Genomic DNA, 112522 nt, shown 5'->3' with positions numbered 1-112522 from the left:
GGACCGCGCCACCAAGGAGCCCCACCCGGAGGCGACCGGCGCGCTCGCCAAGGCCTGCCACGCCGAGGGCCTGCTGGTCCTGACCTGTGGCACCTACGGCAACGTCCTCCGCTTCCTGCCCCCGCTGGTGATCGGCGAGGACCTCCTGAACGAGGGCCTCGACATCATCGAGCAGGCCTTCTCCCGCATCTGAGCCGCCCGGGCGCGCGTCCGGCTCCCGTCGGGCGGGGCGCGCGCCCCGGTTCCGGTCCGCACCTGCGGCTCGCAGAGCGTGTGAAGAAGGTGTGCGAGGTGGATGACAGCGGGCCCCGCGGCCTGTCCTCCGCCCGGCTGCTGCCGTAGGTTCTACCCAGATGAGAGATACACCCCGCCCGCAGGGGACTGTGGGTGACACCAGGCCGCGGCTTCCCCGGCTTCGACCTGGTCGTGCCCTCGCGCACACCACCGGAGCCTGAGCTCCGGATCTCCTCACCGATCGGACGGTCGCCCGCCCCAAACCCCCCGGGGCGCGCGACGTTCCGGTCCGGCCGGCCGCCCCGGAACTACCCCCCCTGTTCCGGGGCGGCCGGCCTCTCTCCACGCCCTCGCCTCCCGTGCGGCCACTCCGCGGGACCGGGGGCGTTCGCGTCCGTGGCAGGCTGTGGCCCATGCCGATCCCCGCGCACCAGGAACGCGCCGAGCCCGCCGTCCGGGGCCGGCGGCGGACGGGCCCGGGCCTGCCCGCCCTCCTGCTCGGCCTGCCCGCGGCGCTCCTCGCCCTGATCACCTGGCAGGTCGTCACCGACGGTCCGCTCGTCGGGCTCGACGAGGACGTCAGCCGTGCGCTCGTCCACCCGGACCGGCTCTCCGAGGTCCTGGCCGATCTGGGCAACGTCCAGGTCGCCGTCCCGGTCCTGGTCCTCGTCCTCGTCCTCGGGTACGTCGTCCTGCGCACGGGCGGTGACGGGCGACGGTGGCCGCCGGTGGCCGCGGCGGTGCTGCTGATGGTCCTGGTCCCGGCGCTGATCGTGCCGCTCAAGGAACTCACCGACCGCCCGGGCACCCCGGCCGTCCCGCCCGGCACCGGCTACTACCCCTCGGGCCACACCGCCACGGCCGCCGTCGCCTACGGTTCGGCCACCCTGCTGCTCCTCCCCCGCCTGGCCACCGCACTCGCCCGCCGCGCCCTGGCCGGGGTCTGCGCCGCGCTGGTGCTCGGCGCGAGCTACGGCCTGGTCCGCCGCGGCTACCACTGGCCGCTGGACGTGGTGGCCAGCTGGTGCCTGTGCGCGGTGCTGCTGGCGTCGCTGTGGCTGTTCCTGCGGGGCAGGCCCGCAGCGGGCAGGGCCCGCCAGGACTCGCGGTCACCGGCCCGGCCGCGCTCCTAGTCACCGCGCTCCGTCGCCAGGCCCGCGGCCGCCTCGTGCATCGCGAGCTCCAGCAGGGCGGGGTCGGTCAGCAGGCCCGTACCGTCCGGGGGGACCAGCCAGCGCACCCCGCCCGGTGAGGCGCGCCCCGGGTACGGCACGACGATCCAGGTGCCGGCGCCCGCCGTGCGGATGCCCGTGCCGAGCCAGCGGGCCGCGGTGCCCGGCGGCACGAAGAAGCCCATGCGCGCGTCGCCGAAGTCCACGAGCACGGGCCCGGGCTGGTCCAGGAAGCGGCTGAGCACGTCCAGCGTGGCGTACCCGAGGTCGCCGGGCAGGATGAGCACGTCCCAGGCGCTGCCGGCCGGGAGCAGTGCGACACCCAGTGGGTTGCGCTCCCACTCCCAGCGGCAGGCCTCCGGGTCCGGTGCCACGGACGCGAGCCATTCGACCGCCGTCTTCGCCCCTGTCATCGAAGAAGTCCCCCTTCTGTCTCGTGCGCCTCGCGCACGCGCGGCACGTCACGAGGGAGAAGGGGGACTCCCGGGGGTCATTACGCGGGTTCCGGCACCCCGTTGGAGTGAACCGGCTCACACCCGCGGGTCAGCTGTCGAAGCCGAGGCCGAGCCGGTCCATCGTCCGCAGCCACAGGTTGCGCCGCCCGCCCCGCGCGTCCGCCCGGGCCAGGGACCACTTGGTGAGGGCGATGCCGGTCCAGGCGAACGGCTCGGGCGGGAACGGCAGCGGCTTCCTGCGGACCATCTCCAGCTCGGTCCGCTCGGTGCGCTGCCCCGCCAGCAGGTCCAGCATCACCTCGGCGCCGAACCGGGTGGCGCCCACCCCCAGCCCGGTGTACCCGGCCGCGTAGGCCACCTTGCCCTGGTGGGCGGTGCCGAAGAACGCCGAGAAGCGGGAGCAGGTGTCGATCGCGCCGCCCCAGGCGTGGGAGAAGCGCACGCCCTCCAGCTGCGGGAAGCAGCCGAAGAAGTGCCCGGCGAGCTTGGCGTAGGTCTCCGGCCGGTCGTCGTACTCGGCGCGGACGCGGCCGCCGTAGGGGTAGATCGCGTCGTAGCCGCCCCACAGGATGCGGTTGTCGGCGGACAGGCGGAAGTAGTGGAACTGGTTGGCGCTGTCGCCGAGGCCCTGGCGGTTCTTCCAGCCGATCGAGGCCAGTTGATCGGCGGTCAGCGGCTCGGTCATGAGCGCGTAGTCGTAGACCGGGACGGTGTAGGAGCGGACCCGTCTGACCAGGTTCGGGAAGATGTTGGTGCCGAGGGCGACCCGGCGGGCGCGGATCCGGCCGTAGGGGGTGCGCACGGCCATGCCCGCGCCGTAGGGCTTGAGGTCGAGCGCGGGCGTGTTCTCGTACACGCGCACACCCAGCTCCCGGCAGGCCCGCTTCAGGCCCCAGGCGAGCTTGGCGGGGTTCAGCATGGCCACTCCCCGGCGGTCCCACAGGCCGGCCTGGAAGGTGGACGAGTCGACCTGCTCGCGCACGGCGTCGGCGTCCAGGAACTCGACGCCCTCGGCCAGCCCGAGTCGGGTCGTCTCCTCGTGCCACTCGCGCAGTTGCCGGGCCTGGTACGGCTCGGTCGCGACATCGATCTCGCCGGTGCGCTCGAAGTCGCAGTCGATGCCGTGCCGGGCGACCGCCGCCTCGATCTCGTCGAGGTTGCGGTCGCCCAGCTGCTGGAGCCGGTGGATCTCGTCGGGCCAGCGCGTCAGGCCGTTGGGCAGGCCGTGGGTGAGGGAGGCGGCGCAGAATCCGCCGTTGCGGCCGGAGGCGGCCCAGCCCACCTCGCGGCCCTCCACGAGCACCACGTCGCGCTGCGGGTCGCGTTCCTTGGCGATCAGCGCGGTCCACAGTCCGCTGTACCCGCCGCCGACGACCAGCAGGTCGCAGCTCTCGGCGGTGGTGAGGGCGGGGTCGGGACGGGGCCGGCCGGGGTCGTCCAGCCAGTACGGGACCGGCTGGGCGTCGGACAGCGAGCGGGTGAACCGGTTCATGGCTCCAGCGGCCATGATGTCAACTCCCTACGGGTGTGCCTTCTGCCTAGTGCGACGGTTTCCGACCACCATGGAGACCAGGACGAACAGGACGGCGACGACGAACATCGTCGTGCCGATGACATTGATCTGGACGGGCGTGCCGCGCTGGGCCGATCCCCACACGAACATGGGGAAGGTGACGGTCGAGCCGGCGTTGAAGTTCGTGATGATGAAGTCGTCGAAGGACAGGGCGAAGGCGAGCAGCGCGCCGGCGGCGATGCCCGGCGCCGCGATGGGCAGGGTGACCCGGACGAAGGTCTGGAACGGGCCCGCGTACAGGTCCCGCGCCGCCTCCTCCAGCTTCGGGTCCATCGACATCACCCGTGCCTTGACGGCCGTGACCACGAAACTCAGGCAGAACATGATGTGCGCGATGAGGATCGTCCAGAAGCCCAGCTGCGCGCCCATGTTGAGGAACAGGGTGAGCAGCGAGGCGGCCATGACGACCTCGGGCATCGCCATCGGCAGGAAGATCAGCGAGTTCACCGCCCCACGGGCGCGGAAGCGGTAGCGGACCAGGGCGAAGGCGATCAACGTGCCCAGGAGGGTGGCCCCCAGCGTCGCCCAGAAGGCGATCTGCAGGCTCAGGGACAGCGAGCCGCACAGCCCGGAGACCCCGCACGGGTCCTTCCAGGCGTCCAGGGAGAACTGCTGCCACTCGTAGTTGAAGCGGCCCTTGGGCTTGTTGAAGGAGAAGACGGTGACGACGACGTTCGGCAGGAGCAGATAGCCGAGGGTCAGAAGTCCCGCGATGACGACGAGGTTTCTCTTGAGCCAGTTGACGAAGGGCATTCAGACCAGATCCTCCGTCCCGGACCTGCGGATGTAGAGGGTGACCATGGCGAGGATGGCCGCCATGAGGATGAAGGAGAGCGCGGCTGCCGTCGGGTAGTCGAGCACCCTGAGGAACTGCGTCTGGATGACGTTGCCGACCATGCGGGTGTCGGTCGAGCCGAGCAGGTCGGCGTTGACGTAGTCACCGGCCGCCGGGATGAAGGTGAGCAGCGTCCCGGAGACGACCCCGGGCATCGACAGCGGGAAAGTGACCTTGCGGAAGGTCGTCCAGGGCCGGGCGTACAGGTCCCCGGCCGCCTCGTGCAGCCGGCCGTCGATGCGCTCCAGGGAGGTGTAGAGCGGCAGGATCATGAACGGCAGGAAGTTGTACGTCAGACCGCACACCACCGCGAGGGGGGTGGCGAGGACGCGGTCGCCGGCGGTCATGCCGAGCCAGGTGGTGACGTCCAGGACGTGCAGCGTGTTGAGCGCGCCGACGACGGGCCCGCCGTCGGCGAGGATCGTCTTCCAGGCGAGGGTGCGGATCAGGAAGCTGGTGAAGAACGGCGCGATCACCAGGATCATGATCAGGTTCTTCCAGCGGCCCGCGCGGAAGGCGATCAGATAGGCCAGCGGGTAGCCGAGCAGCAGGCACAGGATCGTCGCCGTGCCGGCGTAGAGCACCGAGCGGACGAACTGCGGCCAGTACGCGGACAGGGCGTCCCAGTAGGCCGCGAAGTGCCAGGTGACCTTGTAGCCCTCCTCCAGGGAGCCCGTCTGCACGGACGTGGAGGCCTGGTAGACCATCGGCAGCGCGAAGAAGACGACCAGCCACAGCATGCCGGGCAGCAGCAGCCAGTACGGCGTCCAGCGGCCCCGGCGCCTGCGGGGTGCGGCCTCGGGCGCGGGGGGCGCGAGGGGCGGTGGCGCCTCGGTGAGTGTCGACATCAGGCCGCCTCTTCCACGCCCGCGCCGGCGTCCTGGGCGGCGTCCAGGCCGAAGGTGTGCGCCGGGTTCCAGTGCAGGACGACCTCGGCGCCGGGCACCAGCCTGGGGTCGCGGTCGATGTTCTGGGCGTAGACCTCGAAGTCGGAGCAGACCGGGCTGTCGACGACGTACTGCGTCGAGACGCCGATGAAGCTGGAGTCGGCGATGCGGCCGGTGATGCGGTTGCGGCCCGCGGGGATCTCGCCGGCGTCGGCCGCGTGGGTGAGGGATATCTTCTCCGGGCGGACGCCGGCCAGCACCTTGCCGCCGGTGTCCGCGGGCGCGGAGCACCGGCTCTCGGGCAGCACGAGCTTGCCGCCGCCCGCCCGCAGCACGATCTCGCCTCCGCTCCTGGAGTCGACCTCGGCCTCGATGAAGTTCGAGGTGCCCAGGAAGTTGGCGACGAAGGTGGTGCGCGGGTTCTCGTACAGCTCGGCCGGGGAGCCGAGTTGCTCCACGCGGCCCCCGTTCATCACGGCGACGGTGTCGGCCATGGTCATGGCCTCCTCCTGGTCGTGCGTGACGTGGACGAAGGTGATGCCGACCTCGGTCTGGATGCGCTTGAGCTCCAGCTGCATCTGGCGGCGCAGCTTCAGGTCCAGGGCGCCGAGCGGCTCGTCGAGGAGCAGCACCTGCGGGTGGTTGATGAGCGCGCGGGCGACGGCGACGCGCTGCTGCTGGCCACCGGAGAGCTGGTGCGGCTTCTTGCGGGCCTGCTCGCCGAGCTGGACGAGCTCCAGCATCTCGTCGACCTGCTTCTTCACCGACTTCAGACCGCGCCGGCGCAGCCCGAAGGCCACGTTCTCGAAGATGTCCAGGTGCGGGAAGAGCGCGTAGGACTGGAAGACGGTGTTGACCGGGCGCTTGTAGGGCGGCAGTGCGGTGACGTCCTGGTCGCCGAGGAACACCGTGCCGGCGGAGGGCTCCTCCAGGCCGGCGATCATGCGCAGGGTGGTGGTCTTGCCGCAGCCGGACGCGCCGAGCAGAGCGAAGAAGGAGCCCTGCGGCACGGTCAGGTCCAGCGGGTGGACGGCGGTGAAGGAGCCGTAGCTCTTGGCGATGCCGGTGAGCCGGACGTCGCCGCTGGGGTCTTTCCTGTTCGTCATGGTGGTCACGCCCCCGTCAGCTTCGCGAACTTCGCCTCGAACTCGGTCTCTTCCTTCGAGCTCAGCGAGCGGAAGGCATGCGACTTGGCGGCCATGGCCTTGTCGGGGAGGATCAGCGGGTTGTTCGCCGCGTCCTCGTCGATCTTCGCGAGTTCGGTCTTCACACCGTCGACCGGGCACACGTAGTTGATGTACGCGGCGAGTTCGGCGGCAGCCTTCGGCTCGTAGTAGAAGTCGATGAGCCGTTCGGCGTTCGTCTTGTGACGGGCCTTGTTGGGGATCAGCAGGTTGTCGGTCGAGGTGACGTAGCCGCTGTCCGGGATGAGGAAGTCGATGTCGGGGCTGTCCGCCTTGAGCTGGACGACGTCCCCGGCCCAGGCGACGCAGGCGGCGAAGTCGCCGCTGGTGAGGTCAGAGGTGTAATCGTTGCCGGTGAAGCGGCGGATCTGGCCCTTGTCGACGGCCTTCTGCAGCCGGGCGATGGCGGCGTCGTAGTCGTCGGCGGTGAAGTCGGCCGGGTCCTTGCCCATGTCGAGCAGGGTCATGCCGACGCTGTCGCGCATCTCCGACAGGAAGCCGACCCTGCCTTTGAGTTTCGGGTTGTCCAGCAGGTCGGAGACCGACTTCACCTCGACGCCGTCGAGGGCCTTCTTGTTGTACGCGATGACGGTCGAGATGCCCTGCCACACGTAGGAGTAGGCGCGGCCCGGGTCCCAGTCGGGGTTGCGGAACTGGGCGGACAGGTTGGCGTAGGCGTGCGGCAGGTTGCTCGGGTCGAGCTTCTGCACCCAGCCCAGGCGGATCAGTCGGGCGGCCAGCCAGTCGGTGAGGACGATCAGGTCGCGGCCGGTGTCCTGGGCCGCGGCGAGCTGCGGCTTGATCTTGCCGAAGAACTCGTTGTTGTCGTTGATGTCCTCGCTGTACTTGACCTTGATGCCGGTGCGCTCGGCGAACCGCTCCAGGGTCGGGTGCTGCTTGCCGCTGTCGTCGACGTCCATGTACTCGGTCCAGTTGGAGAAGTTCACCGTCTTCTCCGCGGCCGAGCGGTCCTCGGCGGAGACGCCGCCCTGCGACCGACCCGCCGCCGGGATGCCGCAGGCGCTCAGCGTCCCCAGTGCGCCGATCGCCAGCGCGCCGCCCGTGGAGGCGCGCAGCAGGGACCGCCGGGTGAGGGCGGCCCTGCCGTTGGTGAGACTGCGCCGCATGGCGGCCACTTGGGCCGCGGACAGGCGGTCGGGCTCGTACTGCTCCATGCGCGTGGTGCCCTTTCGAGGGTGGGCGGCCGTTGGTCGGGCGGCCTGAGGGTGCGGCTATCGGTCCCCGAAGACGGTGCGGTGCCAGTCCTTGGCGGCCACCGCGGTGTTGTCGAACATGACGTGCTTGATCTGGGTGTACTCCTCGAAGGAGTACGCGGACATGTCCTTGCCGTAGCCGGAGGACTTGTGGCCTCCGTGCGGCATCTCGCTGATGATCGGGATGTGGTCGTTGACCCACACGCAGCCGGCCTTGATCTCGCGCGTGGCCCGGTTCGCCCGGTACACGTCGCGGCTCCACGCGGAGGCGGCGAGGCCGTAGGGGGTGTCGTTGGCCAGGGCGATGCCCTCGTCGTCGGAGTCGAACGGCAGCACGACCAGGACCGGGCCGAAGATCTCCGACTGGACGACCTCGCTGTCCTGGGCGGCGTCCGCGATGAGCGTCGGCCGGTAGTAGGCGCCCTTGGCGAGTTCGCCCCCGGGTGCCTCGCCGCCGGTGACCACGCGCGCGTAGGCCCGTGCCCGGTCGACGAACCCGGCCACGCGGTCGCGCTGCACGTGCGAGATCAGCGGGCCGAGGTCGGTGCCGGCGGCGAAGGGGTCGCCGAGCCGGACCGTCTCCATGAGTGCGGCGGTCCGCTCGACGAAGGCGTCGTAGAGCGGTCGTTGCACGTACGCGCGCGTGGCGGCCGTGCAGTCCTGCCCCGTGTTGATGAGGGCGCCGGCGACCGCGCCCTGGGCGGCGGCCTCGGGGTCGGCGTCGTCGAACACGACGAAGGGCGCCTTGCCGCCCAGCTCCAGGTGGAGGCGCTTGACGGTGGCGGTGGCGACCTCGGCGACGCGCTTGCCGACGGCGGTGGAGCCGGTGAAGGAGGTCATCGCCACGTCGGGGTGGCCGACGAGGTGCTCGCCCGCCTCCCGGCCGGTGCCCGTGACGATGTTGACCACACCGTCGGGGATCCCGGCGTCGGTGGCCGCCTGCGCGAACAGCAGGGAGGTCAGCGGGGTGAGTTCGGCGGGCTTGAGGACGATGGTGTTGCCCGCGGCGATCGCCGGGAGGATCTTCCAGGCGGCCATCTGCAGCGGGTAGTTCCAGGGTGCGATCGACCCGACGACGCCGATGGGCTCGCGCCGGACGTAGGAGGTGTGGTCCCCGGAGTACTCGCCCGCGGACTGCCCCTGGAGGTGGCGTGCGGCCCCGGCGAAGAAGGCCGTGTTGTCGATGGTGCCCGGGACGTCGAACTCACGGGTGAGCTTCAGCGGCTTGCCGCACTGGAGCGACTCCGCGCGGGCGAAGTCCTCGGCCCGGTCGGCCAGGACCGCGGCGAACCGGTGCAGGGCGTCGGACCGCTCGCCCGGGGTGGCTCCCGCCCAGCCCGGGAAGGCGGCTGCTGCCGCGGCGACCGCCCGGTCGACGTCGGCCGTCCCCGCGAGTTCGTAGGTGAGGACCTCTTCGCCCGACGCCGGGTCGACGACGGTGTGTGTGCGGCCGGAGGTGCCGTGGGTCAGGCGCCCCGCGACGAACTGCGCGCCCTGCGCGAAGCGCTCCTCGGCCGGGAATCGGTCCGGGGGGGCAGTGCCCGGATTGTGCATGTCGCTCTCCTCCGTGTCCCGCGAAGGGGCCGGCGTGGCTCAGGCTCGATTTGAGTGCCGATCCTGACAGAGGGATGCCACACCAACAAGTGATTCCGTTGTTGATTTTTGGTTACGCGACGGAATCTGTCGACCAGGTGTCGAGTCCACCGGGAAAAGGCAGGACGCTGTGTCCGTGGTGCGTGCCAGACTCGCGTGCATGAAGGAGATCACGGGGACGCTCGACTCGCAGGACGCCCTGATCAGGGCGGTCGCCGCCGGGGCGCAGGTGAAGTACCTGCTCTTCTGGGGGCACCGCCCCCGTCCCGACGGGCGGGTCGGGCCGAGTTGCCTGAGTCAGTGGTGGCCCGCGCCGTTCACGGTGGACGGCGTGGAATACGCGACGGCCGAGCACTGGATGATGGCGGCCAAGGCCCGCCTGTTCGGCGACGAGGACGCGGAGCGTGCCGCCCTGGCCGCCGGGCATCCCGCCGAGGCCAAGAAGGCTGGGCGGCTGGTGCGCGCCTTCGACGAGGCGACCTGGGCCCGGGAACGGTTCCGGATCGTCGTCGAGGGCAGTGTCCACAAGTTCGCGGCCCATCCCGAGCTGCGCGGATACCTGCTGGGCACCGGGGACCGGGTGCTGGTGGAGGCGAGCCCCGTGGACCGGGTGTGGGGCATCGGCCTGGCCGCGGACGACGACGCGGCACTGGATCCGCAGCGGTGGCGTGGGCCGAACCTGCTGGGCTTCGCCCTGATGCAGGCGCGCGAGCGGCTGCGCTCGGCCGGGGCATGAGGGAGGGGCCGGTCCGCGGACCGGCCCCTCCACGGGGAAACGGGGCCTGGCTCAGGAGGCCGCGCCTGGCTCAGGAGGCCGCGCCGAGCCCGCCCATGATGCTCGCGAAGAGCAGGAAGCCCAGCAGCGGCAGGATGACCGTGGCGATGATGCCGCAGACCAGACCGCCGGTCGCCGCGCCCTTGTTGGTGGCCTCGCCGCGGGTGGCCTTCCCGCGGCCGATCGCGCCGAAGATGATCGCCAGGATGCCCAGGATCACGCCGAAGAACCACAGCAGGAAGGTCACGCTGCACACCACGCCGATGATGCCCAGCACCAGAGCCGTGGTGCCCATGCCGTTGCTCGGCTGCGCGGGCATCGCATAGCCCGGCGCCTGGGGGTAGCCCACGGGCGGGGCGGCCGGGTATCCGGGGCCGCCCTGCGGGTAGCCGTAACCCGGGCCGGTCTGCTGGGGGAAGCCGTAGCCGGGCGCCGGCTGCTGCGGGGGCTGGGACGGCGGGCCGAAGCCACCGGGCGCGGGATTGGTGTTGGACATGGACGATCTCCCCTCCGTTGTCAGACCAGGGAATCGTAGTGGCCGAGTCCGGCCCGGCGTGCGGGAGTTTCAGCCCTGGAACGGCGCGGTGGCCGCGGGCACCCCGGCACCGTAGTAAGGGTCGTCGTACGGCTCGTCGCTGTTGATCGCGGCCGTGATGCCGACGGCGATCAGCACGATGACGGCGATGCCGAGGATGATCCCGATGATGCCCATGATCAGGCCGGCCTGGGCCTGCCCGTGGTTGGTGGCCACGCCGGCCTCGGCGCGCCTGCGGCCCTTGATGCCGAAGACGATCGCCAGGATGCCGGTCACCAGGGAGACCACGCCGTACAGGCAGAACAGCGTGCAGGAGACGATCCCGAGCACCATCGCCGCGACGCCCATGCCGTTCTGCGGGGCCGGGGGCATGCCGGGCCAGCCGTATCCCGACTGGCCGTACCCCGGGGAGCCGTAGGCGGACTGGTCGTAGCCCGGCTGGCCGTAGGCGGACTGGTCGGGTCCCGGCTGGCCGTAGCCGGGGTAGCCGTAGCCCCCGGCGGTGCCCGGGCCGGTGGGGGCCACGGGCGGCGGCGGGACCGCTCCCGCGCCGGAGGTGTCGTACTGCGGCGTGCCGGCGGGCGGGGTGAATCCGGGCATCGAGGTGACCGTCGCCTGGTCGTGCACGGAGCCGGGCCCCTGGGCGGGCGGCTGGTTCTTGTCGAGCGACGGCTTGCTCTCCGGGGGCGCCCACGGGTCGTGGCCGCCGCCTGCGCCGGGCTGCGTCGGGTCCGTCATCTGTGCATCCCCCCTGGGTCGTTCGTCCCGCCATGCTACGGGCCGCCCCGAGCGGGCCACCGTGCGGGTCTGCACCGGCCGGCCGCCGGGTCCGTGCGCTCCTCGGGGGCGCGGGGCCACCGCCTAGGATGATGTCCGCGTCACCGATCAGCCGATCACCCGCGCCCGCCCGCGCCACGCGCCGGCAGGGGCGCCGTTCCGGGAGGAACCCTTGACCGAGCACCTCGTCGATCCCCAGGCCCCGCGCGACCTCACGGCGTTCGTCGCCGGACTGCCCAAGGCCGAACTGCACGTGCACCATGTGGGCTCCGCCTCCCCCCGGATCGTGTCCGAACTGGCCGCGCGGCACCCCGACTCGAAGGTGCCGGTCGACCCCGGGGCCCTGGCCGAGTACTTCACCTTCACCGACTTCGCCCACTTCATCGAGGTGTACCTGTCGGTCGTCGACCTGATCCGCACCCCGGAGGACGTCCGGCTGCTGACCTACGAGGTGGCGCGGGACCTGGCCCGGCAGCAGGTGCGCTACGCGGAGCTGACCATCACGCCGTTCTCCTCCACGCGCCGCGGCATCGACGAACGGGCGTTCATGGAGGCGATCGAGGACGCCCGCAAGGCGGCCGAGGCGGAGTTCGGGACCGTGCTGCGCTGGTGCTTCGACATCCCCGGCGAGGCGGGACTGGAGGCCGCCGAGGAGACGACCCGGCTGGCGACCGACGACCGGCTGCGGCCGGAGGGCCTGGTCTCCTTCGGCCTGGGCGGCCCCGAGATCGGCGTGCCGCGCCCGCAGTTCAAGCCCTACTTCGACCGGGCGATCGCGGCCGGTCTGCACTCGGTGCCGCACGCCGGCGAGACCACCGGGCCGCAGACGGTGTGGGACGCGCTGACGCACCTGCGGGCCGAGCGCATCGGCCACGGCACGTCGTCCGCCCGGGACCCCGAGCTGCTCGCGCACCTGGCCGAGCACCGCATCCCGCTGGAGGTGTGCCCGACCTCGAACATCGCCACCCGCGCGGTCGCCACCCTCGACGAGCACCCGATCAGGGAGTTCGTGCGGGCGGGCGTCGTCGTCACCGTCAACTCCGACGACCCGCCGATGTTCGGCACCGACCTCGACAATGAGTACGCGGTCGCCGCCCGGCTCCTCGACCTCGACGAGCGGGGCCTGGCCGGGCTCGCGAAGAACGCCGTCGAGGCGTCCTTCCTGGACGCGGCGGGCAAGGCCCGGATCGCCGGCGAGATCGACGCGTACACCGCGCAGTGGCTCACGCGGTGACGCCCGCCCCGGTCGCCGTGGCCCACCGCGGCGACCCGTACCGGGTGCGGGAGAACACCGTGGCCTCGCTGCGTTCCGCTCTCCGGCGGGGCGCGGACGCCGTGGAGATCGACGTGCGGCTCACCCGCGACGGCGTGCCCGTACTGCTGCACGACGCGACGCTGCGCAGGCTCTGGAAGCACGAGCGGCCCGTCCACGCGCTGTCGTGGGAGGAGGTGCGCGGGCTGACCGGCGGCGGGGTGCCGGACCTGGCCGAGGCGCTGGCCGCGACCGAGGGGCACCGGGTCATGATCGACCTGCCCGGCTCGCCGGACGTCCGGGCGGTGCGCCGCGTCATGGGGGTCGTGCGGGAGGCGGGGGCGGCGGAGCGCGTGTACTACTGCGCGGGCGCCGACGCCATGCTCGCGGTGCGCACGGCGGACCCGGACGCGGAGATCGCCCTCACCCGGACGACCCTGGCCCCGCCCCGGCCCGTCCTGCTGGAGGCGATCCGCCCGCGCTGGCTCAACTACCGCTTCACGCTGGTGGACCGGCCACTCGCCGAGCGGGTCCACCGCGACGGCCGTCTGCTGTCCGTCTGGACGCCCGACACCCGCCGTGCGATGCGGCGGCTGCTCGCGGTGGGCGTCGACTCCATCACGACCAACCGCGTCGACGTCCTGTGCACCGCCCGCGCAAAGGCCACCGCACCGTCGTAGACCCGGCCCGGGCCTCTCCGGCCAGGGCCGGAAAGCCGGGCCGGGGCGGGCCGGCGGGCGTCAGACGGCGGGCACCGGGGTGGCCGCCGGAGCGGTCAGCGCCTCCAGCCGCTTGATCCTGCGCCGCACGACGTACAGCGGAACGACCCCGAACACCCCGAAGGCCATGTCGATCACCGACCACCACACCGGGATCCCGCGCACCGGGCCGCAGATCAGGGCGAGCGGGACGATGCCCGCGCAGGCGATCATCCCGAACTCCACGACCCAGATGTTGCGGACCGGGTCGCGGTAGGGCCCGTAGAAGGCGACCGCGATCACCAGGTGCGCGAAGGCCAGCCAGTCCGTGCCGTAGAGCAGGAAGGGGTACTCGGCGTCGGCCCGGTCGAGGCCGGCGCGCACGCGCTCGATCCAGTCGGTCAGCCCGGGCAGGTACCGGTCCACGGACAGCGCGTGCAGCAGATCCTCGGTCCAGCGCAGTTCGTGCACCAGGGGGAAGGCCGTGGCGCCGCTCAGCACCAGGCACACGACGAAGAACACCAACCAGGCACGGATGCCCCTCACCAGGGCGGCTCTGTCGCTCATGACCGCACTCTACGCCTGTGTTGAACATGTTCAAAAACAGGTCTCCGGGCAGCCGAACGGCCCCGGGCGAGGCCGAGTGCCGCCCGGGGCCGTGAGGGAGTACCGCGTGCCTACGCGTCCAGCGACGTCATGACGTGCTTGATGCGCGTGTAGTCGTCGAAGCCGTACGAGGAGAGGTCCTTGCCGTAGCCGGACTTCTTGAAGCCGCCGTGCGGCATCTCGGCGACCAGCGGGATGTGGGTGTTGATCCACACGCAGCCGAAGTCGAGCTTCTTCGACATCCGCATGGCCCGGCCGTGGTCCTTGGTCCACACCGAGGAGGCCAGCGCGTACTCGACGCCGTTGGCCCACTCGACCGCCTGGTCCTCGTCCCGGAAGGACTGCACGGTGATGACCGGACCGAAGACCTCGTTCTGCACGATCTCGTCGTCCTGCTTCAGGCCCGAGACGACGGTCGGCGCGTAGAAGTAGCCCTTGTCGCCGACGCGCTTGCCACCGGCCTCCACGCGCGCGTGCGCCGGGAGCCGGTCGATGAAGCCCTCGACCTGCTTGAGCTGGTTGGGGTTGTTGAGCGGGCCGAAGAGCACGTCCTCGTCGTCCGGCTGCCCGGTCTTCGTCTCGGACGCGGCCTTGGCCAGGGCGGAGACGAACTCGTCGTGGATGGACTCGTGGACGAGCACGCGCGTCGCGGCGGTGCAGTCCTGGCCGGCGTTGAAGAAGCCGGCGACGGAGATGTCCTCGACGGCCTTGGGGATGTCGGTGTCCTCGAAGACCAGGACCGGGGCCTTGCCGCCCAGCTCCAGGTGGACGCGCTTGACGTCCTTGGAGGCGGACTCGGCCACCTGGATGCCGGCGCGCACCGAGCCGGTGATGGAGGCCATCGCCGGGACCGGGTGCTCGACCATCATGCGGCCGGTCTCGCGGTCGCCGCAGATGACGTTGAAGACGCCCTTGGGGACGATCGAGCCGATGATCTCGGCGATGAGGACCGTCGAGGCCGGGGTCGTGTCGGACGGCTTCAGCACGACCGTGTTGCCCGCGGCGAGGGCCGGGGCGAACTTCCACACGGCCATCATCATCGGGTAGTTCCACGGCGCGACCTGCGCGCAGACGCCGACCGGCTCGCGGCGCACGATGGAGGTGAGGCCCTCCATGTACTCGCCGGCCGAGCGGCCCTCCAGCATCCGCGCCGCACCCGCGAAGAAGCGGATCTGGTCGACCATCGGAGGGATCTCCTCGGAGCGGGTCAGCCCGACGGGCTTGCCCGTGTTCTCCACCTCGGCCGCGATCAGCTCCTCGGCGCGCTCCTCGAAGGCGTCCGCGATCTTCAGCAGGGCCTTCTGGCGCTCGGCGGGCGTGGTGTCGCGCCAGCCGGGGAACGCCTCGGCGGCCGCCGCCATCGCGGCGTCCACGTCGGCCTGCCCGGACAGCGGAGCGGTCGCGTACGCCTCGCCCGTCGCGGGGTTGACCACCTCGGTGGTCCGTCCGTCGGCGGCGTCCCGGAACTCACCGCCGATGTAATTGCGCAGACGACGCAGCTCGGTGCTCACTGCCGGCCCTCCAGTTCGGATGTCCATTGATTGAGACACCACCCTAGTCGGCGGACCCACGTTTTCAACACCCCCACTCCCGTCGTTCGTGCGGAATCCGCAGGACTCGGGGACTCAAACAACGGATTTCATCGATCCAGGCTTGCGGAAGTGTCGATACCTCGTGCACAGTGACCTCGTGGCCAGTCGAAGCGCAGACCAGAAGGGGTCGCGGGAGCACCGCGAGCCCTCCCGCGAGTCCAGAAACGGCAGCTCGCCGCAGCTGGACGCCGTCTCCCTCGCCATCATCGAGCAGCTTCAGGAGGACGGCCGCCGGCCGTACGCCGCCATCGGCAAGGCCGTGGGCCTGTCCGAGGCGGCCGTGCGCCAGCGCGTCCAGAAGCTGCTCGACCAGGGCGTGATGCAGATCGTCGCCGTCACGGACCCGCTCACCGTGGGCTTCCGCAGGCAGGCGATGGTCGGCGTGAACGTCGAGGGCGACGTGGAGTCGGTCGCGGACGCGCTGTCGGCCATGTCCGAGTGCGAGTACGTGGTGATGACCGCGGGGTCCTTCGACCTGATGGTGGAGATCGTCTGCGAGGACGACGACCACCTGCTGGACGTCATCAACAAACGCATCCGGGCGGTGCCCGGAGTGCGCTCCACCGAGAGCTTCGTCTACCTCAAGCTCAAGAAGCAGACCTACATGTGGGGAACCCGATAATCGTGAGGACCCGATAGCCGTGAGCAAGGACCTCTCCCAGTCCGCGTACGACCACCTTTGGATGCACTTCACGCGCATGTCGTCGTACGAGAAGGCCCCCGTCCCCACCATCGTCCGGGGCGAGGGCACCTACATCTACGACGACCAGGGCAAGCGCTACCTGGACGGCCTCGCCGGGCTGTTCGTGGTGCAGGCCGGGCACGGCCGCGTGGAGCTCGCCGAGACCGCGTTCAAGCAGGCGCAGGAGCTCGCGTTCTTCCCCGTGTGGTCCTACGCCCACCCCAAGGCCGTCGAGCTGGCCGAGCGCCTCGCCCACCACGCTCCGGGCGACCTGAACAAGGTCTTCTTCACCACCGGCGGCGGTGAGGCCGTCGAGACCGCCTGGAAGCTCGCCAAGCAGTACTTCAAGCTGGTCGGCAAGCCCACCAAGCACAAGGTGATCTCCCGCGCGGTCGCCTACCACGGCACCCCGCAGGGCGCCCTGTCCATCACCGGCCTGCCGGGCCTGAAGGCCCCCTTCGAGCCGCTGGTGCCGGGCGCGCACAAGGTGCCGAACACCAACATCTACCGCGCCCCGATCTTCGGCGACGACCCGGAGGCGTTCGGCCGCTGGGCCGCCGACCAGATCGAGCAGCAGATCCTCTTCGAGGGCCCGGACACCGTCGCCGCGGTCTTCCTGGAGCCCGTGCAGAACGCCGGCGGCTGCTTCCCGCCCCCGCCCGGCTACTTCCAGCGCGTGCGCGAGATCTGCGACCAGTACGACGTGCTGCTCGTCTCCGACGAGGTCATCTGCGCCTTCGGCCGCCTGGGCACCTACTTCGCCTGCGACAAGTTCGACTACGTGCCGGACATGATCACCTGCGCCAAGGGCATGACCTCGGGCTACTCCCCGATCGGCGCGTGCATCATCTCCGACCGCCTGGCCGAGCCGTTCTACAAGGGCGACAACACCTTCCTGCACGGCTACACCTTCGGCGGCCACCCGGTCTCCGCGGCCGTGGGCCTGGCCAACCTCGACCTGTTCGAGCGCGAGAACCTCAACCAGCACGTCCTGGACAACGAGGGCGCGTTCCGCTCCACCCTCGAGAAGCTGCACGACCTGCCGATCGTCGGCGACGTCCGCGGCAACGGCTTCTTCTACGGCATCGAGCTGGTGAAGGACAAGAACACCAAGGAGTCCTTCAACGACGAGGAGACCGAGCGCGTCCTGTACGGCTTCCTCTCCAAGGCGCTGTACGACAACGGCCTGTACTGCCGTGCCGACGACCGCGGCGACCCGGTCGTGCAGCTCGCCCCGCCGCTGATCTCGGACCAGTCGACGTTCGACGAGATCGAGCAGATCCTGCGCGCCACCCTCACGGAGGCGTGGACCAAGCTCTGACCCGTCGCTCCGATCGTCTGCCTGGATGATCAACACCGGCCCCGGTGCCGCCCGTTCGAGTGAGAAACGGCGGCCCGGGGCCGCGTGCTGTCCGGCGTCCCGCCGCCTTCTGCCTAGCGTGCCCAGTGACCGATCGGCCCTGCCTTCGTTCCCCCGCACGGGGGATGGCACGGGAACTACGGATCTGAACCGAGGTGTACGCCCATGGAGGCCCCGCCGGACAACGACGTGCTCTGGGCACGTGCCCTGCACTTCCAGCACGACGACGGCTCACCCGCGCTCTGCGGTGTCTCGCTCGGCGTCCGGGAGGGCGAGATCCTCGCCGTCGGCGGCCCGCGCGGCAGCGGCAAGACCACCCTGCTGCGGTGCCTGTCCGGACTGGTGCCCGTCCGGCGCGGCGAGGTCTGGTTCAACAGCGTGCCCGTGCACACCATGGGCCCCCTCACCCGCGAGCGGCTGCGCCGCGACCGCTTCACCTGGATCGACCCCTCCCCCTCCCTGGTCCCGGAGCTCAACGCCTGGGAGAACACCGCCCTGCCCCTGATGTTGCGCGGCGTCAGCCGGCGCCGGGCCAAGACCGCCGCCCTGGAGTGGCTGGAGCGCCTGGACATCGGGCACGGCGCCCGCAAGCGCCCGCACCAGCTGGTGCACGCCGAGCGGCAGCGGGTCTGCATCGCCCGCGCCCTGGCGCCCGCGCCCTCGGTCCTGTTCGCCGACGAGCCCACGGCGCCCCTGCACCGCGCCGACCGCGCGCACGTCCTGCGCACGCTGACCACGGCGGCCCGCTCCCACCGCATCACCGTGGTGCTGGCCACCCACGACCCGGACACCGCGGCCCTCGCCGACCGCACCGTCTCCCTGCTCGACGGGCGGCGGGTCCAGACCGTGCACCTGCCGCCCGTGGGCGAGGGTGCCGAGCCGGGAGGCCGGGCGGCGTGCTCGCTCTCCGTCTGAGCCGCGGCGCCCGCCCGGCCCTGCAACTGCGCCGTCTGCTGGTCGCGGCCGCCTCGGCGGGCACGGGCTTCCTGCTGCTGTGCGCGCTGGGCCACGCGCTGGCCCACCCCGGGGCCACCGGTGACTCGGTGATGCGCCTGGCCTGGTGCGCGGCCCCGCTGGCCTCGACGGTGTACTTCGCGGTCGCCGTGGCCCGCACCGACCCCGGCACCCGGCCCCGCACCGGCCTCTCCGCGATCGGCCTCGGCCCGCTGCGCCTGATGGCCGTGTCGACGGCGACCACCGCCCTGTCGTGCACCCTCGGCTCGATGCTGGCGCTGCTGGTCTTCCTGCACCTGCGGGGCGACCTGTCGGGCATGCCCTTCGACGGCGCCGCCACCGCGTCCCTCGGCGGGAACCGGCCGCTGCCCCTGCCGGGCACCCTCACCCTGCTGGCGATCGTGCCCGTCGCGGCCTCGGTGGCGGCGGCGCTGACGCTGCGCCCGCGCGAGACCCCGCCGCCCGAGGGGACCCGGGCGGCCCGGACCTACGGCCGCTTCGGCGCGTACCGCCGCACCGCCGCACGGGAGACCTTCGGCGCCTACGGCCGGTTCGGCCGGCAGATCGTCCGGCCCACGCGCCCCGCCACGCCCGGGTCCGCCGCCCCGAGCGGCCCGCCCGCCGCCCGGTCGGGCGAGCCGGCCGTCGCGGCGGCCGCCGCGAGCAACGGCGGCGGCGCGGTGAGCGCGCTGGCCGAGCCCCCGCAGCCGGCCGTGCCGGCCGGCGACATCACCGTGCAGCACCCGGCCGCCGCCCCGGCCGCGGCCGCCGCCGCCGGCGCCGCGCTCGATGCGGTCCTGCCGGACCGTCCCGCTCCCGTGCGCCCGGCGACCGCCGCGCCCTCGGGGCTGCCCTGGGGCATCACCGTGCTGGCCGCGGGTCTGGCCGTGGAGACCTACACGAGCCGTACCGCCCCGGCGCCCCCCGACCTCACCTTCTCCGGTGCCTCCCCCGGCGTCCTGGCGGGCTGGGTGCTGGCCGCCGTGGGGCTGGCCCTGGCCGGTCCCGGCCTGACGCACCTGTGCGGACGGCTCCTCCAGTCGGCCCGCCCCGGCGCCCTGCGGCTGCTGGCCGGGCGCATCCTCATGGCGGAGGCCGGCCGCATCGGCCGTCCGCTCGGCGTCGTCTGCGCGGTCATGTCCGCCCTGTGGGCCATGGCCCTGCTGCACGCCCCGGACGGGCTGTCGCTCGGTCCGCTGACACTCCTCGGCGTGGCCCTGGTGACCGGCTGCACACTGGCCACGCTCATGACCGCCGCGGTCGAGGCCCGGCAGGACCGGGCCGAGACCACCGCGGCCCTGCAACGGCTGGGTGCCTCCGCCTCGACGCTGCGCAGCGCCGCCGCGGTGCGGGCCGGCGCCCTGCTCGCCCTGTTCGGCCCGCTCACCCTCACGGTCGCGGAGCTCGCGGCCCTGCCCCTGGCGCACTGACCGCCGCGGGAGGCGCCGGTCGGAGAACCCGCGAAAAAAAGATCTCCGCGCGGCGATGAGTTCGGCACCGAGCCCCGGTCTATCCCCGCGTAACGACCCACCGAACCCGCGGGGAGAGACTTCGCATGTACCAGCAGATGATCTTCGTGAACCTGTGCGTCGCCGACCTCGGCGCCTCCAAGAAGTTCTTCACCGAGCTCGGCTACGCGATCAACGAGCAGTTCAGCGACGACTCGACCGCCTCGGTCGTCATCAGCGACACCATCGTCGTGATGGTGCACACCAAGGAGAAGTACGCCCAGTTCACCCAGAAGGAGATCGCGGACGCGACCCGGACCAGCGAGGTGCTGATCGCGCTGAGCGCCGAGAGCCGCGCGAAGGTCGACGAACTGGTCGACAAGGCGGTCGCGGCGGGCGGTTCGGTCTCCGGCGAGACCCAGGACCACGGGTTCATGTACGGCCGGGCCTTCGACGACCCGGACGGCCACACCTTCGAGGTCGTGTGGATGGATCCGGCGGCCGTCCAGGGCTGACCGTGCCCGTCCAGGGCTGACCGGGGCTGTGCCAGCATGGGCAGGGTGCAGACGATGCCCGCCCATGCGGCCCACCACGACGACCGTGAGATAGAGACCCTCGAGGAGTTCGACGCGACCGTCTCGGCGCGCGGCACCCTCGCGGGATATCGCGTGCAGGCCGTGGACCTGACGGACCGTACGCGCGAACTGCTCGGCACGGACACGACGGGGGCCGTGTTCCTCGGCTGCGCGATGCGCGAGGACGCCGCGGCGAAGGTCCGCGCGGACGGCGCCCTGGTCTTCCCGCCGGTCCCGGGCCTGCCCTTCGACCCCTACCGCGGCCTGCTGTACTCGCCGGAGGAACTGTTCGCGTCCCTGGCCGACGGCTACGAGGCCACGCCCGACGCCCTCGCCTACGCCTGGTTCCAGCGGACGAAGGCCGACCGGGACATCCACGCCTCGATGCTGCGCGCCGTCCACGACGACTCCGTCTCGGACGCGCTCGACGAACTCCTCACCGGCGCCCGGGTGGTGGGCGTGATGGGCGGCCACGCCATGGCCCGCGGCACCGAGAGGTACGCGGGCGCCGCCCGGCTCGGCCGGGAGCTGGCCCGGGCCGGGTTCACCGTCGCCACCGGCGGCGGCCCCGGCGCCATGGAGGCGGCCAACCTCGGTGCGTACGCCGCCCCGTTCGACGACGGCATGCTCACCGAGTCGCTCGAACTCCTGGGCAAGGAACCGCACTTCACTCCGTCGATCACCCGATGGGCGACGGCCGCCTTCGAGGTCCGCTCCCGCCACCCGCGCGGCGGCCGCTCCGTCGGCATCCCGACGTGGTTCTACGGCCATGAACCGCCGAACGCGTTCGCCTCCCACATCGCCAAGTACTTCGCCAACGCCACCCGGGAGGACGGGCTGCTGGCCCGCTCGAACGCGGGCGTGGTGTTCCTGCCCGGCGCCGCAGGGACCCTTCAGGAGATCTTCGACAACGCGACGCCCAACTACTACGAGTCGCGCGGCGAGCCCACACCCATGGTGCTCGTCGACCGGGACCACTGGACGCGGAGGCTGCCCGCCTGGCCCCTGCTGCGCACGCTGGCCGAGGGCCGCTCGATGGAGTCGCGGATCGCTCTGGTGGAGCGGATCGAGGAGGCACCCGAGGCGTTGAAACGTCTGGGCGGTTAATAAGAAGGCAAAGCCGGTCCCCGCACGTGGCATATGCGTTGACACTGCTGATGAGCCGCTTATAGACCTGTGAGCCTCCCGGTGGTGCTGATGCTCAGTCAACACCGCCCACCACCCCCCTCTTTACGCACCCTGTAAAGGACAAACGTGGCAGTTCTGTCCGTATCCCGCCGTACGTCCCCGCGCCGCGCACGCACCGTGCGTGCCCTCGGTGTCGTCTCGGCCTCCGCCGCGCTCGCGTTCGGCGCCGCTGGCAACGCGCTGGCCTGCAACATCAACGAGTTCTCGGCCGAGGCCAAGTGCGACGGCGACAAGGGCGTCATCGCCGTCACCGACGTCGACCCCGCCGGCATCCCGGCCACGGTCACCGTGTACCTGCAGAACAACGGCGCCGACGCGAAGAAGGTCGGCGAGCAGGTGGTCAAGGGCACCCGCAAGGGCACCACGATCACCTTCGCCGAGGAGTGGAAGCCGAACGCCGAGTACCGCATCCACGTCAAGGCGGCCTCCTACGTCGACGAGGACATCGAGCCCAACCTCGTGACCCCGGCCACCGCCTGCAAGAAGGAGGAGGAGAAGCCCCCGGCGACCACGCCGGCCACGGCCACTCCGAGCCCGTCGGCCCCGTCGGCCTCCCCCTCGAAGCCGGCCGAGGAGTCCGAGGCTCCGGCTCCGAACCCCTCGGAGAGCGACAGCCCCGTGCCCGCGGGCAACGCGCCCGCCCCGGCCGGTGAGTCCAACCTCGCCGAGACCGGCGCCGACTCCCACACCGGCCTCATCGCCGGCATCGCGGCGGCCCTGGTCGTCGTGGGTGGTGGCGCGGTGTTCCTCGGCATGCGCCGCCGGGCCAAGAGCGACAGCTGACGCCGGCACATCGCGACGCCGTGGCCCGTCCCCGACCGGGGGCGGGCCACGGCCCGTTCAGCGGAAGCTCGCCCGCTCCAGCCAGAACTCCAGCAGCGCCCGGTCGCCGAGCACCTCCACCTCCGGTGTGTCGAGCGGAAGCCGGCGGTAGAAGGCCAGCAGCACGGAGGTGAGGGGCCCGCGCAGGGCGACCGTGGCCTTCGCGTGGCCCCGACGCCAGCGGACGCCGTCCTCGGCGAGTTCGATCAGCCACTCGGCGTTCAGCTCCGGCCCGGTGTCGGTGGCGTGCAGATGGATGCTCCGGTCCCCGCCGCGCAGTTCGGCCACCGGGTCGTCCGGCTGCGTCCGCTGAGCGTGGCGCAGGATCTCCAGCCACTCGTCGATCGCGTCGGCCGCCACGTCGGGCGCGACCTCGTAGGGCAGCCCGGCGGCGAGGGCCGCGTCCGCCCGGTGCACCGTGATCTCGTGGGTCATGCGACGGGCCCAGAACCCCGAGGTGAGGATCCCCGCCCAGCCCCAGACCTTGGCGTCGGGCCCTGCCTCGCGCAGGGTGGCGACGAGCCGCTCCCCGGATTCCGCCAGCCAGGCGTCCAGCGCGGCGGCGTCCCCCGCCGGCCCCGGTCCGCCGCCGCCCTGCACCCGCTCCTCGGGGACGTCGTCCTCGGCCCGGGTGCGCACCAGCAGCTCCGCCCAGCGCAGGGCGCCTCCGGTGTGCCGCACCAGATCCTCCAGCGACCAGTCGGGACAGGTCGGCACGGCGGCGGACAGGTCGGCCCCGGAGGTCACCACCGACCTCAACAGGCCCACCTGACAGGCGATTTCGTCGCAGTAGCGCTCGTGCGGAAGTGGCGTCATGCCCACGACCCTAGGCGCCGGCGTTCAGTCGAGCACCACGATTTCCGCCCCGTCGAACTCCACCCCGACCCGCTCCCCCACGGCGGGCGCCGCCCGCAGCGTGCACGCCGCCTCCAGACGCGGGGCGTCCTCGGGCTGGAGGTGGACGGCGACATGGGTCCCCCGGAAGGTACGGGCGGCCACCGTGCAGGGCAGGCCCTGGCCGGCGGGCACCAGCCGCACACCGGCGGGCCGCACCAGCAGCGTCCGGCTGCCCTGCGGTGCGTCCGGCGGCACCGGCACCTTGCCCCACGGCGTGTCGGCGGCCTCGGCGCCGACGGTGGCCGCGACGACGTTCTCGAAGCCCAGAAAGCGGGCCACGAAGGCGTCGGCCGGCCGCTGCCACACCTCCAGCGGCGTACCGGACTGGGCGATCCGCCCGTCCCGCATCACCACGACCCGGTCGGCCAGCGCGAAGGCCTCCCCCTGGTCGTGCGTCACGGCGAGCACGGTCGTGCCCAACCGGCCGAACAGCTCCCTCAGTTCGACGACGAGCCGCTCGCGGAGCGACCGGTCGAGCTGACCCAGCGGCTCGTCCAGCATCAGCAGCCGGGGGTTGGGCGCCAGCGCCCGAGCCAGGGCCACCCGCTGCTGCTCCCCGCCGGACAGCGCGGCAACGGACCGGCGGGCCGCGCCCGGCAGGCCGACGAGGTCGAGCAACTCCCCCACCCGCTCGGCCTGCTGCGCCTTCGACACACCGTGCATCCGCAGACCGAACGCCACGTTCCCGCCGACGTCCCGCTGCGGGAACAGCTGGTGGTCCTGGAACATCAGCCCGACGCCCCGCCGGTGCGCCGGCACCCCCGCCTGGTCCCGCCCGTCGAGCAGGATCCGCCCGGCGTCCAGCGGCTGCAACCCGGCGACCGCCCTCAGCAGCGTCGACTTGCCGCTGCCGCTGGGCCCGAGCACGCACACGACCTCGTGCTCGGCGACCCCCAGGCCGACCGCGTCCAACACGGCCCGCCCGCCGAAACGGACCGTCGCCTCGTGCAGAGCCAGCAGCATCAGAACTCCCCGGTCCGATCGGTGCGCAGCCTCTCCAGCACCAGCAGGGCCACGGCGCACACCACCATCAGAATCGTCGAAAGGGCCATTGCCTGGCCGTAGTTGAGGTCACCGGGCCGTCCCAGCAGCCGCGCCACCGCCACCGGCAGGGTCGGGTTGTCGGGCCGCGCGATGAAGACCGTCGCCCCGAACTCCCCGAGGGAGACGGCGAAGGCGAAGCCGGCCGCGATCAGCAGGGCCCGCCGCACGATCGGCAGGTCCACCTCCCGCCACACCCGCCACGGCGAGGCCCCCAGCACCGAGGCCGCCTCCCGCAGCCGCACGTCCACCGCCCGCAGCACCGGCAGCATGGTGCGCACCACGAACGGCACCCCGACCAGCGCCTGCGCGAGCGGCACCAGGATCCACGAGGACCGCAGGTCCAGCGGCGGCTCGTCGAGGGAGATCAGGAACCCGAAGCCGACGGTCACTGCGGACACCCCGAGCGGCAGCATCAGCAGCGCGTCGAAGCCGCGCACGAACCGCCCGGCGTCCCGGCGGGTCAGCGCTCCGGCGGCCAGCGAACCGACCAGCACGGCGATGGCGGTGGCGGCGACGGCGTAGGACAGCGAGTTGCCGACCGCCTCGATCGGCGGGACCAGGAACATACCGCCGTCCTGGCGGGTCAGCGCCCGGTAGTAGCCGAACCCGGGGGCGCCGAGGGAGCGCTGCACCAGCACGGCCAGCGGCAGCACGATCAGTACGGCGACGGTGGCCAGCACCCCCGCCAGCAGCGACCACTGCCCGGCCCCGCGCGGGCGGCGCGCGGTCACCGCCGCGTCCACGAGCCGCAGGGCCGTCTCCCGCCGCCGCACCGTCCAGGCGTGCAGGGCGAGGACCGCGCCCACCGCGGCGAACTGGATCAGGGTGAGCACGGCCGCCGTGGACAGGTCGAAGATCTCGGACGTCTGCCGGTAGATCTCCACCTCCAGGGTGGAGAAAGTGGGCCCGCCGAGGATCTGGACGACACCGAAGGAGGTGAAGGTGAACAGGAAGACCATCAGCGCGGCGGCGGCCACCGCCGGGGCGAGGGCGGGCAGGGTCACCTTCCGCCACGCGGTCGCCGGGGAGGCGCCGAGCATCCGCGCGGCCTCCTCCTGCCGGGGGTCGATCTGCGCCCAGAGCCCGCCCACCGTCCGCACGACGACGGCGTAGTTGAAGAAGACGTGGGCGAGCAGGATCGCCCACACCGTGGTGTCCAGCCGCACGCCCCACAGCTCGTCGAGCAGCCCGCCGCGCCCGGCCAGCGCCAGGAACGCCGTCCCGACGACGACCGTCGGCAGCACGAACGGCACGGTCACCACCGCCCGCAGCACCTGCTTGCCCGGAAAGTCGAAGCGCGCGAAGACGTACGCGCCGGGGAGCGCGATCAGCAGCGTGAGCGCGGTGGAGACGAGCGCCTGCCAGGTGGTGAACCACAGGACGTGCCGGACGTCGGACTGCCCGAGCACCTCCCCGATCCGCGCCGGGTGCCAGGCCCCGCCGGTCTTCAGACCGCGCGCGACGATCGCGGCGACGGGATAGGCGAAGAAGACCGCGAAGAACGCGACGGGCACGGCCAGCAGACCGAACCGCGCCGCCGCGCCCCGCCTGCGGGCGGCTACTTCAGTACGAGCGAGGTCCACGACTTGACCCACTGGTCACGGTGGTCGGCGATCTTCGCCGGGTCCATGGTCTGCGGGTCCTTCGCCTGCGGCCCGTACTTCTCGAACTCCGGCGGCACCTGGGCGTCCTCGCGCACCGGGTAGACGAACATGTTGAGCGGCATGTCCTCCTGGAACCGCTTGCCGACGAGGAAGTCGAGGAACGCCTTGCCGCCCTCGGCGTTCCGCGCGTTGCCGAGCAGGCCCGCGTACTCGACCTGCCGGAAGCAGGTGCCCTCGGCGACGCCGGTCGGGGCGGTGTCCGGCTTCGGGTCGGCGAAGACGACCTCGGCGGGCGGGGAGGAGGCGTAGGAGACGACGAGCGGCCGGTCGCCCTTGGCCTTCCGGCCGCCGGCCGAGCCGGAGAACTCCTCGTTGTAGGCCTGCTCCCAGCCGTCGACGACCTTCACGCCGTTGGCCTTGAGCTTCTTCCAGTAGCCCTCCCAGCCCCGGTCGCCGTACTTCGCGGCGGTGCCGAGCAGGAAGCCGAGGCCGGGCGAGGACGACGAGGCGTTCTCGGTGACCAGCAGGTCCTTGTACCGGGGGTCGGTCAGGTCGTCGAGGGTCCGCGGCGGACGGAGGTCGTGCTCGGCGAAGTACTTCTTGTCGTAGTTGACGCAGACGTCGCCGGTGTCGACGGGGGTGACCCGGTGCTCGTCCCGGTCGGCGCGGTACTCGGGAGCGATGCGGTCCGAGCCCTTCGGTTCGTACGGCTGGAACAGGCCGTTGTCGAGGGCGCGGGAGAGCAGGGTGTTGTCGACGCCGAAGAAGACGTCGCCCTGCGGATTGTCCTTGGTGAGGATGGCCTTGTTGACGGCCTGCCCGGCGTCGCCGTCCTTCAGGACCCTGACCTGGTAGCCGGACTGCTCCTCGAAGGCCGCGAGGACGTCCTTGGAGGCGGCCCACGAGTCGTGGCTGACGAGCGTGACGGTCTTGGAGTCGCCCGACCCCTGACCGCCGTCCGAGGACCCGCACGCCACGAGCGTGCCGGCCAGGCCGAGCCCGACGACCGCGGCCGTCAGGCGCTTCGCGTTGATGCTCACTTCATTCCTCCTGGAGTGACCAGGAGAAGACGCGGCCCTGCCCGGGACTTCCGTGGTCCCGGGCAGGGCGCAACAGCTCGAGTGGTGACCGATCTCCCTACCCAGAATGACCTGGGCCAGGTTCGGAGGGTCTGCGGCCGTGCCGCACTCTCAGCGCTGTGGCGCTCCCCTGTCGGAATATGCAGATGTGGATACGGCGATCAGACTACCGTTCGGTGGCCGCGAGCTGACCACACGCCCCGTCGATCTCCTGACCCCGGGTGTCCCGGATCGTCACCGGCACACCGTGGGCGGCGATGGCCTCCACGAACGCCTTCTCGTCCTCGGGCCGGGAGGCGGTCCACTTGGAGCCCGGCGTGGGGTTCAGCGGGATCAGGTTGACGTGCACCGGCTTGCCCCGAAGGAGCCGGCCGAGCCGGTCACCACGCCAGGCCTGGTCGTTGATGTCCCGGATCAGCGCGTACTCGATGGACAGCCGCCGCCCGGACCGGGCGCTGTACTCGAACCCGGCGTCCAGCACCTCGCGCACCTTCCACCGGGTGTTGACCGGCACGAGGGTGTCGCGCAGCTCGTCGTCCGGGGCGTGCAGGGAGATCGCCAGCCGGCACTTGAAGCCCTCGTCGGCGAAGCGGTGGATGGCCGGGACGAGCCCGACGGTGGAGACGGTGATGCCGCGCTGCGACAGCCCGAGCCCGTCCGGCTCGGGGTCGGTGAGGCGGCGGATGGCGCCGACGACCCGGTTGTAGTTCGCGAGCGGCTCGCCCATGCCCATGAACACGATGTTGCTGAGCCGGGCGGGACCGCCGGGGACCTCGCCGTCCCGCAGGGCGCGCATGCCGTCGACGATCTGGTGCACGATCTCGGCGGTGGACAGGTTCCGGTCGAGACCGGCCTGCCCGGTCGCGCAGAACGGGCAGTTCATCCCGCACCCGGCCTGGGAGCTGATGCACATGGTCACCCGGTCCGGGTAGCGCATCAGCACGGACTCGACGAGCGTCCCGTCGAACAGCCGCCACAGGGTCTTGCGGGTGGTGCCCTCGTCGGTGGACAGGTGCCGCACGACGGTCATCAGCTCGGGCAGCAGCGCCTCCCGCAGCCGGTCACGGCTGCCGGCGGGGATGTCGGTCCACTGCTCCGGGTCGTGCGCGTACCGCGCGAAGTAGTGCTGCGACAGCTGCTTGGCACGGAACGGCTTCTCCCCGACCGCGGCGACGGCCTCCTTGCGCTCGGCAGGAGTGAGATCGGCGAGATGCCGCGGCGGCTTCTTGGCTCCGCGGGGGGCGACGAAAGTGAGTTCTCCGGGTGCAGGCATAACTCCCCCAGTGTCGCAGATCGATTCCCGTTGCCGGGCCCGAGCGGGCTGGGGGCACTCATCCGCAGGTGGCGACCGCCGGTGGCGGCCGGCCCGGGCGGTCCGGGCGGTCCGGGCGGTCCAGGCGGTCCGGGCGGCCCGGTGACGGCCCAGGGCCGGGTACAGGCGTCCCCGGCCCCGCCTGGCGAGCGGTCACGGCGGTGCCGGGGCCGTGGGACGTCTCACGCCCCGGGCCGCTCCAGCCGGTCCTTGAGCATCCGTTCGTTGCGCGGGAGTTCCTTGCGGGCCTGGGCGCGGACGACGAGCGGGACCAGGACCTTGCCCATGCCGTGGCCCTCGAAGTCGACGTCGATCGTGACGTGGGAGCGGCGCCCCTCGTCGAGCGGCTCGACCTCGCCGTGCACGCGGGCCCGGACCGGGCCGTCCACCGTGCGCATGCCCCAGCTGTGCGGAGGGTCGTACTCGGTGACCTCCATGGTCATCGGCACGATCCGGTCGCGGCCGACGTGCCGTCTGACCCGGACCCGGGTCCCCACCCCCACCGGCCCCTCGTCCAGCCACTCGGCGGACACGGCGCTCAGCTGCCACTCCGGCATGCGCGGGGCGTCCGTGACGTAGGCGTACACCTCCTCGGGACGGCGGTCCACGTCGATGCTCTCTCGGATGACGGCCATGGCGGCCTCCTTCGGGAGGTACAGGTGCATCGTCCCACCTCGGGTCCCCGAAGTCGCCCGGAACGGCGGTGGGCCCCCGCCCTGCCGGACGGAGGCCCACCGAGTCGTACCGCTCGCCTCAGCCGGAACCCACGAAGAGCACCAGCAGCAGCCACACCACCGGAGCGGTCGGCAGCAGCGAGTCGAGCCGGTCCATGATGCCGCCGTGCCCCGGCAGCAGGGTGCCCATGTCCTTGATGCCGAGATCCCGCTTGATCATGGACTCACCGAGGTCGCCCAGCGTGGCGCTGACGGCGACCGCGAGGCCGAGGACCAGTCCCTGCCACCACGCCCCGTCGTCGATGAGGAACTGCAGGCACAGCGCGCCCGCCACCATGGCGAAGGAGACCGCGCCGAGCAGACCCTCGCGGGTCTTGCCGGGGCTGATGCGCGGCGCGAGCTTGTGCCGGCCGAACCGCCAGCCGACGGCGTAGGCGCCCGTGTCGCTGACGACGGTGAGCAGCAGGAAGGTGAGCACCCGCTGCGGACCGTCGTCCGCGGTGAGCATCATCGTCACGAACGTCGCCAGGAACGGCACGTAGAACGCCGCGAAGACACCGGCCGTGACGTCCCGGAGGTAGTTCTCCGGCGGTTCCGTCATGCGCCAGACCAGTACCGCCAGCGCCGTGAGCGCCATGGCGACCCAGGCGCCCTCGGCGCCCCGGACGTACCCGGCGACGACCATCGCGGCCCCGCCGAGCGCGAGCGGCACGAGGGGTGCCCGGATGCCCTTGCGTTCGTCGAGGCGCTTGGTCAGCTCCCACAGGCCCACCACGACGGCGACCGCGACGACGCCGACGAAGACGGCCTTCACGATGAACAGCGACGCGACGATCACCGCTCCGAGACCGACCCCGACCCCTATCGCGGCACTCAGGTCGCGACCCGCGCTCTTCTTCTGCGGCTTGGGGGCCGGCTGCGAGGCGTCGGGCATGGGCTCCGGATGGGTCTCGTCGCGGACCGGGAGGCCGCTCGGCCGAGCGATCCCCCGGTCGTCGTCCTGGTTTCCGCCGGATTCGGTCACGCCGGGAACGATGGGCATGGGGCGAGTCTGAGGCGCTTCATACGCATCGTATGCGGGACCCGCCGGAGCGGCCCCCGGGGCGTGTCCGTGGCCGGGACCGTAGGCGTACCCATGACCGGGGCCCTGCACGGGCCCGTGGCCCTGGCCCCGGTCGGTGGGTCCCCAGTACCCGGCCTGTGGCGGCGCCCCCCAGGAAGAGTCGTTCATCAGACCTCGAGCAGCTCCGCTTCCTTGTGCTTCAGGAGCTCGTCCACCTGCGCGACGTACTTCGCGGTGGTGTCGTCGAGCTCCTTCTCCGCACGGCGGCCCTCGTCCTCGCCGACCTCGCCGTCCTTGATCAGCTTGTCGATGGCTTCCTTCGCCTTGCGGCGCACGGAGCGGATCGAGATCTTCGCGTCCTCGCCCTTGCCCTTGGCGACCTTGATGTACTCGCGGCGGCGCTCCTCGGTCAGCTCGGGGAACACCACACGGATGATGTTGCCGTCGTTGCTCGGGTTGACGCCGAGGTCGGAGTCGCGGATCGCCTGCTCGATGTTGCGCAGCGCGCTCTTGTCGAACGGGGTCACCACGGCCATGCGCGGCTCCGGCACCGAGAACGAGGCCAGCTGGTTGATCGGGGTCGGCGCGCCGTAGTAGTCGGCCACGATCTTGTTGAACATCGCCGGGTGCGCACGGCCGGTGCGGATCGCGGCGAAGTCCTCCTTGGCGACCACGACGGCCTTCTCCATCTTCTCCTCGGCCTCGAGGAGGGTCTCTTCGATCACCACTTGCTCCTGCGTGTGAGTAGGCCCGGCTGCGTTTCCTCAGGGGCGGCGGCCGGCTGCGTCGCGTCTTCTTCTGCACGGTTCCCGACCGGCGGGACATTGTCCATCCCCCGGCCCGGCTCCGTCCCGTCCGTCCCCCGGACGGGGTTGTTCTCGGGGACCTCAGTCCCGGCTGCCGGCGTCCCCCACCAGCGTGCCGATCTTCTCACCCTTGACGGCCCGCGCGATGTTGCCCTCCGCGAGCAGCTCGAAGACCACGATCGGGAGCCTGTTGTCGCGGCACAGCGTCACGGCCGTGGCGTCGGCGACCTTGAGGTCGCGGGTGATGACCTCGCCGTACCCGAGGTGGTCGAACTTCACCGCGTCCGGGTTGGTCTTCGGGTCGGAGTCGTAGACCCCGTCCACGCCGTTCTTGCCCATGAGCAGCGCCTCGGCGTCGATCTCCAGCGCGCGCTGGGCGGCGGTGGTGTCGGTGGAGAAGTACGGCATGCCCATACCGGCGCCGAAGATGACCACGCGGCCCTTCTCCAGGTGGCGCACGGCGCGCAGCGGGATGTAGGGCTCGGCGACCTGGCCCATGGTGATGGCGGTCTGCACACGGCAGTCCACGCCGACCTTCTCCAGGAAGTCCTGCAGGGCCAGGCAGTTCATGACCGTGCCGAGCATGCCCATGTAGTCGGAGCGCGCCCGGTCCATGCCGCGCTGCTGGAGTTCGGCGCCGCGGAAGAAGTTGCCGCCGCCGATGACGACGGCGATCTGCGCTCCGTCGCGCACGACGGCCGCGATCTCGCGGGCGATCTTGTGCACCACGTCGGGGTCGACGCCCAGGCCCCCGCCGCCGGAGAAGGCCTCTCCGGACAGCTTCAGCAGGAACCGGCCGGGTACTTTGCCGTCGTCGCTCTTCTGGGCCTTGGTCGTCATGGGGGATCCCGCCTCTTTCACGTGGTGCACATGCGAAGAAGGCCATTGCCGGTGGGGCGTGATTCGCATCCCATACGGCAATGGCCTCCTCGTCAGATCTGCTGTCGTCCGCCACTCATGTGACGGCGTACGCGGACGACTGCTCCGACCCTATCGGGGCCGGGCGCCGATCGCGGTACGGACTCAGATGCCGACCTTGATGCGCGTGAAGCGCTTCAGGGTGACACCGGCCTCGTCCAGGACCTTCTGGACGGACTTCTTGTTGTCGAGCGCGTACGGCTGGCCGAGCAGCGTGGCGTCCTTGAAGAAGCCGTTGAGACGGCCCTCGACGATCTTCGGCAGCGCGGCCTCGGGCTTGCCCTCGGCGCGGGTGGTCTCCTCGGCGACGCGGCGCTCGGACTCGACGACCTCGGCCGGCACGTCCTCCTTGGAGAGGTACTTCGGCGCGAAGGCGGCGATGTGCTGCGCGACGCCCTTGGCGATCTCCGCGTTCGGCTTGTCCAGCTCGACGAGGACACCGATCTGCGGGGGCAGGTCGGGCATCGTGCGGTGCATGTAGGCCGTGACGTAGCCGTCGGCGTACTGCGCGAAGCGGTCCAGGACGATCTTCTCGCCCAGGTTGGCGTTGGCCTCGTCGACGAACGCCTGGACGGTCTTGCCGGACTCGATCTCGGAGGCGAGCAGGGCCTCGAGGTCGGCCGGGGAGGTCTTGGCGACGTGCTCGGCGATGGTCCGGGCCACGGCCTGGAACTTCTCGCCCTTGGCGACGAAGTCCGTCTCGCACTTCAGCTCGACGAGGACACCGGAGGAGTTGTCGTCGGCGATGATCGAGACGACGGCACCGTTCTCGGCGGAGCGGCCCTCGCGCTTGGCGACGCCCTTCTGGCCCTTGATGCGGAGCGCCTCGACGGCCTTCTCGACGTTGCCCTCGGCCTCGTCCAGCGCCTTCTTGCAGTCCATCATGCCGGCGCCCGTGAGCTCACGGAGCTTCTTGACGTCGGCGGCGGTGTAGTTCGCCATGAGTCTGTGAATCTCTCTCGAAGTCTGGAAGATCGAAGATCTGCGGATGCGCTCCATGGAGCAGGAGCGCGCTGTCCTACCGCTGACCTACGGGTGAACGGCGGGAGCGGACTTCACCGCGCCGGTGGGCGCTGGGTGCGGTGCCGCTCCCGCCGTCACCTCGGACTGACGGGTCAGGCCTGCTCGGCCTCGGCCGGCTTCTCGCCCTCGGCCGGCTTCTCGGCCTCGGCGGCCGGAGCAGCCTCGGTGGCCGGGGCGGCCTCGGCGGCCGGAGCAGCCTCGTCGGCCTTCTTCTCGCCCTCGAGCAGGTCGCGCTCCCACTCGGCCAGCGGCTCGCCCGCGGCCTTCTCGCCCTTGCCCTCGGTGGCGACACCGCTGCGGGCGATGAGGCCCTCGGCGACGGCGTCGGCGATGACGCGGGTGAGCAGGGTGACGGAGCGGATCGCGTCGTCGTTGCCCGGGATCTTGTAGTCGACCTCGTCGGGGTCGCAGTTGGTGTCGAGGATCGCGACGACCGGGATGTTCAGCTTCCGGGCCTCACCAACGGCGATGTGCTCCTTCTTGGTGTCCACGATCCAGACGGCGCTGGGCACCTTCTGCATCTCGCGGATACCACCGAGGGTCTTCTCCAGCTTGGCCTTCTCGCGCGAGAGCACGAGAAGCTCCTTCTTGGTCAGACCCGACGCGGCGACGTCCTCGAAGTCGATCTGCTCGAGCTCCTTGAGGCGCTGCAGACGCTTGTAGACGGTCGAGAAGTTGGTGAGCATGCCGCCCAGCCAGCGCTGGTTGACGAAGGGCATACCGACGCGGGTGGCCTGCTCGGCGATGGCCTCCTGCGCCTGCTTCTTCGTGCCGACGAACATGACCGTGCCGCCGTGGGCGACGGTCTCCTTGACGAACTCGTAGGCGCGGTCGATGTACGACAGCGACTGGAGCAGGTCGATGATGTAGATGCCGTTGCGCTCGGTGAAGATGAAGCGCTTCATCTTCGGGTTCCAGCGACGGGTCTGGTGACCGAAGTGGACGCCGCTCTCCAGCAGCTCCCGCATCGTGACGACGGCCATGGCCGTATCTCCTTGATTTTCTCGGTTGTGCCGCGGGTGCCGGACGGCTCCCGCGCCTGACGCCCGCTGCGCGCCGTGCCACGAGGGACCGAGGGGCGCAGATACGGACCGTCTCCGGCCGTCGTATCGGGGCGTGCGAAGTCGACCCGGTGACCCGGATCGCCACCAGAAGTGTACGGGACCCGGGAGGCCCCGGGTGACGCCGATGTCCACAAGCGGACGGCGGTCCACAGGCCCGGGCGGCGACGGGGGTGTTCCGCGACGATTCTCCGCATGCGAGCGAAGCGATGTGTGCGCGTGATCACGCGGCTGGTCCTGCTGGTGGTCCTGACGGCGACGGCCCTGCTGGCCCCTCCGCCGCCCCTGTTCGCGGCGGCCACCCCCGCCGCGGACCCCGCCGAGCCCGCCGAGCCCGCCGTGCCGGCCGTCGGCCGCGTGTGGCCCGTCGGTTCCCGCCCGCCGGTCCTGCGCGGCTGGGAACCGCCGACGACGGTGTACGCGGCGGGCCATCGGGGCGTGGACCTCACGGCACCGACGGGGGCACCGGTACGGGCGGTGGCCGCCGGGCGGGTGTCCTTCGCGGGCGGGGTGGCGGGCAGAGGCGTGATCTCGGTGGAGCTCACCGGGACGGGCGACCCCCCGCTGCGCACGACCTACGAACCGGTGACGGCGGCGGTGGAGAAGGGCGAGCAGGTGGCGGCGGGCCAGGTGATCGGCACGGTGGCGAGGACGGGGTCGCACTGCACGGCCACCTGCGTGCACTGGGGCCTGCGCCGGGGCGAGACGTACCTGGACCCGCTGTCCCTGCTCCCGCCGTGGCTCCTGCACAGAGGACCCTCCCGGCTGCTGCCGGTACCGGCGGCGCCCGGCTGACCACTCGGTGCCGGTACAGATGGTGCCCGGCTGACCGCTCGGTGCCGGTACAGACGGTGCCCGGCTGGCCGCTCGGGCCGGTGGCGGCGGCGCCCGGCTGACCGCCGGCGGCCGGTCAGAGCGGCCGGCGGCCGACCACCGGAGTGACGCCGCGCCTACCCCGCTGCCCCGATGCCCCCGATACCGGCTGGACGGCCCGGGTCGCACCGGTCCGCGCGGGGCTCAGCCCCCCACACCCCGCAGGGCCATCGACACCGCCGCGTCCGTGATCGCCTCGGGCTCCTCGGCCGCCCCCAGCTCGATCCGGCGTACCGCCGCGTCCACGACGCCTTGGACCAGCATCGCCGCGAGCCGCGGCTGCTCGTGCCCGAGCTCCCCCAGCGCCTCGACGATCATGGCGACCAGGCCCCCGTGCGCCGCGCGGATCTTTTCCCGGGCCCCGGCGTCCAGCTCGCTGGCCGAGATCGCCACCACGGCGCGGTGCCGCCGGTCGCCGACCAGCAGGAGCTGCCGGCGCACGTACGCCTCGACCTTGGCGCCGGGCGTCGGGGCCTGCTCCATCGCCGCCGCCACCTCGGCCGCCCAGACCGGGAAGTCGACCTCGCACAGCTCCTCGACGACGGCGGCCCGCGACCGGAAGTACTCGTAGACGCTCGACCGCGCGAGTCCCGTGCGCTCGGCGAGGGCGGGGAAGGTCAACGCCTCCGTACCGCCCTCCGACAACAAGGAACGAGCCGCGTCCAGCAGGGCGGCTCGCTGCATCGACCGGTGCTCGGCCACGGAGGCCGCTCGAATCCTTGGCACGTCAACCACTCTACGGACGCGCCTCGCCCGACGGGAGTACCTCCTGCCCAGCCGGTGACATCAGGCCGGGTCAGCGGCCGAAGCTCGCCAGTTTCGCTCGCAGCTGGAGCACCGACTTGGTGTGGATCTGACTGACCCGGCTCTCGGTCACGCCCAGCACGTTGCCGATCTCGGCGAGGGTGAGGCCCTCGTAGTAGTACAGCGTGACCACGGTCTTCTCCCGGTCGGGCAGCGTGTTGATCGCCCGGGCCAGGAACCTGCGCAGCTCCCGGTCCTCGGCGACCTCCACCGGGTTGTCGGCGGTGGTGTCCTCCAGCGTGTCCAGCACGCTCAGTCCGTCGCCGCCCTCGCCGCCGATGTGCAGCAGTTCGTCCAGCGCCACGACGTTGGCCAGGGACAGCTGGCTGAACACCGCGTGGAGGTCCTCGACGGCGATGCCCATCTCGCCGGCCACCTCGCCCTCCGTCGGCGTCCGCCGCAGCCGCGCCTCGAGCGTGGCGTACGCGCGCTCCACGTTGCGCGCCTTCTGCCGCACCGAGCGGGGGATCCAGTCCAGCGCGCGCAGTTCGTCGATCATGGCGCCGCGGATACGGGTGATCGCGTACGTCTCGAACTTGATCTCCCGGTCGATGTCGAACTTCTCGATCGCGTCGATCAGCCCGAACACCCCGGACGAGACGAAGTCCGCCTGCTCCACATTGGACGGCAGACCCACGCTGACCCGTCCGGCGACGTACTTCACCAGCGGCGAGTAGTGCAGGATCAGCTGCTCCCGCAGCCGCTCGTCCCCCGTCGCCTTGTACGACCGCCACAGCTCGTCGAGCGTCGAGGGAGCGGGCGGCCGCACGCTGCCACCGTCACGGGCGGCTGGGGGGATCGCCGCCCGGTCGGACCCGGAGGTGTGCTGGGGCATTCGTCGCCTTGTGCCGTTCTGCTGCGCAGGGGTGCTGCTGAGGTGGGCTGTCTGTCTGATGTCGAGTTGCCTGTCCGTGTCGGGATCCTCGTGAGCGTAGCGTGACTGCGGAGTCGCGGTGCGCGAGTGATGAGGGCGCGAGCAGGCGCAGAGACGTTCCTCGGGGCGCCCCGCAGCGCCCTCCGATCCGGTCGGTGTGACAACCCGAGAAGCCCAACTCGGCGCATTTGCAAGGGCTCTGGGGGTTCCCCCGGACGGCCGAACCGCGCGCGTCAGCCCGGCGCCCGCCCGTCCCGGACCGACATCACCGCCTGGCGTGTCAACTTCCAGCCGTCGCCGTGTCGTTCGACGTAACCGAGTGCTCGGAGTTCGTACAGTCTCGCGATCGCGTCGTCCGGTGCGGTCAGGGCGCGGCGTGCGATCTCGTCCGGCCGGGCGGTCCCCCGGGCCGGGAGTGCGGCGAGGACCTGCCGGGTGGCTGGTTCCAGTAGGTCCCGGGGCAGCACGGGCCCCCGGCGTTCGGGTGCCAGCTGCCCCATGTCGCCGACCAGTTCGAGGACGTCGGCGGCGTCGGTGACCAGGACGGCCTCGCCGCGCAGCAGTTCGTGGACGCCGGCGGACAGCGCGCTGGTGGCGGGGCCCGGCACGCCCATCGTGAGCCGCCCGAGGCGCTGCGCGGCCCGCGCGGTGACGAGCGAACCGCTGCGGTGGGCGGCCTCGACGACCACGGTGCCGCGGGTGAGCGCCGCGATCACCCGGTTGCGCAGGACGAACCGGGTGGGCGTCGGGTGGTCGCCGGGCGGCAGCTCGCCGACGACCAGGCCCTGCTCGGCGATCCTGCCGATGAGCTGGGTGTGCCCGCGGGGGTAGGGCCGGTCGACGCCGCAGGCCAGGACGGCGACGGTGGCGCCCCCGGCCCCGAGCGCGCCGCGGTGGGCGGCGCCGTCGATGCCGTAGGCGCCGCCGGACACCACGACCCAGCCCTGCTCCGCGAGGCCGGCGGCGAGGGTGGCGGCCATGTGGGCGCCGTACTCCGTGCAGGCGCGGGCGCCGACGACGGCCACCGACCTGAGTGCCCACAGGCGCAGGCCGGCCGGGCCGCGGACCCACAGTCCGAGGGGCCGGGCGTCGCCGAGGTCGTCGAGCTGCCCCGGCCACTCCGCGTCCCCGGGGCACACGAACCGCACGCCGGCCTCCCGGGCGACGGCCAGGTCCCGTCCCGGCCGGGCCAGGGCGGCCCGGGCGGCCATCCCGGCCCAGCGCTTCCCGCTCACCCCGGGCAGGACCGGCCCGCCCTCCGTCAGCCGCCGCGCCACCTCCCCGGCCCCGTACTCCCGCACCCACCGGCCGGCGGCCTCGTCACCCGGTTCGACGACGCGGGTGAGGAGCACGCGGTGGATCAGGTCGTCGTCTCGTTCTGCGGTGTCCCTCATGTCAGCGCCCCGATGGCCATGGGCACGCCGCGCGGGACGCCCGTGCGCAGCTGGAGGGCCAGGGCGACGTCCGTCGCGTCGGGGCGGTCGTGACCGACGAGATCGGCGACCGTCCAGGCGACTCTGAGCACCCGGTCCAGGCCACGGGCGGTCAGGACGCCCCGCTCCAGGTTGCGCTCGGCCTCGTCCATCGCCCCCGGCGCCGCGTACCAGCGGCTGCGCAGCTCACGGCCGGGCATCTCGCTGTTGGTGCGCCAGGGGGTGCCCGCGAGGCGCTCCGCCGCCCGGTCACGTGCCTCGCGCACCCGGTCGGCGACCGTCGCGGTGGACTCCCCGCGGGCGCCGCGGGCGGTCAGCTCGGTCCGGGTGACGCGATCGACCTCCACCCGGAGGTCGACGCGGTCGAGCAGCGGGCCGGAGAGCCTGGCCTGGTAGCGGCGGATCGCCGAGGGCGGGCACTCGCACAGGTCGTCCCGCAGCGAGAAGCGGCCGCACGGGCACGGATTGGCCGCGAGCACCATCAGGAACTTGGCCGGGAAGCGCACCACGCCCGCGCTCCGGGCGATCACGACGTGCCCGGCCTCCAAGGGCTGCCGCAGCGCGTCGAGGGCCTGGCTGCGGAACTCCGGCGTCTCGTCCAGGAACAGCACCCCGCGGTGGGACAGCGACACCGCCCCGGGGCGTGCGATCCCCGCACCACCGCCGACGAGGGCCTGCATGGTGGCCGAGTGGTGCGGGGCGCAGTAGGGGGCGACGTCGATCAGCGGCTTGCCGGGGGGCAGCAGTCCCGCGACCGAGTGCACCGCCGTGACCTCCAGGGACTCCTGCCGGCCGAGCCTGGGCAGGATGGCCGGCAGGCGCTCGGCGAGCATTGTCTTGCCGGCGCCGGGAGGCCCCTCGAGGAACAGGTGGTGCCCTCCTGCCGCGGCCACCTCCACGGCCGTGCGCGCCGAGGTCTGACCGACGACGTCCGCCAGGTCGTGGCCGTGATCGTGGTGGGCGGCTCCCACGCTGTGCATGCCGGTGGCCGCGCCCGTGCCCGGTACGCGCAAACCGGCCAGGAGCGGGTCCGGGCGGCCCGGCTCGTCCTGCTCCTCGTCGGGCACGGGCTCGTCGGCCAGCACCGCGATCAGCTGCCGCAGGCTGCGCACCCCCAGCACCGACACCCCCGGCACCAGCGACGCCTCCGCTGCCGCGCACTCCGGGACCACCACCTGCTCGTAGCCCGCGTCCGCCGCCGCCAGGACGGCCGGCAGGACTCCGCGGACCGGCCGGACCCGTCCGTCCAGCCCCAGTTCCCCGATCATGACGATGTCGGCGAGGACCCGGGGGTCGATGCGCTCCGCAGCGCCGAGGACCGCCGCCGCGACGGCCAGGTCGAAACCGCTGCCGGACTTGGGCACGGAGGCGGGGCTGAGCCCCACCGTGAGCTTCTTCTGCGGCCAGGCCGCTCCGCTGTTGACCACCGCCGCGCGGACCCGGTCCCGGCTCTCCGTGAGGCTCTTGTCCGGCAGCCCGACGAGGGTGAAGGCGGCGACTCCCGGCTCCAGGTCGGCCTGGACTTCGACGACCACGCCCTCGACGCCCACGAGCGCCACCGAACACGTACGGGCGAACGCCATTCAGGCCACCCCCCGCACGTGTTCGACCACGGCGGCGCCGCGCGCCGGCAGGAGCACTCCGACCAGGTCGATGCGGACGCCGCCGGGCGGGGCTCCCCCGTGGGCCTGGATCCAGCGTTCGGCGAGATCCCGCAGCCGCTCCGCCTTCTGCCGCGTCACGGCCGCCATCGGGTGCTCGAAGGGGCCCTCCCTGCGGGTCTTCACCTCGCAGACGACCAGGACGTCCCCGTCCCGGGCCACGATGTCGATCTCTCCGCTGCGGCCCGCGCGCCAGTTGCGCGCCAGGACCGTCAGGCCCGTCTCCGCCAGCCGCCGGGCCGCCAGCGTCTCTCCGTACCTGCCCATCGCACCGCGTGCGTTCATGTCGGCACCACCTCCGGCGCCAACGATCACGCGGCCGGGCCGCCGGAGTGGATCTTGGTGGACGGATCAGCGGATGTGGACAACCGCGTCACTCACACGAGTGAGCCGACGTCCCCGGCAGCCCGACGTCCCCGGCAGCCACCGGCGAGCGGGCCGCTCAGCTGCTGGGCAGCTCCAGGTCGCTCTTGTTGAGCTCCTCGATGTTCACGTCCTTGAACGTAAGCACCCGGACCTGCTTCACGAAGCGCGCCGGCCGGTACATGTCCCACACCCAGGCGTCCGCCATGGACACCTCGAAGAACACCTCGCCCTGGACCGAGTGCACCTGCATCTCGTAGTCGTTCGTGAGGTAGAAGCGCCGTTCGGTCTCGATCACGTATTTGAACAGACCGACGACATCGCGGTACTCCCGGTAGAGCTTCAGCTCCATCTCGGTCTCGTACTTCTCGAGGTCCTCGGCGCTCATGGCATGTTCCCCTTCAGCCGTGCGATCCCCCCATTGTGCGCCAGTCCCGTGCGCCCCTAGACGATTTCCGGGTCGAGGATCACAGGCCTGGCCGGGGGACCCTCGTCGAGCAGCGTGCGCAGCAGCCCGGCGAGTCTGGTCGGATACACCGTCTCATGTGCCCGGCTCAGTTCCGGACACGTCCACCAGCGCGCTCCGGCGACGCTGCGCCGTTCCAGCTCGGTCAGTCCGGCGGCGGCGACCGCCGTACGGTCCGTGCGGGCCAGGAAGTACCACTCGTCCTGGTCCCAGCGGCGCCCCGCGAACGGGAAGGAGCAGCGCCGCTGCCACAGCACCGGTCCGAGGTCGACGTCGGTGATGCCGGTCTCCTCGGCGAGTTCCCGCAGGGCGGCCTCCTCACGGGTCTCGTCACCCTCCACACCGCCGCCGGGGGTGAACCACCAGTCGTCGGCCGGGTCGTCCGGCTCGTGCCCGTGCAGCAGCAGGATGCGGTCCCGCGGGTCGAGCAGCACGACCCGGGCCACCTTGCGCAGCCCACCCTCATAGGTGTCCTGGCCCGCGCCCGCGGTCTCAGCGGGCACGCGCGGGCTCCGCGTCAGCGCGCCGGGCCGCGCCCGTGCGCTTGGCGATCGGCCCGTACGCGCCGCCGCCCAGCACGAGCACGGCGCCGACGATCACAAGCAGCACCATCGTGCGCAGCGGCCCGGGCGAGGAGAGGGAGCCGAGCTGCTCGAAGCCGGTGGGGCGCTCCAGCATGCCCTTCATGGGCCAGACGACGGCGTCCACCCGGGCGTCCACGCTGGAGCGGGCCACCGTGCCGCTGGCGGCGTCGGTCAGGTGGGCGGTGGAGTCCAGGGAACTGCCGCGCTCGTCGCCGAGCAGGAAGAGGCGTCCTTCCGGGACGGTCACCGTCGGGAAATTGGTGACCTCCGCGGGTGCGCCGTCCGGCAGATACGGTTCGTCGATCTCCTTGCCGTTGACCTTGAGCTTGCCGTCCTGGCAGCAGGAAACCGTGTCGCCGCCGACGGCGACCACGCGCTTGACCATGGGGGCGTTGCCCCAGTTCGTGTCCTTGAAGACCACGACGTCCCCGCGGCGCACGTCGTCGCCGTCGACACGCTGCGCCATGATGCGGTCACCCGCGTCGATCGTCGGGGTCATGGAGCTCGTGGGCACGGTGTACGGCAGGTAGACCACCGCTCCCCAGGCGAAACCGCCGAGGAAAAGCACCAGGCCCAGCGCGACGGCCAGCCCGGACAACCGCTGTCCGGTCCGGCTGCCCACCGGGCCCGTACCTGAGCCGCCGCTGCGCGCGGCCGTGTGCGTCATGCTCTCGCCACCCATGGGTCCGCACCCTACCCGGGGGTACGGTCCGCGGTCAGCCCATGACCGGCGTCACCTTCACCGGCCGCTCCCGGCCGGCCCGGCTCCCCTCGGGCGCGTCCCCGCGCCCCGGCCTCACTGCTTGCGGCGGCGCCACCACACCACGGGCAGCACGCCGGCCAGTGCCAGGCCCTGCGGGGCGACCGTCCAGCCCGCGGCGGCCGGCTGGGCGTTCAGACCGCTCTGGTCGAAGGTGTCCGGCACCGGCAGGGTGTCCCAGCGGTTCACCGGCCAGGCGATGACGACGGCGCGGCCCACGACGTCCTTCACGGGGACCATGCCGTCGTGCTTGTCGGCCTGGTTGTAGCGGGAGTCCCGGGAGTTCTGCCGGTGGTCGCCCATGACCCAGATGAAGCCCTCGGGGACCTTCACCTTGAACTGGCCGCCCTGGTCGTCCTGGCTGCACGGGGTGTTGCCGGCGTAGACGTAGGGCACCTCGTCCAGCGCCTTGCCGTTGACCTTCAGCGGGCCGGTGCCGTTGCACTCGACCGTGTCGCCGCCGACGCCGATGACGCGCTTGATGAGGTCCTTCTCCTCCGAGGACGGCATGAGGCCGATCCAGCTGAGGAACGTCTGCAGCGCGTTCGGGTCGGTGGTGGGCTCGCCCGCCAGCCAGTTGTCCGGGTCGTGGAAGACGACGACCTCGCCGCGCTCGGGCTCGGAGCCGAACCACGGGGTGAGCTTGTCGACCAGGACGCGGTCGCCCTGCTGGAGGGTGTTCTGCATCGAGTCGGAGGGGATGGAGAACGCCTGCACCAGGAAGGTCTTGATCAGCAGCGCCAGGACGAGCGCGATGCCGATCAGGATCGGAAGCTCCTTCCAGAAGGAGCGCTGCTTCTTCGGCGCCCGCGGCGTACCGCCCGGCCCCTGGTCATCGGCTGTCGTGTGCTCGCCCGTCACCCTGTCGTCCTCGGCTGTTGCCCCGGCGTCATTCCCGGAGGTCACGGCGCTGTCCGCTGCCGGGGCGGCGGATTGCGCGGGGCGCCCGCGGTGTTCCTCGCCGTCGTGTCCGGACCGTGCGCCGACCGCCACATCCCCCACGCCAACTCCTCACTCTGTGCCGCCGCCCGCGCCAGATTCGGCGCAGGCCCACCACTCCCATAACGAGCGGGAGTTCCGCAGGAGTCGGGAGCTGGATCGATCCGTTCGCATCGTAGGGGGCAACCCTATGCGACAGTTCGGGACCGGCGGTCGACCCGGTGGCCGAGTCGGACACGGAGGCATAGGTGTTCGGTTCGTCCAGGGTGGTCCAGTGCCCGAAGGGCCAGGCGATCACCATGGCCCGGCCGACGACCTCGTCCTCGGAGACCGTGCCGCCGTAGTCGGTGTTCTGGTGGACGCGGGAGTCCGCGGAGTCGTTGCGGTGGTCGCCCATCACCCACAGCCGCCCTTGGGGCACGGTGACGTCGAACGGGGTGTCGGACGGCGCGGCCCCCGGGTACAGGTAGTCCTCGATCAGGGGGACGCCGTTGACGGTCACCCTCCCCTGTGCGTCACAGCACTTGACGCGGTCGCCGCCGACGCCGACGACCCTCTTGATGAGGTCCTTCTCGTTCTCCGACGGCAGCAGGCCGATGAAGGTGAGCCCCTCCTTGACCTGCTTGACGACGACGGGGTCCTCCTTCTTGGGGCCCGTCTGCTCGTCGCGGAGCCAGCCGCCGGGGTCCTTGAACACCACGACGTCCCCGCGCTCGGGCCTGGAGCCGAACCACGGGGTGAGCTTGTCGACCAGGACGCGGTCGCCGATCTGGATCGTCTGCTCCATGGAGCCCGACGGGATGACGAAGGCCTGGACGAGGAACGTCTTCAGCACCAGGGCGATCAGCACGGCGACGCCGACGAGGAGAGGTATCTCCTTGACGGCACTGCGCCTGCGGCGCCGCTTGACCTTGCGCTGGAGCCGGCGCCGCTCGGCGCGGCTTCGGCCGCTGGAGGGCGCGGAGGCGCGCCGGGCGCCGGTGGGCAGGAGGTTCTCCGCGGGGCCGGCGGGGACGCCACGCGGTTTGCCGCGGTTACCCATGGGCGTCCGCCCTGGCGGCGGGCACGCGCGCGTAGGCGCCGGGGCGGTCGAGCCCGGTGGCGTGGCCGAAGGGCCAGACGATCCAGTCGGCGCGCCCGATGACGTCGCCGACCGGGATCATGCCGCCGCCGGGCGAGCCGAGGTGGTCGCGCGAGTCGCTGGAGCGGCTGCGGTGGTCGCCGAGGAGGAACAGCCTGCCCCGGGGCACGACGACGTCGAAGGGCACCGCGGAGGGGCTGTCGCCGGGGTACAGGAAGCCCGACTCGTCGACCGGCCGGCCGTTCACCTGGATCCTCCCCTCCTCGTCGCAGCAGACCACATGGTCCCCGCCCACACCGACAACGCGCTTCACGTAGTCGGCGTGCCCGAAGTACCCGGTGCCGTCGAACACGACGATGTCTCCCCGTTGCGGCGCGGCACCGAAACGGTACGCCAACTTGTTTACGAGAACGCGGTCGCCGATCCTCAATCCCCGCTCCATGGAACCGCTGGGAATCTGGAAGGGGCGCAGCACGAAGGTGCTGACCAGCAGCAGGAACAGCAGGCAGAGCAGCAGGGTGAGGGTGGTCCGGCCGCCGGGGAACCAGGAGCCGGGCCTCGACAGCAACGCGAAACGCGACCGTCCCTCCGGCCCTGCGGAGTCCGAGGCCGGCTGACCGGCGTCGGAAGGGCGGGAGGAGCGGTCGCGCTCCGGATGCTGTGCTTCGGTGTCCATCGGAGCCAGATGCTATCCGGCTCCGGCGCGGACCCCGGAGAGCGCTCAGTTCTCGCGCTTCTCCTTGATCTTGGCGGCCTTGCCGCGCAGCTCGCGCAGGTAGTACAGCTTGGCGCGGCGGACGTCACCCTTGGTGACGAGCTCGATCTTCTCCACGATCGGGGTGTGCACCGGGAACGTGCGCTCGACGCCGACGGAGAAGGAGACCTTGCGGACCGTGAAGGTCTCGCGGACGCCGGAGCCCTGGCGGCGGATCACGACGCCCTTGAACTGCTGCACACGGGAGCGGTTGCCCTCGATGACGCGGACGTGCACGTTGACCGTGTCGCCCGGGCGGAAGGCGGGGACGTCGCTGCGCAGCGACGCGGAGTCGACGGTGTCGAGCAGGTGAGACATTTCGTCTGCTTTCCTCGCTGATGCCACAGGTCATCAACGGAAACTAGGTGTTTCGGGATCGGGGCCGTGCCGGTCGGACGGGCGTCGTCTCCCCCTGTGGCAGGGGCGCGCGCCGGACCTGGGCACAACAGCTGGCTATTCTTCCACGCCGTCGGTCCTGCGCCAAAATCGGCCGTACGGCCTGCCCGCCGGGTCCGGTGCCCAGCCGAGGATGGAGAGCATCTCGCGGTCCTTCTTGTCGAAGGCCCCGGGGTCGCAGCGCTCGATGAGGTCGGGCCGGTGCGCGGTGGTGCGCTTGAGGGCCTCGTCACGCCGCCAGCGGGCGATCTTCCCGTGGTGGCCGCTCAGGAGCACCTCGGGGATGTCCCGGCCGCGCCACTCGGGCGGCTTGGTGTAGACGGGGCCTTCCAGCAGGTTGGCCATCGCACCGGGCGCGAAGGAGTCGTCGCGGTGGGACTCCGCGTTGCCGAGGACGCCCGGCAGCAGGCGCGCCACAGCCTCGGTGACGACCAGGACGGCCGCCTCTCCCCCGGCCAGGACGTAGTCGCCGATGGACACCTCGTACACCGGCATGCGGGTCGCGTACTCGTCGACGACGCGGCGGTCGATGCCCTCGTAGCGGGCCGGGGTGAAGATCAGCCAGGGGCGCTCGGAGAGGCGGACGGCGAGTTCCTGGGTGAAGGGGCGGCCGCTGGGGGTGGGCACGACGAGGGCGGGCTCGCGGGAGCCGGCCTCGTAGCCGTCGGCGAGGACGGAGTCCAGTGCGTCCCCCCAGGGCCCGGTCTTCATGACCATGCCGGGGCCGCCGCCGTAGGGGGTGTCGTCGACGGTGTTGTGCCGGTCGTAGGTCCACGCGCGCAGGTCGTGCACGTGGACGTCGAGCTGTCCCCGCGCGCGTGCCTTGCCGACGAGGGAGACGTTCAGCGGTTCGAGGTACTCGGGGAAGATCGTGACGACGTCGAGGCGCATCAGGACTCGTCCCGGCTGGAGGCGATCTCCGCGCGGTCGTCGATCAGGCCCGGGGGCGGGGTGATGACGGCCCGCTGCTCCTCCAGGTCGATCTCGGCGACGATCTCCTCGACGAAGGGGATCATCACCTCGCTGCCGTCGGGGCGCTCCACGATGAACAGGTCCTGGGTGGGCAGGTGGGAGATCTCCGTGATGCGGCCGACCTCGGTGCCGTCGGCGGTGACCACGTCCAGGTCCATGAGCTGGTGGTCGTAGTACTCGTCCTCCCCCTCGGGCAGTTCCTCCGGGTCGATCTCCGCGATGAGGAGGGTGTTGCGCAGGGCCTCGGCGCCGGTGCGGTCGCCGACGCCCTCGAAGCGCAGCAGGAGGCGGCCGCTGTGGACGCGGCCCGTCTCGATGGTGAGGGGTCCCGCGGAGGCGGGGTCGGTGGCGAGCACGGCGCCGGGGGCGAGCCTCAGCTCGGGCTCGTCGGTCCGTACCTCGACGGTGACCTCGCCCTTGATCCCATGGGCACGGCCGATCCGTGCGACTACCAACTGCACGTGTGCGATCTCCTGTCGTACGACTACGGGCCGGGGACGGCCCTCAGGCCTTCCCCGGCCCGAGCCGGTTGCGTTCAGCGTCAGCGGACGTGGTCCACGTCGACGAGGTCGACGCGGACACCGCGACCGCCGATGGCGCCCACTACGGTGCGCAGGGCGCGAGCGGTGCGGCCGTTGCGGCCGATCACCTTGCCGAGGTCGTCCGGGTGGACCCGGACCTCGAGCACTTGCCCGCGGCGCAGGTTGCGCGAGGCGACCTGCACATCGTCGGGATTGTCGACGATGCCCTTCACGAGGTGCTCGAGAGCCTCCTCGAGCATGATCAGGCCTCGGTCGAAGCGGAGTCGGCGGCGGCCTCGTCCTTCTTCTCAGCCTTCTTCTTCTGGGTGATCGCCTCACCCTTGCCCTCGTCGTCACCACCGAGAGCCTCGAACGACGGGCGCGCGGCCTTCTCGGGCTGCGTCAGGAGCGGCGCCGGGGCCGGCTCGCCCTTGAACTTCTGCCAGTCGCCGGTCTTCTTCAGGATGGCGAGCACGGGCTCGGTCGGCTGCGCGCCGACACCCAGCCAGTACGCGACACGGTCCGCGTCGACCTCGATGACCGACGGGTTGTACGTCGGGTGGTACTTGCCGATCTCCTCGATCGCACGGCCGTCACGACGGGTACGGGAGTCGGCGACGACGATGCGGTAGTGAGGCGAACGGATCTTGCCCAGACGCTTCAGCTTGATCTTGACTGCCACGGGAGTGGAATCTCCTGGATTTGACGTGGTTGGGCACGGCGAGACGCCGCGTGGGGTTGCGGTACCCGAGTGCCCGATGGACGCGTCAGCCGGAGGAGAGAGGGGTCCTGTGCGGCTGTCGAGTACAGCTAGCCATTGTGCCACACCCGGCGGGCCGCTCCGGCCGGGGGCAGAGGCCGCCGCCTGCGGGCACGCCTGAGCGGCACCCGGCGTGGAGGTGGGACACGTCGGGTGCCGGCCACGGTCCGGCGTCGGTCCGACCGGCAGCCACGAGTTGCCGGTGGGAGACGTCAGCCGGCCACCGCTCCCACGACGTCCGGGATGCGGAACGGCTTGCCGCAGCCGCCGCAGACGATGGGGGCCTGGGCGAGGACCGAGGGGACGACCCGGACGTTGCGGCCGCAGTCGCAGACCGCCTTGACGCGGACGCCGCCGCCGGAGGAGCCGTGCCGGGCGGCCGGACCCCGGAAGGTGCGGGAGGTGTCGGAGGAGGTGGCCGCCGTGTGCGCCTTCAGGGCGCGCTGGAGGCGCTCCATGGTCGGGCGGTAGCGCCGCTTGGCCTCGGGGGTGAGCGTGACCAGCGAGAAGCCGCTGCTGGGATGCGGTTCCTCGGGGTGGTCCAGGCCCATCTCCTCGGCGATCGCGAGGAATCTGCGGTTGTGGTAGCGGCCCGCACGGGAGGTGTCGCGTACGCCGCGGGCTGCGGCGATGCCATGGACTGCCTCATGGAGCAGTCGCTCGAAGGAGAGCTCGTGACCGCACGCGGACGACGACTCCCCGATCAGGGACTCTGGCGCGGCAAGGTCGGGCAGCTCGGGGTGGTACCGCTGAATGTCGGCCCACGCCTGTGCCAGCTCTGCGGCGAGAACAGGTGGTGTCTGTGTCGTGCTCACGTAATGACAACGAGCCGGGGTGCCCCAGTGTTCCGATTCCGGGGCATCCCAAATATTTTGCACGTACCCGTCAGTTGCCTCTGATGCGTCCCGACGAGGGCGGGTGCGCTGATCTGCGGAGAAGCCTCGCAGCTCACCACAAGCTGGTGCGTACTTCTCGCTACGCCCCGGCGCGTAGGGCACCTGCGCACGCCGGTATTGCGGGAGTCCGCCGGGGCGCAAGGGGCGTTCCGGCCGCCTTGCGCCCGCCCGGACGGCGTGTGCGTGCTTCAGCAAGCGCGTGCGACGACCGCGACGTTACCGGGCGCGTCCCCGTCGTCCGGCACCGACCCGTCCTCGGCGACCAGGCACCGTACGGTCACCGCGTGATCGGCCAGCTCGGCCTCGCCCTCCTCGCCGAGCATCGACCACGGGATGCGGGCCCAGCCGCCGGCCGTGGCCGCCTCGACGGCCTCCTCGATCGTGGAGACCTCGGCGGTGCGCGACTCCCGGCGATCCCGGGACTGCCCGAGCAGCAGCGCCTGGTCCTCCTCCAGGACCTTCGGGAGCAGCTCGGGCAGGGCGTCCATCTCCGCCTGCATCCGCTCCCACAGCCCGTAGCCGTACGGCCGGATGACCATGGTGCCGCGCACCGGACCGTTGTCGGCGAGCTCCGCCTTGGTGATCAAGTCCTGGTACCAGCGCGGGAAGTCGACCGCCCGGGGCGTGAGAGCGGGTGCCTTGGCCATGGCGCGATCGTACGGGCCCGGGTTGCCGGAATGTGAAATCTCGCCACCGGCACATGACATCTCGCACCCCCTGCCGCATCCCACTGGACGACGGGTCGAGGGGGGAGTTTCCTGGCATACGGGGGGAGTGCGAGCGCACTGTCACGGGGGCCAAGGAATCGGGCAAGAGGAAACTCGCTGCGGATTGGGGCGCTTACTTATGACACCTACGCTCGTGCGGCAGCACCTGCCTCACGCGGGGGCCGCACCCCGCGTGGACCGGAGTGCACGCGCGCGTGACTGGTCCGAGATCCAGGAGCGGATGCTGGTGCCGCTCTACGAGGCCGTCTACGAGCGACTGGACGTGGGTCCCGCCACGCGGCTGCTCGGCCTCGGCTGCGGTTCCGGACTCGCCCTGCTGATGGCCGCCGCCCGGGGAGCGGCGGTCACCGGTGTCGACGCATCCCCCGAAAGAATGGCCCTGGCCCGGGAGCGGCTGCTCCCCGAGGCGCCGGGCACGCGGGGGCGTACGGGCCCGCGGCTGGTCGACGGATCGGCCCGGGACGCCGGCGGGCCCGCCACCGCGGGCTACACCCTGGTGACGGCGTTCGAGCCGATCGGGTGCCTGGCGGGCGACTCGGAGGGGCTGAGCGGACAACTCGCGGAGGCGAGGCCGCTCGCCGAGCGGGGCGCGGCCGTGGTGCTGGCCGGCTGGGGCCCGCCGGAGCGCTGCGCCACGGCGTCGGTGGTGCGGGTGGCCGCGAAGCCGGCGGAGCCGGAGCGCGCCCGGGGAGGCTGGCGTCCGGCCCTGCGCGACGACCTGGAGGACGTCGCCCGGCGGGCCGGGCTGCGGCCGGACGGCTCGGGCCGGGTGGCCTGCCCCTTCGGCTACGCCGACATGGACAGCGCGGTGCGCGGGCTGAGGTCGACGGGCCTGTTCGACGCGGCGACGGCGGCGACGGACCAGGTGCAGGTGGACAAGGAGCTGACCGAGGCGCTGCATCCGCACCAGCGGCAGGACGGCACGGTGTGGATGCCGAACGTGTTCCGCTACCTGATCGCCCGGACGCCCTGACGCACGGCGCCCCACCGGAAGGCCGAGAGGGCGCCCCTTCGGAGGAAGGGGCGTCCTCGGCGTCGTGACGGGAACGGGCCGTCAGCCCATGAACTTCTTGAACTCGTCGGGCAGTTCGAAGTCCTTGCCGCCCTGCTGCGGCAGGCCGAGCGCGCCGCCGCTCTCGGCCGCGGCCGCGCGGCGGGCGGCGGCCTCCTGCTCCTGCTGCTTGCGCTTCATCGGGTTGCCGGAGCGCTGCTTGCCCTTGGCCTGCTTCTGCTTCTTCTTCGCCCGGCCGGGGCCGCCGCCCATGCCGGGCATGCCGGGCATGCCGGGCATGCCCGGCATGCCGCCCTGCGCCATGCGGGACATCATCTTGCGGGCCTCGAAGAACCGCTCGACCAGGTTCTTCACCGCGCTGACCTCGACACCGGAACCCCGGGCGATACGGGCGCGGCGCGAGCCGTTGATGATCGTCGGGTCCTGGCGCTCGCCCGGGGTCATCGACTTGATGATGGCCGCGGTGCGGTCGACGTCCCGCTCGTCGAGGTTCTGGATCTGCTCCTTCATCTGGCCCATGCCGGGCAGCATGCCGAGCAGCTTGGAGATGGAGCCCATCTTGCGGACCTGCTCCATCTGGGCCAGGAAGTCGTCCAGGGTGAAGTCCTGGCCCTTCTTGGACGCCAGCTTGGAGGCCATCTTCTCGGCCTCTTCCTGGCTGAACGTCTTCTCCGCCTGCTCGATCAGGGTGAGCAGGTCACCCATGTCGAGGATGCGGGAGGCCATCCGGTCCGGGTGGAAGGCGTCGAAGTCGTCGAGCTTCTCGCCGTTGGAGGCGAACATGATCGGCTTGCCGGTGATCTGCCGGATCGACAGGGCGGCACCACCGCGGGCGTCGCCGTCGAGCTTGGAGAGCACCACGCCGTCGAAGCCGACGCCGTCGCGGAAGGCCTCGGCGGTGTTGACCGCGTCCTGGCCGATCATCGCGTCGACGACGAAGAGGATCTCGTCCGGGGAGACGGCGTCGCGGATGTCCGCGGCCTGCTGCATCATCTCCTGGTCAATGCCGAGACGGCCGGCGGTGTCCACGATCACGAGGTCGTGGACCTTGGCCTTGGCGAAGTCGATGGAGTCCTTGGCGACCTTGACCGGGTCACCGACGCCGTTGCCCGGCTCCGGGGCGTAGACCGCGACACCGGCGCGCTCGGCGACGACACTGAGCTGGTTCACGGCGTTGGGGCGCTGGAGGTCGCAGGCGACGAGCAGCGGCGAGTGGCCCTGCTCCTTCAGCCAGCGGCCGAGCTTGCCCGCGAGGGTGGTCTTACCGGCACCCTGCAGACCCGCCAGCATGATCACGGTGGGCGGCTGCTTGGCGAAGCGCAGGCGCCGGGTCTCGCCGCCGAGGATGGTGACCAGTTCCTCGTTGACGATCTTGAGGACCTGCTGGGCCGGGTTCAGCGCCCGGGAGACCTCGGCGCCCAGGGCGCGCTCCTTGACGTTCTTGATGAACGTCCGGACGACCGGAAGCGCCACGTCCGCCTCGAGCAGCGCGATGCGGATCTCGCGCGCCGTGGCGTCGATGTCCGCCTCGGAGAGCCGTCCCTTGCCGCGCAGGTTCTTGAAGGTCGCTGAGAGGCGATCGGAAAGAGTATCGAACACGGCGCTCGCGGTCCTCGGGGTCGGAGACAGACTGGGGAATCGCCCTCCAGGGTATCCCGGCGTGACAAGTCGCCGGGTCGCCCTCACCCCCTCAGTGTCTCCTCCAGCTTCCGGGCCACCGCGGTCGCCTCGTCGCCGGGCAGCGGCGCGCCCTCCGGGCCGGTGACGTAGAAGGCGTCCACGGCGTTGGCGCCCAGGGTCGACACGTGCGCGCTGCGCACCCGCACGCCCGCGTCCTCCAGGGCCCGCCCGATGCGGAACAGCAGGCCGGGGGCGTCCTGGGAGCGGACCTCGATGACGGTGGCCAGCCGGGAGGCGGCGGGGTGGACCGACACCCTCGGCGGTGGCGCGACCACGCCCCGGCGGCGCGGATAGGCGGCGTCCCGTTCGGAGAGGCGGGCGGCGATGTCCAGGGAGCCGTCCAGGGCCCGGACCAGGTCCGCGCGCAGCCGGGCGGCCTGCGGCAGCGAGCCGTATTCGGCGGCGACCCGCCAGTCCAGCAGCAGCACGGAGCCGTCGACGCCGTCCGGCAGCGACAGGGAGCGCAGCTCCGCGGTGCGTACGGTCAGCCGGTGCACGGCGAGGACGCCGGCCACCGCGGGCAGCACCCCGGGCTGGTCGGGGACGGCGATGAGCAGCTCGACGCCGAGCGGCTCGGGATCGCCCGCGGGTTCCTGCCCGGCGGGCGGCTCGGCCTGGGCGCGCAGGGCCAGCACGGGGCCGCCGGTGGCGGCCGCCTCCAGCGCGAGCCGCTCCTGCCCGGCGGTCGGGGCGGCCTCCTCGGGCTCGGCGGGAGCGTCCCCGGCGAGCACCGCCGAGACGCGTTTCACCAGGTCGGCGACGAGGGAGCCGCGCCAGGACGACCACGCGGCCGGCCCGGTCGCGAGGGCGTCGGCCTCGGTGAGCGCGTGCAGCAGCTCCAGGGTGCCCTGGGTGCCCACGGCCGCGGCGACCGAGCGGACGGTGGCCGGGTCGTCCAGGTCGCGCCGGGTCGCCGTGTCGACGAGGAGCAGGTGGTGGCGGACGAGGGTGGCAACGACCGTCACGTCGTGGTGGTCGAAGCCGATGCGGGCGGTGACGTCCTTGGCGATGATCTCGCCGGCCACCGAGTGGTCGCCCGGCCAGCCCTTGCCGATGTCGTGCAGCAGCGCGGCGACCAGCAGCAGGTCGGGCCGGCTGACCCGGCGGGTGAACGCGGAGGCGCGCACGGCGGTCTCGATGAGGTGCCGGTCGACGGTCCACAGGTGCACGGCGTTGCGCTGCGGGCGGCAGCGGACCCGCTCCCAGTCCGGCAGCAGCCGGGTGATCAGCCCTTCCGCCTCCAGCGCCTCCCAGACCTCGACGGTGGGGCGGCCGGAGCCGAGCAGGGTGACGAGCTGCTCGCGTGCCTCGGCGGGCCAGGGCGTGGGCAGCGGGCGCACGGTGGCCGCCAGGCGCCGCACGGCGTGCAGGGACAGCGGGAGCCCGGCCTGCGCGGCGGCGGCCGCGGCGCGCAGCGGCAGGACGGGGTCGCGCTCCGGGCGCGCGGCCCGGGCGAGCACCACCTCGCCGTCCTGCTCGACCACGCCCTCGGCCAGCGGGGACCGCTCGGCGGTCGGCTTCCCGCCGCCGAGCATGGCGCGCAGCCGGGGCCGCACGGCCCGCGAGCGCAGGACGCGCCCCACCTCGCGCCAGGTGACGTCGCTCGCGTAGGAGACGAGCCGGGCCGCCTCGTAGACCTGGCGCAGCAGGGTGTCCGCGTCGAGCAGGCCGAGTTCCGCGGCCACCTGGTCCTGCTCCTGGAGGGCGAGCCGGTCGGTGGCGCGCCCGGTGGCCAGGTGCAGGGCGTCCCGCACGTCGAGGAGGCGGCGCCGGGCGTCGGTGAGGCCCTCGCGCGGGGCGTCGGCGAGCCAGGAGGCGGCGACGGCCCGCAGGGCGGTGGCGTCCCGCAGCCCCCCGCGGGCTTCCTTGAGGTCGGGTTCCAGCAGGTACTGCAGCTCGCCCTGCCGCTCGGCGCGTTCGGCGCACAGTTCCTGGAGTTCGGGGAGGCGCTTGGGGGCCTGGTTGCGCCAGTCGGCGAGGACGGCGGTGCGCAGGCCCGCGGTGAGGCCGAGGTCGCCGGCGATGTGCCGGGCGTCCAGCAGGCCGAGCTGCACCTTGAGGTCCTCACCGGCGGTCCTGCGGGCCTCGGCGGGGGTGCGCACGGAGTGGTCGAGGTCCAGGCCCAGGTCCCAGACGGGGTACCAGAGCCGGTCGGCCAGGGCGGCGACGGCCCCGGTGTCCCCGCCGTCGTGCAGCAGGAGCAGGTCGAGGTCGCTGCGCGGGGACAGCTCGCCGCGTCCGTAGCCGCCGACGGCGACCAGGGAGGCGCCGCGCAGCCCGCCGGCGCCCGCGGTGAACAGGTCCGCGAGCCAGCGGTCCGTGAGTTCGGCCAGGGCGGCACGGCGCGGCGGCCCGGACCGCGTCTCCTCGGTGAGGAGACGCAGCCGGGCCGCCGCGTAGCCGCCGGGTCCCGCGTCCTCTGCTTCGTTGCGCACGTCCGTACCCGTCACCCGGCGACTCCTGTTCGTGTGCCTGCCTGAAGGCCGTCAGAGCGCGTCGGGACCGCGCTCGCCGGTCCGGACCCGTACGGCCGTGTCGACCGGGACGGACCAGACCTTCCCGTCACCGATCTTGCCGGTGCGGGCGGCCTTGACCACGACCTCGATGAGCTGTTCGGCGTCCTCGTCCTCGACCAGGACCTCGATGCGGATCTTGGGGACGAGGTCGACGGTGTACTCCGCGCCCCGGTAGACCTCGGTGTGGCCCCGCTGGCGGCCGTAACCGCTGGCCTCGGTGACCGTCAGACCGTGCACTCCGAAGGCCTGCAGGGCCTCCTTGATCTCGTCGAGCCGGTGCGGCTTGACCACTGCGGTGATGAGCTTCATGCGTCCACCTTCTTGCTCGCGGCCGCGGCCACGGGGGCCGTGACGGCCGTCTTGGCGGCGCCGCCCCCGGCGCCGCTGAAGTCGTATGCGGTCTCGGCGTGCTCCGCCTGGTCGATGCCGGTGATCTCGTCGTCCTCCGGCACCCGCATGCCGATGGTCCGGTCGAGGACGAAGGCCAGGACGGCGGAGACCACCAGGGAGTAGGCGAGCACCGCGAAGACACCGGCGCACTGCTTCCAGAACTGGGTCAGGCCGCCACCGTAGAAGAGGCCCTCGACGGTGGACTGGCCCTTGCCGCTGGCGAAGAGGCCGATCAGCAGGGATCCGGCGATGCCGCCGACCAGGTGGACGCCGACGACGTCGAGGGAGTCGTCGTAGCCGAACCTGTACTTCAGTCCGACGGCCATGGCGCACAGCACACCGGCGATGGCGCCGACCGCGATGGCGCCGAGCGGGGTGACCGCGCCGCCGGCCGGGGTGATGGCGACCAGGCCCGCGACCGCGCCGGAGGCGGCACCGAGGGTGGTGAACGCGCCGTGGCGGATCTTCTCGTAGGCGAGCCAGGCCAGCATGGCCGCGGCGGTGGCGACCTGCGTGTTGACGAACATCAGCGCGCCCACGCCGTCGTCGTTGCCGAGCCAGGAGCCGGCGTTGAAGCCGAACCAGCCGAACCACAGCAGACCGGCGCCGAGCATGACCAGCGGCAGGCTGTGCGGGCGCATCGGGTCCTTCTTGAAACCGACGCGCTTGCCGATGACCAGGATCACGCCGAGGGCCGCGGCACCGGCGTTGATGTGCACGGCCGTCCCGCCGGCGAAGTCGATGACACCCAGCTCGAAGGCCCAGCCGCCGGCGCCCCACACCCAGTGCGCGACCGGGAAGTAGACGACGGTGGCCCACAGGGTGATGAACAGCGCCCAGGCGCTGAACTTCACGCGGTCGGCGAGGGCGCCGCTGATCAGGGCCGGGGTGATGATCGCGAACATCAGCTGGAAGACCAGGAACACGAAGACCGGGATGGTGTAGCCGTCCCACAGCTCGGTCAGGCCGATGTCGCTCAGGCCCACCCAGTCGGAGTTCCAGCCGATGAGGCTGCCCGAGTCGGTGCCGAACGCCAGGGAGAAGCCGTACAGCACCCACAGGACGGTGACGATCCCCAGGCTGATGAAGCTCATCATCAGCATGTTGAGGGTGCTCTTGACGCGGACCATGCCTCCGTAGAAGAAGGCCAGGCCCGGGGTCATGAGCATCACCAGGGCGGAACAGATGAGCATGAACCCTGTGTTCGCGGCAGAGAGCTTGGGCGCCTCTGCGGCCAGGGTGATGGCTGGTGCCATCGGCGTCTCCTCGTCTTGGTACGGCCCCGTGCGGGCGAAGCCTCGAGCGGATTGAGGGGTGGGCCGGTTATGCGCCACGAGATTGGCGCAGCGCGGTTTCGGTGGGGGCCCCTCGTTGTTTCGCCGCCGTGACGAAGGCGCGTGGCGTGTTACGCGTCGGTGAACTGCCGGACCCGGGATGCGCCGGTCGCCGCCGGGGCGCATCCTCGGGCCCGCACGGTCTTCCGGGGACGCGGGCCGGCCGCGTCCGGCCTTCCGATGACCTGGCATGGGGGAGCCGAGTCGGGCAGTTCGGGAGGGCCGGCCGCGGCCGGGGTTCTGGGGTCGTGCGGCTGGTCAGACCGCTTCGGCGGTCTCGGGCAGTTCGGCGGCGAGCCGTTCGGTGAGGTCGACGACCTCACCGAGGTCGCCGAAGTCGCGTGCGGCCGTGTCGACCGTCTTGCGGATGCGGGTGTTGACCCGCTCGGAGCGGACCTTCTTGGCGACCCGCATGGCGTCGGAGGCGAAGACCGTGCTCTGTTCGGGCTCGCGCCGGAGCAGATGCACCGTGGCCATGCCGATCAGGTTCAGCGCGTAGGACCGCTGGTGCTCGCCGTCCCCGGCGAACAGCTCCACGGCCCGTTTCATCAGCGGTTCGGCCAGCGAGGCGTAGGCGGGGCTGCGACCCGCCACGTAGGCGAGGTCGCGGTAGGAGTGGCTGTTCTCCCCGTACAGCTCGGCCTCGGAGAAGAAGCGGATCCAGTCGGGGTCCGGCTCGTCCCACTCGTCGGCGTCGGCGAAGGTGTCCTCGGCCATCCGGACGGCCCGCTTGCACTTGCCGGGCTGCCCCATGTTGGCGTAGGCGCGGGCCTCCATCGCATACAGCATGGACTGGGTGCGCGGGCTGGCGCAGTCGCGGCTGCCGTACTGCGCGAGGTGGATCAGCTCCAGCGCGTCGTCGGGCCGGCCCAGGTGGATCATCTGCCGGCTCATGCTGGACAGCACGTACGACCCGAGGGGCCGGTCCCCTGCTTCCTTGGCGGCGTGCAGCGCGAGCACGAAGTACTTCTGCGCGGTGGGCTGGAGCCCGATGTCGTACGACATCCACCCGGCCAGCTCGGCGAGTTCGGCCGCGACCTTGAACAACCGGCGGGTGGTGGACTCCGGTTGGGGCTCCTGGAGGAGGTCGGTCACCTCGTGCAGCTGGCCGACGACCGCCTTGCGGCGCAGTCCGCCGCCACACTGGGCGTCCCACTGGCGGAACATGACCGTCGTGGACTCCAGCAGATCCAGCTCGGGCTTGGAGAGCCGGCCGCGGGCGCGCCCGGGTCCGGTCGCGGGGTCGGGTTCGGTGCGCGGGGCCGCGGGCGAGGGGACGAGCCAGCGCTGCATGGGCTCGATGAGGGCCGGGCCCGCGGACAGGGCCAGCGAGCTCCCGAGGAAGCCGCGCCGCGCCAGCATCAGGTCGCTGCGCGAGAACTCGCTGAGCTGCGCCACGGTCTGCGGGGCCGTCCACGGCAGGTCGACGCCGGTCGCGGAGGGTGACTGGCGTGCGGTGCGCAGCCCCAGGTCCTCGACGGAGACGACGACGCCGAAGCGCTCCGAGAACAGCTCGGACAGGATCTTGGGGATGGGCTCGCGGGGGTTCTCGCCGTCGAGCCAGCGGCGCACGCGGGAGGTGTCGGTGGAGATGTGGTTGGCGCCCAACTGCCGTGCCCGGCGGTTGACCTGGCGGGCCAGCTCGCCCTTGGACCAGCCGCTGCGCACGAACCAGGAGGTGAGCAGCTCGTTCGGGCGCTTCTCAGTGTGCGTCGCGCTCGCAGCGTTCGTCCCGCCTCCGCCGTTGCCGCTCACTGGAACGCCCCCACTCCCTGGACCACTTGTCGCCGAGTGCGCCAAGCCCTAACAGCATGCCGGTTCGTACGGCCCTCCGTCCGGCCCTTGTCACCCTTCGAACGGAATGACGACTTGCCTCCGGCATACCCATGAGTGCATGTGCCCCCAGGGCTCGTGCACACACAGTAATCCTACGATCACCCGTCCAGCCACGGCTCACACGGAAACGCCACCATTCGCCACCCCATCGAATGAACTCCCGTACGGCTACGCACGATTCACTTGACACAGCACAACCACGAGTGGGTGCAGCGATGCGCTGGAGGGCGCGCGTCGCCGGACACACCACCCCGGGCACCCCCGGGCGCCGAGTGAAACGACCGGGGCCCGGGAAGCCGGAAACAGAGAGTCACGCGCCGCGTCCGCTGCGTAACCACCGCTGCGTCGCACCCGTTGGAGGGGGCATGGGCTTCACGATCGGCATCAGCCGGGGCATGCGCGACATCCGGACCGGCTCGCGCCGCCGCGGCCGCACCTCGGACGGCACGGCCGTCGCCGAGTTCACCGGCCTGTGGGGCTGGGACGTGGTGCCGGGTGCCCGCGCCTCGGCGGGCGCCTGCTCCTGCGGCCGCCGCGACTGCTCCGCTCCGGGGGCGCACCCGTTGGACTTCGCGCCCGTGCTGCCGGCCGGGGCGACGCTGGACGAGGTGAGCGAGGTGTGGGGCGAGCATCCCGGCGCGTCGGTGATGCTGCCGGTGGGCCGCGCGTTCGACGTCGTCGAGGTGGCCGAGCCCGCCGGCTGCCGTGCGCTGGCCCGGCTGGAGCGCATGGGCCTGCCCGTCGGCCCGGTGGCGGCCACCCCGGACGGCAGGGCCCAGTTCTTCGTCGCCCCCGGTGCCGCGGCGGACCTGCCGGGTCTGCTCTACCGCATGGGGTGGGACGACCCGGCCGCCCTCGACCTGCGCGGCCTGGGCCCAGGCACCCACATCACGGCACCCCCGTCCGACCGCGGCGGCCTCGGCCCGGTCCGCTGGCTGCGCTCCCCCGCCCTGGACTCGGCGTCCCGGCCGCCGGAGGCCCGGCTGGTGCTGGGCACCCTGGCGTACGTGGCGCACCGCTCCCGCGCCTAGGGCCCGGACACAGAGCGAAGCGCCCGTCCCCGACTGCACCTCGGGGGCGGGCGCTTCTCACGCACACAGGGTTTCTCGCGGGTGGTTCCTCGATCCGGGCCGAGGTCACTCCCCGATAAGGGCGTCAACGAACGCCTCCGGCTCGAACGGCGCGAGGTCGTCCGCGCCCTCGCCGAGCCCGATGAGCTTGACCGGGACGCCCAGCTCACGCTGGACCGCGACCACGATGCCGCCCTTGGCCGTGCCGTCCAGCTTGGTGAGCACGATGCCGGTGATCTTCACGACCTCGGAGAAGACCCGGGCCTGGACGAGGCCGTTCTGGCCGGTGGTGGCGTCCAGGACCAGCAGCACCTCGTCGACCGGGGCCTGCTTCTCGACGACGCGCTTGACCTTGCCCAGCTCGTCCATCAGACCGGTCTTGGTGTGCAGCCGGCCGGCGGTGTCGATGAGCACGACGTTCGCGCCCATCTCCTTGCCCTCCTTGACCGCGTCGAAGGCCACGGAGGCGGGGTCGCCGCCCTCCGGTCCGCGCACGGTGTAGGCGCCGACGCGCTCGCCCCAGGTCTGGAGCTGGTCGGCGGCGGCGGCCCGGAAGGTGTCGGCCGCCCCCAGGACGACGCTCTGGCCGTCGGCGACCAGGACGCGGGCGAGCTTGCCGGTGGTGGTGGTCTTGCCGGTGCCGTTGACGCCGACGACCATCACGATGCCGGGCTTGCGGTCCTCCGGCTCGGTCTTCACCGCGCGGTCCAGGTCGCGGCCGACCAGGGTGATCAGTTCCTCGCGCAGCAGGGTGCGCAGTTCCTCGGGGGTGCGGGTGCCGAGCACCCTGACCCGCTCGCGCAGGCGCTCGACGAGTTCCTGGGTGGGCTGCACGCCGACGTCGGCGGTGAGCAGCGTGTCCTCGATCTCCTCCCAGGTGTCCTCGTCGAGGTGCTCGCGGGACAGCAGGGTGAGCAGGCCCTTGCCCAGGGCGTTCTGCGAGCGGGAGAGCCGGGACCGCAGCCGGACCAGACGGCCGGCGGTGGGTTCCGGGATCTCGATCTCGGGGGCGGGCGGCTCCTCGACGACGACCGGAGCCGAGCCGTCCGGAAGATCCACCTCCTCTATCGTGCGCCGCGGTTCCTCCCGCGGCGTCTCGGCCTCGTCGCCGACGTGCGGCTCGGCCGGTGGGGCGGTGATGTCGGGCGCCGCGGGCGGGGGCGGCGGCAGCTGCTTCTTGCGCCGGCTGCCGACGATGAGCCCGCCGAGCGCGCCGAGCACGACCACGGCGATGACTACAGCAAGGATGACGATGTCCATAACGCGTCCAGTATCAGTCATGGGTCCCCCGGTCACCCCGCACCGGAGGGCCGCGGCCGCCGGATCTCCACACCTCTGGATGCCTCTCCCGCCGGCCCTCGCCCGCCCGCCGGCCCGCGGAGCGCGACGACCCGGCCGGGTTCGGGTCCGGGCAGACCGCCGCCCCGGCTCGGGCAGTGGCCGAACCGGGGCTGCGGCGGGTTACGGGGAGAGGGGCAGCGGGGTCTGTGGCCCTTCTCCCCGAGCGGGTGGAACGGGCTGCTCAGCCCATCTCCTCCAGGGACTTGCCCTTCGTCTCCTTGACGAACTTCAGGACGAACGGGATCGAGAGCGCGGCGAAGGCCGTGTAGATCACGTACGTCGCGGAGAGGTTCCAGTCGGCCAGCGACGGGAAGCTCGCGGTGATGGCCCAGTTGGCGATCCACTGCGCGGCGGCGGCCACACCCAGGGCGGCGGCGCGGAGCCGGTTGGGGAACATCTCGCCGAGCATGACCCAGACGACCACGCCCCAGGACAGGGCGAAGAAGAGGACGAAGACGTGCGCGGCGATCAGGGCGATCCAGCCCTGCGTGGCCGGCAGCTTGCCGTCGACGAGGTGGTAGGAGAACGCCCAGGCCTCCAGCGCCAGGCCGACGACCATGCCGACCGAGCCGATGATCGCCAGCGGCCGCCGGCCGATGCGGTCGACGAAGATCATCGCGATGACGGTGCCGAGGATGTTGATGATCGACGTGGTGAAGGAGTAGAAGAACGAGTCCGCGGGGTCGACGCCGACGGACTGCCACAGCGTCGCGGAGTAGTAGAACGCGACGTTGATGCCGACGAACTGCTGGAAGACCGACAGACCGATGCCGATCCAGACGATCGGCTTGAAGAAGAAGCTGCCGCCGAGCAGGTCCTTGAAGCTCGACTTGTGCTCGCTCTTCATGGCGCCCTCGATCTCGGCGACACGGGCGTTCAGGTCGACGTCCTTGCCCTCGACCTCGGTGAGGATCTCGCGGGCGCGCTCGTGCTTGCCGACGGAGATCAGGAAGCGCGGCGACTCGGGGATGGCGAAGGAGAGCAGGCCGTACAGGATCGCCGGGACGACCATGACGCCCAGCATGACCTGCCAGGCCTCCAGGCCCATCAGCTTGCCGCGCTGGTCGCCGTCCGCCGCGTTGAGCAGACCCCAGTTGACCAGCTGCGACACGGCGATGCCGATGACGATCGCGGCCTGCTGGAAGGAGCCGAGCCGGCCGCGGTAGGCGGGCGGGGCGACCTCGGCGATGTAGGCCGGGCCGATCACCGAGGCCATGCCGATGGCGAATCCGCCGACGACCCGCCAGAAGGCGAGGTCCCACAGCGCGAACGGCAGCGCGGAGCCGACGGCGCTGATGGTGAACAGGACCGCGGCGATCTGCATGCACCGGATGCGGCCGATGCGGTCGGCTATGCGTCCGGCGGTCGCGGCGCCGATGGCGCAGCCGATGAGGGCGATGGCGATGACCTGGGCGAGGGCCGCGGACCCGACGTCGTAGCGGTCACGGATGGCCTCGACGGCGCCGTTGATCACGGAGCTGTCGTAGCCGAAGAGGAAACCGCCCATCGCGGCCGCCGCCGCGATGAAGATGACGTGCCCGAGATGATCGGGATGAGCCGTTCCGGCTCCTGACTTGGGTGCCTGCGCTGTGCTGGTCACGTGTACTCCTCGGGCCACCGGCAACGCTGCCGGAGCGGGTCTGCCCTTCGAGGTGCCACCTGAAGGTACCTGAAGGTAAAAGGAACGTTGCCGAGACTATGCCTTCAAGTTTCGAAGTCAATAGGGCAGCGGTCGTGAATCCGGCGCAGGAGTGTGGCGGTGATGTGTTCAAGAAATGAACCCACACGGAGGCCCAGGTGGGAAAGGTGTAGACCACATCTGCCTAGCGCAGGCGCTGGGAGATGACCTTCGACACACCGTCGCCCTGCATGGAGACGCCGTAGAGCGCGTCGGCGACCTCCATCGTGCGCTTCTGGTGCGTGATCACGATCAGCTGCGAGGCTTCCTGGAGCTCCTGCATGATCCGGATGAGCCGCTGGAGGTTGGTGTCGTCCAGTGCGGCCTCGACCTCGTCCATGACGTAGAACGGGCTCGGGCGCGCCTTGAAGATCGACACGAGCATCGCCACGGCGGTCAGCGACCGCTCCCCGCCCGAGAGCAGCGACAGCCGCTTGACCTTCTTGCCCGGCGGCCGGGCCTCGACGTCCACGCCCGTGGTGAGCATGTTGCCGGGGTCGGTCAGCACCAACCGCCCCTCGCCTCCGGGGAACAGCCGGCTGAAGACGCCCTCGAACTCACGGGCCGTGTCGCGGAAGGCCTCGGTGAAGACCTGCTCGACGCGCTCGTCGACCTCCTTCACCACCTGCAGCAGGTCGGCCCGCGTCTTCTTCAGGTCCTCGAGCTGTTCGCTGAGGAACTGGTGGCGTTCCTCCAGTGCCGCGAACTCCTCCAGGGCGAGCGGGTTGACCTTGCCGAGCTGCTGGTAGGCGCGCTCGGCGGCCTTCAGCCGCTTCTCCTGCTCGGCCCGGACGAAGGGCCTGGGCCGGTTGCGGGGATGCTCCGGGTCCTCCGGCAGCTCCTCGCCCTCGGCGGGGGGCGAGGGCGGCACGAGCTGACGCGGACCGTACTCCGCCACCAGCCCGGCCGGTTCGACACCCAGCTCCTCCAGTGCCCTGGTCTCCAGCTGCTCGATCCGCAGCCGCTTCTCGGCACCGAGTACCTCGCCGCGGTGAACCGAATCCGTCAACTTGTCGAGTTCCGCCTTGAGATCGCGCCCCTCGGTGCGGGCGCGGGCCAGTTCCTGCTCGCGGCGGGCCTTGACGGCCTCGGCCGCGGTGCGCTCCGCCTCGGCGCGGGCCAGGGAGACCTCGACGTGCGCGAGCAGCTGCCGGGCGCCGGACCCGACGGCGCCGGCCACGGCCGCCTCGTGCCGCAGCCGGGCCCGTCGCTGCTCGGCACGCGCGCGTGCCTCGCGCTCCGCCCGCGCGGCCCGGTCCAGCGCATCGGCCCGCCCGGCCAGTCCCTTGACCCGCTCCTCGTGCGTACGCACCTGGAGCCGGGCCTCCATCTCGGTCTGGCGGGCGTTGGCGCCGTCGGCGGCGAGCCGGTCGCGCACCGCCGTGTCCGGCTCCTCCTCGACCGGCATCTCCTCCGCCACGGCCAGCCGCTCGGCGAGTTCCTCGACCTCCTCCAGCGCCCGGTCGAGCGCGTCCTGCGCACGGGCCGCGGCGGCGGTGGCGCGTTCGGCCTCACCGGTCGCGCCGCGGGCCTGGCCCGCGAGCCGTCCCAGCTGCTGGGCGACGGCGGACTTCTCCCGGTCGGCGGCCCGGCGCCGCTCCCCCAGCTTCTCGACCGACGCGGCGCAGTCCGTGCGCCGCGCCGCGGCGGCCTGCTGCGCGTCGCTCAGTTCGGCGCAGCGGACGGCCAGCTCCTCCAGCTCGGCGGCGGCCTCGTCGACCGACGCCTGCACCTCGAGGAGGCTGGGGGCGCCGGCGGAGCCGCCGTGGGCGACGTGGGCGCCGAGGAGATCGCCCTCGGCGGTGACGGCGGTGAGGTGCGGGTGGGTGTATAGGAGGCTCTCGGCGTCCTCGAGGGTGGCGACCACGACGATGCCGTCGAGGAGCCGCCTGACGGCGGGCATGAGGTCCGTCGGTCCCTGGACCAAGTCGGCGGCGTAGGTGTGGCGGGTGTCCGCGGCGGCGCGGTCGTGGCCGCCCGCGCGGTCTCCCGCGCCTCCGAGGGTGTCGTCCCCCGCCAGGAGCAGGGTGGCCCTGCCGCCGTCCTGTTTGCGCAGGAGCCGGATCGCCTCGGCGGCGGATGCGGGGGACGTGACCGCGACGGCGTCGGCGGCCGCCCCGAGCGCTGCGGCCAGGGCGACCTCGTGGCCCGGCGTCACCGTCAGCAGTTCCGCCGCCGGGCCGAGCAGGCCGGAGAGACGGTCCCGGGCGGCGAGCAGTATGCCGGTGCCGTCCTTGCGGCGCAGGCCGAGGGCGAGTGTCTCGTGCCGGGCCTGGGTGGCGGCGCGCCTGCGTTCGGCCGCGGTGAGTTCCTCGCGGGCGGCCGTGAGGGCGGCCTCGGCGTCGGTGAGCCGCTGCCTGGCCGCCTCGTGCTGCTCGGCGAGTTCCGCGTCCCCGGCGTCGAGGCCGTCGACCTCGGCCTTGAGGGCCTCGTACTCCTCCTGGGCGGTGACGGCACGTTCCTGCGCCTCGTCGCGGGCCGCGGCCAGGCGTTCGATCTCGGCCCGGGCGGAGGCCGCGCGGGAACGGGCCGCGTTGACCTGGCCGCTGAGCCGGGCCAGTCCCTCCCGACGGTCGGCGATGGCCCGGGCCACGTCCTTGAGCCGCCGTTCCTCCTGGGTCAGCGCGCGCTCCAGCTCGGCGCGGTGGGCGACCGTGTCCTCCAGGGCACGCTCGGCCGCTTCCAGCGCCGCCTCCAGCTCGGCCTCCTGCTCCCGGATGCGGGCGGCCTCGCGCTCCATGTCCTCCGGGTCGCGGCCGCGCCGCTCCTCGGGGGGCGCGGAGGTGGCGCTCTTCACGCGGGCGTCGGCGAGCGAGACGGTGCCGCGCACCCGCTCGGCGAGCTGGGAGAGTTCGTACCAGGTCTGCTGGGCGCGCTGCAGCCGCGGAGTCAGCCGGCGGACCTCGTCCTCCAGGAGGGCCTCGCGCTGCTGCGCCTTGTGCAGCTCCTGCTCGGCGGTCTCCTTGCGCTCCTTCAGCGCGGCCTCGTCGGCGAGCTCGGCGTCGAGTGCCTCCCGGAGCCGTACGAGGTCGTCGGCGAGCAGGCGCAGCCGGGCGTCGCGCAGGTCGGCCTGGATGACGGCGGCCCGTCGCGCCACCGCCGCCTGCCGGCCCAGCGGCTTGAGCTGGCGGCGCAGCTCGTCCGTCAGGTCCTGCACGCGCGCGAGGTTGGCCTGCATCGCGTCCAGCTTCCGCAGCGCCTTCTCCTTGCGCTTGCGGTGCTTCAGGACGCCGGCGGCCTCCTCGATGAAGGCGCGGCGCCCCATGGGGTCGGCGTGCAGGACGGAGTCGAGCTGGCCCTGGCCGACGATGACGTGCATCTCCCGGCCGATGCCGGAGTCGGAGAGCAGGTCCTGGATGTCGAGGAGACGGCAGGTGTCGCCGTTGATCTGGTACTCGCTGCCGCCGTTGCGGAACATGATCCGCGTGATGGTGACCTCGGCGTACTCGATGGGCAGCGCCCCGTCGGAGTTGTCGATGGTCAGCGATACCTCGGCGCGGCCCAGCGGCGGGCGGCCGGTGGTGCCGGCGAAGATGACGTCCTCCATCTTGCCGCCGCGCAGCGACTTGGCGCCCTGCTCGCCCATGACCCAGCTGAGCGCGTCGACGACGTTGGACTTGCCCGAGCCGTTCGGTCCGACGACGCACGTGATCCCGGGCTCGAACCGGAGGGTGGTCGCGGAGGCGAAGGATTTGAACCCGCGGAGGGTCAGGGCCTTGAGGTGCACGCCGCCGGACTCTACCGCCCGGTTTCGTCTCACTCCATGAACCCGCGGTTTCGCCGTTGAACACGGAGGGCAGACCAGACGTTGAAGACAGTGAGGGATGCACGGGGGGAAGAAAGAAGGGACGCCGGTGGCGTCCCTTGCACTTCTGACAGCGTGGCGGTTGTGACGGGCGGCCCGACCACTGCGTGCCGATGTGGAGCGGTGCAGTGATCAGGTCAGCGCAGGCTCCGCCTGGTGTGCGTCAACGCTCTCCATGATCCTGTCGTGAGAAGCGGCAGCCGTCAGCGCCTCGTTCTCCGCCTGGATCCGTACGAGCTCGGATTCCAGGTCCTGGACGCGCTGCTGGAGCCGTCGCATCTCGGCGAGGAGTCGCGGGTCGGAGCCGCCGACGTAACCGAGAAGCGCCTTTGCCATGATGGATGGTCCTCCACAATGAGTGACCGACCGATGCGGTGTGGGTCGTGAGGGATTCGCACCCGCAGTCTTGGCAGGGCCTGGAGTTGTGCTGCCGTTCAGCCATGCCAAACAGCTAAGGTGCGCGGGGTGCTTTCAGCGTCTCACCAAAAAGTTTGACGGTCAACACGATCACGCCCCGTATTGGCGGACGACCCGGGCGCACACGGCCTTCGGCGGCGGCGTGGCGGCTTCTGCGGGCCCTGGGGGCGTGGCGATCATCCTTACCGCCGGAGCCTTCGGGCGCAAGGGGTTCTCGGCAACCACCAGCGAGTTTCCGTTCCCGCCGGCGGCCGGCGGCGCGCCGCGCACCCGGTCGGGGCCCGCCGGGGGCGACCCCGGTCAGCGGATGGCGAAGCCCTCGTAGCCGCCGCGTGGTGTGTCCCACATCTCGGTGACACCGTCCACGCGTCCGGGCGTGTCGTCGCCCTGGAGCCAGGCGAGCAGATCTTCGCAGCCCTCGCGGGCGCCCTCGGCGACCACCTGGACGCGTCCGTCGCCCAAATTGAGAGCAAAGCCACTCAGGCCGCCGATCTCCAGGGCCTTGGCCCGCGTGAACCAGCGGAAACCCACACCTTGGACGCGTCCCCGCACCCAGGCGACCAGTCGTACATCCTCGCTCATGGGTGCAACCTAACCGCCCTGATTCGCTCCGGGCACATCGTCCCCACGCGGCATGCGGTACCGTCCCCCCTCAACGCATCTCATATGAAACTCACACGATCGAGTGAGTTTCGTGTTGATCTCGAGGACGAGTCGACCGCCAGGACGAGGAAGGCCAGGACATGGGACGCCACCGACGCTCCGCCGACGGCCGCGCCGCCGAGGGCCGCGCCACGGGGTTCACCCACGCCGACGGCTTCGCGGAGGGCCACGACCCGCTGTACTCCACCACGGACGACGCTCCGACGATGGGCATCGCGCCCTACCTGAACCCGGAGGCGTACGCGGGCACCTACGCCAGCACCGAGGCCTACCTGTTCGGGGCGGACGGGCCAGCGGCGGACGGATCCGGGGCGGACGACCGCTTCGTGGAGACGACCGCCTTCGCCGGTGACGTCTACCGGGGCGACGGCTTCGGCGGCGACGGTTTCACGCCCGACAGCGGTGCCCGCCGCGCCGGTACGCACCGCCGCCGCAAGAAGGCCGCCCGCCCGGTGCGCACCGGGCTGCTGGGCGTCTCCGCGGCCGTGGCCCTCGGCACGGTGGCGGTCGCCACCGGAGCGGTGCCCGGCCTGGACAACTACAAGCTGGGCGGCACCAGCGGCGCCGACAAGGTGCAGGCCGGCGACACGCCGACGAACACGCCGGTCGAGCAGGGCGGCACGTCCGGCAGCGCCGACAGCCGCGAGAGCGCGCCGGCCAGCCGGGACGCCGAGCGCACCGTGTCTCCGTCGCCCTCCGCCTCGAAGTCCTCTCCGGCGCCGAGCAAGACGCCCGAGAAGACCGAGAAGACGCGGGACGAGAAGGCCGCGAAGCCGGAGAAGAAGAAGCCAGCGGCCACGCCCAGCGAGAAGCCGGACGACACGCCCTCCCGTACGGCCACGAGCGCGCCGAAGAAGCCCGGTGGCTCCGCGTCGCTGTCCGGGGAGTCCTCGGCCGCGGCCCAGGTGCTCGCCCTGGTGAACGAGGAGCGGGCCAAGGTGGGCTGCCGCCCGGTCGCCGCGAACAGCGCGCTGACGGGGCTCGCGCAGAGCTACAGCGAGGACATGGCGGCGCGGGGCTTCTTCGACCACACCGACCCCGACGGCCGCACGCCGTGGGACCGGGCGGAGAAGGCCGGGATATCCAACCTCGGCGGCGAGAACATAGCGCGCGGCCAGGCCGACGCGGCGGCCGTGATGGACGCCTGGATGAACAGCCCCGGCCACCGCGCGAACATACTGAACTGCGACTTCAAGACCCTGGGCGTCGGCGTCGAGCTCGGCTCGGGAGGCCCTTGGTGGACGCAGAACTTCGGCTACTGAGCAGCCGCGGGTGATCGACTCGCTCCTGGGGGCCGTCCGATCGGACGGCCCCCGCTGCGTGCGCCGGCCCCGGGCAGGCGACGCCCTCCCCGGCACTTGACGAACCGCACAGCCGGCCCCGCCCTGTCCGTCACCGCCCGCTCAGGCGGCGGCGAGCCCCCGGAGGAACACCCTCGCCGTTTCCGTCACGCGGCGGCCCAGGTGTTCCGCCGTGGCGATGTCGGCCTTGTGGACGGCCTCGGGGCCCTCGTCCGCGTTGGTCTGGGCGGCCGCGCCCGCGAAGACGCCGAGGCGGTTCAGGTCGCTCTCCGAACCGGTCGTGCTGTTCCAGCCGGGCAGCAGGCCGAGGTTGACCCAGTGCATGCCGAGCTGCGCGGCCAGGATCTGGAAGAACTGCAGGGTGTGCAGCTTGTCGCCGCTCTTGGAGGCCGAGTTGGTGAAGCCGGCGGCCAGCTTGCCGCTCCAGGCCTGCGTGGCCCAGCGCTTGGACGTGGCCTCGGCGAAGACGTGGAAGGCACCGGACGCCGTGCCCATGTAGGTCGGCGAGCCGAAGACGATGACGTCGGAGCGGTCCAGTACCGCCCACTGCTCGTCGGTGATCTCGTCCACCTTGATCAGATGCACGTCGGCGCCGGCCTCCAGGGCGCCGGTACGGACCGCCTCGGCGATGACGGCCGTGTGGCCGAATCCGGAGTGGTAGGCCAGGGAGACGACAGGGGTGGTCATGAGCAGGGCTCCTCGCTTGGGCAGGTCACTGACGATGACCAAAGGAAAGCACTAACTTTTGGTTAGTGCAACCTGTCGGTTAGCGCTGCATTGGCGTAGGCTTGCTGTATGACCACCACCCAGGAGCCCGCGGAGGGGCTGGACGGCCTCCCGTACAACGTGTTCGCCAAGGCCTGCCCCTCGCGCGGCACGCTGGAGCACGTCACGGGCCGCTGGGGCGGACTGACGCTGGGCGCCCTGTACGAGGGCTCGCTGCGCTTCAACGAGCTGCGCCGCCGCGTCGACGGCGTCAGCGAGAAGATGCTGTCCCAGACGCTGCACGCCCTGGAGCGGGACGGCCTGGTGCACCGCGAGGCGCAGCCCACCAACCCGCCGCGTGTGGACTACGAGCTGACGCCCCTGGGACGCGGGGTCGCCGAGCGCCTGCTGACCCTCATCCACTTCGTGGAGGGGCGCATGGACGACGTGCTGGAGGCCCGCCGGCGTTACGACGAGACGCGCGGCACCGGCTGACACTTCGGGCAGAAGTAGCTCGACCGGTTCATCCAGGGCCGCCGCCGCATGGGCGTCGCGCAGCGCCGGCACGGCAGGCCCTCCCGGCCGTACGCGTCGAGGGACCGGTCGAAGTAGCCCGACTCGCCGTTGACGTTGACGTACAGGCTGTCGAAGCTGGTGCCGCCCACGGCGAGGGCCGCGTTCATCACGTCCCGCACATGGCCGAGCAGTTGCAGCGTGCGCGGGCGGGTGAGGGTCGCGGTCGGGCGCTCGTAGTGGAGGCGGGAGCGCCACAGGGCCTCGTCCGCGTAGATGTTGCCGACTCCGCTGATGAGCGACTGGTCGAGCAGCGCCCGCTTGATCGTGGTCCGCTTGCGGCGCAGGGCCTGGTGAAAGGCCTCGTCGTCGAAGAGCGGGTCCAGCGGATCGCGGGCGATGTGCGCGATGACGTCGGGCAGCCCGTCCGGGGTGGTCTCGTGCAGCGACAGGCCACCGAAGGTGCGCTGGTCGACGAAGCGCAGCTCGGTGTCCGCGGTGTCGGTGAAGCGGACCCGGATGCGCAGGTGCTTCTCGTCCGGGGCGGTACGCGGCTGCACCAGCAGCTGGCCGCTCATGCCGAGGTGGGCCAGGATCGACTGGTCGGTGTCCTCCAGGGGCAGCCACAGGTACTTGCCGCGGCGGCTGGGGACGCCGATGCGGTGGCCCGCCAGCCGGTGTGCGAAGTCCTCGGCGCCCGCGAGGTGGCGGCGCACCGCGCGCGGGTGCAGCACCTCGGCGTCGGCGACGGTGCGGTGGGCGACCCACCGCTCGAGTCCGCGCCGCACGACCTCGACCTCGGGCAACTCGGGCATGGGACTCCCCCGTCACGTACGTGCGGACGACCTGAGCGCCCACCCCGGCAGGGGCGGGCGCTCGGATGCGCTGTGCTGTGGCCGGACGCCCGCTGAGGGGGCGGCCGGTGCGTCAGCCGTCGACGCCGCTGCCGTCGACGGTGGCGTGGGCGGCCTGAGCCGCTGCCGCCTGCGTCGCCTCGGCGGCCTCGGCCGCCTTGGCGCGCTCGTCCGCCGCGGCCCGGATGGACCGCCACGCGGACTCGGCGGCCTGCTGCTCCGCCTCCTTCTTGCTGCGGCCGGTGCCGGTGCCGTACGAGACGCCTCCGACGCGGGCGGCAGCAGTGAAGGTCTTCTCGTGGTCGGGGCCGGTCTCCGTGACCAGGTACTCGGGAACACCGAGTCCTTCGGTCGCGGTGAGCTCCTGGAGACTGGTCTTCCAGTCCAGGCCGGCTCCGAGGTTCGAGGACTTCTCGATCAGGGGGTCGAACAGGCGGTGCACCAGCTCCGCCGCCGAGTCCAGTCCCTGGTCGAGGTAGACCGCGCCGATCACCGCTTCGAGGGTGTCGGCCAGGATGGACGCCTTGTCCCGCCCGCCCGTGCCCTCTTCACCGCGGCCGAGCCGGATGAAGGAGCCCAGGTCGAGCCCGCGGCCCACCTCGGCGAGCGCACGCGAGTTCACCACTGCGGCCCGCAGCTTGGCCAGTTGGCCTTCCGGCAGGTCCGGGTGGGTGCGGTACAGCGTGTCCGTGACCACGAGGCCGAGGACGGAGTCCCCGAGGAACTCCAGGCGCTCGTTGGTCGGCAGACCGCCGTTCTCGTATGCGTACGACCGGTGGGTCAGTGCGCGCACCAGAAGGGCGGACTCGACCTGGTAGCCGAGCCGCCCTTCCAGAAGCGTGTGGGACGAGGCCTGGTTGTCCGCCGGAGCACTCCCGCTCGCACGGGAAGACTTGTTCTTAGGCGTGGACACAGTGCCTCTCACCAGCCGCTCAGACCTCGAGGACCTGGCGCTTGTTGTAGGTGCCGCAAGACGGGCACGCGATGTGCTGCTGCTTGGGCTCGTGGCAGCGCTCGCACGCAACCAGGGTGGGGACCGCAGCCTTCCACTGCGACCGGCGGTGGCGCGTGTTGCTGCGCGACATCTTCCGCTTCGGAACAGCCACGGCTACTTCTCCTGCTTCTCGTCGGCGCGTGCTGACTGAGGCGCGCCGCCGCTCATCTCGTCCTTCTCGCCGTCCGACATGGTGTCGGCGAGTCCCTGCAGTGCCGCCCAACGGATGTCGACGGCGTCATGGTGGTGGTCCGGGTCGTCCGCCAGCCGCGCGCCGCACTCGGCGCACAGACCAGGGCAGTCTTCCTGGCACACCGGCTGCATCGGCAGTGCGAGCACCACCGCATCACGCAGCACGGGCTCGAGGTCGAACAGGCCGTCCTCGAGAAAGAGCCTGTCCTCGTCGTCCTCGGCGTCGTCGCCCGGTTCCGCGATCACGCGGCCCCGGTCGTCGGCGTCAGGGTACGAGAACATCTCCTGGAAGTCCGCTTCGAGCTCCTGCTCGAGCGGCTCCAGACACCTTACGCACTCCCCCTCGGCCGCGGCACGGGCGGTGCCTGTGACGAGCACCCCTTCCATGACCGACTCCAGACGGAGTTCGAGCTCCACCGGGGCGCCTTCCGGCACTCCGATGACTCCCTTGATACCGAAGTCCTTGGGAGCGTCGACCGTGCGGGTCAGGCGCTGCAGCGCACCAGGCCGCCGGCCCAGCTCGTGTGTGTCGAACACGAGGGGGTTGCGGTGGTCGAGGCGGGCGTTCAGGGCCATTCCTGCTTTCGGTCTTTCGAGCTCAGGGGGGACGCCGCCCTCGGTGTTCTTCGGGCAGCGTGGATCGCGGACGTACGCGCGACCGAAGAGCCAGGATACTGGACCTTTCGCCGTCGGCCCAATCCGGTGCTCAGCCCTGGCCGCGCCCCTGCTCGTAGGCCCGCAGCTGCTCGGCGCTGATCATGCCGGTGTCGAAGAGGCTGGTCTCGTCGAGGGCGTACCCCTGGGCCTGCTGCGCCTGGTGCACCTGCTGCTGGGCGTGCTGCGCCTGCTGCTGGGCCTGGTGCGGGTCGTAGGCCGCCTGCTGGGGGTCGTAGCCCGGGAAGTGGCCGTCTGCCGCCGGGGCGTAGCCGGCGGCCGCGTAGGGATCGGCCTGCGGGTAGCCGTACGGGTCGGGCTGGGCGGCGTAGGGCTGCTGGGCGTAGTCCCCGTAGGGCTCGGGTTGCTGCCCGTAGCCGTACGCGGGCTGCGGCGGGGCGTACTCCTCCTGCGGTGCGGCGGCCGGACGCTCGGCAGGGGGCTCGGCGGCCAGAGCCGCCAGGTCGGCGAGGTAGTCGGCGTCGCTGGAGTGCTGGATCGTGCTCGCGTCGTCGGCGAGGGCGCCGAGGTCGTCGGTGGCGATCCGGCCGTGCAGCTTCTGCCGGCCCCGGCCGACGGCCTCCAGGGTCTTGGCGAGGACCGCCTCGAAGGCGCCGAGCTTGGCGTCGACGTACGCGTCGGCGGTGCGGCGCTGGGTGTCCGGGTCGTGGCTGCGCTCGGGGGCGTCCTCGTCCTCGTAGCCCTGCTCGTCGGTGCCCGGGCCGGTGCCGAGGAGCTTCTCGCGGCCGCGGCCGACGGAGCCGAGCGTCTTGGTGAGGACGACCTCGAAGTTGGCGAGCTTGGAGTCGACGTACTCGTCGGCCTCGGCGCGGACCTCCTCGGCCTCCTGGCGGGCCTCGGCGAGGATCCGGTCGGCCTCGGCCTGCGAGCGGCGGGCGATCTCGGTGCCGGAGACGAGCGAGCCGCGTTCGGCGTGCGCGCTGTCGATGATCCGCTGGGCCTCCTGGCGGGCCTGCTCGACCATCTGCTCACGGTCGCCGATCAGCTCCCGGGCCTCGGCGAGGGAGTCGGGCAGCGCCGCGCGCAGCTCCTCCAGCATCGCGAGCAGCTCGGCGCGGTTGACCACGCACGAGGCCGACATGGGCATGGACCGGGCGCCGGAGACCGCGGTGACGATCTCGTCGAGCTTCTTCTGCACGTCCACCGTGTGCTCGCCACTCTCTACAGATGCGTTGGAGACGGACGGGACGACTGTACGGCCACGGGGCGCCGGGGAACACCGGGTGACGGGTCGTCAGGTCCCCGGCGGGGCGCCGGGGGCGTGTCAGTCCTTCCGCAGCCGCTCGGTGAGCTCCCCGAGGACCTCCGCGGGCACCAGGTGGGAGACGTCGCCGCCCCAGGTCGCGACCTCCTTGACCAGGGAGGACGACAGGAAGCTGTAGGTGGGGTTGGTGGGGATGAAGAGGGTCTCCACCCCGGACAGGCCGTTGTTCATCTGGGCCATCTGCAGCTCGTAGTCGAAGTCGCTGACGGCGCGCAGGCCCTTGACGATGGCGGGGATGTCGCGCTGCTTGCAGAAGTCGACGAGCAGGCCGTGGAAGGCCTCCACGCGGACGTTTCCGTACTCGGCGGTGACCCGGCGGATCAGGTCGATCCGCTCCTCGATCTCGAACAGCCCCTTCTTGGACTGGTTGATCATCACCGCGACGTAGACCTCGTCGTACAGCCTGGAGGCGCGCGAGATGATGTCGAGGTGTCCGTTGGTGATCGGGTCGAACGACCCGGGACAGACGGCGCGGCGCACTTGTGATCCCTCGCTCTCCGGTCCGGTCATCGTGCGTCTTCGCACGTAGAGGCGGCGCGACCGTACCAAAACGTTCCCTCGCCGTAGCGACGGGCCCGCAGAGGTGCGAAGCCCTCGGGCCACCGGAATTCCCCGCCTCGGGTGCTGCGCTCCACGGTGACGAGGGCTTCCGCGGCGAGCCAGCCCTCCGAGCGGAGTGTGAGGAGGATCTCCCGAAGATCGTCGTCCGTGACGGCGTACGGCGGGTCCAGGAACACCAGGTCGTACGGCTCCGCCGGGGGCGCGGCACGGATGATCTGTTCGGCTTTGCCCGATCTGACCTCGGCGCCGGGAAGGCCGAGGTTCTTCACGTTCTCGCGGACCGTGCGGACGGCCCTGGCGTCGGCTTCGACGAGGAGGGTGTGGCCGGCGCCCCGGGAGAGCGCCTCCAGGCCCACCGCTCCCGATCCCGCGTAGAGGTCGAGGACGCGTTCGCCGTCCAGGGGGCCGCCGAGCAGGGACTGCCAGGTGGAGAAGAGGCCCTCGCGCGCGCGGTCGGAGGTGGGGCGGGTGCCGGTGCCTGGGGGTACCGCCAGGCGACGTCCACCGGCTGCGCCGGCGATCACGCGGGTCATCTTCGGTCCTTGGTCGTGGGCGGCTTCGGGTCCATTGTGGCTGGTCGCAGTTCCCCGCGCCCCTGAAAGAGGGTCAGTCCACCTCACCCCTTCTCCAGGTACTGCTCCCTCTCCTCGTCCAGGAGGGCGTCCAGGGCCGTCCGCAGTGCGGGCAGGCGGGTCAGCTCCGGGTCGGCGGCCACCACCGCCGTCGCCTCCTCCCTCGCCTCCGCGATGATCTCCTCGTCCTCGATGACGGCGAGGACCTTCAGGGACGTCCTGGCGCCCGACTGGGCCTGGCCGAGGACGTCGCCCTCGCGGCGCTGTTCGAGGTCGATGCGGGAGAGTTCGAAGCCGTCCAGCGTGGCGGCGACCGCGCCCAGGCGCTGGCGGGCCGGGCTCGCCTCGGGCATCTCGGTGACCAGCAGGCACAGGCCCGGGGCGGAGCCGCGGCCCACGCGGCCGCGCAGCTGGTGGAGCTGGGAGACGCCGAAGCGGTCGGCGTCCATGATGACCATGGCGGTGGCGTTGGGGACGTTGACGCCGACCTCGATGACCGTCGTGGCGACCAGGACGTCGGTCTCGCCGGCGGCGAAACGGCGCATGACGGCGTCCTTGTCGTCCGGGTGCATCCGGCCGTGCAGGACCTCGACGGTCAGCCCCTGGAGGGGCCCCTTGGCCAGTTGGTCCGCCACGTCGAGCACCGCGAGCGGAGGGCGCTTGTCCGCCGCGTCCTCGGGGGGCTGCTGGGCCTTCTTGCGGCCGGCCCTGCCCGGGGCGTCCTCCTCGTCGCCGATGCGGGGGCAGACGACGTAGGCCTGGTGGCCGTTGCCCACCTCCTCGCGGACCCGTTCCCAGGCGCGGGCGAGGAAATGCGGCTTGTCGGCGGCCGGGACGACATGGCTGGCGATCGGCGAGCGGCCGGCGGGGAGTTGGTCGAGGACGGAGGTCTCCAGGTCGCCGAAGACCGTCATGGCGACCGTGCGCGGAATGGGCGTGGCCGTCATGACCAGCAGGTGCGGGGGCTGCTTGCCCTTGCCGCGCAGGGCGTCGCGCTGCTCGACACCGAAGCGGTGCTGTTCGTCGACGACGACCAGGCCGAGGTCGTGGAACTGCACCTTGTCCTCGATGAGCGCGTGGGTGCCGATGACGATGCCGGCCTCGCCGGTGGTGAGGTCGAGCAGGGCGTGGCGGCGGGCGGCGGCGCCCATGGACCCGGTCAGCAGCACGACCTTGGTGCCCTGCTCGGAGCCGCCGAGCATGCCGCCCTCGGCGAGTTCGCCCATCATCTCCACGATGGACCGGTGGTGCTGCTGGGCGAGCACCTCGGTGGGCGCGAGCATGGCGGCCTGCCCGCCCGCGTCGACGACGGCGAGCATGGCCCGCAGGGCCACCATCGTCTTGCCGCTGCCCACTTCCCCCTGCAGCAGCCGGTGCATCGGGTGGGAGGTGGCCAGGTCGTCGAAGATCTCCCGGGAGACGCGCTGCTGGCCGTCGGTGAGGGTGAAGGGGAGACGGGCGTCGAAGGCGGTGAGGAGGCCGTCCGGGGCGGGTCTGCGGGGGACGGCGGGGAGTTGGGCGTCCGCGTGGCGGCGGCGGGCGAGGGCGACCTGGAGGACGAAGGCCTCGTCCCACTTGAGGCGGGAGCGGGCGTCCTCGATGTCGGCCTTGGTCTGCGGGCGGTGGATCTTCAGCAGGGCCTCGGGCAGGGGGACCAGACCGCGGCCCTCGCGCAGCGAGTCCGGGAGGGGGTCGGCGGCCTGCTGGGCGGTGGGCAGGACGGTCTGGACCGCCTTGCCGATCTTCCAGGACTCGAGTTTCGCGGTGGCCGGGTAGATCGGGATCAGGGCGCCCGCCCAGGACTCGACGGACGCGCTGGGCTCGTCGGGGTCGCCGCGCAGCAACTCGTAGGCGGGATGGGCGAGTTGCAGGCGGCGGTTGAAGAGGGAGACCTTGCCGGCGAACATCGCGCGGGTGCCCGGCAGGAGCTCCTTGTGGGGCTTGTGAACGCCGTGGCCGAAGAAGACCAGTTGGAGCCGGCCGCTGCCGTCGGTGATCGTGACCTCCAGGCGCTGGCCCTTGCCGCGCGGGGCCTTGGCGGAGGCGAAGGTGTGCAGCCGGGCGTCGGCGACCTGGGCGACCACCGTGACGTGCTCGTCCAGCGGGAGGTCCGCGAGGTGGGTGAGCTGCCCGCGCTCCTCGTAGCGGCGCGGGTAGTGGTGGAGCAGGTCTCCGACGGTGTGCAGGCCGAGGTGCTCGGCCATCACCTTCGCGGTGGCGGGGCCGAGCACCGACTTCAGCGGTTGGCGCAGGGGTTCTTCAGGTGCGGGCACGAGATCCATTGCACACCACGTCACTGACATCGGCCTGCAAGGCCCCGGACGCCGCTGACGTAAAGATCCGGGAAACTGCTGCTCAGGCGGATGACCGGGGCCCTAGGATGACGGGCCACCGGATCTTCCTCCCGCGGTCACCGTCTCGTCCCGGGCCGCCCGACCCCGCGCCGCGGCGAGTCCCGCGCCGGCGCCGTGAAGATGGATTCCCAGAGATCACTGCCGTCGCCGGCCTCCTCCTCGCATCTCCTCCCTCCCGCCGTCCGGGCCGGCCTGCCTGCGGCGCCCGCCCGCTGTGAGGACGACCACGCATGAGCGGGATCCAGGACATCGACGACCTGCGCCGGGCCCTGGCGGACAACGCCGGGCAACCGGAGGGACCGGCCCGCAACACGCGCGCGCGGGAGCTGGTGGCGGCGGCCGAGGGCCTCGCCGGGCCGCGGGCCGTGATCGAGGCGCTCGGGCACCAGGTGAGGGTCTGCCACCACAGCGGCGAGAGGGGCGGGGCGTTCGCCCCGTTCTCGCGTCTGCTGCGCATGTGGGACGAGCGGCCCGGGGACTTCGAGGCGCACGAGGCCCGGTCGCTGCACGGGATGTTCGCGTGGGTCTGTGTCGGCCTGCTCGACCAGCCGGACGTGCCACTGGCCTCGGTCGAGGAGTGCCTCGGCGACATGGAGCGCCGCTACCGGCTCGCCGGGTACTCCGAGCGGGCCGTGCGCAGCGCCGAGCACCGGGTCGCGGCCCACGTCGGGGACCTGGAGCGGGCCGGGCGGGCGTACACCGCGTGGCTGGCTGCCGACCGGGACGGCACGGCGGACTGCCCGGCGTGCGACCTGCGCGGGCAGGGCCGGTGGCAGGCCGAGCGGGGCCGGGACGCGCAGGCGCTGCGGCTGTGGCGGCCCGTGCTGGAGGGCGCACACGCCTGCGCCCGCGAACCCGACAGGGTCCTGGCGTCGTCCCTGCTGCCGCTGCTGCGGCTGGGCCGCGCGGACGAGGCCGGCGCCGGGCACCTGCGGGGCTTCCGGCTCGTCCGGGGCCGGGAGAGCATGCGAGGCGCCCACGCGGAGCACGTGGAGTTCTGCGCGCTGATCGGGAACGAGGCGCGAGGGCTGGAGCTGCTCGCCGAGCGGCCGGCGTACTTCACGGACGACGGGAACCCCCGCAGCAGGCTGGAGTTCCTGAGCGCGGTCACCCTGCTCATGGACCGTCTGGTGGTGCGCGGACTCGGCGGCCTCCGGGTGCCGGGTCCGGCCGGCCGGGAGTGGACCGCGGAGGTCCTCGCCGCACACGCGCGTGCGGAGGCGCTCGCCCTGGCCGCCCGCTTCGACGCGCGCAACGGCACGGCGTACGTGGGTGAGCGCGCCCGCGCGCGGATGGCGCAGGAGCCACTGGTGGAACGGCTGCCGCTGGGCGTGCGCGCGGCCCGGCCGCTTCCCGCGCCCGCTCCCCCGCCGGCCCCCGCTCCCGCCGCCTCGCCGCCGGACCTGCCCGCCCTGCTGGCCGAAGCGCGGCGGCTCTCGGACACCCTGCGGCCCGGCGCCGTGGAGGCGTGGGCCGCCGCCGCGCGGGCCGCCGAAGCCGTGGGCGCCGAATTGGCGGCCCGCGACCGGGCCGAGATCGCCGAGCACGCGGCGACGGACCTCGGCGCGGCGGGTGCCGAACTGTTCGAGCAGGCGGCGGAGTCGTACGCGGCGGCGGGCGATCCGGGAGAGGCCCTGGCGGCCCGCGCGCGTGCCGCGTACGTACGGGCCCTGGCCGGGGAGGTCGCCGCCGCGACGGCCTGCGTCGCCGGTCCGTACGAGGAGGTGCTGGCGCTGTACGCGGCGGGCGGCACGGGTCTGCGGCAGACGGCGTCGGTCCTGATGTCCCGGGCGCGGGTGCTGATGCGCGCGGCGCACGCGGCCGCGGGCCCCGGCGCCGCGGCGGCGCGGGCCGACGCGGAGGCCGCCGTCCGCGAGGTGCCGGCGCTCGTCGGGGAGCGCGGCGGCGAGGACGTGCGGCTGGCCGCCCGGGTCGCCGAGGCACGGGCGATGCTCGGTGAACTGGCCCGACTGGCCGGGGACCTGCGGACGTCGGCCGAGCTGTTGGCGCAGGGGGCGGCGGCGTTCGTCGCGGCGGGACTGCCCTGGTTCGCGGTCGAGTACGAGGCCCGGCTCGCCACCCTGGCGCACGAGCTCGGCGACGCGCGGGAGACGGAGCGCGCGCTGCGGGCCGCCCTGGAGCACGGCGGGGACCAGCTCGAGCCGCCCGGACGGGCCCGGCTGCACCTTCAGCTCGCCGAGGTGACGGGGGGCCGGGGCGACGCCGTGGAGGCCGCGGCGCACGCCCTCCGGGCCGCACACTGGGCCGACGAGGCCGGGGAGAGCGCGTCCCTGGGCGCCTGGGCCCGGCAGCAGCTCGGCGGTCTCCTGCTGGCGCAGGGCCGGTGGGCCGAGGCCGCGGAGGTGCTGGAGTGCGCGCTGCCCGACCTGAACGCCGAGACGCACGGCGACGAGGTGGTCGTGCAGACGCTGTGGTGGCTCGGCGACTGCCTGGGTGAGCTCGGCGAGCACCGGGCCGCCGCCGAACGGCGCCTGCAGGCCGCCGGGATCGCCCGCGCCTGGCCGGAGCAGCACGACCACGCGACGCTGACCCACCTGGCCGGGGAGTCGTTCGGGCAGGCGGGACTGACCGCCGAGGCGGACCGGGCCTACACGCGCGCCGGCGGCCTCTGGCGCGCTCTCGGCGACACCCCCGGCGTGGTCCGCGCCCTGCGCGCCCGCGCCTGGCTGGTCGTCGACGCGGGCGAGGACCCGTCCCGGGCACGGGAGCTCATGGCGAGCGCGGTCCGGGAGTGCGAGCGGGCGCGGGACGCCGCGGCCGACGAGGAGACCCGGCGGCGGCTCACCGCCGAACTGGGCGACACCCACCGCCAGTTCGGCGACCTGCTGGCCGCGGCGGCCGACGAGGAGCCCGAAGGCGGCGCCGCCCGGCCCGCCTTGGAGGAGGCGCACGCCCACCTGATGCGGTCGGTCGGGGTGTTCGTCTCCCTCGGACCGGCCGCCCTGCACGACCGCACGGGCGCCGAGCTCGCGGCGGGACGGCTGGAGGCGGGCCTCGCCCGCACCGCCGAGGCGCGGGCACGCGCGCGCGGGGTGCTCGCCGCGTACGACGGATACGACGCCTACGGCGGCTGCGGCGACGGGGACGGCCTGGACGGCCTGGACGGCTCCGAGAGTGAGCGGGAGACGGTGGCGGCCCGGCGGACGGAGGCCGAGCAGCTGCTCCGCCTGCTGACGGACCGGCCGGACTGACCGCGCCGCCTACTCCACGCCGATGAGGAGCAGGGCACCCTGCCGCCCGCCCCGGTACACGACGGTGTCGACGGCGAGGTACCCCTCGCGGACCCGGCCCTCCAAATACCGGGCGACGGCGTCGGGGACGTCCTCGCCGAGCACCAGGGTGACCATCTCGCCCCCGGCGGCGAGCATCCGTTCCAGGACGGTCTCGGCGGTCGTGGTGAGGTCCGGGCCGATCACGGCCACGTCCCCGTCGATCAGGCCGAGGACGTCCCCGGCCTGGCAGATGCCGGCCATCGTCCAGGACTCGTGCTCGGCGACCGTGACCTCGGCGTACCGGGTGGCACCGGCCGCCGAGGTCATCGAGACGACGTCCTCGTCGAAGCGCCGCTCCGGCTCGTGCACCGCGAGCGCGGCGATGCCCTGGATCGCCGACCGGGTCGGGATGAGGGCCACGCGGACGCCCTCCGTACGGACCTGCTCCGCGGCCGCCGCGGCGGTGTGCCGCAGCTCGGCGTCGTTGGGCAGCAGCACGACCTCGCGCGCGTGGGCCCGCCGCAGCGCCTGGACGAGCTCGCCGCTGGCCGGCGGTTCCCCGGGGCGGGCGAGCACGGTCGTCGCCCCGGCCTCGGCGTACAGCCCGGCCAGGCCCTCACCGGGCACGACGGCCACGACGGCCCGCTGGGCACGCTCGCGGGGCGGCCGCTCGGCACCGGTGGTGTGCACGTCACCGGCACCGAAGTGGGTGATCCGGATGCGGTGCGGCCGTCCGGCCTCGATGCCGGCCTCGACGGCGGCGCCCGGGTCGTCGACGTGGACGTGGACGTTCCACAGGCCGTCACCGCCGACGACGACGAGCGAGTCCCCGAGCGCGTCGAGCCGCCCGCGCAGCCGCGCGACCGCCGCGTCCTCGGCCTCCAGGAGGTAGACGACCTCGAAGGCGGGGCCGTCCGGGCCGTGCGTCGTCGCGCCGCCGGGGCCCTCGCCCGGCTCGGCGCACGCCGCGACGGCGTCCGCCGGCGACACCACGCGCGCGTGCGGGTCGTCACCGCCGGCCGGTACGTCCTGCCCGCCCCGGCCGGCACCGGCCGCAGCGCCGGACGCACCGGGCTCCTCCTCCTGCCCGGCGCCGGAGGGCGACCGCGGGCCAGCGGGGTCCGGCCGGGCCTCCACGCGCGCGTGGGTCCCGGCGGCGCCCACCGTCTCCGCCGCCCGCGAGGCTTCGGCGACCCGGACGCGCTCGGCCGCCCCCGCCGCCTCCGCGGCCCCGTGCCCGGCCCCCCGGGCCTCCGGAACGCGCCCCGCGTGCGCCACCGGTCCGCGCGGCCGCTCCCCCGTGAAGGTCTCCACCAGCGCCCCGAGCACCGCGACCAGCCCCCGCCCGCCGGCGTCGACCACCCCGGCGCGTTCCAGGACGGGCAGCCGTGAGGGGGTCTCGGCGAGGGCCGTGCGGGCGCCCGCGTAGGCCGCCCGGGCCACCGTCCCGCAGTCGCCCTCGGTGGACGCGGCGGAGTCGGCGGCGGCCGAGGCGACCGTGAGCACGGTGCCCTCGACGGGGTGGGCGACGGCCTCACGGGCCGAGTCGGCCGCGTGCCGCAGGGCGAGGCGCAGGTCGTGGCCGCCCGCCTGCGCGCTCTCGCAGCCGGCCAGCACCTGGGCCATGCCGCGCAGCAGCTGCGCGAGGATCGTGCCGGAGTTCCCGCGGGCGCCGATGAGCGCACCGTGCGCCATCGCCCGGACGGCGTCGGCGAGGGTCGGGCCTGCGTCGGCGGGGGCCGGGCCGGCGTGACCGCTCCTCGCGGGCAGGGGCGCCCCCGCGGCGTGCCCGGCGAAGACCGCCTCCACGGCACCGGCGGCGGACTCCACGGTGAGGTACAGGTTCGTGCCGGTGTCCCCGTCCGCCACCGGGTAGACGTTGATCGCGTCGATCTCCTCGCGGGCCCGTCCCAGGGTCTCCAGCGCGAGGCCGCACCAGGTGCGCACCGCGAGAGCATCGAAGAATGTCTGCGGCACCTGCGCCACTGCGCCTCCCTGAGCTGCTGGACGTGGCAGGCAGCGTAGACCCCGGGGGCGCCGTCCACCGGAAGAGGGCCGGGGCGGGCCCCTGAGCTGCCATGGTAGTTTCGCTTCACGGGTGCAGCCGTTGTATGCTGCTCCGGTTGCCCGATCCGATCGGGCCTTCCCCCTGGCAGCGCCACTCAGATCCAGCAGGCTTCCGAGTCCAAGGATCTCGATCCCGGCATGCCGGGATCAACCGTAAGTGCATCTGAAGTCTTTGGAGTGACCCGTGGCTGCCAACTGCGACGTCTGCGGCAAGGGGCCGGGCTTCGGCAACAACATCTCGCACTCGCACCGCCGTACGTCCCGTCGCTGGAACCCGAACATCCAGCGTGTGCGTACCGTGGTGGGCGGGACGCCGAAGCGCGTGAACGCTTGCACCTCGTGCATCAAGGCCGGCAAGGTCTCGCGCTGACGCTCCGCTAGCGCGCGGCCACTGCTGGTTCGCTGTAGAGCCGGTCCACCCAGGTGGACCGGCTCTTTGGCGTACCCGCGGCGGTGGACCGGCTCTTCGGCGTGCCCGCGGCGGCCGCGCGGCAGCCGGCCCGGGCGCGGGCGGTCACGAACCGCCGCGGAAGCGCCAGCCGTGGTCCACCGGCCCGATGCCGCCGCCGAGCGCGAAGCCGGCCGCGATCGCCCCGGTGACGTAGTCCTTCGCGGCCGCCACCGCCTCGGGGACGGTGTCGCCCTTGGCGAGCTGCGCGGCGATCGCGGAGGCCAGGGTGCAGCCGGTGCCGTGGGTGTGGCGGTTGTCGTGCCGCGGTGCCCGCAGCCAGTGCTCCTCGGAACCGTCCGTGAGCAGGTCCACGGCGTCCCCGGACAGATGACCCCCCTTGATCAGCACCCAGCGCGGGCCGTGCTCCAGCACGGCCGCCGCGGCGTCCCGCAACTGCGGCTCCGACTCCACGCGCACACCGGTCAGCTGCGCCACCTCGTCGAGGTTGGGGGTCGCCACCGTCGCGACCGGCAGCAGCTTCGTGCGCACCGAGTCCAGCGCGGACGCGGCGAGCAGGGAGTCGCCGTGCTTGGAGACCCCGACCGGGTCGACGACCGCCGGGGCGTCCGTCCCCGCGAGCAACTCGGCGACCGCCTCGACCAGTTCCGCCGAGGCGAGCATGCCGGTCTTGACGGCCCGCACGCCGATGTCGTCGACGACGCTGCGGTACTGGGCCCGGACGGCCTCCACCGGCAGTTCCCAGGCGCCCTGCACGCCCAGGGAGTTCTGCGCGGTCACGGCCGTGAGGACGCTCATGCCGTGCACGCCGAGCGCCAGCATCGTCTTGAGGTCGGCTTGGATGCCGGCGCCTCCGCCGGAGTCGGAGCCCGCCACCGTGAGGACGTTGGGGATCATGAGTCGAGGTCCCCGAAGTGGTCCCAGCCGCCCTTGCTGGTCCACGGCGCGCCGTCGACCGTCACGTGGGGCAGCGCCGAGGGGTTGAGGACCTCGCCGATGACCTTCCAGCGGGCGGGCAGCTTCACGTCCGGCGGGAAGGTCGCCACGATGGCGTGGTCCTCTCCCCCGGTCAGCACCCACTGCATCGGGTCGACGCCGACGGCCTGCCCGATGTCGTTCATCTGCGAGGGGATGTCGATCGCCTGGGAGCGGACGTCGATGCGCACCTTGCTGGCCTCGGCGATGTGCCCGAGGTCGGCGATCAGCCCGTCGCTCACGTCGCACATGGCGGTCGCCCCGAGCCCGGCGGCGGCCGGACCGGCGTGGTACGGGGGTTCCGGGCGCCGGTGGGCCTCCACGAACGCCCGGGGCGAGCGGAAGCCGCGGGAGAGCACCGCGTACCCGGCCGCCGACCAGCCGAGCCAGCCGGTCACCGCGACGAGGTCGCCGGGCTGGGCGCCCGCCCGGGTCACCGGCTCCTGGTTGCGCAGGTCGCCGAGTGCGGTGATCGACACCATGATCGAGTCGCCGCGCACGACGTCGCCGCCGACGACCGCGGCGCCCGCGACCTGGCACTCGTCGCGCAGGCCGTCCATCAGCTCGCTCGGCCAGGTCACCGGCAGTTCGGCCGGGACGACCAGGCCCAGCAGCAGGGCGGTCGGGACGGCGCCCATGGCGGCGATGTCGGCGAGATTCTGCGCGGCCGCCTTGCGGCCCACGTCGTAGGCCGTCGACCAGTCGCGGCGGAAGTGCCGGCCCTCCACCAGGATGTCCGTGCTGGCCACGACCCTGCGGTCGGGCGCGGCCACCACGGCGGCGTCGTCGCCGGGGCCGACCCGGACGGCCGGTGTGGTGGTCAGACGGGAGGTGAGCTCCCTGATGAGCCCGAACTCACCGAGCTCACCAACAGTGCCCTTCATTGCCCTTGCTCCCCTTCTGTCCCTGTCCGTGCCCGGTCGCGGGGCGTCGCGGCCCTCGCTACCGTCGAGGTGACGGTCCTGTTCTGCCGGACACCGGCCCCGGCGCGCAAGACCCGGGTCCCTCGGGTCTCCCCGAGGTGAGCGGCGACGCGATACCGTGGCGTTCCTTTTCCCCACATGATCCTCGTGGCCGCCCTGGAGGTTCCGTGGTACAGGCGTACATCCTGATCCAGACGGAGGTCGGCAAGGCGTCGACCGTCGCCGAGACGATCGCCAAGATCCCTGGAGTCATCCAGGCCGAGGACGTGACCGGACCGTACGACGTGATCGTGCGGGCGCAGGCCGACACCGTCGATGACCTGGGCCGCATGGTGGTCGCCAAGGTCCAGCAGGTGGACGGGATCACCCGCACCCTGACCTGCCCGGTCGTCCATCTGTAGCCCCCGTCTACCCTGGGCCGGTGAACTCCTTCCGTCACCGGCATCGTCGTGTGCTCCGCCTGTCCCGCCTGCCCGCTCTCGCGCTGTTGATCACCGCGGCGGGCTGCTCCTCAGCAGACGACAGCGCGTCGGCGGCGGTTCCCAGCCCGGACGCGAAGGTCGCGGAACTGTGCCGGAACCTGGACAAGGCACTGCCCGCGAAGGTGGGCGGTGAGCGCCGCGGGGATCCCGAGCCCGCGTCCGCGCTGACGGCGGCCTGGGGCAGCCCGGCGATCATACTGCGCTGCGGTGTGCCGCAGCCGCCGAAGATGGTCGATCCGAAGGTGGCCGAGGGGCGGGACTCCGACGCGGTGGCCGGCGGGGTGAACGGCGTCGACTGGCTCATGGAACGCCAGGGTGCCGGCCACCGGTTCACCACCGCCAACCGCGAGGCGTACGTCGAGGTCCAGGTGCCGGAGGGGGTCGACAGCTCCGCCGCCCTGATCGACCTGGCCCCGGCCGTGAAGAAGGCGATCCCCGCAGGGATCGCCTCCTGAGAGCGTGCGGCCGGGCGGGAGCCCGGCCGGGCCTGTTCAGCGCAGACCGGTCGGGCGGCGCAGGGCCGCCCGCACGAGCAGGTCGATGAGCTCGGGGTAGCTCACGCCGCTCGCCTGCCACATCTGCGGGTACATCGAGATGGGCGTGAAGCCGGGCATGGTGTTGATCTCGTTGATCACGAACTCGCCGTCCTCGGTGAGGAAGAAGTCCGCGCGCACCAGTCCCTCGCAGGACGCCGCCTCGAAGGCGTCGACCGCCAGGCGCTGCACCTCGGCCGTCTCCTCGGGCGTCAGCGGCGCCGGCACGATGCCGGGCGTGGAGTCGATGTACTTGGCCTCGAAGTCGTAGTACGCCTGCGCCTGGGGCGGGGGGATCTCGGCGGGCAGCGAGGCACGGGGGCCGTCCTCGAACTCCAGGACCCCGCACTCGATCTCACGGCCGCGCAGGGCCGCCTCGACGATGATCTTCGGGTCGTGCCGCTGGGCCTCGGCGACGGCCTCGTCCAGGCCGGAGAGGTCCTCGACCTTGGTGATGCCGATGGAGGAACCCGCCCGCGAGGGCTTCACGAAGAGCGGCCAGCCGTGTTCACCGGCGAAGTCCACGATCTTCTTGCGGGCGGCGGCCCGGTCGCCCTCCCACTCACGCGGCCGGATCACCACGTACGGGCCGACCTTGAGCCCGAAGGAGGTGAACACCCGCTTCATGTACTCCTTGTCCTGGCCGACGGCCGAGGCGAGCACGCCCGAGCCCACGTACGGGACGCCGGAGAGCTCCAGCAGGCCCTGCAGGGTGCCGTCCTCGCCGTAGGGACCGTGCAGCACCGGGAAGACCACGTCGACCTCGCCGAGCGCCTTGGGCACCGAACCCGGCTCGCTGTAGACGACTTCGCGGCTGGCCGGGTCGACCGGGAGGATCACCCCGCCCTCGGCGGACTCGGCGATGGCGTCCACGCTCGGGGGACGCCGGTCCACGATCGCCATCCGCTCCGGTTCGTCCGCCGTGAGCGCCCAACGGCCGTCCTGGGTGATGCCGATCGGCAGGACGTCGTACCTGGTCCGGTCGATGGCCTTCAGGACGGCGCCGGCGGTGACCACGGAGATCCCGTGTTCGGAGCTGCGCCCGCCGAACACGACGGCCACACGCGGCTTGCGAGGCGGCTGCTCGGGGCTCTGGGGGAGGTTCTCGGTGCTCATATCGCGATGAGAGTACCCGGTGGTAGGGCCCGGAGACAGCGCCGCGGGGCCGCGTCGCTCAGCGTCGTTCGGGCTTCGCGCTGCGCGACATCAGCTCCTTGAGGGCGACCACGGGAGGCTTGCCCTCGTGCACGATGCCGACGACCGTCTCCGTGATCGGCATGTCGACGCCGTGCCGCCGGGCCAGATCCAGCACCGACTCGCAGGACTTGACGCCCTCGGCGGTCTGCCTGGTGACCGCGATGGTCTCCTGGAGGGTCATGCCCTTGCCGAGGTTGGTGCCGAAGGTGTGGTTGCGCGACAGCGGCGAGGAGCAGGTGGCCACGAGGTCGCCCAGGCCCGCGAGTCCGGAGAAGGTCAGCGGGTCGGCGCCCAGCGCCATGCCGAGCCGGGTGGTCTCGGCGAGGCCGCGGGTGATCAGCGAGCCCTTGGCGTTGTCGCCGAGCCCCATGCCGTCCGCGATGCCGACGGCGAGGCCGATGACGTTCTTCACGGCCCCGCCCAGCTCGCACCCCACCACGTCCGTGTTGGTGTACGGGCGGAAGTACGGGGTGTGGCAGGCGGCCTGGAGCCGCTGGGCGACGGCCTCGTCGGTGCAGGCGACCACGGCAGCGGCCGGCATCCGCGCGGCGATCTCCCGGGCCAGGTTCGGGCCCGTGACCACGGCGATCCGGTCCTGGCCGACCTTGGCCACGTCGTCGATGACCTCGCTCATCCGCATGGCGGAGCCGAGTTCGACGCCCTTCATCAGCGACACCAGGACCGTGTCCGAGGCGAGCAGCGGGGTCCACTCGGCGAGGTTGCCGCGCAGGGTCTGCGAGGGGACCGACAGGACGGTGAAGTCGGCGCCGGCCGCGGCCTCGGCCGGATCGGTGGTGGCGCGGACGCGCTCGGGCAGCTCGACGCCCGGGAAGTAGTCGGGGTTGGTGCGGGTGGAGTTGATCGCCTCCACGAGTTCCGGGCGGCGTCCCCACAGGGTGACCTCGCACCCGGCGTCGGCCAGCACCATGCCGAAGGCCGTGCCCCACGAACCGGCGCTCAGGACCGCCGCCTTGACCGGCTTGCTCACGTGCCCAGCCCTTCTTCCTGCGTCGACTGCGAGGTCTGCGACGACGGCGCCGAGGGCACCGTGCGCTCCGGCCGCTGCTCGGCCCGCTGCGCCTGCGCCTGCGTGCGGCGCCGCTGCTCGATCCGCTCCCGGCGCGGGTCGTAGGGCGTCTCGGGCGCCTTCTCGCCGCGGATCTGCTCCAGCTGGGCGGTGACGGCGGCCATGATGACCTCGGTGGCCTCCTTCAGCAGGTCCGCGGTCATCTCCCGGTCGTAGAAGCGGGAGAGGTCCACCGCGGGCCCGGCGAGCACGCGGTGCGTCTTGCGCGGCAGCAGGTGCGGCTTCTTCGTGTAGGGCGGCAGCAGTTCGTTGCAGCCCCACTGCGCCACCGGGATCACGGGGCACTTGGTCTGCAGGGCGACGCGGGCGGCCCCGGTCTTGGCGGTCATGGGCCAGCCGTCCGGGTCACGGGTGAGGGTGCCCTCGGGGTAGAAGGCGACGCATTCCCCGCGGTTCACCGCGTCGATCGCGGCCCGGAAGGCGCTCAGCGCGTCCGTGCTCTCCCGGTAGACGGGGATCTGGCCGGTGCCGCGCATCGCGGCCCCGACGAATCCCTTCTTGAAAAGACCGCTCTTCGCGAGGAATCGCGGGACGCGTCCGGTGTTGTACTGGAAATGCGCGTAAGCGAAGGGATCGATGTGCGAATTGTGGTTCACCGCGGTGATAAATCCACCCTCGGCCGGAATGTTCTCCATTCCGCGCCAGTCCCGCTTGAGCAGAACCACCAGCGGCGGTTTGCAGATCACCGCAGCGAAGCGGTACCAGAAGCCGATTCTGCGGCGGGACACGCGGACACCTTCCTCTAGGGCCTGGAGCGGGGGCCTCGGGGGGCCGCACAAGTGTCGCCCCAGGCCGCCGGTCTGTCGAGAACACCGTACGCCCCGGCACGCCGCGCCCCTCAGGCCCCGGGTGACAATGACCGCGACAAGAGGAGGACGGACCCCCGTGCAGTGGACCCTGGTCGTACCCCTGAAGCCCTTGGCCCGGGCCAAGAGCAGGCTCGCGGACACCGCGGACGACGGGCTGCGGCCGGATCTGGCGCTCGCCTTCGCCCAGGACACCGTGGCGGCCGCGCTGGCCTGCCCGGCGGTACGGGATGTGGCAGTCGTCACGGACGACGGCCGGGCGGTCCGCGAGCTGGCCGCGCTGGGCGCCGCGATCGTCGCCGACGAACCGGCGAGCGGTCTCAACGCCGCCCTGGCCCACGGGGCGGCCGCCGTACGGGCGGGTCGCCCGGCGGCCCGGGTGGCGGCGCTCAACGCCGATCTGCCGGCCCTGCGCCCCGGCGAATTGTCCCGGGTGCTCGACGCCGCCGGGGAATTCCCGCGTGCATTCCTCGCGGACGCCGCCGCAATCGGCACGACGCTGCTGGCAGCGGCCCCGGGACGGGAATTGCGCCCGGCGTTCGGGGCCGATTCGCGCGCCCGGCACCGGACGTCCGGGGCGGTGGAACTGGCCCTCGCCGGCGTCGACTCGGTCCGCCGGGACGTGGACACCGGCGACGACCTGCGCACCGCGCTGGCCCTGGGGGTCGGCCCTCATACGGCCGCGGCCGCCGCGCGGTTGCTGATACCCGGGCAGTAGGCTGCGGCCATGCAGGCGACCGCGTACACGTACGACCCCGAGAGCCGCAGCGGGCAGGTGCTCCTGGACGACGGCACCCCGGTGCCCTTCGACGCGGCGGCGTTCGACGCGGGCGGCCTGCTCCTGCTGCGTCCGGGGCAGCGGGTGCGCATCGAGGTGGAGGGCGCGAGGGAGGACCTCAGGATCACTCTGGTGACCCTGCAGACCCTCTGACCACCAGCGACCACACGCCGGACACGCCGCGGGCCGGACTCCCCAGGGGAGTCCGGCCCGGCGTGTGAGTACCCGGCGCCCTTACTTCTTGCGGGCGGTGGTCTTCTTGGCGGTGGTCTTGCGCGCCGTGGACTTCTTCGCCGGCGCCTTCTTGGCCGTGGCCTTCTTCGTGGCGGGGGCCGTCTTCGCGGTGGTCTTCTTCGCCGCGGTGGTCTTGGAGGTGGCCGCCGTCTTCTTGGCGGGCGCCTTCTTCGCCGTGGTCTTCTTCGCGGCGGCCGTCTTGGAGGTGGCAGCCGTCTTCTTGGCGGCCGTCTTGCGCGCCGTGGTGGTCTTCGCCGCTCCCGCCGTCTTCTTAGCCGCGGCCTTCTTGCCCGCGGACTTGGCGATGGTGGGGGGCGGGCCGGAGAGGCTGCCCTTGGGGGCCTTCTTGACGGCGATGTCACCCTTGGGGAGCTTCTTCGAGCCGCTGACCAGGTCCTTGAAGCCCTGGCCCGCGCGGAAGCGCGGCACGGAGGTCTTCTTGACCCGAACCCGCTCGCCCGTCTGGGGGTTACGGGCGTAGCGGGCCGGACGGTCGACCTTCTCGAAGGAACCGAAGCCGGTGACCGAGACCCGGTCACCCGCGACCACCGCGCGGACGATGGCGTCCAGTACATGGTCGACAGCATCGGCGGCCTGCTGGCGGCCGCCCATCTTGTCGGCAATCGCTTCTACGAGCTGCGCCTTGTTCACGTCTTCCCCTTCGGAGACATCGCCAGAACGAAAGTGTTCAAGCTTTTTCGCACGTTAGGCAGATATATACCGCAAATCAAACACGAAACGGGCTTATCACCCTTGTGCCGCAACGAACTCGACGGTGCCGTACGGTTCAGCGTTCCTCGACGGGGAGACGTCCCTCGTCGAGATCCGCGGTGAACCGCTCCAGCCGCCTTGCCGCGTCGGCGAGATCGTGCTTGGCCGCGGCCGTAATGACCAGCAGCTTCCGGGTCAGCGCCATCCGTACGCCCTCCGGGACTTGCAGTGCGCGCACCCTTGCATGCGCTTCTTTGAGTTGGTCCGCGACCGCCGCATAGAGCTCGAGTTGGCCGTCGTGTTCCATGCACAGATTGTGCCATCTGGGGCGAGTTGTCGCCTGCGCAGGGCACAACTGCGGCCCTGGACGGTCTTCCAGGCACCTGTGGAAGTCACGGCTGTGACTCCCGCCTACCCCGGCAACCACCTGCATAACGTGGGAAGTTGCCCTCGCTCCGGGGGGCGGGCAGGGCCGTTCGGGTGCAGAAACGCCCGTACCCCCGATCGGGCTGATCGGGGGTACGGGCGGGGTGTTGCGGTGGCCGAAAGTCGCCTTGCTCGGGGCGCCGGGGCCGTGCTGTGGATCAGACCGGCAGGGTCCGGGGCTTGAACGACGGGCGCTTCGCCTCGTAGGCGGCGATGTCCCCCTCGTTCTGGAGGGTGATCGAGATGTCGTCGAGGCCGTTCAGCAGCCGCCAGCGGGAGTTCTCGTCCAGCTCGAAGGAGGCGGTGACGCCCCCGGCGCGCACCTCGCGGCGCTCCAGGTCGACCGTGATCTCGACCTGCGGGTCCTGTTCGGTGAGCTCCCACAGCGCGTCCACGGTCTGCTGGTCCAGCACCACCGTGAGCAGGCCGTTCTTCAGCGAGTTGCCGCGGAAGATGTCGGCGAAGCGGGAGGAGATCACGGCCTTGAAGCCGTAGTTCTGCAGCGCCCAGACGGCGTGCTCACGCGAGGATCCGGTGCCGAAATCGGGCCCGGCGACCAGGACGGTCGCGCCCTGCCGCTCGGGGCGGTTGAGGACGAACTCGGGGTCCTTGCGCCAGGCCTCGAACAGTCCGTCCTCGAAGCCGTCCCGCGTCACCTTCTTGAGCCAGTGGGCGGGGATGATCTGGTCGGTGTCGACGTTGCTGCGGCGCAGCGGGACGGCCCGGCCGGTGTGGGTGGTGAATGCTTCCATGACTGATCAGACTCCAGCGGGCGTGGGAACGTCGGCGTCGGACAGGTCGGCCGGGGAGGCCAGGTGGCCCAGCACGGCGGTCGCCGCCGCCACCTGCGGTGACACCAGGTGCGTACGGCCGCCCTTGCCCTGCCGTCCCTCGAAGTTGCGGTTGGAGGTGGACGCGGAGCGCTCACCGGGGGCGAGCTGGTCCGGGTTCATGCCCAGGCACATCGAGCAGCCCGCGTGCCGCCATTCGGCGCCGGCCTCCTTGAAGACGACGTCCAGACCCTCGGAGACGGCCTGCAGACCGACCCGCGCCGAGCCCGGGACGACCAGCATCCGTACCCCGTCGGCGACTTTGCGGCCCTGGAGCAGCTCGGCGGCCGCGCGCAGGTCCTCGATGCGGCCGTTGGTGCAGGAGCCTACGAAGACGGTGTCGACCTTGATGGAGCGCAGCGGCTGCCCGGCCTCCAACCCCATGTACTCCAGGGCCTTTTCGGCGGCGTGGCGCTCCGATGCGTCTTCGTACGAAGCGGGATCGGGGACGGACGCCGAAAGCGGTGCGCCCTGCCCGGGGTTGGTGCCCCAGGTGACGAACGGGGACAGCTCGGCCGCGTCGATGACGACCTCGGCGTCGAACTCGGCGTCCTCGTCCGTCCTCAGCGTCTTCCAGTAGGCGACGGCCGCGTCCCAGTCCTCGCCCTCGGGGGCGTGCGGACGGCCCTGGAGGTAGGCGAACGTGGTCTCGTCCGGGGCGATCATGCCCGCGCGGGCGCCGGCCTCGATCGACATGTTGCAGATGGTCATGCGGGCCTCCATCGAGAGCTTCTCGATGGCCTCGCCGCGGTACTCCAGGACGTAGCCCTGGCCGCCGCCCGTGCCGATCCTCGCGATAATCGCCAGGATCAGGTCCTTGGCGGTGACGCCCTCGGGCAGTTCGCCGTCGACCGTGATCGCCATGGTCTTGGGGCGGGTCATCGGCAGCGTCTGGGTGGCCAGCACGTGCTCGACCTGCGAGGTGCCGATGCCGAACGCCAGCGCGCCGAAGGCGCCGTGGGTCGAGGTGTGGGAGTCGCCGCAGACGACGGTGGTGCCCGGCTGGGTCAGGCCCAGCTGCGGGCCCACGACGTGCACCACGCCCTGCTCGACGTCGCCCAGCGGGTGCAGGCGCACCCCGAACTCGGCGGCGTTCTTGCGCAGCGTCTCCAGCTGCACCCGGGAGACCGGGTCGGCGATCGGCTTGTCGATGTCGAGGGTGGGGGTGTTGTGGTCCTCGGTGGCGATGGTGAGGTCGAGGCGGCGCACGGTGCGGCCGCTCTTGCGGAGGCCGTCGAAGGCCTGCGGGCTGGTCACCTCGTGCAGCAGGTGCAGATCGATGAAGAGAAGGTCGGGCTCGCCCTCCGCGCGCCGGACGACGTGGTCGTCCCAGACTTTCTCCGCGAGTGTCCTACCCATCGCTGTTCCCTCCGGCCGGCGACGGTCCGCCGACCCAACTAGAGATCTTGAGGAGGCGGCGCCCGTTCCCCTGGTTCCGGGCGCGCACCGCCAGGCCCTTACGTCACGGGCCCGTTGTGACTTCGTGATTCCAGGGTGGCGGGTTCGGGAGAAAATTGAACTTGCGTTTCACAGAGTGAGACGGGAGTATCGTTGCATGGACAACAGTAGCGGCGTCGGCGTTCTGGACAAGGCGGCCCTCGTCCTGAGCGCTCTGGAGTCCGGTCCGGCCACCCTCGCGGGTCTGGTCGGCGCCACCGGACTGGCACGACCCACGGCCCACCGCCTGGCCGTGGCGCTGGAGCACCACCGTATGGTGGCGCGGGACATGCAGGGCCGTTTCATTCTCGGCCCTCGGCTGGCCGAGCTGGCCGCGGCAGCGGGTGAGGACCGTCTCCTCGCCACGGCGGGCCCGGTGCTCACGCATCTGCGGGACGTCACGGGCGAGAGCGCGCAGCTCTACCGCCGCCAGGGCGACATGCGCATCTGCGTCGCCGCGGCGGAGCGGCTGTCCGGACTGCGGGACACCGTCCCGGTCGGTTCGACGCTCACGATGAAGGCCGGCTCCTCGGCGCAGATCCTGATGGCCTGGGAGGAGCCGGAGCGGCTGCACCGCGGCCTGCAGGGCGCCCGCTTCACCGCGACGGCCCTGTCGGGCGTTCGGCGGCGCGGCTGGGCCCAGTCGATCGGCGAGCGGGAGCCGGGCGTCGCGTCCGTGTCCGCGCCGGTGCGGGGGCCGTCGAACCGGGTGGTGGCCGCCGTGTCCGTGTCGGGCCCCATCGAGCGTCTCACTCGGCACCCCGGCCGGATGCACGCACAGGCTGTGATCGACGCCGCCGGGCGCCTCTCCGAGGCGTTGCGGCGTACCGGCTGAGCGCACGGAGCGTATCGGGGAAGGTCGGCCTCAACGCCGCGGCAGACCTTTCCCGACCACGCGCCGGGGCACGCACGGCTGATCGTCGCTTGCGGGGCGGTAGTGATCGTCGCCGGCGGGCCGGTGGTGGCTGCTCGCCCAGTTCCCCGCGCTCCCGGAAGCCAAGAAGGCCCTCCACCGAAGTGGAGGGCCTTCTCTGTTGTACCCCCGACCGGATTCGAACCGGCGCTACCGCCTTGAGAGGGCGGCGTGCTAGGCCGCTACACAACGGGGGCCTGGACACTGCGTTTCCGCAGGCCCGAGCTGGTCTACCTGGACTCGAACCAAGACTAACTGAACCAGAATCAGTCGTGCTGCCAATTACACCATAGACCAATGTGGTTTAGACCAGTCAGTACCCCCGACCGGATTCGAACCGGCGCTACCGCCTTGAGAGGGCGGCGTGCTAGGCCGCTACACAACGGGGGCCCTAGCAGTCCCGGGATGATCGTCGATCTGCCGATCTCCGGAACCAGTACCCCCGACCGGATTCGAACCGGCGCTACTGCCTTGAGAGGGCAGCGTGCTAGGCCGCTACACAACGGGGGCTTTGCAGATGAGCTCTGCGAGCTGGCCTACCTGGACTCGAACCAAGACTAACTGAACCAGAATCAGTCGTGCTGCCAATTACACCATAGGCCACTGGAACGCAAGCCCCTGGGGGGTTCGTGTTCTAGCTGTGCGCCCTGGGGTTCCGGCCTTCCGGCCCGCTCCCCGCGGCGCAGGAAGAACATTACCCGAAGGTGGACGGGGCTCCAAAACGAGTATCGGCGCCCAGCACGGAGGGCAGTTCGGCCAGGGACGCGATGCGGTGCGGCCCGGCGGGCGGGTCGATCGTGGCGTACCGGCCGCCGCGGTCGATCCACACCGACAGCAGTCCGGCGTCGGCGGCACCGCGGCCGTCGATCTCCGGGTGGTCGCCGACGTAGGCGACCTCGTGCGGCGGCAGGGCCAGGGCCTCGCAGGCGGCGAGGAACGCTCCGGCGTCCGGCTTGGAGACGCCCAGCTCGGCGGCGCACAGGATGCTCTCGAAGCGGTCGTGGACGCCGAGGGCGCGCAGTTTGCGGTCCTGGACGTGGAGGCTGGAGTTGGAGAGCACCGCGTGCCGGTGGGTGGCGGCGAGGGCGTCGAGGACGGGCAGGACGTCCGGGAAGAGGGACCAGGCGGCCTCGTAGTGGGTGAGGTAGCGCCGGAACCAGGCGTCGGCCTGCTCGTCGGTCAGCTCACGGTCCAGGAACACCCGCACGCGGTCGCGGCGCTGGTCCTCGAAGCCGGCCTCGCCGGCGGCGAAGCGGGCCCACTGCCGGTCGGTGATGTCCCGCCACTGGGCGAGAGCCTGCTCGGCCGTGCCGTAGTCGTCGAGCAGGCCCTCGGCCAGGAGGTGGGCGCGCATGCCGATGCGGTCGGCGCTGGTGTAGTCGAAGAGGGTGTCGTCGACGTCCCAGACCACGGCGCGGATGCTCATGCTCCGACCGTACCCGCCCCGGTGCGCCCTCAGCCCAGGGTCATCGTGCCGGTGAGGACGAGGTCCGGGCCCTGCCCGTCGCGGGGCTGCGCGGTGAGCCTCCAGGTGTGGGTGCCGCTGCGGGCCGTGCCACCGGTGTCGGTGGTGCCGTCCCAGGCGGGGCGTACGGCGGCCGCGGTGGACGCGCCGGTGAGCGTGCGGACGGCCTTGCCGGAGGCGTCGGTGAGGGTGAGCGTCCAGGTGGAGGGCTTGTTGAGCTGCCACACGGGGGCCCACGGGAACGCCTTGCCGATCACGGACGGCGAGTACACCTGGGCTTCCATCTGCGCCAGGGGCGAGGTGGGCACGCCGCTCGGGAAGAGCGACACCTCGCCGTGCGCGTCGTCGAGGCGGGCGACGGGGCCGCCGAAGCGGTCGACGGCCCAGCGGCCGTTGCTGCCGCCGGTGTTCCGGTCGGTGGCCGGGAGCTCGGCGAGGGTGCGGGTGGTGGCGGTGCCGGTGTGGAAGTCGGTGAGCAGCAGCTCGTGGGTGGTGCGGTTCTCGCGGAGCAGGAAGCCGTCGGCGAGGCGGGCCGGGCCCAGGTCGGCCGGGACCGTGATCCTGCGGTTCGTGGCACGGTCGAGGACGCCGGCGGTGCCGCCGCAGGTCCAGTAGAGCCAGGTGTTGACGGCCTGGAGGTCGGTCGGGGTGCAGGGGGCGCCGGTGGTGACGGTGGTGGACGTGCCGGTCTTGAGGTTGCGGCCGGTGGCCGTGCCCGGGGCGGCGCCCGGGGTCCACAGGGTCTGTCCCCAGATCGCGGCGGCGGTGCGGTCGCGGGTGAGGACGGTCGTGCCGGTCGCGGCACCGCGCGGGAAGTCGACGACCCGCTGCTTGCCGGAGCCGCCGTTGTACAGCACGTAACGGCCGGTGCTGCCGGCGATGCGGCCGCCGGTGTCGCCGTCCGTGGGGGCGGTGAGCAGGGTGGTGCTGTCCAGGCCCGCGTTCAGCACGGATCCCGCGCCGTTCGTGCCGCTGTGCAGCTGGCCGACCCGGCCGTCGCCCAGGGCTTCCAGCTGGGGGCAGGCGGCGTCGCCGCCGAGGCAGGTGGGGGCGGTCAGAGCGGGGCTGCGCGGGGTCTGGGGGCCGGTGGGGCGGCCGGTGGCGTCGAGCTGGAAGCCGTTGTGCCGCAGCGAGGCCCCCGGAGTCGCGCCGTACAGGAGCAACTCGCCGCCGGCGAGGGCCAGTCCCTGGACGGCGGTCGCGGCGGCGGGGACCCGGGCCACCTCGGTGGTGGTGAGGCCGCCGTCACCGTCGAGGCCGATGCGGTGGATGTTCCAGTCGAGGCTGGAGGGACCGGCGGTGGCGAGGGCGCCGCCGTCCAGGGTCGGGCCGATCCCGCCGAACGACGAGGTCAGGACGGTGCTCGTGGCGCCGGTGGTGAGGGATCGGGCGGTCAGTGCCGGGTCGGTGCCGCCCGCCAGGAACATCGGGTTGCCGAGCAGGAGGCGATCTCCCACGACCGCCTGCAACCGCGCGTCGGCCCTGGCGAGGGCGGTGGGTTCGGTGCCGGGCTCGGAGTCCACCCGGATCGCCTTCCAGTCGGCGACCAGCCAGCGGTCGTTGAAGGCGATCTCCGGGGCGGCGTCGGCGGCGGTGACGTAGGTGCGGAAGGTGCCGTCGGCCAGGTCGACCAGACCCACGGAGGTCGTGCCGTCCAGGACGTAGACGACGGCCAGGTGGGCCACCGAGCCGCCGGTGCGGTAGAGGACGGGGCGGGCGCCCGCGGGGAAGCCGGTGACCGGGGTGTCCGCGGTGCCGGTGCCGTCGGCGCGCAGGACGTGCAGGGCCGCGGTCGAGTCCAGGGTCAGCACGCTCCAGCCGGCGGCGGCCCGGTAGGCCTGGCCGGAGGGAAGCGCGACGGTGGCGCTCACCCCGGTGGAGCGGTGCTGCTGCACCACCGTCCGGTCGTCGAGCGTGTTGATGACGTCGGTGCCGCTCGCCAGGTCGTCGGGGCCGGCGTGGGCCGGCGGGACCGTGCCGGGGAGGTCGACCGTGGTGACCGCGGTGGTCCCGGGCCGGTACCGGAAGCCGGACGCCCCCGCCCACGGGTAGTCGACGGTCACCCGCTTCTCGGTGACGAGCCGTACGGTGCCGACCGGGTCGCCCGCCGCCGGAGCGGCTCCTGCGGACGCGGCCGGGACGAGGCAGGCCAGTGCCAGCAGCCCGCCGGCGGCCCCGCGGACGAGTCTTCGCGAACGGCTCAAGTTCCTCTCCCCCTGCACCAGGGCGCACACGCGATTCGTGCGCACGGGGGCATCCAACGTCCCTCCGGCAGACGGGAGTTCGCCGGAACGGTGAACTCCGGGTGGCGGCCGGGCGGACACGGCGAGGGCGGCGCCCGGAGTGGGCGCCGCCCTCGTGGGGTCGTGCTCGGGTGCTACGCGGCCAGCCTGGCCAGCGCCGCGTCGATCCGGGCCAGGGTGGTCTCCTTGCCCAGGATCTCCAGGGACTCGAAGAGCGGGAGGCCGACCGTGCGGCCGGTGACGGCGACGCGGACGGGCGCCTGGGCCTTGCCGAGCTTGAGGCCGTGGGCCTCACCGGCGGCCAGGACGGCCTCCTTGAGCGACTCGGCGGAGGTCCAGTCGGCGGCTTCCAGCTTCTCGCGGGCCGTGCGCAGCAGGGCGTCCGAGCCCTCCTTCATGGCCTTGGCCCAGCTGGCCTCGTCCTCCACCGGCTCCGGCAGGAACAGGAAGTCGACGTTGTCGGTGATCTCCGAGAGCACCTTCAGCCGGGTCTGCGCGTGCGGCGCGACGGCCTGCCACTTCGCCTCGTCGAAGGCCTCCGGGGCCCAGGGGGCGAACGGCGCCTGGAGCCACGGGCGGCAGCGCTCGGTGAAGTCCTTCACGTCCAGCATGCGGATGTGGTCGCCGTTGATCGCCTCGCACTTCTTGAGGTCGAAGCGCGCCGGGTTGGGGTTCACGTCGGAGATCTCGAACGCGGCGACCATCTCCTCGATCGAGAAGACGTCCTGGTCGGCGGAGAGGGACCAGCCGAGCAGCGAGAGGTAGTTGAGCAGGCCCTCGGGGAGGAAGCCGCGCTCCCGGTAGAGGTTGAGGGAGGACTGCGGGTCGCGCTTGGAGAGCTTCTTGTTGCCCTCGCCCATCACGTACGGCAGGTGGCCGAAGGACGGGATCTCCTTGGCGACGCCCAGCTCGATCAGCGCCTTGTACAGGGCGATCTGGCGGGGGGTGGAGGAGAGCAGGTCCTCGCCGCGCAGGACGTGGGTGATCTCCATCAGGGCGTCGTCGACCGGGTTGACCAGGGTGTACAGCGGGGCGCCGTTGGCGCGGACGATGCCGTAGTCCGGGACGTTCTCGGCGGTGAAGGTCAGTTCGCCGCGCACCAGGTCGGTGAAGGTGATCGTCTCGTCGGGCATCCGGAAGCGGACGATCGGCTCGCGGCCCTGCGCCGTGTACTCCTCGACCTGGGCGTCGGTCAGCTCGCGGCAGTGGCCGTCGTAGCCGGAGGGCCTGCCGGCGGCGCGGGCTGCCTCGCGGCGGGTGTCCAGCTCCTCCTGGGAGCAGTAGCAGCGGTAGGCGTGGCCGGCGTCGAGCAGCTTCTGCGCGACCTCCTTGTAGAGGTCCATCCGCTGGGACTGCCGGTAGGGCGCGTGCGGGCCGCCGACCTCGGGGCCCTCGTCCCAGTCGAAGCCGAGCCAGCGCATCGAGTCGAGCAGCTGGTTGTACGACTCCTCGGAGTCGCGGGCGGCGTCGGTGTCCTCGATGCGGAAGACCAGCGTGCCCTGGTGGTGCTTGGCGAACGCCCAGTTGAACAGGGCGGTGCGCACCAGGCCCACGTGGGGGTTGCCGGTGGGCGAGGGGCAGAAACGGACACGGACTGCTGGGGCGGATGCGCTAGCCACGCTTGACAACCTTGTTGGTGAGAGTGCCGATGCCTTCGATGGTGACGGCGACCTCGTCGCCGACGGTGAGGGGGCCGACCCCAGCCGGGGTGCCCGTGAGGATCACGTCGCCGGGGAGCAGCGTCATGGCCTCGGAGATGTTGACGATCAGGTCCTCGACCGAGTGGATCATCTCGCTGGTGCGGCCGAGCTGGCGCTGCTGTCCGTTGACCGTGAGCTGGATGGTCAGGTCGGAGGGGTCGAGGTCGGTCTCCACCCAGGGGCCGAGCGGGCAGGAGGTGTCGAAGCCCTTGGCCCGGGCCCACTGCTTCTCGCGCTTCTGGACGTCGCGGGCGGTGATGTCGTTGGCGCAGGTGTAGCCGAAGACCACGTCCTTGACGCGCTCGCGCGGGACCTCGCGGCACATCCGGCCGATGACCACGGCCAGCTCGGCCTCGTGGTGCACCTCGGACGAGAAGGAGGGGTACTGGATCTCGTCGCCGGGGCCGACCACCGAGGTGGACGGCTTGAAGAAGGCGAAGGGCGCCTCGGGGACCTCGTTGCCCAGTTCGCGCGCGTGCTCCGCGTAGTTGCGGCCGAAGGCCACGACCTTGTTGGGCAGCACCGGCGGCAGCAGCCTCACCTTGCCGACCGGCACCTTCGTGCCGGACAGCTCGTAGTCCGCGAACGGGATGCCCTTGATGATGTCCAGGACGAGTTCGTCCTGCTTCTCGCCCTCAATGGCGCCGAAGGCGACGTTCCCGTCGATGGAGAATCTGGCGATGCGCACGGGATGCTTGGCCCCTTGACTGAAGCGGCTGGAGTCTGACGCTCCAGGCTAACGCGGGGAGGGCGCCGGGCCCCGCGCACACCGGCGGGACGCCGCACGTGCACAAGGGGCGCTCCCCGTCATGGGGGCGCCCCTTCGCGATCCGTGTGCCGCCGCCGTGAGCATCCGGCGGCCGGCGCGCGTACTTCCTGGTGTCACTCGGCGGCCGCGCCGGCCGCCACCGGGATCTCCATGAGGACGGTGCGCCTGGGATTGGCGGTCTGGGTCGGGAGTTCGACGGGGTGCTCCGGCTGCTCCGGCGTCTGCAGTTCGTCGGCACCCGCGAGGTGCGCCAGCGTCGTGCGCCGCGGGTTGGCGATCTTGTGGAACATCGTCGTCGTCTTCACTGTTTACTTGACCCTGTCCTGTGACGGGCGCCGGGAGGGCGCGTGAGAGCCCCCACGCGGGCGCGGGTTGTCGGTTTTGCCATGTCTGTAAAGCGTCAGGCTAAACACCTGATTCCCGGCTCAACCGTCGGGCGTTCATCTTTGCCGTGTGAGTTTGCTCACCAGCGAGGGGGCGAATCGGTCAATCCGGACGGCCACCGCGGGACGACGAAGCGGACATTGCACCCCTGAAGCCATCATTCCGCTCCTGATCATGGCGACTGGGACACCTGCGGCGGCTCGGCGACTCGCGGGCATACGCCCGATATGGACGAACTCCCTTTCTACGTCCGGTGATCCGGCCCTCACGTGGTGTCACCTAGGTCACGGCTCGGCTTACGGGCCTTGTTGGAGATCCTGTGCTGTGCTGGAATCTCACGGACCGCCGCAGGATCGAGCCGGCGCACAGGGGGCGCACCGACGCGCCGTGCGGCGGGTGAGAAGGGGGAGCCAGCGCCGGTCACCCACGACCATCACGGGGGCGTAATTCAGGGCGTCCCCAGAACGCCGACACCGTGCTCCGCCGCTCACACGACGGGGTGCCTGGTCCAGAGGTTGCGACGCTAGTGCAGGGACGTTTCAAGAGGGATGGCAACGCTTCGGCGGAGCCGGAGCCGCACGGCGGGACTGGCCCCATGAATGGCGGCCCCTCGCCCCAGCACGCCCAGAACCCGGGCCCTTCGGGCAACGGCGGTGAGCGTCCCGGTGCGCCGGCTCCTTCGGGGGCCACGGGCCAGGCCGCGGCGCTGAAGCCGCCGACGGGCCCCACCGGCCCCGGTCCGCGAATAGCCCTGCGCAACTGGCGCATCTCCACGCGACTGGTGTCGCTGCTCGCGCTGCCGGTGGTCGCGGCCACCTCGCTCGGCGCGCTGCGCATCAACCAGTCGATGGACGACATCCAGCAGCTCGACAACATGAAGCTGCTGACGGACATCACCAAGCAGGCCACCGAGCTGTCCGCCGCCCTCCAGGACGAGCGCGACCAGTCGGCCGGCCCGCTCGCGCACGGCGGCAAGGCCACCGACTTCACGGTCAAGGGCCTGCGCGAGAAGACGGACCGGGCGAAGAAGAACTTCCTCGACAGCTCCGAGGAGATCGACAGCGCCAGCAAGGACGGCAACCTCGCCGGCGTCCGCGAGTACCTCGTCCAGCTGGCCAGCGAGCTCGGCAATCTGGAGCAGATCCGCAAGGGCGCCTACGAGACCAAGGGCAACTCCACCCAGACGGTCGAGGCCTACCACCGTCTGATCGAGAGCCTGATCGACCTCTCCCAGGACATGGCCGAGGCGACCAGCAACCCGGACATGATCCAGCGCACGCGTGCGCTCGCGTCGTTCTCCGCGGCCAAGGAGTACTCCTCCATCCAGCGCGCGGCCCTCGCGGCGGCGCTGCCCGCGAACGACACCACGACCGGCAAGCTCTCACCGAACGACCGGCTGTACGCGCAGTCGGCCTCGGAGAGCCAGAAGTCCGAGATCCGCAGCTTCAAGAGCATCTACGGCGAGGAGGCCGCCGCAGAACTGCTGAAGCCGATCGAGGACGGCGGCAACAGCACGATCAAGGCCACCGACACCTACGCGGACCGCGTGCTGATCTCCGCGAGCGGTCTGGCCCAGCAGGACAAGCGGTCCTACCGCGACTGGCTGGACGACAGCTCCACCAAGATCCTGCAGATGACGAAGATCGAGCACACGCTGCTCGAGGAGATGGAGCAGAAGGCCCGCGAGCTGCGCAGCGCCACCGAGCGCGACGCGATCATCTCCGGTGCCCTGATCCTGCTCGTGCTCGGTGTGTCGCTGGTCGGCGCCTTCGTCGTGGCCCGCTCCATGATCCGCTCGCTGCGGCGCCTGGAGGACACCGCCACCAAGGTCGCCTCCGACCGCCTGCCCGAGCTGGTCAAGCAGCTGTCCGAGTCCGACCCGCAGGACGTCGACACGTCCGTGGAGTCGGTCGGCGTGCACTCCCGGGACGAGATCGGCCGGGTGGCCGCGGCCTTCGACGACGTGCACCGCGAGGCGGTCCGCCTCGCCGCCGAGCAGGCCCTGCTGCGGGGCAACGTCAACGCGATGTTCACCAACCTCTCGCGCCGCTCCCAGGGTCTGATCCAGCGCCAGCTGTCGCTGATCTCCGAGCTGGAGTCCCGCGAGGCCGACCCGGACCAGCTGTCGTCGCTGTTCAAGCTCGACCACCTCGCCACCCGCATGCGCCGTAACGGTGAGAACCTCCTCGTCCTCGCGGGTGAGGAGCCCGGCCGCCGCTGGACCCGCCCGGTCCCGCTGGTCGACGTGCTCCGCGCCGCCGCGTCCGAGGTGGAGCAATACGAGCGCATCGAGCTGGCCTCCGTGCCGACCACCGAGGTGGCCGGCCGCGTGGTCAACGACCTCGTGCACCTGCTCGCCGAGCTGCTGGAGAACGCGACATCGTTCTCCTCCCCGCAGACGAAGGTGAAGGTCACCGGTCACGCCCTGCCCGACGGCCGGGTGCTGATCGAGATCCACGACACCGGCATCGGCCTCTCGCCCGAGGACCTCGCGGCGATCAACGAGCGCCTCGCCTCTCCCCCGACGGTGGACGTGTCCGTCTCCCGCCGCATGGGTCTGTTCGTGGTCGGCCGGCTGTCCCAGCGGCACGGCATCCGCATCCAGCTCCGCCCGTCCGACTCCGGTGGTACGACCGCGCTGGTCATGCTGCCCGTCGACGTCGCCCAGGGTGGCAAGAAGCCCCAGCCCAAGCAGGGCGGTCAGCCGCCCGCCGGCGGTGGCGGTCCGGCCGCCGCGCAGGCGGCGGCGGGCGCGGCCGCGGCCCGGCGGGCCGTCCCGCCCGGCCAGGGTGCCGGCGCCCCCGGTATCGCGGGTGCCTTCGGCGGTGGCCGGCCGGCGGTCGGCCAGGGCTCGCGCGCCGCGCTGCCCGGGCGGGACGGCGACGCCGGCCGCCCGGCCGGTCCGGGTGCACCGCGCGGGCCGCAGGGTCAGGGCAACTCCATGTTCGAGCAGGGCCGTCCGAACCAGGCCCCGGCCGGTGCCGGGTTCGGTCAGGCCCCGGGCGCCCCGCAGGGCCTTCAGGCCGCGGGCACCGAGAAGCCGCAGGGCCAGGACGCCTTCGGCGGTGGCCGCGGCCGGCCGCAGCAGGGCGGCGACGCCCAGCAGGGCAAGGGCCGCGGACGTGGCCGCAGGCCGCAACTGCCGCCGCGCGGCGGTGGCGCGCGTGCCGAGCTTCCCGGCGGTGACGCGCAGCAGCCGCGCCAGCCCAGCTGGAGCGACGAGAACGCCCAGCCGCCGGTGCCCCGCGCCTCGCTGGACGCCCCGCGCGGTCACGAGGACGCGGACGGCCCCCGTACGGCCGCGCTGCCGCGGATCGACGACCGGCAGGGCCCGGCCGCCACGGCGGAGATCCCGGCCGTGCCGCGCGACGCCGGCCGGCAGAACGCCGGCGGGCCCGCCGACTACACCGCCCCCCAGCAGCAGGACCCGTACGCCCACGACGCGAACGCCCAGCAGGGGCCGGGCCAGTTCGTCCGCCCGGACGTCTACGGCACCCAGCAGGGCCGCCGCGACGCGTCGCCCGCGCCGGGCCAGTACCAGGTCCCGCAGCAGTCGTACGACCACGGCAACGGCTCGACGGGCCAGTACCCGGCACCGCAGGCCCCGCAGCCCTACGGCAACGGCTCGACCGGGCAGTACCCGGCGCCGCGCCAGGACAACGGCTCCACCGGTCAGTACCCGGTGCCCCACCAGGGCAACGGCGCCGGCCGGCCGACCCTCCCGGGTCCGGCCACCCCGGCCGACCCGGCGGGCACGGGCCAGTTCGAGCGTCCGCAGGCCGACGGCGGCCGGAACGGGGCCGACTTCGGCGCCCCGCGCCCGCCCGCCCCGCAGGCCCGGCCCGTCCGGCAGGAGCCCGAGGCCCTGCCGCCGGCGACCGGCCCGGGCGACGGCCGTACGCCGCTGTACGACACGCTGGAGACCAACTGGTTCCACGGGCAGCAGGAGCAGCAGCAGAACAACGGCTCCGCTCCGGCCGCCCCCCAAGCGCCGCAGCAACCCACCGGTCCGCAGCGGTCCGCCTCCGCAGGCTGGCGCACCTCGCCCAACGACGACCTCGTCCGCCAGGCCGAGCGCGTCCGCCAGCCCGCCGCCGGCGGTATCACCACCTCCGGCCTGCCGCGCCGGGTCCCCCGGGCCAACCTCGTCCCGGGCACGGCGCAGCAGCAGTCCCACCAGAGCGGTCCGCAGGTCTCGCGCGCGCCCGATGACGTGCGCGGCCGGCTGACCAATCTCCGTCGGGGAATCGCACAGGGTCGTCAGGCCGGGTCCACCCAGACCGGCAGCCACCCACGGCCCACTCACCAGCAGGAGCGTTAGTTGAGTCCGATGAGCCAGGCGGCACAGAACCTCAACTGGTTGATCACCAACTTCGTGGACAACACCCCCGGGGTGTCCCACACCGTCGTCGTGTCCGCCGACGGCCTCCTCCTGGCGATGTCGGAGGGCTTCCCGCGCGACCGCGCGGACCAGCTCGCGGCCGTCGCCTCGGGTCTGACGTCCCTCACGGCGGGCGCCTCCCGGATCTTCGAGGGCGGCGAGGTGGCCCAGACGGTCGTGGAGATGGAGCGGGGATTCCTCTTCCTCATGTCCGTCTCCGACGGCTCGTCGCTGGCCGTCCTCGCGCACCCCGAGTGCGACATCGGCCTCGTCGGCTACGAGATGGCGCTCCTGGTCGACCGCGCGGGCGCGGTCCTCACCCCGGACCTGCGAGCCGAGCTCCAAGGCAGTCTGCTCCACTGATCGGCCCCGGCACCACCCGTCTCACCACATCACCGTCCGGCCGCCACATCCCCCACACAGGCCTCTACAGACGGCTCGACCGACCGACTTGCTGTCCCGCCCGGAGGACTCATGACCCCGCCCACCGCCTCTCATGATCCGTACGCGGAGCCGTACGAGGACGAGGGCGACCAGCCACTGGTAAGGCCGTACGCCATGACCGGTGGCCGGACGCGGCCGCGCTACCAGCTGGCCATCGAGGCACTGATCAGCACGACGGCGGACCCCGCCGCGCTCATGGGGCTGCTTCCCGAGCACCAGCGCATCTGCCACCTCTGCCGTGAGGTGAAGTCGGTCGCCGAGGTCTCGGCCCTGCTCAACATGCCGCTGGGCGTGGCCCGGATCCTGGTCGCGGACCTCGCCGAGGCCGGCCTCGTCGCGATCCACCAGCCGGGCGGCGACGAGACCACCGGCGCACCGGACGTGACACTGCTCGAAAGGGTGCTCAGTGGACTTCGCAAGCTCTGACACGGGTCGTTCCACCACCTCCGCGAAGATCGTGGTGGCGGGCGGCTTCGGCGTGGGCAAGACCACGTTCGTCGGCGCCGTCTCGGAGATCAACCCGCTGCGCACCGAGGCCGTCATGACGTCCGCGTCCGCGGGCATCGACGACCTGACCCACACGGGGGACAAGACCACCACCACGGTGGCCATGGACTTCGGCCGTATCACCCTGGACCAGGACCTGATCCTGTACCTGTTCGGTACGCCGGGCCAGGACCGCTTCTGGTTCATGTGGGACGACCTGGTGCGCGGCGCCATCGGCGCCGTGGTCCTGGTGGACACCCGGCGGCTGGCGGACTGCTTCCCGGCCGTGGACTACTTCGAGAACAGCGGCCTGCCGTTCGTCATCGCGCTCAACGGCTTCGACGGCCAGCAGCCGTACACGCCGGACGAGGTCCGCGAGGCGCTCCAGATCGGCCCCGACACCCCGATCATCACGACGGACGCCCGGCATCGGGCCGATGCGAAGAGTGCCCTGATCACGCTGGTCGAGCACGCTTTGATGGCACGACTGCGGTAGCACCCAAATCAAAAGGGACATACGGCAGTTGTCGTAGATGCGCCGGAGCCGGCTGTGTCCTTTGACACGGTCGGCCAAGGTGTTCATAACGTTTCGGCAGAGGAATCGGGTGGTACCGCCACTCGACGCGCACACCCGGTCTCACTGCGCGCACAACCGCCCCGCCTTTTGGCGGGGCTCGCTCTTTATGACCGTTTTATCTGGGCCTTACATCGCGGGGATTCGCCCCCTCGGACTGTTTGGAAGAGCGCAGGTCGTCGTGCTGGAATGCCTGAACTGCCCAATAGTCAATGACGTACTCGTCCGTAGATGGTGCGTGGGGCTCTGAGAAACTGCGGCACAACGTTGGTGCCGACCGCCGAGAGGTTGTTGGTCGAGTGAGGCGAAGCAAGAACAGTCCCGAGCCGTCGGCCCGGGGCAACTTCACCCCGCCGCCGCGGACAGCGGCGCCCGCCCCCGTGCAGGGTTCGGAGCCGACGGCCGCCCCCGCCCAGAGCGGAGGCCGCCTCTCCCCGCGCAACTGGCGCGTGGCGACCCGGCTGAACGCGATCCTGCTCATCCCGGTGGTGGTCGGCCTCGTCATGGGCGGCTTCCAGGTGAAGAGCTCGATCGACACCTGGCAGGAGGCCGAGGACGCGGAGAGCACCGCACGTCTGGTGCGGGCCTCCCTGCTGTACGCCAACGCCCTCTACAACGAGCGCGACATCACCGCCGCCCCGCTGCTCCAGGGCAAGGGCAAGGACGACAAGACCGTCGTCGAGGCCCGCAGGCTCACCGACAAGGCGGCCGACGAGTTCGACGCCGCGGCGCAGGACATGCCGTCCAAGCCCGGCCTGGTGCGCCGGCTGGACCTGTTCCACGACGTGGAGCCGAAGCTGGCCACCCTGCGCCAGGCCGCGTACACCTCCAAGCTCAAGGGCGTCCAGACGGAGGAGGGCTACGTCGAGATCGCCCACCCCCTCACCGAGTTCGCCAACGAGCTGGGCCTGGGCACCGGCAACATCACCAGCTACGGCCGGACCGTGTACGCCATGGAGCTGACCAAGGCGGCCCTGTCGCTGCAGCGCTCCATCGGCATGCACATCCTGATCAAGCCCGGCCCGGACGACGGCAACCTGGCCAGCCAGCGCATCGCCCTGTCCTCGTACGCCTACCTCGAGCGCATCGCCATCGGCGAGTACATCGGCGGCGGCACCGAGCAGGACGCGGCCAAGCTCAAGACGGCCGAGGCCGACATCAAGGCCGAGGGCGCCGCCATGGCCCGCGAGGCCAAGGCGCAGAACCCGGACTACGTCCCGCCGCCGTCCAGGCCCGAGACGATGGTCGCCGGCATCGCGATGCTGCCGAGCACGGACCCGAGCGCCCGCGCCGGGCTCGCCACGAAGGGCATCACCGCCGACAACTGGTGGGCGGTCAACACGCTCAAGTTCAACGCCTACGAGAAGATCGAGGCGGACATGGCCGACAAGGCCGTGAGCGAGGCCTCGGACATCGCCGCCGACGCCCAGCGCGACGCCTACATCACCGGTGCCGCCGTCGTCGTCGCCCTGCTCCTCGCCTTCATCCTGGCCGGTGCGGTCGCCCGCCAGATGAGCCGCTCGATGCGCCAGCTGCGCAACGCCGCCTTCGGCATCGCCGAGCAGCGCCTGCCGATGCTGGTCGACCAGCTCTCGCGCACCGACCCCGGCCGGGTCGACACCCGCGTCGCGCCCATCCCGATCGCCACCACCGACGAGATCGGCGAGGTCGCCCGCGCCTTCGACCAGGTCCACCGCGAGGCCGTCCGGCTCGCCGCCGAGCAGGCCCTGCTGCGGGGCAACATCAACGCGATCTTCACCAACCTCTCGCGCCGCAACCAGTCGCTGATCGAGGGCCAGCTGACCCTGATCACCGACCTGGAGAACAACGAGGCCGACCCGGACCAGCTGGAGAACCTCTTCCGCCTGGACCACCTGGCGACCCGTATGCGCCGCAACGGCGAGAACCTCCTCGTCCTCGCCGGCGAGGAGCCCGGCCGCCGCTGGGACCAGCCGGTGCCGCTGGTCGACGTGCTGCGCGCCGCCTCCTCCGAGGTGGAGCAGTACGAGCGCATCGAGCTGTCGGGCGTGCCCGAGGCGGAGATCCACGGCCGGGCCGTGACCGACCTCGTGCACCTGCTCGCCGAGCTGCTGGAGAACGCCACCACGTTCTCCTCCCCGCAGACCAAGGTCCGCGTCACCGCGACCCGGCTGCCCGACGGCCGCGTGATGATCGAGATCCACGACAAGGGCATCGGCCTGACCGCCGAGGACTTCGCGGACATCAACCACAAGCTGGCCAACCCGCCGACCGTGGACGCCGCGATCTCGCAGCGCATGGGCCTGTTCGTGGTCGGCCGGCTGTCCGACCGGCACGGCATCCGCGTCCAGCTGCGCCCCTCGGGCGAGCAGGCCGGCACGACCTCGCTCGTCATGCTGCCCGACGCGATCACCCACGGTGGTGGCGGCGAGAGCCACGTGGACCGCGACGAGTTCACCGTCTCGCAGATCATCCCGGAGCAGAACTTCGGCGGCGGCGAGAACTTCCACCAGCAGCCGATGCGCACGGCCGCGGAGCTCGGCTTCGACGACAGCCGCTACACGGACGTCCCCGACGACATACGCGAGCTGGACCCCGTCGGCCGCTCCCTGATGCGCGAGGAGCGCCGGGCGGCCCTGGAGGCCCAGTCGCACCAGCCGCCCGCCCTGCCCGGGCAGGGTGCGCAGGAGGGCGCCGGGACGTACTCCGACGAGTACACCGGGCAGCAGGGCTACGACACCGGCCAGGGCTACGAGACGGGTTCCCACGGCTACCCCGACCAGCAGCAGTCCGCGTACGACCGCCAGGCACCGTACGAGGAGCAGCAGCAGGCGGCCTACGAGGAGCAGCCGCAGGGGTCGTACGAGCAGCAGCAGGCGGGCTACGACGACCAGCAGCGGTCCGCGTACGACGACCAGTACTACGCGCCGGGCGGCGGACTGCCGCAGAACGACACCTTCCCGACGGGCGGCGGCTACCCGGAGTCCTCCTATGCGGAGCCGGCCCGGGAGGAGTCCCCGGCACAGGGCGCAGGTGGGTCCGAGAGCTTCCCGGCCTTCGAGCAGCGGCGTCACCAGGACGACTGGCCGCAGCAGGACGGTTACCGCAACGGCTACCCGAACCAGTACCCTGCTCAGGCCCCGGAAACGGAATCTGCGCAGGCCGCTGACGCGAGTGAGCGCGACCGCGTAGGCTTCGACCGTCCGGGACAGGCCCCCTCCGCCGCGCAGGCGCTGACCGACGCCGGGCTTCCCCGCCGCGGAGCCACCGCCGGCGGTGCGAACGGCACCGGCGGCGCACGGCACGTGAGCCAGGAGCAGCCGGCCTCCTCCCAGGAGAGCAACGGCGACGACGACTGGCGCTCGGCCAACGACGAGCGGTGGCAGCAGGCCTCGCAGCTCCGGAAGCCCAAGGCGGGCGGGGTCACCTCCTCCGGCCTGCCGCGGCGGGTGCCCAAGGCCAACCTGATCGAGGGCGCCGCCGAGAGCACCCCCCAGGGAGGCCCACAGGTCTCCCGCGCCCCGGAGGACGTCCGGGGCAGGCTGAGCAACCTGCGTCGGGGCGTCCAGCGCGGACGCAGCGCAGGCAGTGAAACGAACGGCCAGGGCTTCGGTCCTGACAGCACCTACAACCAGGAGCGTTAGTGTGAGCCCGATGAGCCAGGCGGCACAGAACCTGAACTGGTTGATCACCAACTTCGTGGACAACACCCCGGGGGTGTCCCACACGGTGGTGGTCTCCGCCGACGGACTCCTTCTGGCGATGTCCGAAGGCTTCCCCCGCGACCGCGCCGACCAGCTCGCGGCCGTCGCCTCCGGTCTGACGTCTCTGACGGCAGGCGCCTCCCGCATCTTCGAGGGCGGCAGTGTGAACCAGACGGTCGTGGAGATGGAGCGGGGATTCCTGTTCATCATGTCCATCTCCGACGGCTCGTCGCTCGCAGTGCTCGCACATCCCGAGGCGGACATCGGCCTCATCGGGTACGAGATGGCCCTGCTGGTCGACCGAGCCGGTACGGTCCTGACACCGGACCTTCGTGCGGAGCTCCAGGGGAGCCTGCTCAACTAACAGACGAACGGTGCGTTTTGGCGTCCCTTGGCCGTAAGGTCTTGGGACGCGGCTCCACAGCGTTGGATGCCGGGCACAGTCGGAGGAGGAGAAAGTGGCAACACCCCCAGGCGGTTCGTCGGGCAATTGGTCGTACGGCCCTGCCCAGGGTCAGGGCGACGGTGGTCAGAACCCGAACCGTTACAACTTCCCCTCCGCACCCAGCCACCGGCAGCCGTACGCGCCGCAGGGCCCCGGCCCGTCGCCGTACGACCAGCCGCACGCCCCGCGCATCCAGCCGGTGCAGCCGCAACGCCGCGCCCCCGAGCCGGCGCCCGCCGGCGCGTCGAACAACCCGCTGGTGCGTCCGTACGCCATGACCGGTGGCCGGACCCGCCCGCGTTACCAGCTCGCCATCGAGGCGCTGGTGCACACCACTGCGCAGCCGCACCAGATGCAGGGCCAGTTGCCCGAGCATCAGCGGATCTGCAACCTCTGCCGGGAGATCAAGTCGGTCGCCGAGATCTCGGCGCTCCTCACGATCCCTCTCGGCGTGGCCAGGATCCTCGTCGCCGACTTGGCGGAGGCGGGACTGGTCGCCATCCATCAGCCCGGCGGCGACGAGAACGCCGGCGGCCAGCCAGACGTGACACTGCTCGAAAGGGTGCTCAGTGGACTTCGCAAGCTCTAGCGGAGGGCCTTCCCGCTCCACCACCTCCGCGAAGATCGTGGTGGCTGGCGGCTTCGGCGTGGGCAAGACCACGTTCGTCGGCGCCGTCTCGGAGATCAACCCGCTGCGCACCGAGGCCGTCATGACGTCCGCGTCCGCGGGCATCGACGACCTGACCCACACCGGGGACAAGACCACCACCACGGTGGCCATGGACTTCGGCCGTATCACCCTGGACCAGGACCTGATCCTGTACCTGTTCGGTACGCCGGGCCAGGACCGCTTCTGGTTCATGTGGGACGACCTGGTGCGCGGCGCCATCGGCGCGATCGTGCTGGTCGACACGCGGAGGCTCGCCGACTGCTTCCCCGCCGTCGACTACTTCGAGAACAGCGGCCTGCCGTTCGTCATCGCGCTCAACGGCTTCGACGGCCAGCAGCCGTACACGCCGGACGAGGTCCGCGAGGCGCTCCAGATCGGCCCCGACACCCCGATCATCACGACGGACGCGCGGCACCGGGCCGATGCGAAGTCTGCGTTGATCACGCTGGTCGAGCACGCGCTGATGGCTCGCCTGCGCTGATCCAAGCTGTGGGACAGCCCCCGGCGGCCAGTGTGCTGCCGGGGGCTGCTGTGTGCCGGGTGCGGGTCGTGGAGGCTGGTCGCGCAGTTCCCCGCGCCCCCAAAAAAGCAGGCCCCTCTAACTAAAAGGGGCCTGCTTTCTGGTTCTGTGCTCAGCGCCAGCTGTGCGGGGCGCGGAAGCCGGGCTCGCGCTCCAGGCGGCGCCAGCCGGCCTTCACACGGCCGCGGTGGGCCGGGACCGGGTCCGTGGGGCGGGCGGCCGCACGGGCCAGGAGGATGGCCGTGATCGCGGCGACCTCCTCGGGCTCGGCGTGGCCCTTCTCGACGCGGATGTCAGGAGTGTCCATGGGTGTCAGTCTCCGTGGCTCAGATGTCCGCCGGGTTACTGCGGCGGGTTGCCGTGCTTGCGCGACGGCAGATCGGCGTGCTTGGTCTGGAGCATCGCGAGGGACCTGATCAGCACCTCGCGGGTTTCCGCGGGGTCGATGACGTCGTCGACCAGGCCGCGTTCGGCCGCGTAGTAGGGGTGCATCAGCTCGGACTTGTACTCCTTGACCATGCGGGCCCGCATGGCCTCGGGGTCCTCGGCCTCGGCGATCTGGCGCCGGAAGATGACGTTGGCCGCGCCCTCGGCGCCCATGACCGCGATCTCGTTCGTCGGCCAGGCGTAGGTGAGGTCGGCACCGATGGACTGGCTGTCCATGACGATGTACGCACCTCCGTAGGCCTTGCGCAGGATCAGGGAGATCCTCGGCACGGTCGCGTTGCAGTAGGCGTAGAGGAGCTTCGCGCCGTGGCGGATGATGCCACCGTGCTCCTGGTCGACGCCGGGCAGGAAGCCGGGGACGTCCAGAAGGGTGATGATCGGGATGTTGAAGGCGTCGCACATCTGCACGAAGCGGGCGGCCTTCTCGGATGCCTCGATGTCCAGGACGCCCGCCAGCGCCTGCGGCTGGTTGGCGACGATGCCGACGACCCGGCCGTCCATCCGGCCCAGGGCGCAGATGATGTTGCGTGCCCAGCGCTCGTGGACTTCGAGGTACTCGCCCTCGTCGACGATCTCCTCGATGACCTTGGTCATGTCGTAGGGCCGGTTGCCGTCCGCCGGGACGAGGTCCAGCAGGACGTCCGAGCGGCGGTCGACCGGGTCGGAGGACTCGGCGCGGGGCGGGTTCTCGCGGTTGTTCTGCGGGAGCAGGGAGAGGAGGTAGCGGACCTCGGCGATGCAGGTCTCTTCGTCGTCGTAGGCGAAGTGGCAGACGCCGGAGGTCTC

General features: G+C 72.0%; 107 protein-coding genes, 5 tRNA genes, 1 pseudogene and 1 riboswitch (1 of these 114 cut by a window edge). Of the genes and pseudogenes, 32 read left to right on the top strand and 81 right to left on the bottom strand.

Annotated elements, in window-relative coordinates; genetic code table 11:
- Together gabT and ACZ6ZN_RS31395 are read left to right on the top strand one after the other, a co-directional pair.
- Window positions 1–193: the final stretch of a 4-aminobutyrate--2-oxoglutarate transaminase gene (gene gabT, locus ACZ6ZN_RS31400; RefSeq protein WP_398106299.1), read on the top strand. Its footprint begins 1142 nt before the window's first position; 193 of the gene's 1335 nt are visible here — the last part of the coding sequence; its start codon lies off the left edge, out of view; the stop codon is at window positions 191–193.
- Between the two features lie 454 nt (window positions 194–647).
- Window positions 648–1367 (top strand): phosphatase PAP2 family protein, encoded by a 720-nt coding sequence (locus ACZ6ZN_RS31395; protein WP_469651494.1) that lies wholly within the window; start codon window positions 648–650, stop codon window positions 1365–1367.
- Here the strand turns inward: ACZ6ZN_RS31395 and ACZ6ZN_RS31390 are convergent.
- The 7 genes from ACZ6ZN_RS31390 to ACZ6ZN_RS31360 form a co-directional block, all read right to left on the bottom strand.
- A complete protein-coding gene (locus ACZ6ZN_RS31390; protein WP_369193470.1) occupies window positions 1364–1819 on the bottom strand; it encodes a hypothetical protein in 456 nt (151 codons plus the stop codon). The genes ACZ6ZN_RS31395 and ACZ6ZN_RS31390 overlap by 4 nt on opposite strands.
- Window positions 1820–1949: 130 nt before the next feature.
- Window positions 1950–3368 carry an NAD(P)/FAD-dependent oxidoreductase gene (locus ACZ6ZN_RS31385; protein ID WP_469651491.1) on the bottom strand — a complete coding sequence of 473 codons (1419 nt, stop codon included), beginning with the start codon at window positions 3366–3368 and terminating at the stop codon, window positions 1950–1952.
- 12 nt (window positions 3369–3380) lie between these two features.
- Complete coding sequence (locus tag ACZ6ZN_RS31380) at window positions 3381–4187, bottom strand: ABC transporter permease (protein WP_469651489.1); 807 nt, start codon at window positions 4185–4187, stop codon at window positions 3381–3383.
- Window positions 4188–5117 (bottom strand): ABC transporter permease, encoded by a 930-nt coding sequence (locus tag ACZ6ZN_RS31375; protein WP_451877065.1) that lies wholly within the window; start codon window positions 5115–5117, stop codon window positions 4188–4190.
- Complete coding sequence (locus ACZ6ZN_RS31370; protein ID WP_469651486.1) at window positions 5117–6262, bottom strand: ABC transporter ATP-binding protein; 1146 nt, start codon at window positions 6260–6262, stop codon at window positions 5117–5119. The genes ACZ6ZN_RS31375 and ACZ6ZN_RS31370 overlap by 1 nt, the downstream gene beginning before the upstream one ends.
- Window positions 6263–6267: 5 nt before the next feature.
- Entirely contained in the window at window positions 6268–7515 is a 1248-nt protein-coding gene (locus ACZ6ZN_RS31365; RefSeq protein ID WP_469651483.1) for an ABC transporter substrate-binding protein, read from the bottom strand.
- A gap of 57 nt (window positions 7516–7572) precedes the next feature.
- Window positions 7573–9108 carry a gamma-aminobutyraldehyde dehydrogenase gene (locus ACZ6ZN_RS31360; protein WP_398106306.1) on the bottom strand — a complete coding sequence of 512 codons (1536 nt, stop codon included), beginning with the start codon at window positions 9106–9108 and terminating at the stop codon, window positions 7573–7575.
- 199 nt (window positions 9109–9307) lie between these two features.
- Between ACZ6ZN_RS31360 and ACZ6ZN_RS31355 the strand changes: the two genes are divergently transcribed.
- Window positions 9308–9883: an NADAR family protein gene (locus tag ACZ6ZN_RS31355; protein WP_398106307.1), complete on the top strand. Its 576-nt coding sequence runs from the start codon at window positions 9308–9310 to the stop codon at window positions 9881–9883.
- Window positions 9884–9953: 70 nt separating this feature from the next.
- Here ACZ6ZN_RS31355 and ACZ6ZN_RS31350 read toward each other — a convergent pair whose 3' ends face one another.
- Together ACZ6ZN_RS31350 and ACZ6ZN_RS31345 are read right to left on the bottom strand one after the other, a co-directional pair.
- On the bottom strand, window positions 9954–10418 hold the full coding sequence (locus tag ACZ6ZN_RS31350; RefSeq protein ID WP_398106308.1) for a DUF4190 domain-containing protein: 465 nt from the start codon (window positions 10416–10418) through the stop codon (window positions 9954–9956).
- Window positions 10419–10487: 69 nt separating this feature from the next.
- Window positions 10488–11195 (bottom strand): DUF4190 domain-containing protein, encoded by a 708-nt coding sequence (locus tag ACZ6ZN_RS31345; RefSeq protein WP_469651480.1) that lies wholly within the window; start codon window positions 11193–11195, stop codon window positions 10488–10490.
- 154 nt (window positions 11196–11349) lie between these two features.
- Between ACZ6ZN_RS31345 and ACZ6ZN_RS31340 the strand changes: the two genes are divergently transcribed.
- Window positions 11350–12468: an adenosine deaminase gene (locus ACZ6ZN_RS31340; RefSeq protein WP_451877119.1), complete on the top strand. Its 1119-nt coding sequence runs from the start codon at window positions 11350–11352 to the stop codon at window positions 12466–12468.
- Window positions 12465–13166, top strand: coding sequence for a glycerophosphodiester phosphodiesterase (locus tag ACZ6ZN_RS31335; RefSeq protein WP_469651477.1), 702 nt, complete (start codon window positions 12465–12467; stop codon window positions 13164–13166). Before ACZ6ZN_RS31340 ends, ACZ6ZN_RS31335 begins: the two co-directional genes overlap by 4 nt.
- 60 nt (window positions 13167–13226) lie before the next feature.
- On the opposite strand, the gene ACZ6ZN_RS31330 is transcribed toward ACZ6ZN_RS31335, so the two are convergent.
- Both ACZ6ZN_RS31330 and ACZ6ZN_RS31325 read right to left on the bottom strand, forming a co-directional pair.
- Window positions 13227–13751, bottom strand: coding sequence for a hypothetical protein (locus ACZ6ZN_RS31330; protein WP_398106312.1), 525 nt, complete (start codon window positions 13749–13751; stop codon window positions 13227–13229).
- 110 nt (window positions 13752–13861) lie between these two features.
- Entirely contained in the window at window positions 13862–15301 is a 1440-nt protein-coding gene (locus ACZ6ZN_RS31325) for a gamma-aminobutyraldehyde dehydrogenase (protein ID WP_398106314.1), read from the bottom strand.
- A 163-nt stretch (window positions 15302–15464) separates the two neighbouring features.
- Here ACZ6ZN_RS31325 and ACZ6ZN_RS31320 point away from each other — a divergent pair, with 163 nt between their 5' ends.
- From ACZ6ZN_RS31320 to ACZ6ZN_RS31290, 7 genes are all read left to right on the top strand, one after another.
- Entirely contained in the window at window positions 15465–16004 is a 540-nt protein-coding gene (locus tag ACZ6ZN_RS31320; RefSeq protein WP_306930355.1) for an Lrp/AsnC family transcriptional regulator, read from the top strand.
- 13 nt (window positions 16005–16017) lie between these two features.
- Window positions 16018–17385, top strand: a complete 1368-nt coding sequence (locus tag ACZ6ZN_RS31315) for an aspartate aminotransferase family protein (protein WP_398107094.1) — start codon at window positions 16018–16020, stop codon at window positions 17383–17385.
- Between the two features lie 204 nt (window positions 17386–17589).
- Complete coding sequence (locus ACZ6ZN_RS31310) at window positions 17590–18339, top strand: ABC transporter ATP-binding protein (protein ID WP_451877070.1); 750 nt, start codon at window positions 17590–17592, stop codon at window positions 18337–18339.
- A complete protein-coding gene (locus ACZ6ZN_RS31305) occupies window positions 18321–19808 on the top strand; it encodes a hypothetical protein (protein ID WP_469651473.1) in 1488 nt (495 codons plus the stop codon). Before ACZ6ZN_RS31310 ends, ACZ6ZN_RS31305 begins: the two co-directional genes overlap by 19 nt.
- Window positions 19809–19933: 125 nt before the next feature.
- Window positions 19934–20341 (top strand): VOC family protein, encoded by a 408-nt coding sequence (locus ACZ6ZN_RS31300; protein WP_398106317.1) that lies wholly within the window; start codon window positions 19934–19936, stop codon window positions 20339–20341.
- A gap of 45 nt (window positions 20342–20386) precedes the next feature.
- The gene (locus tag ACZ6ZN_RS31295) at window positions 20387–21508 is read left to right on the top strand and encodes an LOG family protein (protein ID WP_451877072.1); all 1122 of its coding nucleotides are present in this window, start codon (window positions 20387–20389) and stop codon (window positions 21506–21508) included.
- A gap of 147 nt (window positions 21509–21655) precedes the next feature.
- Entirely contained in the window at window positions 21656–22372 is a 717-nt protein-coding gene (locus ACZ6ZN_RS31290) for an LAETG motif-containing sortase-dependent surface protein (protein ID WP_469651470.1), read from the top strand.
- A 57-nt stretch (window positions 22373–22429) separates the two neighbouring features.
- On the opposite strand, the gene ACZ6ZN_RS31285 is transcribed toward ACZ6ZN_RS31290, so the two are convergent.
- The 11 genes from ACZ6ZN_RS31285 to rpsB all read right to left on the bottom strand — a co-directional run bounded on the left by ACZ6ZN_RS31285 (window position 22430) and on the right by rpsB (window position 33814).
- Window positions 22430–23227, bottom strand: a complete 798-nt coding sequence (locus ACZ6ZN_RS31285) for a maleylpyruvate isomerase family mycothiol-dependent enzyme (RefSeq protein ID WP_469651467.1) — start codon at window positions 23225–23227, stop codon at window positions 22430–22432.
- A gap of 24 nt (window positions 23228–23251) precedes the next feature.
- Window positions 23252–24271 (bottom strand): ABC transporter ATP-binding protein, encoded by a 1020-nt coding sequence (locus tag ACZ6ZN_RS31280; protein WP_469651465.1) that lies wholly within the window; start codon window positions 24269–24271, stop codon window positions 23252–23254.
- Window positions 24271–25935 (bottom strand): ABC transporter permease, encoded by a 1665-nt coding sequence (locus ACZ6ZN_RS31275; RefSeq protein ID WP_469651462.1) that lies wholly within the window; start codon window positions 25933–25935, stop codon window positions 24271–24273. The genes ACZ6ZN_RS31280 and ACZ6ZN_RS31275 overlap by 1 nt, the downstream gene beginning before the upstream one ends.
- Window positions 25911–26996: a thiamine ABC transporter substrate-binding protein gene (locus ACZ6ZN_RS31270; protein ID WP_469651460.1), complete on the bottom strand. Its 1086-nt coding sequence runs from the start codon at window positions 26994–26996 to the stop codon at window positions 25911–25913. Before ACZ6ZN_RS31270 ends, ACZ6ZN_RS31275 begins: the two co-directional genes overlap by 25 nt.
- A gap of 76 nt (window positions 26997–27072) precedes the next feature.
- Window positions 27073–27177, bottom strand: a riboswitch (TPP riboswitch).
- A gap of 24 nt (window positions 27178–27201) precedes the next feature.
- Complete coding sequence (gene rlmN, locus ACZ6ZN_RS31265; protein ID WP_398106325.1) at window positions 27202–28308, bottom strand: dual-specificity RNA methyltransferase RlmN; 1107 nt, start codon at window positions 28306–28308, stop codon at window positions 27202–27204.
- Window positions 28309–28529: 221 nt separating this feature from the next.
- The gene (locus ACZ6ZN_RS31260; protein WP_469651457.1) at window positions 28530–28982 is read right to left on the bottom strand and encodes an SRPBCC family protein; all 453 of its coding nucleotides are present in this window, start codon (window positions 28980–28982) and stop codon (window positions 28530–28532) included.
- A 118-nt stretch (window positions 28983–29100) separates the two neighbouring features.
- Window positions 29101–30252, bottom strand: a complete 1152-nt coding sequence (locus tag ACZ6ZN_RS31255) for a phosphatidate cytidylyltransferase (RefSeq protein WP_398106327.1) — start codon at window positions 30250–30252, stop codon at window positions 29101–29103.
- Window positions 30252–30809: a ribosome recycling factor gene (gene frr, locus ACZ6ZN_RS31250; RefSeq protein WP_006136598.1), complete on the bottom strand. Its 558-nt coding sequence runs from the start codon at window positions 30807–30809 to the stop codon at window positions 30252–30254. Before frr ends, ACZ6ZN_RS31255 begins: the two co-directional genes overlap by 1 nt.
- 162 nt (window positions 30810–30971) lie before the next feature.
- Window positions 30972–31730 (bottom strand): UMP kinase, encoded by a 759-nt coding sequence (gene pyrH / locus ACZ6ZN_RS31245; protein WP_398106329.1) that lies wholly within the window; start codon window positions 31728–31730, stop codon window positions 30972–30974.
- A gap of 183 nt (window positions 31731–31913) precedes the next feature.
- On the bottom strand, window positions 31914–32750 hold the full coding sequence (gene tsf / locus ACZ6ZN_RS31240) for a translation elongation factor Ts (protein WP_398106331.1): 837 nt from the start codon (window positions 32748–32750) through the stop codon (window positions 31914–31916).
- Between the two features lie 173 nt (window positions 32751–32923).
- Window positions 32924–33814, bottom strand: a complete 891-nt coding sequence (gene rpsB, locus ACZ6ZN_RS31235; RefSeq protein ID WP_398106332.1) for a 30S ribosomal protein S2 — start codon at window positions 33812–33814, stop codon at window positions 32924–32926.
- Between the two features lie 273 nt (window positions 33815–34087).
- On the opposite strand from rpsB, the gene ACZ6ZN_RS31230 reads away from it, so the two are divergent.
- Complete coding sequence (locus ACZ6ZN_RS31230; RefSeq protein ID WP_469651452.1) at window positions 34088–34687, top strand: murein hydrolase activator EnvC family protein; 600 nt, start codon at window positions 34088–34090, stop codon at window positions 34685–34687.
- A gap of 222 nt (window positions 34688–34909) precedes the next feature.
- Here the strand turns inward: ACZ6ZN_RS31230 and ACZ6ZN_RS31225 are convergent, their stop codons facing one another.
- The 18 genes and pseudogenes from ACZ6ZN_RS31225 to ACZ6ZN_RS31140 all read right to left on the bottom strand — a co-directional run.
- The gene (locus ACZ6ZN_RS31225; protein WP_398107095.1) at window positions 34910–35467 is read right to left on the bottom strand and encodes a TetR/AcrR family transcriptional regulator; all 558 of its coding nucleotides are present in this window, start codon (window positions 35465–35467) and stop codon (window positions 34910–34912) included.
- Window positions 35468–35561: 94 nt separating this feature from the next.
- Complete coding sequence (gene whiG / locus ACZ6ZN_RS31220) at window positions 35562–36404, bottom strand: RNA polymerase sigma factor WhiG (protein ID WP_451877080.1); 843 nt, start codon at window positions 36402–36404, stop codon at window positions 35562–35564.
- 272 nt (window positions 36405–36676) lie between these two features.
- Window positions 36677–37837, bottom strand: coding sequence for a DNA-processing protein DprA (gene dprA / locus ACZ6ZN_RS31215; protein ID WP_469651450.1), 1161 nt, complete (start codon window positions 37835–37837; stop codon window positions 36677–36679).
- Entirely contained in the window at window positions 37834–39459 is a 1626-nt protein-coding gene (locus ACZ6ZN_RS31210) for a YifB family Mg chelatase-like AAA ATPase (protein WP_451877081.1), read from the bottom strand. Before ACZ6ZN_RS31210 ends, dprA begins: the two co-directional genes overlap by 4 nt.
- A complete protein-coding gene (locus ACZ6ZN_RS31205; RefSeq protein WP_451877082.1) occupies window positions 39460–39852 on the bottom strand; it encodes a YraN family protein in 393 nt (130 codons plus the stop codon).
- A gap of 127 nt (window positions 39853–39979) precedes the next feature.
- Window positions 39980–40288, bottom strand: coding sequence for a DUF2469 domain-containing protein (locus ACZ6ZN_RS31200; protein WP_055510545.1), 309 nt, complete (start codon window positions 40286–40288; stop codon window positions 39980–39982).
- Between the two features lie 56 nt (window positions 40289–40344).
- Window positions 40345–40869: an NUDIX hydrolase gene (locus ACZ6ZN_RS31195; protein WP_398106338.1), complete on the bottom strand. Its 525-nt coding sequence runs from the start codon at window positions 40867–40869 to the stop codon at window positions 40345–40347.
- The gene (gene lepB, locus ACZ6ZN_RS31190; protein ID WP_398106339.1) at window positions 40859–41632 is read right to left on the bottom strand and encodes a signal peptidase I; all 774 of its coding nucleotides are present in this window, start codon (window positions 41630–41632) and stop codon (window positions 40859–40861) included. The genes ACZ6ZN_RS31195 and lepB (ACZ6ZN_RS31190) overlap by 11 nt, the downstream gene beginning before the upstream one ends.
- A 114-nt stretch (window positions 41633–41746) precedes the next feature.
- Window positions 41747–42712, bottom strand: a complete 966-nt coding sequence (gene lepB / locus ACZ6ZN_RS31185; RefSeq protein WP_398106340.1) for a signal peptidase I — start codon at window positions 42710–42712, stop codon at window positions 41747–41749.
- Window positions 42600–43691 carry a signal peptidase I gene (lepB, locus tag ACZ6ZN_RS31180; protein WP_469651445.1) on the bottom strand — a complete coding sequence of 364 codons (1092 nt, stop codon included), beginning with the start codon at window positions 43689–43691 and terminating at the stop codon, window positions 42600–42602. The genes lepB (ACZ6ZN_RS31185) and lepB (ACZ6ZN_RS31180) overlap by 113 nt, the downstream gene beginning before the upstream one ends.
- A complete protein-coding gene (gene lepB / locus ACZ6ZN_RS31175) occupies window positions 43684–44406 on the bottom strand; it encodes a signal peptidase I (protein ID WP_451877086.1) in 723 nt (240 codons plus the stop codon). Before lepB (ACZ6ZN_RS31175) ends, lepB (ACZ6ZN_RS31180) begins: the two co-directional genes overlap by 8 nt.
- Before the next feature lie 45 nt (window positions 44407–44451).
- A complete protein-coding gene (gene rplS, locus ACZ6ZN_RS31170) occupies window positions 44452–44802 on the bottom strand; it encodes a 50S ribosomal protein L19 (RefSeq protein WP_030852073.1) in 351 nt (116 codons plus the stop codon).
- A 135-nt stretch (window positions 44803–44937) separates the two neighbouring features.
- On the bottom strand, window positions 44938–45771 hold the full coding sequence (gene trmD, locus ACZ6ZN_RS31165) for a tRNA (guanosine(37)-N1)-methyltransferase TrmD (RefSeq protein WP_398106343.1): 834 nt from the start codon (window positions 45769–45771) through the stop codon (window positions 44938–44940).
- On the bottom strand, window positions 45771–46313 hold the full coding sequence (gene rimM / locus ACZ6ZN_RS31160; RefSeq protein ID WP_398106344.1) for a ribosome maturation factor RimM: 543 nt from the start codon (window positions 46311–46313) through the stop codon (window positions 45771–45773). The genes trmD and rimM overlap by 1 nt, the downstream gene beginning before the upstream one ends.
- A gap of 80 nt (window positions 46314–46393) precedes the next feature.
- Window positions 46394–46633 carry an RNA-binding protein gene (locus ACZ6ZN_RS31155; RefSeq protein WP_115744409.1) on the bottom strand — a complete coding sequence of 80 codons (240 nt, stop codon included), beginning with the start codon at window positions 46631–46633 and terminating at the stop codon, window positions 46394–46396.
- Window positions 46634–46635: 2 nt separating this feature from the next.
- Complete coding sequence (gene rpsP / locus ACZ6ZN_RS31150; RefSeq protein WP_333937175.1) at window positions 46636–47055, bottom strand: 30S ribosomal protein S16; 420 nt, start codon at window positions 47053–47055, stop codon at window positions 46636–46638.
- 290 nt (window positions 47056–47345) lie between these two features.
- A complete protein-coding gene (locus ACZ6ZN_RS31145; RefSeq protein ID WP_333937174.1) occupies window positions 47346–47948 on the bottom strand; it encodes a hypothetical protein in 603 nt (200 codons plus the stop codon).
- A gap of 269 nt (window positions 47949–48217) precedes the next feature.
- Window positions 48218–48517, bottom strand: a pseudogene (locus tag ACZ6ZN_RS31140) (proline--tRNA ligase); the annotation flags it as partial.
- A gap of 358 nt (window positions 48518–48875) precedes the next feature.
- On the opposite strand from ACZ6ZN_RS31140, the gene ACZ6ZN_RS31135 reads away from it, so the two are divergent.
- A complete protein-coding gene (locus ACZ6ZN_RS31135; protein WP_469651439.1) occupies window positions 48876–49730 on the top strand; it encodes a methyltransferase domain-containing protein in 855 nt (284 codons plus the stop codon).
- An 81-nt stretch (window positions 49731–49811) separates the two neighbouring features.
- Here the strand turns inward: ACZ6ZN_RS31135 and ffh are convergent, their stop codons facing one another.
- From ffh to nsdA, 5 genes are all read right to left on the bottom strand, one after another.
- Complete coding sequence (ffh, locus tag ACZ6ZN_RS31130; protein WP_451877090.1) at window positions 49812–51368, bottom strand: signal recognition particle protein; 1557 nt, start codon at window positions 51366–51368, stop codon at window positions 49812–49814.
- Window positions 51369–51451: 83 nt separating this feature from the next.
- A complete protein-coding gene (locus ACZ6ZN_RS31125) occupies window positions 51452–53899 on the bottom strand; it encodes a [protein-PII] uridylyltransferase (RefSeq protein WP_469651436.1) in 2448 nt (815 codons plus the stop codon).
- A gap of 36 nt (window positions 53900–53935) precedes the next feature.
- On the bottom strand, window positions 53936–54274 hold the full coding sequence (locus ACZ6ZN_RS31120; protein WP_030117734.1) for a P-II family nitrogen regulator: 339 nt from the start codon (window positions 54272–54274) through the stop codon (window positions 53936–53938).
- Window positions 54271–55611 carry an ammonium transporter gene (locus ACZ6ZN_RS31115; protein ID WP_451877092.1) on the bottom strand — a complete coding sequence of 447 codons (1341 nt, stop codon included), beginning with the start codon at window positions 55609–55611 and terminating at the stop codon, window positions 54271–54273. The genes ACZ6ZN_RS31120 and ACZ6ZN_RS31115 overlap by 4 nt, the downstream gene beginning before the upstream one ends.
- 336 nt (window positions 55612–55947) lie before the next feature.
- Complete coding sequence (gene nsdA / locus ACZ6ZN_RS31110) at window positions 55948–57444, bottom strand: transcriptional repressor NsdA (protein ID WP_469651433.1); 1497 nt, start codon at window positions 57442–57444, stop codon at window positions 55948–55950.
- Between the two features lie 446 nt (window positions 57445–57890).
- On the opposite strand from nsdA, the gene ACZ6ZN_RS31105 reads away from it, so the two are divergent.
- Window positions 57891–58556, top strand: coding sequence for a bifunctional DNA primase/polymerase (locus tag ACZ6ZN_RS31105; protein WP_398106352.1), 666 nt, complete (start codon window positions 57891–57893; stop codon window positions 58554–58556).
- A gap of 105 nt (window positions 58557–58661) precedes the next feature.
- On the opposite strand, the gene ftsY is transcribed toward ACZ6ZN_RS31105, so the two are convergent.
- The 5 genes from ftsY to ACZ6ZN_RS31080 all read right to left on the bottom strand — a co-directional run bounded on the left by ftsY (window position 58662) and on the right by ACZ6ZN_RS31080 (window position 66418).
- Window positions 58662–59855, bottom strand: a complete 1194-nt coding sequence (gene ftsY / locus ACZ6ZN_RS31100; protein WP_467741035.1) for a signal recognition particle-docking protein FtsY — start codon at window positions 59853–59855, stop codon at window positions 58662–58664.
- Window positions 59856–60117: 262 nt separating this feature from the next.
- Entirely contained in the window at window positions 60118–61536 is a 1419-nt protein-coding gene (locus ACZ6ZN_RS31095; protein WP_451877095.1) for a sugar porter family MFS transporter, read from the bottom strand.
- 223 nt (window positions 61537–61759) lie between these two features.
- Window positions 61760–65341 (bottom strand): chromosome segregation protein SMC, encoded by a 3582-nt coding sequence (gene smc, locus ACZ6ZN_RS31090; protein ID WP_469651429.1) that lies wholly within the window; start codon window positions 65339–65341, stop codon window positions 61760–61762.
- 210 nt (window positions 65342–65551) lie between these two features.
- Window positions 65552–65755 carry a hypothetical protein gene (locus ACZ6ZN_RS31085; protein ID WP_003993245.1) on the bottom strand — a complete coding sequence of 68 codons (204 nt, stop codon included), beginning with the start codon at window positions 65753–65755 and terminating at the stop codon, window positions 65552–65554.
- Between the two features lie 381 nt (window positions 65756–66136).
- A complete protein-coding gene (locus tag ACZ6ZN_RS31080; RefSeq protein ID WP_469651427.1) occupies window positions 66137–66418 on the bottom strand; it encodes an acylphosphatase in 282 nt (93 codons plus the stop codon).
- Window positions 66419–66579: 161 nt separating this feature from the next.
- Between ACZ6ZN_RS31080 and ACZ6ZN_RS31075 the strand changes: the two genes are divergently transcribed.
- A complete protein-coding gene (locus tag ACZ6ZN_RS31075; RefSeq protein ID WP_469651424.1) occupies window positions 66580–67761 on the top strand; it encodes a CAP domain-containing protein in 1182 nt (393 codons plus the stop codon).
- A 141-nt stretch (window positions 67762–67902) separates the two neighbouring features.
- On the opposite strand, the gene ACZ6ZN_RS31070 is transcribed toward ACZ6ZN_RS31075, so the two are convergent.
- Window positions 67903–68487: a flavodoxin family protein gene (locus ACZ6ZN_RS31070; RefSeq protein ID WP_469651422.1), complete on the bottom strand. Its 585-nt coding sequence runs from the start codon at window positions 68485–68487 to the stop codon at window positions 67903–67905.
- A gap of 108 nt (window positions 68488–68595) precedes the next feature.
- Between ACZ6ZN_RS31070 and ACZ6ZN_RS31065 the strand changes: the two genes are divergently transcribed.
- Window positions 68596–69000, top strand: coding sequence for a winged helix-turn-helix transcriptional regulator (locus ACZ6ZN_RS31065; RefSeq protein WP_451877100.1), 405 nt, complete (start codon window positions 68596–68598; stop codon window positions 68998–69000).
- On the opposite strand, the gene mutM is transcribed toward ACZ6ZN_RS31065, so the two are convergent.
- The 8 genes from mutM to recG all read right to left on the bottom strand — a co-directional run bounded on the left by mutM (window position 68973) and on the right by recG (window position 76412).
- Window positions 68973–69833 (bottom strand): bifunctional DNA-formamidopyrimidine glycosylase/DNA-(apurinic or apyrimidinic site) lyase, encoded by an 861-nt coding sequence (gene mutM, locus ACZ6ZN_RS31060; RefSeq protein WP_451877101.1) that lies wholly within the window; start codon window positions 69831–69833, stop codon window positions 68973–68975. The two genes, ACZ6ZN_RS31065 and mutM, sit on opposite strands and share 28 nt — an antisense overlap.
- A 112-nt stretch (window positions 69834–69945) precedes the next feature.
- Window positions 69946–70797, bottom strand: a complete 852-nt coding sequence (gene rnc / locus ACZ6ZN_RS31055) for a ribonuclease III (RefSeq protein WP_398106362.1) — start codon at window positions 70795–70797, stop codon at window positions 69946–69948.
- Window positions 70798–70804: 7 nt separating this feature from the next.
- Complete coding sequence (rpmF, locus tag ACZ6ZN_RS31050; protein ID WP_003951102.1) at window positions 70805–70978, bottom strand: 50S ribosomal protein L32; 174 nt, start codon at window positions 70976–70978, stop codon at window positions 70805–70807.
- 2 nt (window positions 70979–70980) lie between these two features.
- Window positions 70981–71634, bottom strand: a complete 654-nt coding sequence (locus tag ACZ6ZN_RS31045; protein ID WP_398106363.1) for a YceD family protein — start codon at window positions 71632–71634, stop codon at window positions 70981–70983.
- 130 nt (window positions 71635–71764) lie between these two features.
- Window positions 71765–72877 carry an ATP synthase F0 subunit B gene (locus ACZ6ZN_RS31040; RefSeq protein ID WP_469651418.1) on the bottom strand — a complete coding sequence of 371 codons (1113 nt, stop codon included), beginning with the start codon at window positions 72875–72877 and terminating at the stop codon, window positions 71765–71767.
- 120 nt (window positions 72878–72997) lie between these two features.
- Window positions 72998–73477, bottom strand: a complete 480-nt coding sequence (gene coaD, locus ACZ6ZN_RS31035; protein WP_398107096.1) for a pantetheine-phosphate adenylyltransferase — start codon at window positions 73475–73477, stop codon at window positions 72998–73000.
- A gap of 26 nt (window positions 73478–73503) precedes the next feature.
- Window positions 73504–74091: a 16S rRNA (guanine(966)-N(2))-methyltransferase RsmD gene (gene rsmD / locus ACZ6ZN_RS31030; protein ID WP_398106365.1), complete on the bottom strand. Its 588-nt coding sequence runs from the start codon at window positions 74089–74091 to the stop codon at window positions 73504–73506.
- A gap of 83 nt (window positions 74092–74174) precedes the next feature.
- Window positions 74175–76412, bottom strand: a complete 2238-nt coding sequence (gene recG, locus ACZ6ZN_RS31025; protein WP_469651416.1) for an ATP-dependent DNA helicase RecG — start codon at window positions 76410–76412, stop codon at window positions 74175–74177.
- Window positions 76413–76714: 302 nt separating this feature from the next.
- Here recG and ACZ6ZN_RS31020 point away from each other — a divergent pair, with 302 nt between their 5' ends.
- Window positions 76715–79696: a tetratricopeptide repeat protein gene (locus ACZ6ZN_RS31020; protein ID WP_469651414.1), complete on the top strand. Its 2982-nt coding sequence runs from the start codon at window positions 76715–76717 to the stop codon at window positions 79694–79696.
- Window positions 79697–79705: 9 nt separating this feature from the next.
- Here ACZ6ZN_RS31020 and ACZ6ZN_RS31015 read toward each other — a convergent pair whose 3' ends face one another.
- On the bottom strand, window positions 79706–81703 hold the full coding sequence (locus ACZ6ZN_RS31015; RefSeq protein WP_469651412.1) for a DAK2 domain-containing protein: 1998 nt from the start codon (window positions 81701–81703) through the stop codon (window positions 79706–79708).
- Between the two features lie 265 nt (window positions 81704–81968).
- On the opposite strand from ACZ6ZN_RS31015, the gene rpmB reads away from it, so the two are divergent.
- Complete coding sequence (rpmB, locus tag ACZ6ZN_RS31010) at window positions 81969–82154, top strand: 50S ribosomal protein L28 (RefSeq protein ID WP_003993230.1); 186 nt, start codon at window positions 81969–81971, stop codon at window positions 82152–82154.
- A 144-nt stretch (window positions 82155–82298) separates the two neighbouring features.
- On the opposite strand, the gene thiD is transcribed toward rpmB, so the two are convergent.
- Entirely contained in the window at window positions 82299–83090 is a 792-nt protein-coding gene (gene thiD, locus ACZ6ZN_RS31005) for a bifunctional hydroxymethylpyrimidine kinase/phosphomethylpyrimidine kinase (RefSeq protein ID WP_469651409.1), read from the bottom strand.
- The gene (locus ACZ6ZN_RS31000; RefSeq protein ID WP_469651407.1) at window positions 83087–84052 is read right to left on the bottom strand and encodes a thiamine-phosphate kinase; all 966 of its coding nucleotides are present in this window, start codon (window positions 84050–84052) and stop codon (window positions 83087–83089) included. The genes thiD and ACZ6ZN_RS31000 overlap by 4 nt, the downstream gene beginning before the upstream one ends.
- A 206-nt stretch (window positions 84053–84258) precedes the next feature.
- Here ACZ6ZN_RS31000 and ACZ6ZN_RS30995 point away from each other — a divergent pair, with 206 nt between their 5' ends.
- Both ACZ6ZN_RS30995 and ACZ6ZN_RS30990 read left to right on the top strand, forming a co-directional pair.
- Window positions 84259–84492 carry an Lrp/AsnC family transcriptional regulator gene (locus ACZ6ZN_RS30995; RefSeq protein WP_158990895.1) on the top strand — a complete coding sequence of 78 codons (234 nt, stop codon included), beginning with the start codon at window positions 84259–84261 and terminating at the stop codon, window positions 84490–84492.
- A gap of 20 nt (window positions 84493–84512) precedes the next feature.
- Entirely contained in the window at window positions 84513–85028 is a 516-nt protein-coding gene (locus tag ACZ6ZN_RS30990; protein WP_469651404.1) for a DUF3515 domain-containing protein, read from the top strand.
- Window positions 85029–85064: 36 nt separating this feature from the next.
- On the opposite strand, the gene ACZ6ZN_RS30985 is transcribed toward ACZ6ZN_RS30990, so the two are convergent.
- From ACZ6ZN_RS30985 to ACZ6ZN_RS30975, 3 genes are read right to left on the bottom strand one after another with little or no spacing between them, the layout of a single operon-like run.
- Window positions 85065–86222, bottom strand: a complete 1158-nt coding sequence (locus ACZ6ZN_RS30985) for a D-alanine--D-alanine ligase family protein (RefSeq protein ID WP_398106372.1) — start codon at window positions 86220–86222, stop codon at window positions 85065–85067.
- Between the two features lie 58 nt (window positions 86223–86280).
- Window positions 86281–87291, bottom strand: a complete 1011-nt coding sequence (locus ACZ6ZN_RS30980) for an NAD(P)H-dependent glycerol-3-phosphate dehydrogenase (RefSeq protein ID WP_398106373.1) — start codon at window positions 87289–87291, stop codon at window positions 86281–86283.
- The gene (locus ACZ6ZN_RS30975; RefSeq protein WP_398106374.1) at window positions 87288–88118 is read right to left on the bottom strand and encodes a lysophospholipid acyltransferase family protein; all 831 of its coding nucleotides are present in this window, start codon (window positions 88116–88118) and stop codon (window positions 87288–87290) included. The genes ACZ6ZN_RS30980 and ACZ6ZN_RS30975 overlap by 4 nt, the downstream gene beginning before the upstream one ends.
- Window positions 88119–88275: 157 nt before the next feature.
- On the opposite strand from ACZ6ZN_RS30975, the gene cofC reads away from it, so the two are divergent.
- A complete protein-coding gene (cofC, locus tag ACZ6ZN_RS30970; protein ID WP_469651400.1) occupies window positions 88276–88914 on the top strand; it encodes a 2-phospho-L-lactate guanylyltransferase in 639 nt (212 codons plus the stop codon).
- A 9-nt stretch (window positions 88915–88923) separates the two neighbouring features.
- Window positions 88924–89127: a hypothetical protein gene (locus ACZ6ZN_RS30965; protein ID WP_451877111.1), complete on the top strand. Its 204-nt coding sequence runs from the start codon at window positions 88924–88926 to the stop codon at window positions 89125–89127.
- A gap of 81 nt (window positions 89128–89208) precedes the next feature.
- On the opposite strand, the gene ACZ6ZN_RS30960 is transcribed toward ACZ6ZN_RS30965, so the two are convergent.
- The 4 genes from ACZ6ZN_RS30960 to leuC form a co-directional block, all read right to left on the bottom strand.
- Window positions 89209–89859: an HU family DNA-binding protein gene (locus tag ACZ6ZN_RS30960; protein WP_398106377.1), complete on the bottom strand. Its 651-nt coding sequence runs from the start codon at window positions 89857–89859 to the stop codon at window positions 89209–89211.
- Between the two features lie 136 nt (window positions 89860–89995).
- Window positions 89996–90226, bottom strand: a complete 231-nt coding sequence (locus tag ACZ6ZN_RS30955) for an SCO5555 family protein (RefSeq protein ID WP_333933759.1) — start codon at window positions 90224–90226, stop codon at window positions 89996–89998.
- A gap of 277 nt (window positions 90227–90503) precedes the next feature.
- Entirely contained in the window at window positions 90504–91097 is a 594-nt protein-coding gene (gene leuD / locus ACZ6ZN_RS30950) for a 3-isopropylmalate dehydratase small subunit (RefSeq protein WP_451877112.1), read from the bottom strand.
- A 6-nt stretch (window positions 91098–91103) separates the two neighbouring features.
- Window positions 91104–92534, bottom strand: a complete 1431-nt coding sequence (gene leuC / locus ACZ6ZN_RS30945) for a 3-isopropylmalate dehydratase large subunit (protein WP_451877113.1) — start codon at window positions 92532–92534, stop codon at window positions 91104–91106.
- 196 nt (window positions 92535–92730) lie between these two features.
- Here leuC and ndgR point away from each other — a divergent pair, with 196 nt between their 5' ends.
- Window positions 92731–93447: an IclR family transcriptional regulator NdgR gene (gene ndgR / locus ACZ6ZN_RS30940; protein WP_020270051.1), complete on the top strand. Its 717-nt coding sequence runs from the start codon at window positions 92731–92733 to the stop codon at window positions 93445–93447.
- A gap of 202 nt (window positions 93448–93649) precedes the next feature.
- Here the strand turns inward: ndgR and ACZ6ZN_RS30935 are convergent.
- The 10 genes from ACZ6ZN_RS30935 to ACZ6ZN_RS30890 all read right to left on the bottom strand — a co-directional run bounded on the left by ACZ6ZN_RS30935 (window position 93650) and on the right by ACZ6ZN_RS30890 (window position 100007).
- Window positions 93650–93722, bottom strand: a tRNA-Glu gene (locus ACZ6ZN_RS30935).
- A 28-nt stretch (window positions 93723–93750) separates the two neighbouring features.
- Window positions 93751–93822: transfer RNA gene (locus ACZ6ZN_RS30930), tRNA-Gln, on the bottom strand.
- Window positions 93823–93842: 20 nt separating this feature from the next.
- Window positions 93843–93915 (bottom strand) — tRNA-Glu (locus ACZ6ZN_RS30925).
- Window positions 93916–93962: 47 nt separating this feature from the next.
- Window positions 93963–94035, bottom strand: a tRNA-Glu gene (locus ACZ6ZN_RS30920).
- 21 nt (window positions 94036–94056) lie between these two features.
- Window positions 94057–94128, bottom strand: a tRNA-Gln gene (locus ACZ6ZN_RS30915).
- Between the two features lie 91 nt (window positions 94129–94219).
- Complete coding sequence (locus tag ACZ6ZN_RS30910) at window positions 94220–94951, bottom strand: HAD family hydrolase (RefSeq protein WP_451877114.1); 732 nt, start codon at window positions 94949–94951, stop codon at window positions 94220–94222.
- A 29-nt stretch (window positions 94952–94980) separates the two neighbouring features.
- Entirely contained in the window at window positions 94981–97194 is a 2214-nt protein-coding gene (locus ACZ6ZN_RS30905; protein WP_469651395.1) for a FlgD immunoglobulin-like domain containing protein, read from the bottom strand.
- Between the two features lie 173 nt (window positions 97195–97367).
- A complete protein-coding gene (gltX, locus tag ACZ6ZN_RS30900) occupies window positions 97368–98852 on the bottom strand; it encodes a glutamate--tRNA ligase (RefSeq protein ID WP_469651393.1) in 1485 nt (494 codons plus the stop codon).
- On the bottom strand, window positions 98845–99621 hold the full coding sequence (locus tag ACZ6ZN_RS30895; protein WP_398106384.1) for a fumarylacetoacetate hydrolase family protein: 777 nt from the start codon (window positions 99619–99621) through the stop codon (window positions 98845–98847). Before ACZ6ZN_RS30895 ends, gltX begins: the two co-directional genes overlap by 8 nt.
- Window positions 99622–99815: 194 nt before the next feature.
- Window positions 99816–100007: a hypothetical protein gene (locus ACZ6ZN_RS30890; protein ID WP_451877121.1), complete on the bottom strand. Its 192-nt coding sequence runs from the start codon at window positions 100005–100007 to the stop codon at window positions 99816–99818.
- A gap of 605 nt (window positions 100008–100612) precedes the next feature.
- Between ACZ6ZN_RS30890 and ACZ6ZN_RS30885 the strand changes: the two genes are divergently transcribed.
- The 8 genes from ACZ6ZN_RS30885 (at window position 100613) to ACZ6ZN_RS30850 (ending at window position 111250) form a co-directional block, all read left to right on the top strand.
- Window positions 100613–104407: a sensor histidine kinase gene (locus ACZ6ZN_RS30885; RefSeq protein WP_469651390.1), complete on the top strand. Its 3795-nt coding sequence runs from the start codon at window positions 100613–100615 to the stop codon at window positions 104405–104407.
- A 9-nt stretch (window positions 104408–104416) separates the two neighbouring features.
- Window positions 104417–104830, top strand: coding sequence for a roadblock/LC7 domain-containing protein (locus tag ACZ6ZN_RS30880; protein WP_030851929.1), 414 nt, complete (start codon window positions 104417–104419; stop codon window positions 104828–104830).
- 111 nt (window positions 104831–104941) lie between these two features.
- A complete protein-coding gene (locus ACZ6ZN_RS30875; RefSeq protein WP_159535968.1) occupies window positions 104942–105337 on the top strand; it encodes a DUF742 domain-containing protein in 396 nt (131 codons plus the stop codon).
- The gene (locus ACZ6ZN_RS30870) at window positions 105318–105893 is read left to right on the top strand and encodes a GTP-binding protein (RefSeq protein ID WP_398106387.1); all 576 of its coding nucleotides are present in this window, start codon (window positions 105318–105320) and stop codon (window positions 105891–105893) included. Before ACZ6ZN_RS30875 ends, ACZ6ZN_RS30870 begins: the two co-directional genes overlap by 20 nt.
- Window positions 105894–106270: 377 nt before the next feature.
- Window positions 106271–109594, top strand: coding sequence for a sensor histidine kinase (locus ACZ6ZN_RS30865; protein WP_469651386.1), 3324 nt, complete (start codon window positions 106271–106273; stop codon window positions 109592–109594).
- A gap of 10 nt (window positions 109595–109604) precedes the next feature.
- Window positions 109605–110018 carry a roadblock/LC7 domain-containing protein gene (locus ACZ6ZN_RS30860; protein ID WP_004983065.1) on the top strand — a complete coding sequence of 138 codons (414 nt, stop codon included), beginning with the start codon at window positions 109605–109607 and terminating at the stop codon, window positions 110016–110018.
- Window positions 110019–110112: 94 nt separating this feature from the next.
- A complete protein-coding gene (locus ACZ6ZN_RS30855) occupies window positions 110113–110688 on the top strand; it encodes a DUF742 domain-containing protein (protein ID WP_369193553.1) in 576 nt (191 codons plus the stop codon).
- Window positions 110669–111250, top strand: coding sequence for a GTP-binding protein (locus ACZ6ZN_RS30850; RefSeq protein WP_014675207.1), 582 nt, complete (start codon window positions 110669–110671; stop codon window positions 111248–111250). Before ACZ6ZN_RS30855 ends, ACZ6ZN_RS30850 begins: the two co-directional genes overlap by 20 nt.
- A gap of 151 nt (window positions 111251–111401) precedes the next feature.
- On the opposite strand, the gene ACZ6ZN_RS30845 is transcribed toward ACZ6ZN_RS30850, so the two are convergent.
- Complete coding sequence (locus ACZ6ZN_RS30845; protein WP_451880388.1) at window positions 111402–111596, bottom strand: acyl-CoA carboxylase subunit epsilon; 195 nt, start codon at window positions 111594–111596, stop codon at window positions 111402–111404.
- A 35-nt stretch (window positions 111597–111631) separates the two neighbouring features.
- Window positions 111632–112522: acyl-CoA carboxylase subunit beta (locus ACZ6ZN_RS30840; protein WP_469651382.1), on the bottom strand; the 891-nt coding region annotated here is incomplete at its 5' end.

This window comes from Streptomyces sp. NPDC053665 (assembly GCF_055585285.1).
Note: the sequence above shows the minus strand (reverse complement) of the source record. Positions and strands in the feature narration are given on the sequence as shown.

What these genes read in the sequence shown, in the direction of transcription:
- ACZ6ZN_RS31395 (WP_469651494.1), top strand. Translation starts at nt 648, where the DNA reads ATGCCGATCCCCGCGCACCAGGAACGCGCCGAGCCCGCCGTCCGGGGC.
- ACZ6ZN_RS31390 (WP_369193470.1), bottom strand. Translation starts at nt 1,819, where the DNA reads ATGACAGGGGCGAAGACGGCGGTCGAATGGCTCGCGTCCGTGGCACCG.
- ACZ6ZN_RS31385 (WP_469651491.1), bottom strand. Translation starts at nt 3,368, where the DNA reads ATGGCCGCTGGAGCCATGAACCGGTTCACCCGCTCGCTGTCCGACGCC.
- ACZ6ZN_RS31380 (WP_469651489.1), bottom strand. Translation starts at nt 4,187, where the DNA reads ATGCCCTTCGTCAACTGGCTCAAGAGAAACCTCGTCGTCATCGCGGGA.
- ACZ6ZN_RS31375 (WP_451877065.1), bottom strand. Translation starts at nt 5,117, where the DNA reads ATGTCGACACTCACCGAGGCGCCACCGCCCCTCGCGCCCCCCGCGCCC.
- ACZ6ZN_RS31370 (WP_469651486.1), bottom strand. Translation starts at nt 6,262, where the DNA reads ATGACGAACAGGAAAGACCCCAGCGGCGACGTCCGGCTCACCGGCATC.
- ACZ6ZN_RS31365 (WP_469651483.1), bottom strand. Translation starts at nt 7,515, where the DNA reads ATGGAGCAGTACGAGCCCGACCGCCTGTCCGCGGCCCAAGTGGCCGCC.
- ACZ6ZN_RS31360 (WP_398106306.1), bottom strand. Translation starts at nt 9,108, where the DNA reads ATGCACAATCCGGGCACTGCCCCCCCGGACCGATTCCCGGCCGAGGAG.
- ACZ6ZN_RS31355 (WP_398106307.1), top strand. Translation starts at nt 9,308, where the DNA reads ATGAAGGAGATCACGGGGACGCTCGACTCGCAGGACGCCCTGATCAGG.
- ACZ6ZN_RS31350 (WP_398106308.1), bottom strand. Translation starts at nt 10,418, where the DNA reads ATGTCCAACACCAATCCCGCGCCCGGTGGCTTCGGCCCGCCGTCCCAG.
- ACZ6ZN_RS31345 (WP_469651480.1), bottom strand. Translation starts at nt 11,195, where the DNA reads ATGACGGACCCGACGCAGCCCGGCGCAGGCGGCGGCCACGACCCGTGG.
- ACZ6ZN_RS31330 (WP_398106312.1), bottom strand. Translation starts at nt 13,751, where the DNA reads ATGAGCGACAGAGCCGCCCTGGTGAGGGGCATCCGTGCCTGGTTGGTG.
- ACZ6ZN_RS31310 (WP_451877070.1), top strand. Translation starts at nt 17,590, where the DNA reads ATGGAGGCCCCGCCGGACAACGACGTGCTCTGGGCACGTGCCCTGCAC.
- ACZ6ZN_RS31300 (WP_398106317.1), top strand. Translation starts at nt 19,934, where the DNA reads ATGTACCAGCAGATGATCTTCGTGAACCTGTGCGTCGCCGACCTCGGC.
- ACZ6ZN_RS31285 (WP_469651467.1), bottom strand. Translation starts at nt 23,227, where the DNA reads ATGACGCCACTTCCGCACGAGCGCTACTGCGACGAAATCGCCTGTCAG.
- ACZ6ZN_RS31280 (WP_469651465.1), bottom strand. Translation starts at nt 24,271, where the DNA reads ATGCTGCTGGCTCTGCACGAGGCGACGGTCCGTTTCGGCGGGCGGGCC.
- rlmN (WP_398106325.1), bottom strand. Translation starts at nt 28,308, where the DNA reads ATGCCTGCACCCGGAGAACTCACTTTCGTCGCCCCCCGCGGAGCCAAG.
- ACZ6ZN_RS31260 (WP_469651457.1), bottom strand. Translation starts at nt 28,982, where the DNA reads ATGGCCGTCATCCGAGAGAGCATCGACGTGGACCGCCGTCCCGAGGAG.
- ACZ6ZN_RS31255 (WP_398106327.1), bottom strand. Translation starts at nt 30,252, where the DNA reads ATGAACGACTCTTCCTGGGGGGCGCCGCCACAGGCCGGGTACTGGGGA.
- pyrH (WP_398106329.1), bottom strand. Translation starts at nt 31,730, where the DNA reads ATGACGACCAAGGCCCAGAAGAGCGACGACGGCAAAGTACCCGGCCGG.
- tsf (WP_398106331.1), bottom strand. Translation starts at nt 32,750, where the DNA reads ATGGCGAACTACACCGCCGCCGACGTCAAGAAGCTCCGTGAGCTCACG.
- rpsB (WP_398106332.1), bottom strand. Translation starts at nt 33,814, where the DNA reads ATGGCCGTCGTCACGATGCGGGAGCTGCTGGAGAGCGGCGTCCACTTC.
- ACZ6ZN_RS31230 (WP_469651452.1), top strand. Translation starts at nt 34,088, where the DNA reads ATGCGAGCGAAGCGATGTGTGCGCGTGATCACGCGGCTGGTCCTGCTG.
- whiG (WP_451877080.1), bottom strand. Translation starts at nt 36,404, where the DNA reads ATGCCCCAGCACACCTCCGGGTCCGACCGGGCGGCGATCCCCCCAGCC.
- dprA (WP_469651450.1), bottom strand. Translation starts at nt 37,837, where the DNA reads ATGAGGGACACCGCAGAACGAGACGACGACCTGATCCACCGCGTGCTC.
- ACZ6ZN_RS31210 (WP_451877081.1), bottom strand. Translation starts at nt 39,459, where the DNA reads ATGGCGTTCGCCCGTACGTGTTCGGTGGCGCTCGTGGGCGTCGAGGGC.
- ACZ6ZN_RS31200 (WP_055510545.1), bottom strand. Translation starts at nt 40,288, where the DNA reads ATGAGCGCCGAGGACCTCGAGAAGTACGAGACCGAGATGGAGCTGAAG.
- lepB (WP_398106339.1), bottom strand. Translation starts at nt 41,632, where the DNA reads ATGGGTGGCGAGAGCATGACGCACACGGCCGCGCGCAGCGGCGGCTCA.
- lepB (WP_469651445.1), bottom strand. Translation starts at nt 43,691, where the DNA reads ATGGGTAACCGCGGCAAACCGCGTGGCGTCCCCGCCGGCCCCGCGGAG.
- lepB (WP_451877086.1), bottom strand. Translation starts at nt 44,406, where the DNA reads ATGGACACCGAAGCACAGCATCCGGAGCGCGACCGCTCCTCCCGCCCT.
- rplS (WP_030852073.1), bottom strand. Translation starts at nt 44,802, where the DNA reads ATGTCTCACCTGCTCGACACCGTCGACTCCGCGTCGCTGCGCAGCGAC.
- trmD (WP_398106343.1), bottom strand. Translation starts at nt 45,771, where the DNA reads ATGCGCCTCGACGTCGTCACGATCTTCCCCGAGTACCTCGAACCGCTG.
- ACZ6ZN_RS31155 (WP_115744409.1), bottom strand. Translation starts at nt 46,633, where the DNA reads ATGCTCGAGGAGGCTCTCGAGCACCTCGTGAAGGGCATCGTCGACAAT.
- ACZ6ZN_RS31135 (WP_469651439.1), top strand. Translation starts at nt 48,876, where the DNA reads ATGACACCTACGCTCGTGCGGCAGCACCTGCCTCACGCGGGGGCCGCA.
- ACZ6ZN_RS31120 (WP_030117734.1), bottom strand. Translation starts at nt 54,274, where the DNA reads ATGAAGCTCATCACCGCAGTGGTCAAGCCGCACCGGCTCGACGAGATC.
- ACZ6ZN_RS31115 (WP_451877092.1), bottom strand. Translation starts at nt 55,611, where the DNA reads ATGGCACCAGCCATCACCCTGGCCGCAGAGGCGCCCAAGCTCTCTGCC.
- ACZ6ZN_RS31105 (WP_398106352.1), top strand. Translation starts at nt 57,891, where the DNA reads ATGGGCTTCACGATCGGCATCAGCCGGGGCATGCGCGACATCCGGACC.
- ftsY (WP_467741035.1), bottom strand. Translation starts at nt 59,855, where the DNA reads ATGGACATCGTCATCCTTGCTGTAGTCATCGCCGTGGTCGTGCTCGGC.
- ACZ6ZN_RS31085 (WP_003993245.1), bottom strand. Translation starts at nt 65,755, where the DNA reads ATGGCAAAGGCGCTTCTCGGTTACGTCGGCGGCTCCGACCCGCGACTC.
- ACZ6ZN_RS31080 (WP_469651427.1), bottom strand. Translation starts at nt 66,418, where the DNA reads ATGAGCGAGGATGTACGACTGGTCGCCTGGGTGCGGGGACGCGTCCAA.
- ACZ6ZN_RS31075 (WP_469651424.1), top strand. Translation starts at nt 66,580, where the DNA reads ATGGGACGCCACCGACGCTCCGCCGACGGCCGCGCCGCCGAGGGCCGC.
- ACZ6ZN_RS31070 (WP_469651422.1), bottom strand. Translation starts at nt 68,487, where the DNA reads ATGACCACCCCTGTCGTCTCCCTGGCCTACCACTCCGGATTCGGCCAC.
- ACZ6ZN_RS31065 (WP_451877100.1), top strand. Translation starts at nt 68,596, where the DNA reads ATGACCACCACCCAGGAGCCCGCGGAGGGGCTGGACGGCCTCCCGTAC.
- mutM (WP_451877101.1), bottom strand. Translation starts at nt 69,833, where the DNA reads ATGCCCGAGTTGCCCGAGGTCGAGGTCGTGCGGCGCGGACTCGAGCGG.
- ACZ6ZN_RS31045 (WP_398106363.1), bottom strand. Translation starts at nt 71,634, where the DNA reads ATGGCCCTGAACGCCCGCCTCGACCACCGCAACCCCCTCGTGTTCGAC.
- rsmD (WP_398106365.1), bottom strand. Translation starts at nt 74,091, where the DNA reads ATGACCCGCGTGATCGCCGGCGCAGCCGGTGGACGTCGCCTGGCGGTA.
- recG (WP_469651416.1), bottom strand. Translation starts at nt 76,412, where the DNA reads ATGGATCTCGTGCCCGCACCTGAAGAACCCCTGCGCCAACCGCTGAAG.
- ACZ6ZN_RS31020 (WP_469651414.1), top strand. Translation starts at nt 76,715, where the DNA reads ATGAGCGGGATCCAGGACATCGACGACCTGCGCCGGGCCCTGGCGGAC.
- thiD (WP_469651409.1), bottom strand. Translation starts at nt 83,090, where the DNA reads ATGATCCCCAACGTCCTCACGGTGGCGGGCTCCGACTCCGGCGGAGGC.
- ACZ6ZN_RS31000 (WP_469651407.1), bottom strand. Translation starts at nt 84,052, where the DNA reads ATGAAGGGCACTGTTGGTGAGCTCGGTGAGTTCGGGCTCATCAGGGAG.
- ACZ6ZN_RS30985 (WP_398106372.1), bottom strand. Translation starts at nt 86,222, where the DNA reads ATGAGCACCGAGAACCTCCCCCAGAGCCCCGAGCAGCCGCCTCGCAAG.
- ACZ6ZN_RS30965 (WP_451877111.1), top strand. Translation starts at nt 88,924, where the DNA reads ATGCAGGCGACCGCGTACACGTACGACCCCGAGAGCCGCAGCGGGCAG.
- ACZ6ZN_RS30955 (WP_333933759.1), bottom strand. Translation starts at nt 90,226, where the DNA reads ATGGAACACGACGGCCAACTCGAGCTCTATGCGGCGGTCGCGGACCAA.
- leuD (WP_451877112.1), bottom strand. Translation starts at nt 91,097, where the DNA reads ATGGAAGCATTCACCACCCACACCGGCCGGGCCGTCCCGCTGCGCCGC.
- leuC (WP_451877113.1), bottom strand. Translation starts at nt 92,534, where the DNA reads ATGGGTAGGACACTCGCGGAGAAAGTCTGGGACGACCACGTCGTCCGG.
- ndgR (WP_020270051.1), top strand. Translation starts at nt 92,731, where the DNA reads ATGGACAACAGTAGCGGCGTCGGCGTTCTGGACAAGGCGGCCCTCGTC.
- ACZ6ZN_RS30910 (WP_451877114.1), bottom strand. Translation starts at nt 94,951, where the DNA reads ATGAGCATCCGCGCCGTGGTCTGGGACGTCGACGACACCCTCTTCGAC.
- ACZ6ZN_RS30880 (WP_030851929.1), top strand. Translation starts at nt 104,417, where the DNA reads ATGAGCCAGGCGGCACAGAACCTCAACTGGTTGATCACCAACTTCGTG.
- ACZ6ZN_RS30875 (WP_159535968.1), top strand. Translation starts at nt 104,942, where the DNA reads ATGACCCCGCCCACCGCCTCTCATGATCCGTACGCGGAGCCGTACGAG.
- ACZ6ZN_RS30860 (WP_004983065.1), top strand. Translation starts at nt 109,605, where the DNA reads ATGAGCCAGGCGGCACAGAACCTGAACTGGTTGATCACCAACTTCGTG.
- ACZ6ZN_RS30845 (WP_451880388.1), bottom strand. Translation starts at nt 111,596, where the DNA reads ATGGACACTCCTGACATCCGCGTCGAGAAGGGCCACGCCGAGCCCGAG.